This window comes from Streptomyces smyrnaeus, assembly GCF_017676345.1.
In the GTDB taxonomy this organism is placed as follows: Bacteria; Actinomycetota; Actinomycetes; order Streptomycetales; family Streptomycetaceae; genus Streptomyces; species Streptomyces smyrnaeus.
In genome coordinates this window covers 1-95,648 of record NZ_JAFFZM010000024.1, presented here as the reverse complement: position 1 = coordinate 95,648, position 95,648 = coordinate 1, and the positions used below count along the sequence as shown (strand labels likewise).

Annotated in this window: 72 protein-coding genes and 1 pseudogene; 26 read left to right on the top strand and 47 right to left on the bottom strand. The window is 72.3% G+C overall.

Annotation, left to right across the window (positions count from 1 at the left end; translation table 11 throughout):
- Positions 1–131: 131 nt before the first annotated feature.
- Together JW613_RS36110 and JW613_RS36105 are read right to left on the bottom strand one after the other, a co-directional pair.
- Positions 132–1,001, bottom strand: a complete 870-nt coding sequence (locus JW613_RS36110) for an alpha/beta hydrolase fold domain-containing protein (protein ID WP_307866101.1) — start codon at positions 999–1,001, stop codon at positions 132–134.
- On the bottom strand, positions 998–1,555 hold the full coding sequence (locus JW613_RS36105) for a quercetin 2,3-dioxygenase (protein WP_307866100.1): 558 nt from the start codon (positions 1,553–1,555) through the stop codon (positions 998–1,000). Before JW613_RS36105 ends, JW613_RS36110 begins: the two co-directional genes overlap by 4 nt.
- A gap of 108 nt (positions 1,556–1,663) precedes the next feature.
- On the opposite strand from JW613_RS36105, the gene JW613_RS30205 reads away from it, so the two are divergent.
- Positions 1,664–2,923: an alpha/beta hydrolase family protein gene (locus tag JW613_RS30205; RefSeq protein WP_209214060.1), complete on the top strand. Its 1,260-nt coding sequence runs from the start codon at positions 1,664–1,666 to the stop codon at positions 2,921–2,923.
- A 6-nt stretch (positions 2,924–2,929) separates the two neighbouring features.
- Here the strand turns inward: JW613_RS30205 and JW613_RS30200 are convergent, their stop codons facing one another.
- Complete coding sequence (locus JW613_RS30200) at positions 2,930–4,381, bottom strand: metallophosphoesterase (RefSeq protein ID WP_209214059.1); 1,452 nt, start codon at positions 4,379–4,381, stop codon at positions 2,930–2,932.
- Positions 4,382–4,435: 54 nt separating this feature from the next.
- Positions 4,436–4,675, bottom strand: coding sequence for an SCO4848 family membrane protein (locus JW613_RS30195; RefSeq protein ID WP_099886732.1), 240 nt, complete (start codon positions 4,673–4,675; stop codon positions 4,436–4,438).
- Between the two features lie 300 nt (positions 4,676–4,975).
- Here JW613_RS30195 and JW613_RS30190 point away from each other — a divergent pair, with 300 nt between their 5' ends.
- Positions 4,976–6,298: a D-alanyl-D-alanine carboxypeptidase family protein gene (locus tag JW613_RS30190; protein ID WP_372448020.1), complete on the top strand. Its 1,323-nt coding sequence runs from the start codon at positions 4,976–4,978 to the stop codon at positions 6,296–6,298.
- On the opposite strand, the gene JW613_RS30185 is transcribed toward JW613_RS30190, so the two are convergent.
- From JW613_RS30185 to trpS, 3 genes are all read right to left on the bottom strand, one after another.
- Positions 6,204–7,289, bottom strand: coding sequence for a YihY/virulence factor BrkB family protein (locus JW613_RS30185; protein WP_209214057.1), 1,086 nt, complete (start codon positions 7,287–7,289; stop codon positions 6,204–6,206). The genes JW613_RS30190 and JW613_RS30185 overlap by 95 nt on opposite strands.
- 85 nt (positions 7,290–7,374) lie before the next feature.
- Positions 7,375–8,067 carry a 2'-5' RNA ligase family protein gene (locus tag JW613_RS30180; protein WP_209214056.1) on the bottom strand — a complete coding sequence of 231 codons (693 nt, stop codon included), beginning with the start codon at positions 8,065–8,067 and terminating at the stop codon, positions 7,375–7,377.
- An 11-nt stretch (positions 8,068–8,078) separates the two neighbouring features.
- Positions 8,079–9,092, bottom strand: coding sequence for a tryptophan--tRNA ligase (trpS, locus tag JW613_RS30175; RefSeq protein WP_099883574.1), 1,014 nt, complete (start codon positions 9,090–9,092; stop codon positions 8,079–8,081).
- Positions 9,093–9,318: 226 nt separating this feature from the next.
- Between trpS and rocD the strand changes: the two genes are divergently transcribed.
- The gene (rocD, locus tag JW613_RS30170) at positions 9,319–10,554 is read left to right on the top strand and encodes an ornithine--oxo-acid transaminase (protein ID WP_209214055.1); all 1,236 of its coding nucleotides are present in this window, start codon (positions 9,319–9,321) and stop codon (positions 10,552–10,554) included.
- Between the two features lie 455 nt (positions 10,555–11,009).
- Complete coding sequence (locus JW613_RS30165) at positions 11,010–11,783, top strand: helix-turn-helix domain-containing protein (RefSeq protein ID WP_209214054.1); 774 nt, start codon at positions 11,010–11,012, stop codon at positions 11,781–11,783.
- Here JW613_RS30165 and JW613_RS30160 read toward each other — a convergent pair.
- Together JW613_RS30160 and pdxR are read right to left on the bottom strand one after the other, a co-directional pair.
- Positions 11,762–13,204, bottom strand: a complete 1,443-nt coding sequence (locus JW613_RS30160; protein ID WP_209214053.1) for a purine-cytosine permease family protein — start codon at positions 13,202–13,204, stop codon at positions 11,762–11,764. The two genes, JW613_RS30165 and JW613_RS30160, sit on opposite strands and share 22 nt — an antisense overlap.
- Positions 13,205–13,280: 76 nt before the next feature.
- A complete protein-coding gene (gene pdxR / locus JW613_RS30155) occupies positions 13,281–14,885 on the bottom strand; it encodes a MocR-like pyridoxine biosynthesis transcription factor PdxR (RefSeq protein WP_209214052.1) in 1,605 nt (534 codons plus the stop codon).
- A gap of 46 nt (positions 14,886–14,931) precedes the next feature.
- Between pdxR and JW613_RS30150 the strand changes: the two genes are divergently transcribed.
- Positions 14,932–15,411, top strand: coding sequence for a carboxymuconolactone decarboxylase family protein (locus JW613_RS30150; protein ID WP_209214051.1), 480 nt, complete (start codon positions 14,932–14,934; stop codon positions 15,409–15,411).
- The gene (locus tag JW613_RS30145; RefSeq protein WP_209214050.1) at positions 15,408–16,151 is read left to right on the top strand and encodes an isocitrate lyase/PEP mutase family protein; all 744 of its coding nucleotides are present in this window, start codon (positions 15,408–15,410) and stop codon (positions 16,149–16,151) included. The genes JW613_RS30150 and JW613_RS30145 overlap by 4 nt, the downstream gene beginning before the upstream one ends.
- A 4-nt stretch (positions 16,152–16,155) precedes the next feature.
- On the opposite strand, the gene JW613_RS36680 is transcribed toward JW613_RS30145, so the two are convergent.
- From JW613_RS36680 to JW613_RS30115, 6 genes are all read right to left on the bottom strand, one after another.
- A complete protein-coding gene (locus tag JW613_RS36680; protein WP_209214049.1) occupies positions 16,156–17,199 on the bottom strand; it encodes a CopD family protein in 1,044 nt (347 codons plus the stop codon).
- 169 nt (positions 17,200–17,368) lie between these two features.
- Entirely contained in the window at positions 17,369–18,379 is a 1,011-nt protein-coding gene (locus tag JW613_RS30135) for an ABC transporter substrate-binding protein (RefSeq protein WP_245226523.1), read from the bottom strand.
- Positions 18,379–20,433, bottom strand: a complete 2,055-nt coding sequence (locus JW613_RS30130; protein ID WP_209214048.1) for an ABC transporter permease — start codon at positions 20,431–20,433, stop codon at positions 18,379–18,381. The genes JW613_RS30135 and JW613_RS30130 overlap by 1 nt, the downstream gene beginning before the upstream one ends.
- 61 nt (positions 20,434–20,494) lie before the next feature.
- Positions 20,495–21,631 (bottom strand): quaternary amine ABC transporter ATP-binding protein, encoded by a 1,137-nt coding sequence (locus JW613_RS30125; RefSeq protein ID WP_209214047.1) that lies wholly within the window; start codon positions 21,629–21,631, stop codon positions 20,495–20,497.
- On the bottom strand, positions 21,631–23,202 hold the full coding sequence (locus JW613_RS30120; protein ID WP_209214046.1) for a GMC family oxidoreductase: 1,572 nt from the start codon (positions 23,200–23,202) through the stop codon (positions 21,631–21,633). Before JW613_RS30120 ends, JW613_RS30125 begins: the two co-directional genes overlap by 1 nt.
- 155 nt (positions 23,203–23,357) lie before the next feature.
- Positions 23,358–24,860, bottom strand: coding sequence for an aldehyde dehydrogenase family protein (locus JW613_RS30115; RefSeq protein WP_209214045.1), 1,503 nt, complete (start codon positions 24,858–24,860; stop codon positions 23,358–23,360).
- Positions 24,861–25,135: 275 nt separating this feature from the next.
- Between JW613_RS30115 and JW613_RS30110 the strand changes: the two genes are divergently transcribed.
- Positions 25,136–25,933, top strand: a complete 798-nt coding sequence (locus JW613_RS30110; RefSeq protein WP_209214044.1) for a hypothetical protein — start codon at positions 25,136–25,138, stop codon at positions 25,931–25,933.
- A 38-nt stretch (positions 25,934–25,971) separates the two neighbouring features.
- Here the strand turns inward: JW613_RS30110 and JW613_RS30105 are convergent, their stop codons facing one another.
- Entirely contained in the window at positions 25,972–26,985 is a 1,014-nt protein-coding gene (locus JW613_RS30105) for a LysR family transcriptional regulator (protein ID WP_209214043.1), read from the bottom strand.
- A gap of 226 nt (positions 26,986–27,211) precedes the next feature.
- Between JW613_RS30105 and JW613_RS30100 the strand changes: the two genes are divergently transcribed.
- A complete protein-coding gene (locus JW613_RS30100; protein WP_209214042.1) occupies positions 27,212–28,666 on the top strand; it encodes an MFS transporter in 1,455 nt (484 codons plus the stop codon).
- 138 nt (positions 28,667–28,804) lie between these two features.
- Here JW613_RS30100 and JW613_RS30095 read toward each other — a convergent pair whose 3' ends face one another.
- Positions 28,805–29,833: an ArsR family transcriptional regulator gene (locus tag JW613_RS30095; protein WP_209214041.1), complete on the bottom strand. Its 1,029-nt coding sequence runs from the start codon at positions 29,831–29,833 to the stop codon at positions 28,805–28,807.
- Between the two features lie 152 nt (positions 29,834–29,985).
- Between JW613_RS30095 and JW613_RS30090 the strand changes: the two genes are divergently transcribed.
- A complete protein-coding gene (locus JW613_RS30090) occupies positions 29,986–31,293 on the top strand; it encodes an MFS transporter (RefSeq protein ID WP_209214040.1) in 1,308 nt (435 codons plus the stop codon).
- Here JW613_RS30090 and JW613_RS30085 read toward each other — a convergent pair.
- Entirely contained in the window at positions 31,184–31,663 is a 480-nt protein-coding gene (locus JW613_RS30085) for a tautomerase family protein (RefSeq protein ID WP_307866099.1), read from the bottom strand. The two genes, JW613_RS30090 and JW613_RS30085, sit on opposite strands and share 110 nt — an antisense overlap.
- Before the next feature lie 156 nt (positions 31,664–31,819).
- Here JW613_RS30085 and JW613_RS30080 point away from each other — a divergent pair, with 156 nt between their 5' ends.
- The gene (locus tag JW613_RS30080) at positions 31,820–32,236 is read left to right on the top strand and encodes a MarR family winged helix-turn-helix transcriptional regulator (RefSeq protein WP_209214064.1); all 417 of its coding nucleotides are present in this window, start codon (positions 31,820–31,822) and stop codon (positions 32,234–32,236) included.
- 237 nt (positions 32,237–32,473) lie between these two features.
- Here the strand turns inward: JW613_RS30080 and JW613_RS30075 are convergent, their stop codons facing one another.
- From JW613_RS30075 to JW613_RS30060, 5 genes are all read right to left on the bottom strand, one after another.
- The gene (locus tag JW613_RS30075; RefSeq protein WP_209214039.1) at positions 32,474–33,472 is read right to left on the bottom strand and encodes a malate dehydrogenase; all 999 of its coding nucleotides are present in this window, start codon (positions 33,470–33,472) and stop codon (positions 32,474–32,476) included.
- Positions 33,473–33,584: 112 nt separating this feature from the next.
- Entirely contained in the window at positions 33,585–35,066 is a 1,482-nt protein-coding gene (locus JW613_RS30070) for an XRE family transcriptional regulator (protein ID WP_209214038.1), read from the bottom strand.
- Positions 35,067–35,354: 288 nt separating this feature from the next.
- Complete coding sequence (locus JW613_RS30065; RefSeq protein ID WP_209214037.1) at positions 35,355–35,771, bottom strand: DUF3017 domain-containing protein; 417 nt, start codon at positions 35,769–35,771, stop codon at positions 35,355–35,357.
- Complete coding sequence (locus JW613_RS36485) at positions 35,768–35,890, bottom strand: hypothetical protein (protein WP_280635247.1); 123 nt, start codon at positions 35,888–35,890, stop codon at positions 35,768–35,770. Before JW613_RS36485 ends, JW613_RS30065 begins: the two co-directional genes overlap by 4 nt.
- 105 nt (positions 35,891–35,995) lie before the next feature.
- The gene (locus tag JW613_RS30060; RefSeq protein ID WP_209214036.1) at positions 35,996–36,874 is read right to left on the bottom strand and encodes a bifunctional methylenetetrahydrofolate dehydrogenase/methenyltetrahydrofolate cyclohydrolase; all 879 of its coding nucleotides are present in this window, start codon (positions 36,872–36,874) and stop codon (positions 35,996–35,998) included.
- 329 nt (positions 36,875–37,203) lie between these two features.
- Between JW613_RS30060 and JW613_RS30055 the strand changes: the two genes are divergently transcribed.
- Both JW613_RS30055 and JW613_RS30050 read left to right on the top strand, forming a co-directional pair.
- Complete coding sequence (locus tag JW613_RS30055; protein WP_372448019.1) at positions 37,204–38,124, top strand: hypothetical protein; 921 nt, start codon at positions 37,204–37,206, stop codon at positions 38,122–38,124.
- Positions 38,125–38,380: 256 nt separating this feature from the next.
- Positions 38,381–39,034, top strand: coding sequence for a hypothetical protein (locus JW613_RS30050; RefSeq protein WP_209214034.1), 654 nt, complete (start codon positions 38,381–38,383; stop codon positions 39,032–39,034).
- 154 nt (positions 39,035–39,188) lie between these two features.
- Here JW613_RS30050 and purH read toward each other — a convergent pair whose 3' ends face one another.
- Both purH and purN read right to left on the bottom strand, forming a co-directional pair.
- Complete coding sequence (gene purH / locus JW613_RS30045) at positions 39,189–40,805, bottom strand: bifunctional phosphoribosylaminoimidazolecarboxamide formyltransferase/IMP cyclohydrolase (protein WP_209214033.1); 1,617 nt, start codon at positions 40,803–40,805, stop codon at positions 39,189–39,191.
- Complete coding sequence (gene purN, locus JW613_RS30040; protein WP_209214032.1) at positions 40,798–41,460, bottom strand: phosphoribosylglycinamide formyltransferase; 663 nt, start codon at positions 41,458–41,460, stop codon at positions 40,798–40,800. Before purN ends, purH begins: the two co-directional genes overlap by 8 nt.
- 641 nt (positions 41,461–42,101) lie before the next feature.
- Here purN and JW613_RS36970 point away from each other — a divergent pair.
- Positions 42,102–42,674, top strand: coding sequence for a hypothetical protein (locus tag JW613_RS36970; protein WP_372448018.1), 573 nt, complete (start codon positions 42,102–42,104; stop codon positions 42,672–42,674).
- 34 nt (positions 42,675–42,708) lie between these two features.
- Here JW613_RS36970 and JW613_RS30030 read toward each other — a convergent pair whose 3' ends face one another.
- A complete protein-coding gene (locus tag JW613_RS30030) occupies positions 42,709–44,544 on the bottom strand; it encodes a cell division protein PerM (RefSeq protein ID WP_209214030.1) in 1,836 nt (611 codons plus the stop codon).
- 709 nt (positions 44,545–45,253) lie between these two features.
- Between JW613_RS30030 and JW613_RS36675 the strand changes: the two genes are divergently transcribed.
- The gene (locus tag JW613_RS36675; protein WP_209214029.1) at positions 45,254–46,507 is read left to right on the top strand and encodes a sigma factor-like helix-turn-helix DNA-binding protein; all 1,254 of its coding nucleotides are present in this window, start codon (positions 45,254–45,256) and stop codon (positions 46,505–46,507) included.
- Positions 46,508–46,714: 207 nt separating this feature from the next.
- Here JW613_RS36675 and sucD read toward each other — a convergent pair whose 3' ends face one another.
- The 5 genes from sucD to JW613_RS30000 form a co-directional block, all read right to left on the bottom strand.
- Entirely contained in the window at positions 46,715–47,599 is an 885-nt protein-coding gene (gene sucD, locus JW613_RS30020) for a succinate--CoA ligase subunit alpha (RefSeq protein ID WP_209214028.1), read from the bottom strand.
- Between the two features lie 35 nt (positions 47,600–47,634).
- Positions 47,635–48,807 (bottom strand): ADP-forming succinate--CoA ligase subunit beta, encoded by a 1,173-nt coding sequence (gene sucC, locus JW613_RS30015; RefSeq protein ID WP_099883545.1) that lies wholly within the window; start codon positions 48,805–48,807, stop codon positions 47,635–47,637.
- Positions 48,808–49,152: 345 nt separating this feature from the next.
- Positions 49,153–50,370: a VWA domain-containing protein gene (locus JW613_RS30010; RefSeq protein ID WP_209214027.1), complete on the bottom strand. Its 1,218-nt coding sequence runs from the start codon at positions 50,368–50,370 to the stop codon at positions 49,153–49,155.
- Positions 50,367–53,000, bottom strand: coding sequence for a DUF5682 family protein (locus tag JW613_RS30005; protein WP_245226522.1), 2,634 nt, complete (start codon positions 52,998–53,000; stop codon positions 50,367–50,369). The genes JW613_RS30010 and JW613_RS30005 overlap by 4 nt, the downstream gene beginning before the upstream one ends.
- Entirely contained in the window at positions 52,997–54,067 is a 1,071-nt protein-coding gene (locus JW613_RS30000; protein ID WP_221506779.1) for an ATP-binding protein, read from the bottom strand. The genes JW613_RS30005 and JW613_RS30000 overlap by 4 nt, the downstream gene beginning before the upstream one ends.
- 277 nt (positions 54,068–54,344) lie before the next feature.
- Between JW613_RS30000 and JW613_RS29995 the strand changes: the two genes are divergently transcribed.
- Positions 54,345–55,883, top strand: a complete 1,539-nt coding sequence (locus tag JW613_RS29995) for an SWIM zinc finger family protein (RefSeq protein ID WP_209214025.1) — start codon at positions 54,345–54,347, stop codon at positions 55,881–55,883.
- A gap of 294 nt (positions 55,884–56,177) precedes the next feature.
- A complete protein-coding gene (locus tag JW613_RS29990) occupies positions 56,178–57,806 on the top strand; it encodes a DUF5691 domain-containing protein (protein ID WP_307866102.1) in 1,629 nt (542 codons plus the stop codon).
- A 146-nt stretch (positions 57,807–57,952) separates the two neighbouring features.
- On the opposite strand, the gene icmB is transcribed toward JW613_RS29990, so the two are convergent.
- A complete protein-coding gene (gene icmB / locus JW613_RS29985) occupies positions 57,953–58,363 on the bottom strand; it encodes a coenzyme B12-dependent isobutyryl CoA mutase small subunit (protein WP_185017928.1) in 411 nt (136 codons plus the stop codon).
- 920 nt (positions 58,364–59,283) lie between these two features.
- Here icmB and JW613_RS36670 point away from each other — a divergent pair.
- Positions 59,284–61,149 (top strand): M23 family metallopeptidase, encoded by a 1,866-nt coding sequence (locus JW613_RS36670; RefSeq protein ID WP_443742846.1) that lies wholly within the window; start codon positions 59,284–59,286, stop codon positions 61,147–61,149.
- Positions 61,150–61,332: 183 nt separating this feature from the next.
- Here JW613_RS36670 and pcrA read toward each other — a convergent pair whose 3' ends face one another.
- Together pcrA and JW613_RS29970 are read right to left on the bottom strand one after the other, a co-directional pair.
- Positions 61,333–63,885, bottom strand: coding sequence for a DNA helicase PcrA (pcrA, locus tag JW613_RS29975; RefSeq protein WP_209214024.1), 2,553 nt, complete (start codon positions 63,883–63,885; stop codon positions 61,333–61,335).
- Positions 63,886–64,004: 119 nt separating this feature from the next.
- Positions 64,005–64,358 carry a hypothetical protein gene (locus JW613_RS29970; protein ID WP_209214023.1) on the bottom strand — a complete coding sequence of 118 codons (354 nt, stop codon included), beginning with the start codon at positions 64,356–64,358 and terminating at the stop codon, positions 64,005–64,007.
- A gap of 358 nt (positions 64,359–64,716) precedes the next feature.
- On the opposite strand from JW613_RS29970, the pseudogene JW613_RS29965 reads away from it, so the two are divergent.
- The 4 genes and pseudogenes from JW613_RS29965 to JW613_RS29950 all read left to right on the top strand — a co-directional run bounded on the left by JW613_RS29965 (position 64,717) and on the right by JW613_RS29950 (position 69,495).
- Positions 64,717–65,912 (top strand): annotated as a pseudogene (locus JW613_RS29965) (C40 family peptidase).
- A 184-nt stretch (positions 65,913–66,096) separates the two neighbouring features.
- On the top strand, positions 66,097–66,906 hold the full coding sequence (locus JW613_RS29960) for a class II aldolase/adducin family protein (protein WP_209214022.1): 810 nt from the start codon (positions 66,097–66,099) through the stop codon (positions 66,904–66,906).
- 651 nt (positions 66,907–67,557) lie between these two features.
- Entirely contained in the window at positions 67,558–68,793 is a 1,236-nt protein-coding gene (locus JW613_RS29955; RefSeq protein WP_209214061.1) for a hypothetical protein, read from the top strand.
- 126 nt (positions 68,794–68,919) lie between these two features.
- Complete coding sequence (locus JW613_RS29950; RefSeq protein ID WP_221506024.1) at positions 68,920–69,495, top strand: DoxX family protein; 576 nt, start codon at positions 68,920–68,922, stop codon at positions 69,493–69,495.
- Here JW613_RS29950 and JW613_RS29945 read toward each other — a convergent pair.
- Both JW613_RS29945 and JW613_RS29940 read right to left on the bottom strand, forming a co-directional pair.
- A complete protein-coding gene (locus JW613_RS29945; RefSeq protein WP_099883535.1) occupies positions 69,492–69,722 on the bottom strand; it encodes a hypothetical protein in 231 nt (76 codons plus the stop codon). The genes JW613_RS29950 and JW613_RS29945 overlap by 4 nt on opposite strands.
- Positions 69,719–71,401, bottom strand: a complete 1,683-nt coding sequence (locus JW613_RS29940; protein WP_209214021.1) for a PspC domain-containing protein — start codon at positions 71,399–71,401, stop codon at positions 69,719–69,721. The genes JW613_RS29945 and JW613_RS29940 overlap by 4 nt, the downstream gene beginning before the upstream one ends.
- A 151-nt stretch (positions 71,402–71,552) precedes the next feature.
- Here JW613_RS29940 and JW613_RS29935 point away from each other — a divergent pair, with 151 nt between their 5' ends.
- Both JW613_RS29935 and JW613_RS29930 read left to right on the top strand, forming a co-directional pair.
- Positions 71,553–72,905 (top strand): ATP-binding protein, encoded by a 1,353-nt coding sequence (locus JW613_RS29935; RefSeq protein WP_209214020.1) that lies wholly within the window; start codon positions 71,553–71,555, stop codon positions 72,903–72,905.
- The gene (locus JW613_RS29930) at positions 72,902–73,642 is read left to right on the top strand and encodes a LuxR C-terminal-related transcriptional regulator (protein ID WP_209214019.1); all 741 of its coding nucleotides are present in this window, start codon (positions 72,902–72,904) and stop codon (positions 73,640–73,642) included. Before JW613_RS29935 ends, JW613_RS29930 begins: the two co-directional genes overlap by 4 nt.
- A 31-nt stretch (positions 73,643–73,673) precedes the next feature.
- Here the strand turns inward: JW613_RS29930 and JW613_RS29925 are convergent, their stop codons facing one another.
- The 3 genes from JW613_RS29925 to JW613_RS29915 all read right to left on the bottom strand — a co-directional run bounded on the left by JW613_RS29925 (position 73,674) and on the right by JW613_RS29915 (position 75,674).
- The gene (locus JW613_RS29925) at positions 73,674–74,606 is read right to left on the bottom strand and encodes a polysaccharide deacetylase family protein (protein WP_209214018.1); all 933 of its coding nucleotides are present in this window, start codon (positions 74,604–74,606) and stop codon (positions 73,674–73,676) included.
- A gap of 178 nt (positions 74,607–74,784) precedes the next feature.
- Positions 74,785–75,363, bottom strand: a complete 579-nt coding sequence (locus JW613_RS29920; protein WP_209214017.1) for a hypothetical protein — start codon at positions 75,361–75,363, stop codon at positions 74,785–74,787.
- The gene (locus JW613_RS29915) at positions 75,360–75,674 is read right to left on the bottom strand and encodes a helix-turn-helix transcriptional regulator (RefSeq protein ID WP_245226521.1); all 315 of its coding nucleotides are present in this window, start codon (positions 75,672–75,674) and stop codon (positions 75,360–75,362) included. The genes JW613_RS29920 and JW613_RS29915 overlap by 4 nt, the downstream gene beginning before the upstream one ends.
- 128 nt (positions 75,675–75,802) lie before the next feature.
- Here JW613_RS29915 and JW613_RS29910 point away from each other — a divergent pair, with 128 nt between their 5' ends.
- Complete coding sequence (locus JW613_RS29910) at positions 75,803–76,978, top strand: hypothetical protein (protein ID WP_209214016.1); 1,176 nt, start codon at positions 75,803–75,805, stop codon at positions 76,976–76,978.
- A gap of 30 nt (positions 76,979–77,008) precedes the next feature.
- Here the strand turns inward: JW613_RS29910 and JW613_RS29905 are convergent, their stop codons facing one another.
- Together JW613_RS29905 and guaA are read right to left on the bottom strand one after the other, a co-directional pair.
- Positions 77,009–78,208: a hypothetical protein gene (locus tag JW613_RS29905; RefSeq protein WP_209214015.1), complete on the bottom strand. Its 1,200-nt coding sequence runs from the start codon at positions 78,206–78,208 to the stop codon at positions 77,009–77,011.
- A 133-nt stretch (positions 78,209–78,341) separates the two neighbouring features.
- Entirely contained in the window at positions 78,342–79,928 is a 1,587-nt protein-coding gene (gene guaA / locus JW613_RS29900) for a glutamine-hydrolyzing GMP synthase (protein WP_209214014.1), read from the bottom strand.
- 300 nt (positions 79,929–80,228) lie between these two features.
- On the opposite strand from guaA, the gene JW613_RS29895 reads away from it, so the two are divergent.
- A complete protein-coding gene (locus JW613_RS29895) occupies positions 80,229–80,465 on the top strand; it encodes a chorismate mutase (protein ID WP_209214013.1) in 237 nt (78 codons plus the stop codon).
- 592 nt (positions 80,466–81,057) lie between these two features.
- Here the strand turns inward: JW613_RS29895 and JW613_RS29890 are convergent.
- From JW613_RS29890 to JW613_RS29865, 6 genes are all read right to left on the bottom strand, one after another.
- Positions 81,058–83,007 carry a GMC oxidoreductase gene (locus JW613_RS29890; protein ID WP_209214012.1) on the bottom strand — a complete coding sequence of 650 codons (1,950 nt, stop codon included), beginning with the start codon at positions 83,005–83,007 and terminating at the stop codon, positions 81,058–81,060.
- Positions 83,008–83,080: 73 nt separating this feature from the next.
- A complete protein-coding gene (locus JW613_RS29885; RefSeq protein WP_209214011.1) occupies positions 83,081–84,715 on the bottom strand; it encodes a succinic semialdehyde dehydrogenase in 1,635 nt (544 codons plus the stop codon).
- 107 nt (positions 84,716–84,822) lie between these two features.
- A complete protein-coding gene (locus JW613_RS29880) occupies positions 84,823–86,550 on the bottom strand; it encodes a serine/threonine-protein kinase (RefSeq protein WP_209214010.1) in 1,728 nt (575 codons plus the stop codon).
- A gap of 57 nt (positions 86,551–86,607) precedes the next feature.
- The gene (locus JW613_RS29875; protein ID WP_209214009.1) at positions 86,608–89,547 is read right to left on the bottom strand and encodes a serine/threonine kinase C-terminal domain-containing protein; all 2,940 of its coding nucleotides are present in this window, start codon (positions 89,545–89,547) and stop codon (positions 86,608–86,610) included.
- Between the two features lie 267 nt (positions 89,548–89,814).
- Positions 89,815–92,136 carry a serine/threonine-protein kinase gene (locus tag JW613_RS29870; RefSeq protein WP_209214008.1) on the bottom strand — a complete coding sequence of 774 codons (2,322 nt, stop codon included), beginning with the start codon at positions 92,134–92,136 and terminating at the stop codon, positions 89,815–89,817.
- A 228-nt stretch (positions 92,137–92,364) separates the two neighbouring features.
- Complete coding sequence (locus JW613_RS29865; RefSeq protein ID WP_209214007.1) at positions 92,365–94,071, bottom strand: glycerol-3-phosphate dehydrogenase/oxidase; 1,707 nt, start codon at positions 94,069–94,071, stop codon at positions 92,365–92,367.
- Between the two features lie 267 nt (positions 94,072–94,338).
- Between JW613_RS29865 and JW613_RS29860 the strand changes: the two genes are divergently transcribed.
- Positions 94,339–95,598 carry a nucleotide sugar dehydrogenase gene (locus JW613_RS29860; RefSeq protein WP_209214006.1) on the top strand — a complete coding sequence of 420 codons (1,260 nt, stop codon included), beginning with the start codon at positions 94,339–94,341 and terminating at the stop codon, positions 95,596–95,598.
- The last annotated feature ends 50 nt before the right edge of the window (positions 95,599–95,648 follow it).

The following is a 95,648-nucleotide window of genomic DNA, read 5'->3' as shown; positions in this document are numbered from 1 at the left end:
GGCAGGGGGGTTCTAGGGGGGCGAAGCCCACCTAGCGGGGGGCCGTCGGGGGGCGGAGCCCCCCAACACGACCCCTCGGCGGCAGCCGAAAAACCAAGGGGGCGTGCCCCCACAACAGGGGCGGCGCCAAGTCACACGTGCTGGGCGAAGTCCAGGGAAGCCGCGAAGATGGCTGAGACCGCGTCGTCGGAGGCCCCGTACCAGCCGTGGTCGGCGCCCGGCACCAGCCGGAGCCGGACCGGTACGCCGGCGGCCCGCAGGGCCGAGGCCAGGTCTTCGGTGTGGGAGCAGGACACCATGGTGTCCTGCGTGCCGTGAGCGAGGAAGAACGGCGGGGCGGCGGCGTGCACCTGGGCGAGCGGGCTCGCCGCGCGGGCCAGTTCGGGGCGGGTGGCTGGAGCCGCACCCAGGAGCGCGGCCTCGGGGGTGGCAGCGGAGTCGGGGGTGAAGCCGCCTCGGGGGCTGGTCAGATCGCTGGGGCCGTACCAGATGACGGCGCCGGCGAGGGGCGGCTCGGCGTGGGTGAGGGCGAGGAGGGCGGCCAGATGTCCGCCCGCGGACTCGCCCCAGGCCACCGTGCGGCGGGTGTCGATGCCGAGCTCCGCCGAGCGCAGCGCGAGCCAGCGCAGTGCGGCCCACAGATCGTCCAGCGGGGCGGGGAAGGTGGCCTCGCCGCTGAGGCGGTAGTCGACGCAGGCGACCGCGAGGCCCGCGGCGGCGAGGCGGGCGAAGGGGCCCGGGTCCCAGTCGCGGGTGCGCATTCCCATGTCGTCGCGGCGGCCCCGGCGCCAGGCCCCACCGTGGATGTACAGCACCAGGGGCGCCGGTCCTTCGGGCAGCCACAGGTCGAGTTCGAGGGGGCGGCTGCCCTCGGGGACGGCGTAGGGCACGCCGCGCAGCAGCCGGACGCCGGGCGCCGGCCCGGCCGCGGGCGGGAGCGGCGCCCGGTCGGGGTGCGGTGCGGGGAGCTGCTTGAGCAGGTCCGGGTCCGGAAGGGTCACCGCTTCCTCCACTGGTGGTCGGGCAGAAAGCGTACGTCGTACTGTTCGGGCACGGTGGCGAACTTGTGCGGGGTGGGGACGACGGGCCGGGTGGGCAGGCCGTGCCGGTCGGTGGGTTCGCCGAGGGTTTCGAAGAACCGCTCGAAGGTGCCGCCGGGGCCCGCGGCGACACCGACGACGACGCTGTGGTGGCGTTCCATGCGGTAGGCGTGCGGACAGTTCTTGGGGACGAAGCCGAAGTCTCCCGGGGTGAGGAGCTTCTCCTGCTGCTCGCCCTCGGTGTCCTCGACGAACAGCCGGACAGCGCCGTGGGTGACGTAGAAGACCTCGTGGGTGTCGGGGTGGAGGTGGGCGGGGATGATGTCGCCCTTGGGGCCTTCGACGGTGAAGAAGTTGAAGGTGTTCCCGGTCTGTTCGGCCCCGGCGTAGACGGTGATCAGATCGCCGAAGAGGTGGGCGCGGTCGCCCTCGCCCTTCTCGATGACGTAGGGCTTCGCGGGGTCGGCCGGGATGCGGGAGGCCCGCCGGTGGCGGGTGGCGTATTCGATGGTCACGTCGGGCTCCGGGTTCACTCGTCATGTCAGGTTGCCTGACATTCTACGCTCCGGCGAGTCCGGTCCCCTGGTGGAGGGCCGCGGCGCCGGGTGCGTATCGTGCGGCCGATGGGACGGATGCGGATCGTACGGACGGCAACGGCGACCCTCGCCCTGACACTCGCCGCGGCGGGCTGCGCGGGCGACGACGCGGGCGCGGGCGGCCCCGCAGAACCCTCCGGGCAGCACGGGGTGCACTTCGAGACCGGCCGCCCGGCCGCTTCGGCGGACACGCCGGTGCGCGTACGGCTCAAGGGGCTCGCCCCCCGCGCAAAGGTCCGGATCACCGCGCAGGCCAAGGACCGGCACGGCGCGCGGTGGGCGGCCGACGTGTCGCGTACGGCCGACAGCAAGGGCACGGTCGAACTCGGCGACAAGGACAGCACCCGGCTGCTGGGAAGCATGCTGCCCACCGGCGGACGCGCCGAGAAGCTGATCGGCAGCGGCAAGGCGTTCTCGTACCACCCCGGCCCGCCCGGACAGCAGCGGTCCTACACGCTGCGGCTCAGCGCCACCGCGCTGTCGGGCAAGGACAAGGGCGAGCGGGTCGCCCGCCGCGATCTGGTCAGGCAGTGGCTGGTCGACGGCGCGACGCACCGCGAGCTCACCGTCGCCAAGGACAAGGTGGCGGGCGATCTGTACCTGCCGCCGAAGGGCGGCGACAAGAAGGCTCCCGTACTGGTGTTCGGCGGCTCGGAGGGCGGCAACGCCGGTACGTACACGGCAGCGCTGCTCGCCTCGCACGGCCACCCGGCCCTGTCCTTGTGCTACTTCCGGTGCGGCAAGGACTCCGGGCGCCCGAACGGGATCGACTCCATCGACCTGGACTACTTCACCCTGGCCGGAAAGCTGCTCCGCGAACAGGAGGGCGCCGACCCCGACCGGCTGGCCGTCATGGGCAACTCACGCGGCAGCGAGGCCGCACAGCTGCTCGGACAGCGCCGCCCGTCCGTCTTCCGCGACGTCATCGCGTACGCGCCGTCCTCGAAGGTCAACGGCCCCTATCTGAGCGGCACGACGGCCTGGACCGACCACGGCGAGCCGGTCCCCACCGGCCCCGTCCCGCTGAACCATGTGCGCGGCACGGTGCTCGCCGTCGCGGGCGGCAACGACAAGATGTGGGGCTCGGCGGCCTCGGCCAAGGACATGGCCCGGCACGGCGCCAAGACGCTGGTGTACCCGGACGCCGGGCACCATGTGAACTGGTTCCCGCTCGGCCAGCCCGGCCAGGAGGGTGGCCGCGACGGCGCCGTGACCAGCACCTCGCAGGCCGACCAGGCCGCCCGCGCCGACTCCTGGCCGAAGGTCCTGCGGCTGCTGGAGGGCTGACGGCCGCTACGCCTTCCTCGCGGCCAGGGTCACGACGGTGATGTCCGACTCCGCGCCCACCCGGACGGGCGGACCCCAGGCACCGGCGCCACGGGTGACGTACAGCTGGGTGTCGCCATAGCGTTCGAGCCCGGCGACCGTGGGGTTGGCCAGGGCCGCGAGGTAGTTCCCGGGCCACAGCTGGCCGCCATGGGTGTGACCGGAGAGCTGGAGGTCGACATCGTGGTCCACCGCCTCGTGGATCTGCACCGGCTGATGCGCCATCAGCACACAGGCGCGTGACGCGTCCCGGTCGCCCAGCGCCTTGTCGTAGTCGGGCCCCTCGCCCTGCTCCTCGCCCGCGAGATCGTTGACCCCGGCGAGGTCGAAGCCCGGCAGCTCCCGCCGGGTGTTCTCCATCGGATGGACGTTCAGCTCGCGCAGATGGTCGATCCACTCACGGGCGTCGCCGAAGTACTCGTGGTTACCGGTCACGAAGAACGAGCCGTGCCGGGAGCGCAGCGCACGCAGCGGCTCCGCCGCGGGACCGAGATCGGCGACGCTGCCGTCGACCAGGTCGCCGACTATCGTCACCAGGTCCGGCTGCGTCCCGTTGATGGTGTCGACGATCCGCTGGGTGTGGGCACGCCCCAGGATCGGCCCCAGATGGATGTCGCTGACGACGGCGATGCGGTAGCCGTGCGCACGGCGGTCCAGCTTGGTCAGCGGGACGGTGAGGTGCTTGAGCGTCGGCCCGTTCAGCACGCTGTACGCCCCGGCCGCCGTCGTACCCAGGCCGACCGCTGCCGCGGTACCGGCGAGGGTGCGGGCCAGGAAGACCCGCCGGGTGGGGACGGCGGCGGTAAGGGGGACGGAAGACCCGGCGGACGCTACCGCCCCGGTGGACGCGGTGGACGCTGCCGACCCGGTGGGCGGCTCGGCCGCATCGGGCCGCTGCCCGGCCGCTGCGTCCGGCCGGTGCCCGGTCGGCGTCCCCGCACCACCGCTCGCACCGCCTCCCGGGGGGCCGCCCGGCACGCCCACCGGCTCCGCCGCGGCCGGCTCCGGCTCCGCCGCCACGGACGCGGCTCGCGCCGCTTCCGCCGTCGGCGAGGCCCCCTCCCCCGGTTCCGCCGCGAGGGGCCGGGCCTGCCGCCTGCTCCCCCATGGCGTGCGCCGCAGCACGAACCGCAGCAGCTCACCTGCGAGCAGCGCCAGCGTCAGATAGAGCAGGCAGGCCAGCCACAGATAGCCCGGCCAGGCCAGCACGCGCTCCACCGCGAAGGGCGCGCCCGCACGTCCGGACAGCAGCGCGCCGAACATGGTGACGGGCAGCAGCACCGCCAGCACCGTGCCCACACGGCGCCACCAGCCTCCCGGCGCCGACACGTCGCGCACGAAGCGCCGCCACAGATAGAAGTGGACGCCGACCAGCAGGCTCAGCACCACGAGTGCGATCAGTACGAATACAGCGACCATGCAGGCCGTCCCTCCCCCTCGCTCTCCCCCGCTCCCAGACCGTCCCGCGCTGTCTCAGGTGCGCCGGGCAGCCCGCAGACCGCGCAGACCGAGCAGACCGATCGCCGTCCCCAGCAGGAAGGAGGTGATCGCCAGCAGCAGGTGGACCCAAAAATAACCCGTCGGATCACCGGCGTCGTCGAAAGCCAGCCCGCTGCTGTCCTTCCAGAGGTTCTTCACGAACGTGATCCACACGAACCAGGACCAGACCCCGAAGGCCAGCAGGAACCACGAGGTACGCCGGGAGAGCACCAGCCCCGCCCGCCGCCCCGCCGGGGCTGCCGCCGCCGGCTCGGGATCGGTGGTGGGGGTTGCGGTGGAGGTGTCGCGCATGATGCCCAGTATGGCCGCCGTCCCAGGGGCCGCGGCCGGGAGGGGGCCCGACGGCGGTGGGCCGCCCCGCCGACCGGCGGGGCCCGAAGCCGGCACCCGGCGGGGGCCGGCCACCCCGCCACCCCCCATCGGGCTAGCGCACTGCGCGAGTTGGGCTACGGGAATCCGCACATGGAGGGGCTCGACGTCCCCAACGAGCCGAAGGGCCTGTACGTTCGCAGGGTGCCCATTTCTTCGCATTATTCAGACCACGTCGCGCGCGCGTACCCGCGCAGCGCCTCGCACAAGCGCCGCGCGACCACGCTCGGTGGTCTCGCCTCCACCGCGCTCGTCCTCTCCCTGCTGACCGCGGCGGGAGCCCAGCCCGCGACCGCCGACGACAACAAGCCGGGCGGCAAGCAGGCCGAGCCGAAGCCGCCCGCGCAGATGTCCACCGTCGGCGGCGAGCAGCTCGGCCGCCCCGGCACCCAGGTGAATCCGAAGAAGGGCGCCCCCGAGCTGCCCACCAAGCTGACCGGGCGCTCCTGGATCGTCACGGACGCGGAGTCGGGCAAGGTGCTGGCCGCGCACAACGCGCACTGGCGGCTGCCGCCGGCCAGCACCCTGAAGATGCTCTTCGCCGACACGGTGCTGCCCAAGCTGCCCAAGGACCGCACCCACAAGGTGGTCCCCTCCGATCTGGAGGGGATGGGCGAGGGCAGCAGCCTCGTCGGCGTCAAGGAGGGCGAGACGTACTCGGTGCACGACCTGTGGCTCGGTGTCTTCCTGCGCTCGGGCAACGACGCGGTGCACGTCCTGGCGGCCATGAACGGCGGCAAGGAAAAGACGGTCAGGGAGATGAACGAGCGGGCCCGCACCCTGCACGCCAACGACACCAAGGTGGTCAGCCCGGACGGCTACGACCACAAGGGCCAGGTCTCCTCGGCCTACGACCTGACGCTGTTCGCCCGGTCAGGGCTGCAGAACAAGGACTTCCGCGAGTACGCGGCCACCGCCACCGCGAAGTTCCCCGGCGAGACGAAGAAGGACAAGAAGACCGGCAAGACCAAGCGGGAGAGCTTCCAGATCCAGAACACCAACCGGCTGCTGACCGGTGACGGCGGCGTCGAACCCTACCCCGGCATCGCGGGCGTCAAGAACGGCTTCACGACCAACGCGGGCAACACCTTCACCGGCGTCGCCCAGCGCGGTGACCGGGTGCTGCTGGTGACGGTCATGCACCCGGGGGCCAAGGAGGCACACAGCGTCTACAAGGAGGCCGCCAAGCTGCTGGACTGGGGCTTCGCCGCGGACGGCAAGGTGGAGCCGGTCGGTGAGCTGGCGGCGCCGGGCAACGCCGCGGCCGGTGGGGGCGCTCCCGCGGGCAAGGGCGGCGAGGCGGGCGGCTCGGGCACCCACGCGGCGGCGCACACCAGCAAGCCCTCGGGCGGTGCGGGGACGGCGCTGGGGATCACGGCCGGTGTTCTGGTCGCCCTGGCTCTGGTGGCGTACGGGGTGCACCGTCGCTGGCCTCTTCCGGAGCTGGCCCGTCGCCGTCGCCGGTGACGTCCGCGTCGTCGCCGGAGCCGTCCGCGTCGGTGGCGTCCTCGCCGTCGTCGGTCGACTCCTTGTCGTCACCGCCGAGGGCGAGGTCCTGGACGGGCTGCTGGGCTTCCGGGCCCTCGCCGGGTACGGGGGCCGTGGCCGTCCAGGCGGCGCAGTAGAGGAGCAGCTTGGTCATGAAGCTGATCCACAGCAGCAGAGCGATGGGCACACCGAAGGCGCCGTAGACGTTCTTGGCGGCGACCTGCTGAAGGTAGCCGCCGAGCAGCAGCTTCAGCAGTTCGAAGCCGACGGCCCCCTGGAGCGCTGCCGCCAGGGTCGCGCGGCGCGGCGGCCGCACCCGGGGCAGCAGCGTGAGGACGTACCACAGCAGCACGAAATCGGCGGCCACGGCGGCGGTGTAGGCGGCGGTACGCAGCAGCACCGTCCCCACACCGCCCTCGGCCGATCCGAGCTGCTCGGCGACCCAGGTGACGGCCGTCACGGCGAAGGCGGAGCCGCCGAAGGAGACCAGCCCGACGACGCCCAGGCCCAGCAGGATGCCCACGTCGACGGCGCGCCGGACGACGAGGTTGCCGGGGTCCTCCTCCAGGTCCCACACGGCGCGCAGGCTCTCGCGCAGGGTGCCGACCCAGCGCCCGCCGGTGAGCAGCAGCAGCCCGCCCGCGATACCGCCGACCGTGCCCGCGTTGTCCACCAGCGACTGGAGTTCGAGCTGGTCGGAGATGCCGGGCACCTGCTCGGTGAGGGTGTCCTGGAGCCGGTCCATCTGGTCGTGGGAGAGCAGCGCGGCGGCGACGGCGGCGCCCACGGCCAGCATCGGGAACAGCGCCAGGAAGCTGGTGAAGGTGATGGCCGCAGCCAGCCGCGTCCACTTGCGGTCGTCCAGATGCTCGTAGATCCGCCAGATCCGCGTGGTGCGGAGCCGGGCGAGCACGGTGCGCGACCGTGCCACCAGCGGACCCACGAGCGGCAGCTTCCTCAGTCTTTCCACACCAGCCACCTGCCCAGCGCAGCGATCTCCAGCCGTCACCGGACGTTACCGCCCGCGGCGGGGCGCTACCGGTTCCGCCGCCGGGTCAGAGCGTGGCGGGCGGGCGCAGCGCAGAGCGCCGCTGGTGCGGCGGGCGGCACGGGGCGGCCGGAACGGTGACCTCGAAGGGCGGCGCGGTGGCAGGACCCGGCGGGTGGCCGGCGCCGGCCACCGTCCCGGGGCCCGGACCGGGACCCGGGCTGGGGCTCTGGGCGAAGGGGAACTCCCGCTTCAGCCGCCACACCTGGTCACCACCCTGCTCGTAGAGGGCGAACCCGGTGGCCGTCCAGTCGCACTCGAAGTCGGACAGCTCCTCGTAGGCGCGGTCCATGGCCGGCTCGGGGATGCCGTGCGCGACCGTCACATGCGGGTGGTAGGGGAAGGCAAGCTCACGGGAGAGCGGACCCTCCGGGGCGCGCACCCGCTCCTGCAGTCGGGAGCAGGCCGTGGCACCCTCCACCACCTGGACGAACACCACCGGCGACAGCGGCCGGAAAGTGCCCGTGCCCGACAGTCGCACCGGGAAGGCGCGCCCGGCCAGGGCCACGCCCGCCAGATGTGCCTCGATCGCCGGCCGGCTCTCGACAGGCACCTCGGTGGGCGGCAGCAGCGTGATGTGGGTGGGGATGCCATGGGCGGCGGCGTCGCCGAAGGAGGCCCGCCGCTCCTGGAGCAGTGTGCCGTACGGCTCCGGGACGGCGAGCGATACGCCGAGGGTGACGGTCGCTCCCGCGCCCATAGGTTCTCCCTTCACCGCCTGCCGGGCACAAGGCCCACCTTGTCGTACACGGTCCGCAGCGTCTCGCTCGCCACGGCCCTGGCCTTCTCGGCACCGTCGAACAGGATCTTGTCCAGCGCCGCCGGGTCGTCCATGAACTCCCGCGTCCGGTCACGGTAGGGCGTCACCCAGTCCGTGACGATCTCGGCGAGATCCGTCTTCAGCGCACCGTAGCCCTTGCCCGCGTACTTATCTTCCAGTTCCTGGATTCCGGCACCGGTGAGTGTCGAGTAGATCGTCAGCAGGTTGCTGATGCCGGGCTTCTTGTCCCGGTCGAACCGGATGACGGTGTCCGTGTCGGTGACCGCGCTCTTGATCTTCTTCGCGGTGGTCTTCGGCTCGTCCAGCAGCTCGATGATCCCCTTGGGCGCCGAGGCGGACTTGCTCATCTTGACCGCCGGGTCCTGGAGGTCGTAGATCTTCGCCGTCTCCTGGGGGATGTACGCGTCCGGGACGGGGAACGTGGCACCGTACCGCCCGTTGAACCGCTCGGCGATGGTGCGGGTCAGCTCCAGGTGCTGGCGCTGGTCCTCACCGACCGGGACCTGGTGGGCCCGGTAGACCAGGATGTCGGCGACCATCAGCGCCGGGTAGGTGAACAGCCCGACGCTGGTGTGGTCGGTGCCCTGCTTGGCGGACTTGTCCTTGAACTGCGTCATCCGGGCCGCCTCACCGAACCCGGTGAGGCACTCCACGATCCAGCTCAGCTGGGTGTGCTCGGGCACATGGCTCTGCAGGAAGAGCGTGCAGCGCTCCGGGTCGAGGCCGGCGGCCAGCAGCTGGGCGGCGGCCATCCGCGAGTTGTTGCGCAGCTCGGCCGGGTCCTTCGGGATCGTCATGGCGTGCAGGTCGACGACCATGTAGAAGGCGTCGTGGGTCTCCTGGAGCGCTACCCACTGGCGCACCGCACCGAGGTAGTTGCCGAGGTGGAACGACCCGGCGGTGGGCTGGATCCCGGACAGCACACGAGGACGATCATTGACCATGCGGCCATTCTCTCAGGTGTCCGGACCGGCCTGCCCCCCAGTTCCGGGTGAGCTGGGGCACGGGACCCGGCCCATGGGAGCACACGGCACGGGCAGGGGGCGCAGGGGGGCGGCCGGGCTCCTGCGCCCCCGCCGGGCAGGGGAGACGCGAGCGCCGACAGAAGATAGAAAAGGTGCGGCCCCACCGGGCAGGCACGCCGGTATGTACAGAGGAACGGAGACGACGATGTCCACCCTCTCGAGCCCCTCCAGCGCCGCAGGCGCTCCGAGCGCCCGGAGCATCGCCACAGCGGAAGCTCACAGCGCGCACAACTACCACCCGCTCCCCGTCGTCATCGCCACAGCGGACGGCGCGTGGGTGACCGACGTCGAGGGGCACCGCTATCTCGACATGCTGGCCGGATACTCGGCCCTGAACTTCGGCCACCGCAACCCGCGCCTCATCGAGGCCGCCAAGACCCAGCTCGACCGGGTCACCCTCACCTCCCGCGCCTTCCACCACGACCGCTTCGCGGACTTCGCCGCCCAGCTCGCCGAGCTGTGCGGCATGGAGATGGTGCTGCCGATGAACACCGGCGCCGAGGCGGTGGAGACGGCCGTCAAGACGGCGCGCAAGTGGGGCTACCGCGTCAAGGGCGTGCCCGACGGGCAGGCGAAGATCGTCGTCGCGGACAACAACTTCCACGGCCGTACGACGACGATCATCAGCTTCTCCACCGACGAGGAGGCACGCGCCGACCACGGCCCTTACACGCCGGGCTTCGAGATCGTCCCGTACGGCGACCTCGCGGCGCTGGAGGCGGCCGTCGACGAGCACACCGTCGCCGTCCTCCTCGAACCCGTCCAGGGCGAGGCGGGCGTCCTGGTGCCCCCGCCCGGCTATCTGTCCGGCGTCCGCGAGCTGACCCGCTCGCGCGGGGTGCTCTTCATCGCCGACGAGATCCAGTCGGGCCTCGGCCGCACCGGTGCCACCTTCGCCTGCGACCAGGAGGGCGTCACCCCCGACATGTACGTCCTGGGCAAGGCCCTGGGCGGCGGCGTGGTGCCCGTCTCCGCCGTCGTCTCCTCCCGCGAGGTGCTGGGCGTCCACCGCCCCGGCGAACACGGCTCCACCTTCGGCGGCAACCCACTGGCCTGCGCGGTCGCCCTCGAAGTCCTCGACATGCTGCGCAGCGGCGAATACCAGCAGCGCGCCAAGGAGCTCGGCGAACATCTGCACCGGGAGCTGAACCTGCTCCCCTCCGGCGCGGTCCGCGAGGTCCGCGGCCGGGGCCTGTGGGCCGGCGTCGACATCGACCCCTCCCACGGCACCGGCCGCCAGATCTCCGAACAGCTCATGTCCCGCGGCGTCCTGGTCAAGGACACCCACGGCTCCACCATCCGCCTCGCCCCACCCCTGGTCATCTCCAAGGAGGACCTGGACTGGGGCCTGGACCAACTCCGCACCACCCTGTCGACCTGACCCCGGCCCAACCCCACCCCGCACACCCCAAGCGCCGCCTCCCATACGGGGGGCGGCGCCCGCGCTGTGCGCGGGACGAGGCAGTCAACGCCGGCCGCAGTGCGAGGGCGCCTGCGGCGGGGTCGGCCAGAATCGCCTCGCACTCCTGCAACACCCGTGCCGCCTCGGCGAGATACCGGTTCTCGATCCCGTCGGCCAGCGCGGAGACCATTCCGTCCTCCGCGCCGGGCGCCAGGTAGCAGGGCTTCCCGGTCTCCGACGTCCACGGCAGCAGCCGGAGGTCTTCCTCGAAGAGGGGTTCGCGATCCTGGGTCATGCTGCGCTCCTTTCCACCGCTCGGCCCATGCTCGTCGGGACAGGAGGCGCAGCGCGACGACACCGAGGGCGTCCGATCGGGTCACCCAAAGGCGTCAAACCGGTGTCATTAGCGACGCGTTGGTTCTAGCGTGGGTGAGATGACGACAGCGGAACAGGTACCGAACGACACGCTGCGGGCCGTGCGCATCGGCCTGCGTCTCAGCCAGGACGACCTGGCCAGAGCTCTGCGACGGGCCGGTGAAGAGGCCGGGGAACCCAACGACGCGAGCAAGCGACTGGTCCAGCGCTGGGAGGCCGGAACCAGCCGGACGCCGCGACCGGTGTACGCGCGGGCGCTGGAGCGGGTAACCGGCCGCCCGGTGGAGTCGCTCGGTTTCGCGCTGCCGGTCCCCCGGCTCCGGGTCAGCGACGACGGACACGGCGGGCACGACGTGGAGCCCCAGGCCACCGAAACGGACCCGCACGCCCAGCAGCAGCTATCTCCTTCTCCGCCCCCTCATTACGGCGGGGTCTGGCTGAGCCGTTACGAGTACTACAGCTCGGGGCGGGGTGACACCTTCACCGGGGCGCACCACGTGGTGCTCGTCCAGCACGAGAACCGGCTCACCGGGCAGTCGCTGCCGGGTGCGTCGGCGAACCCCGATTCGCCCCTCGCCCTGGAGCTGACCGTGGACCGCAACGTGGTCACCGGGACCTGGACCGAGCAGACGGCGCCCGGCGGCTACTATGCGGGGGCCCGCTACCACGGTGCGCTGCAACTTCTCGTCGAGCCGACGGGGCGTCGGATGACCGGCAAGTGGATCGGCTTCGGCAAGGACTTCGACGTCAACTCGGGCCCGTGGGAGCTGGTTTTCCAGGAGGCCTCCACCAGCAAGGCGACGCTGGGGCGCTACAGCCGTCCGCCCGGGTGAGGGGCTGATTCCTGCGCCTGGACGGTGCGGCGCTGGGTTGCCAGCGTCAGGACGAAGGTGAGGGCGAGGGCCGCGAGGAGGCCCAGGTTGGCGCCTGCCCAGGTGCCGGTCCGGCCGCCCAGGCCGAGGGGCCCCAGCAGATAGCCCTGCCAGTCGAGCCAGGCCGCGCCGCTGTTGGTGACCAGGCCCCAGCCGAGGGCGGTGGCGCCCGCCAGCAGGGCGACGGGGAGCGGGCGGATGTCGCCGTAGCGGCCGCGGGTACGGAAGAGGTCGGCGTCGTCGAACGGGCGGGCGCGCAGCGCCGTGTCGGCCAGCATCACGCCGCACCAGGCGGCGATGGGCACGCCCAGCGTCGTCAGGAAGGCCATGAAGGTGCCGAGGAAGTCGTCGGCGAAGAAGACGAGGGAGACGGTGCCGGCCACCATCAGGGCACCGTCGATCGCGGCGGCGGTGTAGCGCGGCACGCGCACCCCCGTGGCGAGCAGCGCCAGCCCCGAGGAGTAGATGTCGAGCACCGCGCCGCCGACCAGTCCGAGCACCGCGACCAGGGTGAACGGCAGGAGGAACCACAGCGGCAGAAGGGTGGTGAGCGCGCCGATGGGGTCGGCGGCCACCGCCTCGTTCAGGCGTGGGGAGGAGCCGGCCAGCAGCAGGCCGAAGACGAACAGCAGCAGCGGCGCCAGGGAGCCGCCGAGCGTCGTCCACAGGGCCACGCTCGCGCCGCGCGTGCGGCGGGGCAGATAGCGGGAGTAGTCGGCTGCGGCGTTCACCCAGCCCAGGCCGAAACCGGTCATCACGAACACCAGGGCGCCGAGCATCTGCTGTGCCGAGCCGTCGGGTTGGGCTGTCACCCGGGCCCAGTGGATCTCGTCGGCCACCAGAGCCATGTAGCCGAGGGTCAGTACGGCGGTCACCACGGTGATGGCCGTCTGCAGCCGCATGATGAGGTCGAAGCCGGCGATCCCGGCGGCCACCGTCAGCGCGGAGACCACCACCAGGGCCGCCACTTTCGTGCCCGTACCGCCGCCCCAGCCCAGCCGGTCGAGGACGGTGGCGGTGGCCAGGGTCGCGAGGGTCACCAGGACGGTCTCCCAGCCGACGGTCAGCACCCAGGAGACGGCGGACGGCAGCCGGTTGCCGCGTACGCCGAACGCGGCGCGGCTCAGCACCATCGTCGGTGCCGAGCCGCGCTTGCCGGCGACCGCGATCAGCCCGCACAGCAGGAAGGAGACGGTGATACCGACCACGCCTGCCAGCAGCGCCTGCCGGAAGGACAGGCCGAAGCCCAGCGCGAACGAGCCGTAGCTGAGCCCGAGTACGGAGACGTTCGACCCGAACCACGGCCAGAACAGCTGCGCGGGTCGGCCCTTGCGTTCGGCCTCCGCGATGACGTTGAGGCCGTTCTCCTCGACTGCCGGCATGATGCCGCACCCCCGTTCCGTCGGCGGGGTCCTCGTCCCCGCGCCGACTCAAGATCGGGTCCGGTGGGCCGGGCCGTCAAGACCCGCCGGGCCGGCAGGTCGCAAGTGCCCCGCACAGGGCGTCCAGGGCCGCCGTGTAGGCGTGTTCGGGCGGGGTGCCGTAGCCGACGACCAAGGACGGTGATGCGGGAGCGTCGCGGGGGGCGGTGGGGTGGCGGAAGCCGGAGAGGGGGTCCGAGGCGACGCCGGAGCGGTCGAGGGCGCGCAGGGCGGCGGCTTCGGTGACGCCGGGCGGGAGGCGGAGGACGGCGTGCAGACCGGCGGCGATGCCGGTGGCGCGCGCTTCGGGGACGTGGGCGGCCAGCTGTTCGACCAGCCGGTCACGGCGGCGCCGGTATCGCTGCCGCATGGTCCGCACGTGGCGGTCGTAGGCGCCGCGTTCCAGGAAGTCGGCGAGGGTGAGCTGGTCGAGGGCGCCGGTGGTCCACTCGGCGGGGGTCTTGGCCGCCAGGACCGGCTCGACCAGGTGGTCGGGCAGCACCATCCACGCCAGGCGCAGTGCGGGGGCCAGCGCCTTGCTGGCGGTGCCGAGGTAGATGATGCGCTCGGGGTCGAGCCCTTGCAGGGCCCCTACGGGGTTTCTGTCGTAGCGGAACTCCCCGTCGTAGTCGTCCTCCAGGACCAGCCCGCCTCGTCGCCCCGCCCAGTCGACGACGGCCGCCCTGCGGTCGGGGTGCAGTGGTACACCCAGCGGGTACTGGTGCGCGGGGGTGAGCAGCACCGCCCGTACGTCGGCGAAGTCCCGCCCGGTGTCCAGCAGTTGGGTGCGGGCGCCGTGCGCGTCCACGGGGAGCGGGCGGGTGCGGGCCGGTTGCGTGTCCAGCAGCTCGCGGTGGAAGGGCAGGCCGTACTCCTCCACGGCGATCTCCCCGGCCACCACCCGGGCCAGCAGCGCGACGCCCTGTGCGAACCCGGCGCAGACGACGATGCGTTCGGGGTCCGCTCGCACGCCGCGGGCCCGGGCCAGATAGCCGGCCAGGGCCTGCCGCAGCTCGGCGGCGCCGCGCAGGTCGCCGTGCGAGAAGGCGCGGGCCGGTGCGGCGGTGAGCGCGCGGCGGGCGGAGGCCAGCCAGGCGGAGCGGGGGAACGCCGAGACGTCGGGCGCACCGGTTCGCAGATCGTGTGTGGGCCGGTGCTGCCGACGCTGGTCGGGGGAGAACGGCAGCCGGGCGGGCCGCCCGGTGCGGGAGGGACGCTCGGTGCTGGAGCGGTGCTCGGTTCCAGCGGGCCGCCCGGTGCGGGAGCGGTGCTCGGTTCGCGAGGGCCGCTCGGTGCGGGACGGCTGGGCCGGGCGGCTCGGGGCGGCCGGCTCGGCCCGGTCGGCCACCCGGGTTCCGGAGCCCTGCCGTGCGGTCAGCCAGCCTTCCGCAACGAGCTCACCGTAGGCTCCGGCCACGGTGTTGCGGGCCAGGCCGAGGTCGGCGGCGAGGGTGCGGGAGGACGGCAGCCGGGTGCCGGGTGCCAGCCGGCCGGTGCGGACGGCGTCGCGGAGGGCGGCGAGCAGGGCCGCGCGGGGGCGGGGCGCGCCGGGTCCGGAGGACGGCGCCAGGTCGAGGTGGAGGTCGCTGCCGCTGTCGGGCCGTTGCCCGCGCCGCTCGGAATTGGCCCATGAATCTGCCATGGAAATGGACCATACGTGTGCGCCACTCCGAAATAGGCTCGGGGCCATGACGACAACACCGCGTATGAACATCTGGCAGGTCGCCCCCGAGATGATGAAGGGCATGTTCGCCTTCCAGCAGGCCGCCTCCGCGGCGGGGCTCGACCCGGTCGTCGGTGAACTGGTCAAGATCCGGGCCTCCCAGATCAACCGCTGCGCCTACTGCCTGGACATGCACTTGGCCGACGCCCGCAAGAACGGCGAGTCCCAGCTGCGGCTCGACCTGCTCGCCGCCTGGGCGGAGGCCGGCGACCTGTTCACCGAGCGGGAGCAGGCCGCGCTGGCGCTGACCGAGGCCGTCACCGAGCTGACGGACGGGTTCGTGCCCGACGAGGTGTACGAGCGGGCGGCCAAGCACTTCGACGAGAGCGAGCTGGCGGCGCTGATCGGCCAGATCGTGGCCATCAACTCCTGGAACCGGTTCAACGTGACGGTGCGGGGCCTTCCGCAGAGTCTGCAGGCCGACAAGGCGGACTCCGCCCGATGACCGCGCCCGGTCCCGCCGCCCGGTTCCGCGAGCTGCACCGGGCCGGGGAGCCGGGCGAGGCACTGGTGCTGCCCGGCGCCTGGGACCCGGCGGCGGCCCGGATCTTCGCCCAGGCTGGGTTCGCCGCGCTGGCGACCCCGAGCGCGGGGATCGCCGCATCGCTCGGCCACCGGGACGGGGAGTGCCCCGCCGACGAGATGTTCGCCGCCGTCGCCCGGATCGTGCGCGCCGTGGAGGTCCCGGTGAGCGCCGACATCGAGCGGGGGTACGGGCTGCCGCCGGCCGAGATCGCCGCGCGGCTGCGGGCGGCGGGTGCGGTCGGCTGCAACCTGGAGGACTCGGTGGCCGGCGAGTTGGTGGCGGCCGAGGCACAGGCCGCGTTCCTGGCCGCCGTACGGGAGGCGGCGGGGCCGCAGCTGTTCGTCAACGCGCGGGTGGACGTCCATCTGCGGGGCTCGGGCAAGCCGGGCGCCGAGCTGCTCGACGAAGCGCTGGCGCGGGGCCGGGCCTACATCGAGGCGGGCGCGGACGCGGTGTATCCGATCGGTGCGCCCCTCGCCGATCTGGCCGTGCTGGCACGCGAGTTGCCGGTGCCCGTCAACGGGCTGGCGAGGCAGGACGGGCCCTCCGTCGCCGAGCTGGCGGCGGCCGGTTGCCGACGGGTCACCTTCGGCGGCGGGCTCGCGGCCCGCGCCTACGAGGGCGTCCGGGTGCTGGCGGAGCAGCTGCGCACAGGCTGAGGGCTCAGCCGGCGCGGGGCACCGGGGCGACCGTCAGCAGGGCCGACAGGACGAGCACCGCGCCCAGCGCGGCCAGTTCCCAGGCGGTGGGGCGCAGCACCTGGGTGTAGGTGGTCCGGGCGCGGTCCCGTGTCAGCACGCGTCGGGCCAGCACCGCGCACAGGGCCACCGCGGCGACCACGGCCAGCTTCACCAGCAGGGTTCTGCCCCACGCCGAGGAGGTGACCGCGCCGAGCGACGGCAGCTTCCGCAGGGTGCTCGCGGTTCCTGTCGCACACAGGGCGGCGAACAGCCAGAAGGCGCGGCGCGCGTACGCCGCCAACAGGGCCCGCGCAGCGCCGGGTTCGCCGTGCCAGCTGCGCATCGTGCGCAGCACTTGGACGAGGCCGCCGGTCCACAGCACGGTGGAGGTGAGGTGGACGAGGGTCAGGCCGACACCGATCGCGGGGCTGTCGGGCTCCGGGTGCGCCCGGAGCGCTTCGCCGACGATGACGCCGACCAGCGGGGCGGCGGCCCACACCGGGCGGCCGAGGAAGACGCACAGGGCCGCCAGCAGGAAGCCGTTGGCCTGCAGGAAGGCCAGCAGACCGGAGCGGGTCGCGTAGATCTCGCCGAGTTCCGGCAGACCCGCCGCCAGGCTGCCGTCACCGGCGGCGGCCATGGAGGCCAGCCCGAGCGCGGCGAGCATCCCGGCGAGGGCCGCGCCCGCGGCCCACTCGGGCGGCTGCCGGGGGCCGTCGGCCGGGGTGCCGGGCAGCTTTCGCGCGACGTCCCGGGCCAGCCGCCGTCCGGCCACTTCGCCGAGTTGCACGCACAGCGCGGCCAGCAGCACGGAGCGCAGCAGCGTGGTCGTACCGCCGCCGGGTATGCGCAGGTCGTCCGTGCTGTCCGTGGCCAGGTCGGTGCCCGTCAGCGCGACGGCGGCGAGGACGAGGACGCAGCCGGCGGCCGGCAGCAGGGGCAGGACGGGGCGTCGCCGCCCGGCCCGCGCCGCCCGGTGCCGCCCGCGCCCCGGCGGGACGGGGGCGGACGAAGCGGGCTGTTTCACGGCGCAATTGTGCCCCAGCGGCCGTCCGCCCAGGCACCCAGGACGGCTCCCCGCGAAGGCCCCGGGGACGGGCTCCCCGCGGAAGCGCCCAGGACGGCCCCGCCCCCGCGACGGCGGGCGTCGCGGGGGCGGGCGGTGGCGCGGAGGTGTCAGGCGGCGACGCGCGGCGTCACTTGTCCGGCATCCACTTCTTCCACTTGTCCGGGTTCTCCTTCACCCACTTGGCCGCGGCCTCGTCGGTGTCCATCTTGTCGATGGTCATCCACTTGACGACCTTCGTCTGGTCCTCGGTGCTCCAGTGGAACTTCTTCAGGAACTCCGCGGCCTTCCCGCCGTTCTCGGCGAAGTCCCTGTTCATGAACTTCGCCAGCGGCGTGTACGGGTAGGCGCAGTCGACCTTGGACGGCACCGCGTCGCAGCCCTTGGTGCGCTTGGGCAGCTTGACCTCCGTCATGGGGATCTTGGAGTTCAGCCACTGCGGCGTCCACCAGTAGGTGAGGAAGGGCTCCTTCTTGGCCGCCCGCTTCTGCATCTCCTTGACCTGCGCGGCCTCACTGCCCGCGTAGACGGTCTTGTAGGGGAGATCCAGGTTCTTGATGATCGCGTCGTCGTAGGTGCTGAAGGAGGGCGAGCCCTCCAGCAGCCGGCCCTTGTCGCCGCTCTCCGGGGTCTGGAAGTACTTCTTCAGCTTGGGAAGGTTCTTCCAGTTCTTGACCTCGGGGTGCTTCTTGGCGAAGTACGTCGGCACGTACCAGCCGATGTGGCCGGTGACGCCGAGCTTGCCCGCGTAGACGACGGTCTTGAGCTCCTCGACGTACTTCTTCTCCTTCTTCGGCACCCCGCGCCAGTCCTCCAGGAGGGCGTCGGCGCGACCGGTGTTGAGGGCGTCGAAGGCGACAGGCTCGTCCATCTGGAGCGTCTTGACCCGGTAGCCGAGCTTCTTCTCCAGGACCTGCTTGGCCACCGCGACATTGGCCTCGGCGCCCGCCCAGGCCGCCACCGGCAGGGTGACGGTGTTGGGGGCGCCGCTGTAGTACGGGTTGGCCTTGCCGCAGGAGCTGAGGCCCAGCGTCAGCGCGAGGACACCGGCCGCGGCGACACCGGACCTGACCACTCGGGTGCGCCGGGTGGCCGGGCGTCCGTATCCGCTTTCGCGGCGCATCGATCGGATGGTGCGCATCACTTGGTACCTCCGCGCTTGCCGGTGCTGCCCGCGGACTGGGTGAGCCGGTCGAGCATCAGCCCCAGGCAGACGATGGCGACACCGGCCGACAGGCCGACGCCCAGGTCGCTCTTCTGGAGTCCGTAGACGACGTCGTAGCCGAGTGCGCCACCGCCGACCAGACCGCCGATCACCACGATGGCCAGCACCAGGACGACGCCCTGGTTGCAGGCCAGCATCAGCGAGGGCCGGGCCAGCGGCAGCTGCACCTGGCGCAGCTGCTGCCAGGCCGTGCCGCCCAGGGAGCGGGACGCCTCCATCGCCGCCGGGTCCACCGAGCGCAGCCCCTGCGCGGTGATCCGGATGACGGCGGGCAGCGCGTAGACCACGGCCGCGAGGATGGCGGCGGGGCGGCCGACGCCCACCAGCGCCACCACGGGCACCAGATACACGAACTGCGGCATCGTCTGCATGACGTCGAGCACCGGCCGGATCAGCCGCATCACCCACCGCGAACGGGCGGCCACGATGCCGATGAGAACACCGACGACGAGGGTGCACAGCACCGAGACGATCACCTGCGAGAGCGTGTCCATGGACTTGTGCCACAGCCCGAGCACGCCGATGACGCTGAGCGAGAGGATGCTCGTCAGTCCGGCGCGCCAGGAGCCGACCATCCAGGCGATGACGGCCACCAGCAGCAGCACACCCCACCAGGGCGCGGCCTGCATGGCCTCACGCATCGGGTTGAGGACCCACGAGGTGAAGTGCGCGGCCCATACGTCGGTGCCGCCGAGCACGGGGACGCCGTCGGAGATGGCGCCGGTGAAGGATTCGATGCCCTCGGTGAGCGGTGCGGAGACCGTCGTGGTCCAGTCGATGGGCCAGGAGCGCTCCCCGATCGGCCCGAAGAGGGCACCGAGGGCGCCGAAGGCGACGAACGCGCCCCAGGCCAGCCAGCCGATCGCCTTCTCCAGGCTGACAGCGCCGGTGTCGCCGCCGACGCGGGCCGGGGCGGCGGGCGCCTCCAGCTGGTCGCCCGCGGCGGCCGTCACCCGGTCGAGCCAGATGGCGATGAGGACGATGCAGACGCCGGCGACCAGCGCCATGCCCACGTTGTCCTTGGACAGCGCCTGGTAGATCTTGTCGCCCAGGCCGCCGGAGCCGATCACCGACGCCATGACGACCATGGACAGCGCCATCATGATCGTCTGGTTGAGGCCGAGCAGCATCTCCCTGCGGGCCAGCGGCAGCCGTGCCGTCCACAGCCGCTGCCAGGCGCCGGCGCCCAGCGAGCGGGAGGCCTCCAGCGCGGCCGCGTCGGCGCCGCGCAGGCCCAGCGCGGTGAGCCGGGCCATCGGGGGCGCCGCGTAGATGACGGTGGAGACCAGCGCGGCGGGCGAGCCGATGCCGAAGATCAGTACCAGCGGCAGCAGATACGCGAACGCCGGCATGACCTGCATGGTGTCGAACACGGGGCGCAGCACGCGCTCTCCGCGGTCGGACAGGCCCGCGACCAGGCCCAGCAGCACACCGATGACGGCGGAGACGGCGACGGCCAGCACCATCAGGGCCAGCGTGGCCATGGCGTAGTCCCACAGCCCCAGCACGCCGAAGGCGGCGAAGGTGCACAGCGTCAGCAGCGCGATGCGCAGCGAGCGCATCCGCAGCCCGGCCCCGGCCACGTACCAGGACACGGCGGTGGCCAGCGCGGTGACGCCCAGCCAGCCGAGGCTGTTGAGGAAGGTGAAGACGTAGTCGACGCCGCCCTCGGACCAGTTGCTGATGTGCAGCAGGAAGTAGAGGAACAGCGGGCTCTTGGCGCGGTTGTCGGTCAGCCAGTTGCTGACGTCGTCCAGCGGGCCCTTGACGTCGAAGGTGAGTGCCTTGGGCCAGGTGCCGCTGTCGGCGGCGACGGCGCCGACGACGAGTGCGACGACCACGACGAGGAAGCCCATGAACGCCGGGCGGGCCAGCAGCCCGCGAACGCCCCCGGGCGGAGTGGCCTCCGGCGCCTGCGTGGCGGTCCCGGCGGCCTCCTTGCCTCTCTGCGGCAGGGTGGTGGTGCTCATATCAGCCCCTCGGCCGGCTCGGTGCGGTCGGCGCCCCGAGTGGGCGCCGGATGGTGCGTACTCATACGGCGGCCACCTCCTTGGGTTCGCCGTCGCCGTCGTCCTGCGCCGTGTCCAGGCCCGCGACGACACTCAGCAGGCGGGCGTCGTCGACGACGCCGATGGTGCGGCCGTTCTCCACCACGCGGCAGCTCTCACCGCTGCGGGCCACGGTCTCGATGGCGTCGGCGACCAGGGTGTCGGGGGCCAGCGCCGCGCCGGTCTCCTGCTCGGTGGCCTCGGCCTTGCGCATGGCGCGGCGCACCGAGATGACCTGCTCGCGGGGGACGTCGCGGACGAAGTCCCGTACGTAGTCGTCGGCCGGGTTGGCGACGATCTCCTCGGGGGTGCCCAGCTGGACGACCTCGCCGTCGCGCATCAGCGCGATGCGGTCGCCCAGGCGCAGCGCCTCGGACAGGTCGTGGGTGATGAAGACCATCGTGCGGCCCTCCTCGCGGTGGAGCCGGATGACCTCCTCCTGCATGTCGCGGCGGATCAGCGGGTCCAGGGCGCTGAACGGCTCGTCGAACAGCAGCACCTCGGGGTCGACGGCCAGGGCGCGGGCGAGGCCGACGCGCTGCTGCTGGCCGCCGGACAGCTGCCCGGGGCGGCGGTCGCCCAGGCCCTCCAGACCGACCTTGGCGACCATCTCGGCGGCGCGCTCGCGGCGTTCGGCCTTGGCGACGCCCTGGATCTCCAGACCGTAGGCGACGTTGTCCAGCACGCTGCGGTGCGGCAGCAGGCCGAAGTTCTGGAACACCATGGAGGCACGGTGCCTGCGCAGTCGGCGCAGGGCGTCCTTGCCCATGGAGATGACGTCCTCGCCGTTGAACTCCAGCGTGCCGGCGGTGGGTTCGATCAGCCGGGTCAGACAGCGCACCAGGGTGGACTTGCCGGAGCCGGACAGGCCCATCACGACGAAGACCTCGCCCTTGTGCACATCGAAGGAGACGTCGCGCACGGCGGCGGTGCAGCCGGTCTTCTCGCGCAGCTCGGCCTGCGAGAGCCCGGTGACGCCGGGGTCGCCGGGGACCCGGTCCGCCTTGGGTCCGAAGACCTTCCACAGATTGCGGACGGAGAAGACGGGACCTGTCTGGGCGCCGTGCTCGTCGGCGTTCTTGTTGTCGGCGGTGGCTGTGGCCTCAGCGGTCTCGGACATCACGCAACACCTCCCGGTGCCGTAGTCGCTCGTTTATCGGACGCAGTGGGTCGGATGAGATCGACCGCCTTCTCGCCGACCATCAGCACGCCGATCATCGGGTTGACGGCGGGCATGGTCGGGAAGACGGAGGCGTCCGCGATGCGGATGCCCGACAGGCCGCGCACGCGCAGCCGGGGGTCGACGACGGCGAGCGCATCGTCCTCGGCGCCCATCCGGCAGGTGCCCGCCGGGTGGTAGACGGTGTGCGCCGCCTTGCGCACCAGCTCGCTGATCTCCTCGTCGTCGGTCACCTCGGGCCCGGGGAAGACCTCCCGCTTGAGCCACTTGGCGAACGGTTCGGCCTGGGCGACCTTGCGGGCGAGCTTGATGCCGTCCACCAGGGTCCGGCCGTCGTAGTCGTTCTCGTCCTCGAAGTACTTGAAATCGAGGGCGGGCTTGACCTCGGGGTCCGCCGAGGTCAGATAGACCCGGCCGCGGCTGCGGGACTTGGGGATGTTGGGGGTCATCGACACGCCGTGCTCGGGGCGCTGGTAGCCCAGCCGCTCGGGGTTGTCGGTGAAGGGGATCTGGTAGAAGTGGAACATCAGGTCGGGGCCCTTGTGGTCCGGGTCCCGCTTGACGAACAGGCCCGCGTCGGAGTCCATCGCTGAGTTGTCCGGGATCGGGCCGTTGGTCTCCCACACGATCACCGACTCGGGGTGGTCGATGAGGTTCTCCCCGACGCCCGGCAGATCGTGGACGACGGGGATGCCCAGCGCCTCCAGATCCTCCTTCTTGCCGATGCCCGAGTGCATCAGCAGCCGCGGCGTGTCCACGGCGCCCGCGCACACCAGCACCTCACGGCCGGCGGTCAGCAGCCGCTCCTCGCCGTCCTTGCCGCGTACGTGCACGCCGGTGACGGTCTTGCCGTCGGCGCCGCCCAGCTCCAGCCGGTAGGCCCAGGTCTCCAGCAGGATGTGCAGATTGGGGCGGTCGCCGGCCTCCATGTGGGGGTGCAGATAGGCGACCGAGGCGGAGGAGCGCTTGTTGTTCTCCGGGTGGTAGGACAGGTCGAAGAAGCCGACGCCCTCCTCGAACGGCTGGTCGTTGAAGCCGACCACCTCGGGGATGTCGAGGGCTTCCTTGGCGGCGTCGATCCAGTCCTGCGCGATGGCGTTCTGGTCCTTCTTGGCGACCCGCACGATGTTGTTGCGCAGCTTGCCGAAGTAGGGCTCCATGGCCTCGGCGCCCCAGCCGGTGGCACCGGCCGCCTCCCACTCGTCCCAGTCGGAGGGCAGCGGCTTGAAGGAGATCAGGGTGTTGTGCGACGAGCAGCCGCCGAGCACCTTGGCGCGGCTGTGCAGGATGTGCGAGTTGCCGCGGGGCTGTTCGGTGGTCGTGTACTCGTAGTCGAGCTCACCCCCCAGCAGGCCCAGCCATTTACGGAGGGTGAGCACCTCGGGCCGGTCGACGTCCGAGGGACCGCCTTCGATGAGGGCGACGGTGACGTCCGGGTCCTCGGCGAGCCGTGAGGCGATCACCGAGCCGGCCGTTCCACCTCCGACGATCACGTAGTCATAGCTGGACATAGGGGTACTGCTCCTTGGGGACTTGCGGGGAGAGGACGGGCGGTTGATACGGGTGCGCCCCGGCGGCTCGGAAGGGCGAGCCGCCGTCGCGCTCGTTCGGGTGTGCGGTGTTCGGGTGGAGTGTGGGCCGGTTGCGGTCTCCTCGGCTCGACCGGCTAGCCGGCGAACCAGCGGACCGGCGCGGGGCGCAGGTTCTCGTACACGTGCTTGGTCTCGCGGTACTCGGCCAGACCGTGGGGGCCCAGCTCACGGCCGATGCCGGACTTGCCGAAGCCTCCCCACTCGGCCTGCGGCAGGTAGGGGTGGAAGTCGTTGATCCACACCGTGCCGTGGCGCAGTCGCGCGGCAACCCTGCGCGCGCGGGCGGTGTCGCCGGAGAAGACGGCGCCCGCGAGGCCGTACTCGGTGTCGTTGGCCAGCGTTACAGCTTCGTCCTCGGTGCTGAAGCTCTCTACCGTCAAGATTGGGCCAAAGGTCTCCTCGCGGATGACCCGCATCCCGCGGTGGCAGTTGTCCAGCACGGTCGGCGCGTAGAAGTAGCCGCTCTCGGGCCGCACCTCGGACGGCTTCGGGCGCTCGCCGCCGCAGCGCAGCTCAGCGCCCTCCTCCAGCGCGGAGGCGACATAGGCCTCGGTCTTCTCCAGCTGCTGCTGGGAGACCAGCGGACCGCACTCGACACCCTCCTCGGTGCCGCGGCCGAGCTTGATGCGCTGGGCGCGGGAGACGAGTTCGGCCACGAAGCGGTCCTTGACGGACTCCTCGATGATCAGCCGGGCACCGGCCGAGCACACCTGGCCGCTGTGGATGAACGCGGCGTTCAGGGCCTGGTCGACGGCGGTGTCGAAGCCCTCCTCGGTGGCGCAGGCGTCGGCGAAGACCACATTGGGGTTCTTGCCGCCGAGTTCCAGGGCGACCTTCTTGGCACCGGCGACGGCGGCGGCACCGGCCTTGGTCCCGCTCACCAGACCGCCGGTGAAGGAGAACAGGTCCACGTCCGGGTGCTCGGCCATCCGCTGGCCGACCGGGAGGCCCGCGCCGGTGACGATGTTGGCCACCCCCGCCGGGAGCCCGGCCTCCACCAGCAGCTTGACCAGGTGGACGGTGGACAGCGGGGTGACCTCGCTGGGCTTGATCACGAACGTGTTGCCCGCCGCCAGCGCCGGAGCGACCTTCCAGGACGCCTGGAGGAGCGGGTAGTTCCACGGGGTGATCAGGGCGCACACCCCCACGGGCTCGTGCACGACGACGCTGTGCACATCCGCGCTGCCCGCGTCGACGACCCGGCCGCCGGACTCGTTCATCACCAGATCGGCGAAGTAGCGGAACGCGCCTGTGACGTCGTCCACGTCCACCCGGCCCTCTTCGAGGGTCTTACCGGTGTCCCGGGACTCGATCAGCGCGATCTCCTCCCGGTCCCGCTGGAGGAGGTCGGCGACGCGGCGCAGCAGCGCGGCCCGCTCGGCGGTGGCGGTGTGTGGCCAGGGGCCCTCGTCGAACGCGCGACGCGCCGCGGCGACGGCCGCGTCGGTGTCCGCTGTGTCGCCCTCGGCGACGACGGCGAGCGTGGTGGCGTCCGCGGGGTCCAGCACCTCCCGGGTACCGCCGGCTGCGGCCGTGCGCCACGCGCCGTCAATGTGAATGCTCTCCAGAACGGACACCTTCGGTACTGCCTTCCGTTTCTTACTGCTTTCTCCGGGTCGGGCCCGGTGCCCCGTTGGGGCTTTTCGCCACAGCCCTGGGCAGATGGCAATCGGGAACCCTGCCCCGTTCTCCCGGTCTCATGTCCAAAAACCGTTGACAAGTGGGCTTCATCACTGGCCGAAGTGCGCCACCCCTCGGCGGAACGTACGGTGAGTACGTCTTTGTCCGTATTCGGCAGCTCGGCATGCCGCCACACAGCCACCTGCCGCCCCTTCGCGGATCGGAGCCATCGATGCGAAAGCAGCACCGCACCTCACTGGTCGTAGCCGTATGCGCTGCAGCGACGGCCTCCGGCGGGCTTCTGACCCCGGCCCATGCCACCACCACGGCCACCCAGCGTGACGGGCCGGATATCGCAGAGTTGTCGGGGGAGGAAATAGCGGAAAAAGCAGCCGCCGAGTTGAATTCCGCGGACTCCGTGCGGCTCAGAATGAAGGCGCCCGACCTCCGGCTCGATCTCACCCTCGACGAAAAGGCGAACTGTTCCGGAAAAGTGACTACTCCGGGCAGCGGGTCGGTACGGCTGATCAAGCGCGGCGACACGGTCTGGCTCAAACCCGACGCCGCCTTCTGGAAGGCCCAGCTCGGCCCAAAGCAGGGCGCGGCAGCCGCCGAGAAGTTCCAGGGCCGCTACATCAAGGGCAGCGCCAAGGACGACGACCTCGGCGGCAAGGGCCTGGCGACCGCCTGCGACCTGGACGCCTTCCGCGCCGCCTCCGGGGTCCGCGACACCCCTGGACCACGCTGGAAACGGGGCCGCGAGAGCAGCGTGGACGGCCACCGCTCCGTCCCCGTCACCCGCGCCCAGGACAAGGCCCGCGTCACCATGCACGTCTCCACCGAGGGCAAGCCCTACCCGCTGCGGCTGGAGCGCAAGGCGGGCAGCAAGCACGACCGGATCGACCTCGGCCGCTTCAACCGGCCCGTCTCCCGCTCCACCCCGCCCAAGGACCGCACGGTCACCGTGGACCAGCTCCGCCGCCACCTCGGCGACTCGGGGCAGGGCGAGCCGCCGTCGGAGTCGGTGTAACGCCGTCGGAGTCGGTGTAATCGGTGTAGCCGGACACCTCACCGGTCCGCGGCCGCGGATCGCGCGGGGCTCAGCTCCCGCGCGATCTCCCGTACACAGTGGCGCAGCCAGCTGTGCGCCGGATCCTTCTCGTAGCGGGGATGCCACGCCTGCGCGATGGGCATGTCCGGCAGCTCCAGCGGGATCTCGAAGGAGACCAGCCCGAGCCGCGCCACATGGGCCGCGCCCAGCCGCAGCCCGGTGCGGCCCACCAGATCGGTCTGCGCCACCACCATCAACGCGCTGGTCAGCGTCGGCACCGAGGCGACCACCCGGCGCCGCAGCCCCCGCCCGGCCAGCAAGTCGTCGATCGGACCGTGCAGCCTGCCCCGGCGGGAGGCGGTCACATGGTCGGCGGCAGCGAACCGCTCCGGGGTGATCTCCCCCTCCAGCAGCGGATGCCCCCGGCGGACGACGCCGACATTGGTGTCGGTGAACACCTGCTCGACCCGGGTCTCCGGCGCCGGAGCGCTCACCACACCCAGCTCCAGATCGGCGCTGCCCTCGCGGAGCGCCGTGGACTCCCCCGGCCCCTCCGGGATCAGCCGCAAGGAGACGCCGGGCGCCTGGACCCGCACCCGCTCCAGCAGCCGCATCCCGATGACGGTCAGCAGCGTGTCGTCGGCGAGCAGCGTGAACGTGCGCTCCAGTGCGGCCGGGTCGAACGCGCCGTCCGCGCCCGCCCCCGGGGTGAACACGGCCTCGGCGCGCTCCACGATCTCCCGCACCTCCCCGGCCAGCTCCACAGCGCGGGGCGTGGGCACCATGTGCCGCCCCGCCCGCACCAGCACCGGATCGTCCAGCGCCCGCCGGATCCGGGTCAGCGTCCGGCTCATGGCGGGCGTAGACAGATGCAGGCGCTGCGCGGCGCCGGTGACGCTGCCCTCGGTGAGCAGCGCGTCGAGGGCGACGAGCAGATTCAGATCCAGCGACGACGAGGTGGTGGGGGGCGTGGCGATCGGCGTGGTGGGCGGTGTGGCGGATGGCGGAGTGGACTGCGCTGTTGATTGCATGCAGGACAACTTTCCCTTGCAGAGGTTGCAATTGAAGTAACCCGGGTGGGCTGCCTACCGTACTGGCACCGGGCGCGGCCCAGCGCCGACGGCCGACGGCCGCCGATCGACGGCCGACGGCGCGAAAGCGCTCGTGGGCGCTCGCGGGCATTCGCGAGTGCCGGCGCTCCCCAGCCCGCATCCTCTTCGCTTCTCCTGTCCGCTTCCTCCTGCTCGGGGTACACCCATGCCTGATTCCGCCCTGCTTCCCGACAGCGCCCAGCCCTCCGGCACCCCCCGGCCCGCTGCCCGGCCCACCGCCCGCACGCCGCGCCACAGCACCGTGCTCGGGCTGATGTCGGCGTGCGTCATGCTCGCCGTCGCGCTGGTCGCCGCCGTGAACCTGGCGCTGCCCGCACTACGCGCCGACGCCATGCACCCCTCCCCGGCCCAACTGCTGTGGATCGTCGACTCCTACGTCCTCGTCTTCGCCGGACTGCTCATCCCCGCCGGAGCGCTGGGCGACCGACGCGGCCCCAAAGGCGCCCTGCTCACCGGACTCGCCGTCTTCGCCGCGGGCTGCCTGCTCGCCGCGCTCGCACCGCACGTGGCCGTCCTGATCGCCGCCCGCGCACTCTCCGGCGCAGGCGCGGCACTGGTGATGCCCGCGACGCTCTCGCTCGCCGTCCGCACCGCGCCACCCGAGCGCCGGGCCCACGCCGTCGCCGTCTGGACAGGCGCGACCGGCGCCGCCGGCCTGCTGGGCAACCTCGGCGGCGGCCTCGTACTCCAATATCTGCCCTGGCAGGGACTGTTCTGGGTCGCCGCCCCCACCGCACTGCTCCTTCTCGGGCTGACCGCCCGCCTGGCCCCGCGTACCGCCGGAGCGCCCGCGGGGCCGACGGACCCGGTGGGCACCGCGCTGCTGGTACTCGGCTCACTCGCCCTGCTCACCGCCCTCATCGAGGGACCCGGCCACGGCTGGGGCTCCCCGCTGGTGCTGGGATGCTTCGCGCTGGCCGCCCTGCTGCTGGGCGCCTTCCTCGGACACGGACTGCGTGCGGCACGCCCGCTGGTGGACCCACGGCTCTTCCGGGCCCGCCCGCTGCGGGCAGGCGTACTGGGTGTGACCGCCACCTTCTTCGGGCTCTTCGCGCTGTTCTTCGTCAACGCGCAGTATCTGCAGTACGCCAAGGGCTACTCCCCCGCCGTCGCCGGGCTCGCCATCGGGCCCGTCGCCCTCGGGATGCTGGTGTTCTCCCGCCTCAGCCCCCGGCTCTCCCGCCGCTTCGGAACCCGCCCGATGGTGGCGACCGGACTGGCCTGCCTCTCGGCCGGACTCGGCCTGCTCTCCCTGATCGACGGCCGAACGCCCTATCTGCCCTACGCCGCCGTCCTGCTGGTGATGGCCGTCGGCATGGGGCTGTCGATGCCGCCGCTGTCCATGGCCGTCCTCGGCTCGCTGCCCGCCGACCGCGCGGGCCTCGGCTCCGGACTCAACGGCGCGGCCCGGGAGTTCGGCAGCGCCCTGGGCGTCGCCGCGATGGGCACGGTGATGGCCTCCCACACCGGCGGGGTCACGGACGGGATGGCCGCCGGGTTCCGGGTCGCGGCAGCCGTGCTCGCGGTACTCGGCACGGTGACGGTGATATGGCTGCGCCCCACCTCCGACGCCGGGACCGGGGCCGGGGCCGGCGACTGAGGAACCGGGGCGATCACCGACCGGATGGTCGCCCCGCTCCCCCGGCCCTCAGCTGCCTTCGCCCTCCATGGAAGACCCGTCAGCGACGCTCGACCCGGCAAGCTCAGCACAACCCCGTACAGCCCCGCACAGCTCATTTCAGCTCTGGGCCTGCAGGAGGCAGTCCCCGGCCGCGGTGCGGTAGTAGAGGACCGAGCGCCCGGCCCGGCGACGCCGGACCAGCCGCGCGTCATGCAGCACCCGCAGATGACGGCCCACCGAACCCAGTCCCTGACCGGTCAGCGCGACAAGCTGACTGGTGCTCTTCGGGGAGTCGAGCAGCACCAGAACCATGGCCCGCGCCCGTCCGAGCAGGACTTCCAACGCCTCCGGCACGGGCGTCCCCTCGGCGTCGGCGAGCGCACCGGAGCAGGGATACACCACGGCATAGCGCGGCCGGACCCGCACGGGAGGACGTGCGCATCCCCCCTGGGGCAGCTCCAGGGACGCCTCCCAGGACACCCACCCCCTGCGGGGCGTCACCGGCACGAACATCAGCCGCACCCCGGACAGTTCACGCGGCGGGAGGTTCCGCGTGTTGATCTGCAGCCTGTTCCCGCCGAGCCAGCGCATTCCCGGCCGCATGTCGTCGAGCGCCGCCGCCCAACCGCCCCGGCTCAGTTGCGCGGTGCGGGCCACCACATCGGCCTCGATGATCCGGCGCCGCCGCGACCAGTACGGCAGTACCGTCTCGCGCCACACCCACTCCAGGGTGTCCGCCGTGCGCTGCGGCAGGTCGTCACGGCGCAGCGGAGCGGGCAGCGGGCCCTTGATGCCCAGCGACACCAGCAGGTCGGCCCGGGCCACATCCGGTGGGGTCTCCCGGATGCGTGCCACCTCCTGTTCGAACGACGCGACGGGGCGGCTCCCGTCGGGGTCGGGTGTCGGGGTGAGGAAGTCCGCGTTCCAGGTGGGGCCGAGGGCGGCGCGTATCAACTGCCCGGTGACGGGATCCGCCGACTGCCTGGCGAGGTAGGCAGGCCGATGGGTGTCGAGCCAGGCCCGCTCGCCGGGGTGGGCGGCGCTCCCCTGCTCCAGCACCTTGAGGCCGGCGATCACCTCGGCGAGCGGTGACACCACAAATCTGCCGCCCGCCAATGTGTCGGCGTTGACCTGCCACCACCCCACTGCTCGCTCCCCCTGTCGACCTGCGCCGCTCCCACCGCCCGGCCAGAGCCTGCCGATACCCCCGCGCCCGCCGCTGGGCCGCGCCGACGCCCACGTTTCGCTCTCCTGCGAAACAATAACCAGCTTCCCGGTTCCGCCCGAGACTCCCGGCCATGCGCACCTATCGCGAGCTCTTCCGGGCGCCCGAGTTCACTCCTCTCTTCCTCGTCAGCACCTGCCAGGTGGCTGGGCAGACGGTGAGCGGGCTGGCATTGGGCACGCTCATCTATGCCGCTACCGGCTCCCCCTTGCTGTCCTCCCTCGCCATGTTCGGCCCCTCGCTGGCTCAGCTCATCGGGGCGACGACGCTGCTGTCGGCTGCCGACCGGTTGCGGCCGCGTGCAGCGATGACGGCACTGCCCCTGGCGTTCGCACTCGGTACCGCCGTGCAGGCCGTGCCAGGGCTGCCCGTCGCGGCGTCTTTCTCCGTGCTGTTGGTCCTCGGTCTGCTGGCCTCGCTGGGCGGTGGAGTCCGTTATGGGCTCCTCAACGAGATCCTCGCCAAGGACGGTTACCTCCTCGGTCGCTCAGTGCTGAACATGTCCAACGGCGTCATGCAGATCTGCGGCTACGCACTCGGCGGTGTGCTTGTCGCCGTCCTCTCCCCGCGCGGCACCCTGCTGGCCGGAGCCGCGCTGTATCTGACGGGGGCGGTGGTTGCCCGGCTCGGCCTGGGCCAACGCCCGCCCCGTGCCACGGGCCGGCCCTCCGTGGCCCGGACCTGGCGGACCAACTCCCTGCTGTGGTCGTCGCCTTCCCGACGCATTGTCTATCTGGGGCTGTGGGTGCCCAACGGATTGGTGGTCGGCTGCGAGTCCCTCTTCGTGCCGTACGCCCCGCGGGAGGCCGGCCTGCTCTTCGCCTGCGGAGCGCTGGGCATGCTGGCCGGGGACACCGCCGTGGGCCGTTTCGTGCCCCCTCACTGGCGGAAGCTGCTGGCTGTACCGATGCTTGTGCTGCTGGCTTCCCCCTATCTGCTCTTCGCGCTGCGTCCGTCACTGCCGCCGGCGGCGGTACTGGTGGCGGTGGCGTCCGTGGGCTTCGGCGCCAGTCTGCTGCTCCAGGAGAGGTTGATGGAGCTGACGCCCGAAGAGCTCAGTGGTCATGCGCTCGGCCTGCATGCGTCCGGCATGCTGGCCATGCAGGGGGTGGGCGCCGCGCTCGCGGGCGCTGTTGCGGAAGAGACCTCGCCTGCCACCGCCATGGCGGTGATGGCCGTTCTCTCCCTGGCGGTGACCGCCGGCCTCGCGCCGGGCCTGCGCCCCGGGAGGCGGCGGGACCTCGGAACCGGAGAACGCCGTGGCCGTCTGCTCAGGTCAGCTCGCCGCCGAGGCCCGAGCGGCCGGCCGGAATCCCCACCAGCCGCACCATCACCCGTTCCCGCACGCTCTCCCCGAGAACAGCGACGACGGCGTCGGTGATCGCGGATATCAGCCGGGCGGGTGCTCCGACGAAGTCGGGATGATGGAAGAGCCCCTCCCGGGAACGCAGCGTGACGAGGGGCGACGGCTCTTCGGTCACCTTCCCGCCGACGCCCCACCTCCCTGCGGGGACACCGAAGAGTTCGACGCCGACCAGCTTCCGGAACGACTCGGGATACACGGTCAGTGCCGCGTCCGTCAGTTTTTCGATCAACTGCCCACTGATGGGCGATTCCTCCCCACCCAGGGCTTCCTCATGAATCTGCACCTCGAAGTGCGGCATGGCAACCACCCAATCGGCAAGGTGAACAGCCGGATCGCTAATATCGCGAGACGGATTCACCTTTGACGGCAAAGCATCTTTGAACACAAAGCTAATGGGAGGCCCGCCGCCATGTCAATGGACGGTCACAGAGAGAGACGGGAGTCAGAGAAGGGGCAGGTGGGGGAAGAGGAACAGCAGGGAAGCAAGGTGCGACCGGGGGAACTGGCAGAGGACGACGCCGTACGCGACCTCCTGCTGCTCATGCCGCGCATCGTCGGCCGGGTCAAACGCATCCCCGTACCCGAGGAGTTGCAGTCCCTCGCGCTGGCCCCGCGCCACCTTTCCCTGCTCTCATACCTCCTCTTCGACGGCCCGATGACCGTCAACGATCTGGCCACCCGGCTGGAGGTCGCCCCCACCACGGTCAGCCTGCTGGTGGGGGAGCTGAGCCGGAAGGGCGTGCTGGAGCGGCACGAGGACGAGAACGACCGCCGCCGCCGCATCGTGAGCATCACCGAGGCCCACCGCCCCACCATCTCGCGGTGGCTGGCCCGCGGCGCCGGAGCCTGGCGGCAGGTGCTGACCGAGCTCTCCCCTGCCGAGCGTGCCCTGATCGTCGCGACTCTGCGCGCGTACGAGGACGTGATGGCCGAGGAGGACGGCGGCGACCACGACTGACGCGCCCGGCACCTGCCACCTCCCGCCAGGAGCTCCCCGGAAGACCCCGAGCGGAAAGCCCCAGCGGAGAGCCGCAGCGGAGAGCCGCAGCGGAAAGTCCGGGCAAAAGCCCGAGGACCCGTACGGATCAGTGGATCCGCACGGGCCCTCGGTGCGTGCGACAGTCGAGCGGCGCGGCTCAGCAGTGGCAGTGGAGCTGCGCGGCAGTCGAGCGGCGCGGCAGCTGAAGCGGCCGACTCAGACCAGGCCGAGGCCGCGGACCGCGTCCCGCTCGTCGGTCAGCTCCTTGACGGAGGCGTCGATACGGGTGCGGGAGAACTCGTTGATCTCCAGGCCCTGCACGATCTCGTACTTGCCGTCCTTCGTGGTCACCGGGAAGGAGGAGATGATGCCCTCCGGCACCCCGTAGGAGCCGTCCGAGGGGATGCCCATGGAGGTCCAGTCGCCCTCGGGGGTGCCGTTGACCCAGGTGTGGACGTGGTCGATGGCGGCGTTCGCCGCGGAGGCCGCCGAGGAGGCGCCGCGCGCCTCGATGATGGCCGCGCCGCGCTTGGCGACGGTCGGAATGAACTCGTCGGCCAGCCACTGCTCGTCGTTGACGACCTGTGCGGCGTTCTTGCCGGCGACCTCGGCGTGGAAGATGTCCGGGTACTGGGTGGCGGAGTGGTTGCCCCAGATCGTCAGCTTCTTGATGTCGGCGACGGAGGAGCCGGTCTTCTTCGCGAGCTGGGTGAGCGCGCGGTTGTGGTCGAGGCGGGTCATCGCGGTGAACCGCTCGGCCGGCACGTCCGGCGCCGCCGACCGGGCGATCAGCGCGTTGGTGTTGGCCGGGTTGCCGACGACGAGGACCTTGATGTCGTCAGCGGCGTTGTCGTTGATGGCCTTGCCCTGCGGCTTGAAGATGCCGCCGTTGGCCTCCAGCAGGTCGCCGCGCTCCATGCCCTTGGTGCGGGGCCGGGCGCCGACGAGAAGCGCCACGTTGGCACCGTCGAAGGCGACGTTCGGGTCGTCGGTGATGTCGATGCCCTGGAGCAGCGGGAACGCGCAGTCGTCCAGCTCCATGGCGGTGCCCTCGGCGGCCTTCAGGGCGGGGGTGATCTCCAGCAGACGCAGCCTGACCGGCACGTCGGCGCCCAGCAGCTGGCCGGAGGCGATACGGAACAGCAGCGCGTAGCCGATCTGGCCTGCGGCGCCGGTGACGGTGACGTTGACGGGGCTGACGGGAGTGCGGGTCATGGCGTTCTCCGTAGTACCTGACGTGGCTGGCGGGTGGCCGGAAGTCTCTCTACGTCAAGAGACCCATCGGCCAGGCTATCCGACCCCGCGCCCGCCTCACCCCCGGGTCCGTTCACCGTGCCTTCTCTCCGGGAACGGTGCAGCCCTTGCCGCCCGCCGCCAGCGTCGCACAGGCGCGCGCCTCGTCCTGCGATCCCACGGAGACCATCTTGGTGTACGTCTCGTTCTTCGCCACCTTGCCGCTCTCCGCCTGTCCGCCCGGGCCGGTGATCCGCAGCGAGTCGCCGGCCCGGGCGCTGGTGATCCGGCCCCAGGACGCCTTGCAGACCTTGCTGTAGCGGACCTCGACGAAGGTGGTGCCGACCCATGCGGAGCTGCTGGTGCCCGCGTGCTCGCCACCGCAGCCCATGGCTTCCGGGTCCTTGCCCGAGCACTCCTTGCCCGAGCACTTCACGCCCGCGGGAAGCTGCGGGGTCTCCTTGGTGGGGCTGGGCTTCGGGTCGGCGGCCTTCTCCTCGCCGCCTCCGCCGACGTCGAAGAAGAGCACAGCGCCTGCCGCGACGACGAGAACGGCCACGAGGGACGCCAACAGCACGGTGACCTTGCGCCGACCGCCCGAACCCTTCGTCGTAGGGCCGCCGTCGGCGCCGCCGGGAGCCGGTGTTGCCGATGGTGCGGGGACGCCGTGCGGGACCGCGCCGCCGCTCCCGCCTCCTTGCCCGGCGCTGTGCCCTGCGCCCTGACCGGTCCGTCGGTCGGTGCCGGCTTCTGCGTCGGGGTTGCCGTGGGCGTCGATGTCGGCGTGGACGTCGGCGGCATGGTCGGAAGCGGCCGGACTGCCGAGTCCGGGGGCGGGCGTGCCCCACACGGTGGAATCGGACTGATGGCGCCTCTCGCGCGCGCTCGCGCTGTTGCCCGCCGCGCGGATGGCGTCCTTGCGCAGGATGGCCGTCCCCAGGTCCCCGTCCTCCGGGACGCCTTGTTCCGGTGTGATCCGCTGCGGGGGTGTTCCCTGCCGCGCGGACGCCTCCTGCTGGGGCGATGTTCCTTGCTGCGGGACGCGGGTGCTGCCGCCGGACCCGGGCGTGCCGCTGCCGGAACCGGGCGTGCCGCTGCCGAGCGCTCCACCTTCGGGTGCACCGGATGTTCCAGGTGCGCCGGGTGCCCCGGATGCGTCGGGTACCTCGGGGGCCTCGCTGTCCGGTGCGCTCTTGTTCTTGCGCCGCCTGCGCCCCTTTTCGCGCTCCTGGGAAGGCTCCTCGTTCAGCGCGGCCCTCGCCTGGGCGATCCGGATGGCCTCCAAAGTGGTGTCGTGCCGCATCTCGCTGCGGCTCCACGCCCGTTCGGCCAGCTCCCACATGGTGCCCAGATGCCGCACATCGGTTCCGGTCACCTCGGCGAGCGCCTGCGTGGCGCCGCGCGGCGGCAACAGACGGCCGTTCAGATACCGCTCCCAGGACGACTTGCTGTAGCCGGTCCGGTCAGCGATGGTGGCGACGCTCAGCCCGCTGCGGTCGACGAGCCGCCGCAGCTGGCTCGCGAACTCCCGGATCTGCGGGTCCAGATCCTCCGGTAGCGACCTCCAACGAGGCATTGCCTCCCCCTTGTCCGCGAATGCGCTGTCAGTGTTCCTCTCCCCCGTGTCACGCCACGGCCCCGGGTGCTCGTCCGCGCAAACGCTCCCTAGTCTGCCAGCCCATCCGGACACCAACCGTTACGTCCCCCCAGCGGCTGCCCGTTGTTCGCCCGCCGTCCGCCCGACACCTCCCGACACCTCCCGCACAGAAGTACCCGCCCTCCTGAAGGAAGGCGGGCCCCTGTCACATTCGCGGCACTGTTGCGACGGTGCGACAGCAGCGCCCAACGGGTGCTGGAGCGCAGGTCAGCGCACTGTGAAGTGCACGATGGTGTCGAGAATCGGCACCGTGAGCCATGGGTCGGGCTGCGCCATCATGGCCAACAGCACGATGACGAGGCCCAGTACGCCATAGGTGATCATGTCGGTGAAGCGTGAGCGCACGGCCAGCATGCCGACCGAGGGCTTCCACCAGCGCAGCACGGCACCGCCCAGCAGCGACAGTCCGATGATGAGCGTGCCGGCACGGAACTGGATGACCGTCACCAGCAGTCCGACCAGCACCCCGGCGCAGACCGCCAGCAGCGGCCACTGCCGGTACGGTGCCGGGTGGTGCCCCCCTATCGCGCGTCCCCCGCCCTCGGGGCGCGCGGTGTCCCGGGTCAGGACCGGAAAACGCCGTGACGCCTTGCGCGCCGGGGCGGCCTCCTGCGCACTGCTCATCCCGGAATCTCCTTCCGCTTCACCGCCTCCGGCGCCACCGGGAGCGGTATCCACGGCACCGTCGGCGGTACCGTCTCCGCCAGCGGCTCCAGCACCGACTGCTGCACCTTCGCGGGCACCGTCCGCGTCGCCGCCCCGGTTCCTGTCGCGGTCCCGGCCCTCGCTGCCGCGGTCCGTGCCGGTCCGGTCACCCTCGCCCATGACGGCATTCTCCCTGACCGCGTTCAGCGGGCCGCCGCCTCGGCCGCCCGGTCCCCGGCCGCCTCCGCGGCCTCGACGACGTTCACCAGCAGCTGGGCCCGCGTCATCGGCCCGACACCGCCCGGGTTGGGGGAGATCCAGCCCGCCACCTCGGCCACTCCCGGGTGCACATCGCCCACGATCTTGCCGTTCTCGTCGCGGCTGACGCCGACGTCGAGCACGGCTGCGCCCGGACGCACGTCCTCCGGCTTGATCAGATGCGGCACCCCGGCCGCAGCGACGACGATGTCCGCCTGCCGCAGCGTTCCCGGCAGATCGCGGGTGCCGGTGTGGCACTGCGTCACGGTCGCGTTCTCGCTGCGCCGGGTCAGCAGCAGCGGCAGCGGACGGCCCGCGGTCACTCCGCGCCCGACAACCACCACATGGGCGCCGTTGAGCTCGACGCCGTACCGGCGCAGCAGCACGAGCATGCCCTGCGGGGTGCACGGCAGCGGCGCCGGCTTGTTGAGGACCAGACGGCCCAGGTTGGTCGGGTGGAGGCCGTCGGCGTCCTTGGCCGGGTCCATCAGCTCCAGCACCCGGTTGACGTCGATGCCCTTGGGGAGCGGCAGCTGGACGATGTAGCCGGTGCAGGCCGGATCCTCGTTCAGCTCGCGGACGACCGCCTCGATCTCCTCCTGCGACGCGCTCGCGGGCAGCTCGCGCTGGATGGAGTTGATGCCGATCTGCTGGCTGTCGCGGTGCTTGCCCGCGACGTACTTCTGGGAGCCGACGTCCTCGCCGACGAGCAGCGTGCCCAGGCCGGGCGTGATGCCCTTCGCCTTGAGCGCCTCGACACGCGCGGTGAGGTCGGACTTGATCGCGGCGGCGGTGGCCTTGCCATCGAGAATCTGGGCGGTCATACGCCCATCCTCGCGGATCGGGGCCCCTGCTCTCCACTCAGGTGCCGCTCAGTGCCCTTCGGCTGCCGCTCGGCTCCCTTCGGACACCGGCACGGCGCGGTTCCGGTGTCCGTCCGGGAGACCGCGGGTACCGCCCGGCGCGCGGTTCCGCTCGGGCGCACGCCGGTACGGCCGGTGCTGCTGTGCGATCCGTTCAGGCTGCTGTGCGAGCCCGTGTCACCCGCGTGGCGTCGCCTTGGCAACGGGACGGCAAAGGTCCGTTCATGTGCCTCTCTGCTACCCCTACGCTCCGTTGTGCACGGGTACGGAGAGTCAGTAGCGTGCCGGGCGTGTTCAGCGTGATCATCGTCCCGGACGGGTGCCGTGGACCCGAGGAGCAGTACCGGCTGGAGCCGGGCCATACGCTGCGCTTCGGCCGCACGGCACCGGCAGGCAACGGCCTGACCATCTCCCACCCCGCCGTCGCATGTGCGGCCGGCGAGATCACGGCGACCGGTGCCTTCTGGATACTGACCAACTTCAGCAGCGACCAGACCTACATCGTCGAGAATCCCGAGGGCGCAGGGGAGCACATCAGGGTCGCGCCCGGCCGCGCCGATGCGCCGGTCCCCTTCGAGTTCGCACGAGTACGCCTGTGCGCGGGCGAGTCGAGACCCGGCTGCGGTTTCGACGTACTGGCACCGCGGCACGACTACCTGACGCCGGCCGACGCGCTCGTCGGCGGCAACCCGCTGACCGGCGGCGGACGCAGGAGCGGGGCGCGCGAGGGCGGGGCACGGCTGAACGGCTCGCCCAAGGACGGCTCCGCCTCCGGCGGCTCGTCCCCCGACGGCTCGCCTGGCGGCGGAGTCCCCATCGACGGGGCATCTGCCGACGGAGCGTCCGGGGCGGCGGACTGGGCTTTCGACCCGTTCCCGCGCCCCTACCCCCTGGACCACACGTGCCACTACTTCCTCGTGCTGGCGGCGCTGTGCGAGGCGAGTCTGCGCGCCGGTGACACGGCGCCGGCCGGTGACGCCACCTCGGCTCCGGTGCCCGACATCGCGGAGCTCACGGAGCGGCTGCGCCCCGTATGGCCCGACGTCTCCCCCGCCGACATCTCCTGGAACATCGACTATCTGCGGTTGAAGCTGCGGCTGCGTGCACCGGACGGCCCGGAGAACATCCGTGAGGCCCTGGTGCGGTTCGCACTCCGGTTCGACCTCGTACAGGAAGGACATCTGGCCGTACTGGAGGGGCAGTTGGTGTGAGGGCGCGGGCGGCGGCCCCGTCGGGGCGGGCCGCGTGCGGCGATGACCAGGCGTGGCGAGTACGCCACAGGCGGGAAACCTGGCTGGACAGGCCGACAGTCGGACCATCACCATTGTCAACCGGCGTCGGGCAGTGCAGAGAGGGCCGACGGTGCGGCGCCGGAACCGGGGGAAGCGACATTGCTGAGGGCAGGCCGTGATTCTCCGGAGTCACTCGGCCCCGTCCGCTCTCCAACACCGTCGGAGGAAACAGCTCGTGAGCTACCCCCCGCCCCCCGGCCAGAACCCGAACAACCCCTATGCGGCACCGCCGCAGGGCGCCCCGGGTGCCGCCCCCTACAGCTATCCGCAGCAGGGCGTCGGGCAGCCCGGTTACGGCGGTTACCCGGGCGGTATGCCCGCCTACCCGGGCGGCCCCGGTGGCCATATGCAGCCGATCGTCAAGATGCCCGGGCAGGTCATCACGGCGCGGGTGCTGCTGTTCTTCGCCGGGGCGCTGTGGACCCTCACGGCCGCCGGAATGCTGATCGCCGCGCTCTCCGCGAGCGGCGGCTCGGTCGTCCTGCCCGGCGGAGTGGGGCCCGGGGCCGGATCCGCCATGGGTGTTCTGCTGCTGGTGTTCCTGCTGTACGGAGGCATGGCGGCGGTGCACATCGTTCCGGCGTGCCTGTTCGGCAGGGGCCGCTCCGGCACGCGCATCACGGCCATCGTCGCCGGCTCGCTCAACAGCCTGATGCCGGTCATCGGCTTCATCGCCTACTTGTCCTCCGACACCGTCGACAGCAGCGACGGGGCCGAGGCCGTGGGAGCTGCCTTCTTCTACGTCCTCTACCTGGCCATCACCGTGCTGACCGTCGTCTTCTGCTCGGGCGGCGCGGCAGGCCGCTGGTTCAACAGGCCGCAGCACTGAGTGCACGCCGCTTGGCGAACGCCACTTGGTGCACGAGCAACGGGAACGGGCCCCTCCGCCGAGGGGCCCGTTCTTTTTGTGTCTTCCGCGCGCTGCCACGCGGTGCCGTGCAGCGGCTGCAGTGGCTGCGCTGCCCTGCGTACCGGCTCAGCGCTCAGTGGAAGAAGTGCCGCGTCCCGGTCAGATACATCGTCACGCCCGCCTTGGTGGCGGCCTCCACGACCTGCTCGTCGCGGACCGATCCACCCGGCTGGACGACGGCGCGCACCCCTGCCTCGGCCAGCACCTCCAGACCGTCGGGGAAGGGGAAGAACGCGTCGGAGGCCGCGTAGGCGCCCCGTGCCCGCTCCGCACCGGCTCGCTGGACTGCGAGACGGGCCGAGTCGACGCGGTTGACCTGGCCCATGCCGACGCCCACGGTCGCGCGGTCCTTGCCGAGCAGGATCGCGTTGGACTTCACCGCGCGGCAGGCCCGCCAGGCGAAGGCCAGTTCGGCCAGCTCGTCGGCGGGCAGCGCCTCCCCGGCCGCCAGGGTCCAGCGCGCCGGGTCGTCACCCGCGGCCTGGAAGGCGTCCTTGACCTGCGCGAGTCCGCCGCCGTCGATGGGACGGAACTCTGCCGGTGCGGTCGGCGCCTCGGGGCAGCGCAACACCCGGACGTTCTTCTTCCGGGAGAGGGCCTCGATCGCCCCGTCCTCGTAGTCGGGGGCGATGACGACCTCGGTGAAGATCTCCGCGACCTGCTCGGCCATCGCCACGGACACCGGCCGGTTCACGGCGATCACCCCGCCGTACGCGGACAGCGGGTCGCAGGCGTGTGCCTTGCGGTGCGCCTCGGCGACGTCCGCGCCCACCGCGATGCCGCAGGGGTTGGTGTGCTTGATGACGGCGACACACGGCTCGGTGTGGTCGTAGGCGGCGCGGCGCGCGGCATCGGTGTCGACGTAGTTGTTGTACGACATCTCCTTGCCGTGCAGCTGCTCGGCCTCGGCCAGACCACCGCAGCCACCCGTGTAGAGCGCGGCGGGCTGGTGCGGATTCTCGCCGTACCGCAGCACGTTCTTGCGCTCGTAGGTGACTCCGAGGAAGGACGGGAACTGGGAGGCGGCGGACTCGCCCGCGTCCGCTTCACCGGCTGCGGTCCCGTCCCCGGCGCCGGTCTCGGCGTAAGTGGCGAACCAGCCCGCCACCGCCATGTCGTAGGCAGCGGTGTGCTGGAAGGCCTCACCCGCCAGCCGCTTGCGGGCCGCCAGGTCGAAGCCGCCGTTCTCGACGGCCTTGAGCACCTCGCCGTAGCGGTCGGGGTTGACGACGACCGCCACGGACGGGTGGTTCTTGGCGGCGGCGCGGACCATCGAGGGACCGCCGATGTCGATCTTCTCCACGCACTCGTCGTCCGAGGCGCCGGAGGCGACGGTCTCCGCGAACGGGTAGAGGTTGACGACGACCAGCTCGAACGGCTCGACACCCAGCTCGCCCAGCTGCTCCCGGTGTGCCTCCAGCCGCTGGTCGGCGAGGATGCCCGCGTGCACGCGCGGGTGCAGCGTCTTGACCCGCCCGTCCAGGCACTCGGGGAAGCCGGTCAGCTCCTCGACAGGGGTGACCGGAACCCCGGCGTCCGCGATCTGCTTCGCCGTCGAACCGGTCGAGACGAGCTGCACCCCGGCGGCGTGCAGCCCCCGTGCCAGCTCGTCGAGCCCCGTCTTGTCGAACACACTGACCAGCGCGCGGCGGATCGGCCGCTTGGCGCCCAGCGCTGCACTCTCACTCATGACCCAGTCGTACCCTTCTCATGTTCGGCCCCTCGAGGGCATAGCCGTGGCGGGCGATGCGCACCACGACCTCGACGAGCAGCCGTCGCTCGACTTCCTTGATCCGCTCGTGCAGAGCGGCACCCTCGTCGGTGTAGTCCTCGTCCAGGACCTCGACCGCGCGCTGCGCGATGACGGGTCCGGTGTCGACGCCGTCGTCGACGAAGTGGACGGTGCACCCGGTCACTTTCGCGCCGTACGCGAGCGCGTCGCGTACGCCGTGGGCGCCGGGAAAACTGGGGAGCAGTGCGGGGTGGGTGTTGAGGAACCGCCCGCCGAAACGCGCCAGGAAGCGACTGCCGACCACCTTCATGAAGCCCGCGGAGACGACCAGGTCCGGCGCGTGCGCCGCGGTGGCCTCGGCGAGCGCGGCGTCCCACTCCTCGCGGCTGTCGTGGTCCTTGAGCCGGCACACATAGGTGGGGATCCCGGCCCGCTCGGCCCGCGCCAACCCCTCGATACCGCTCCGGTCGGCCCCGACGGCGACGATCTCGTACGGAGTGTCGAGGGCGGGATCGGCCGCGGCGTCGATCAGTGCCTGCAGGTTCGTGCCGGAACCGGACACCAGGACGGCGAGGCGCACGGGGGCGACGGGACGGAAGGACTGCGCGTCCACGACGGGGCTCTCTCTCGCGGGGAGACGGAATTGTGTGGTCGTACAAGTACGTGGACCCGAAGATTCCGGGGAACTCTACGAAGCGTTCGACCGTCGGCAACGATACCGGCACTCGGAACGGCCCCCACGGGACGGGGGCGCATGCGGAAGGTAGCGTCAGGGACACGGTCTCCTTGGGTACCCGCGGGGGCTCGGGGGCCGCAGGGCCGTGGAAGCGACGCGGAAGCGATGAGGAAGACACACACCAGATGACCGACCGACGCCGCCGTGCGGCCGCATCCGACAGCACCTCCCGCGAGGACAACCCCTTCGCGCCACCGCCGGAGGGGCAGCCGGACCAGCCGTGGGAGCCACGGGTGTCCAGGTCGTCGGGGTCGTCGGGATCGTCCGACGGCGACGACTCGGGGAGCGGGTCGGGGAACGGCTCGGGTGGCGGGGGGAACGGTGACTCCGGCTCTTCGGAGGGTGAGCAGCAGCCCTCGGGGTGGGGCAGCCAATGGAGCAGCAAGCAGCCGGGGCGGCACGGCGGCGGGTTCGGCGGCGGTCCGGGTACCTCGGGCGGCGGGAACGGCGGTGGCGGCGGTCCGAGCCGCGGCGGCCAGGGACCTGGCGGTCCGGGCGGTCCCGGTGGGAGCCGTGGTATGCGCTGGGACCCCACCGACCCCCTCCAGCGGCACGCCCGATACTCCCTGCACTCCGGTATCTGGGGGCTCTTCTTCGCGCTGCTGAGCGTGCCGCAGGTTGCCCTGCTGCTGGGCGCGCTCTCGCTGTACTGGGGCATCAACGCACTGCGCGGCAAGCTGCCCAAGTCCGCGACGGCAAAGGCGGACAGAACCAGCAAGGGCGGCAAGGGCGGCAAGCGTGGTCGCCGCGGTCCCGCCGCGACCGCGGAGGACGTGGCGGGCACCTCCCGCGGCCCGGAGCGGGACGACGCGGCGGGTGCCGGTGCCCGTGCCGGGGACGGCAAGGACGGCCGCCCCCCGGTCCCGCTCGCGGTCACCCCGGCGCAGGCGGACAAGGCCAAGCGGACAGCGGCCATCAGCGGGCTGGTCACCGCGAGCCTGACGCTGATGATCGTCGCGGCGACGTTCTCGTTCCAGTTCGTCTACAGCGACTACTACACCTGCCAGAACGACGCGCTGACCCAGTCCTCGCGCGACGACTGCAAGCGGCACCTCCCCGAGGAACTGCGGCCGTTCCTGGAAGACCGCTGAGCTCCACCGGCGCCGGCCGCTTCCTGCGACGCGGCTAGGTGCTGGTGTCGGCCTTTGCGCTGGCCCTGGCGTTGGTGTCAGCGGTGGGGTCGGGGCCGGGTTCCGAGTCGGCGCCTGCGCCTGCCCCTGAGCCGGCGCCGGCGCCGCAGACGGCAGCGGAGCCGCGGCCGGGAGCGGAGCCCGCTTCGGGGCCGGGAACGGAGCCCGCGTCGGGGGCGGGGCCGGGGTCGGGACCGGTGGCGGGTGCGGAACCAGCGTCGGGAGCGGCGCCCATGTCCGGGGCCATGTTCGGCCCCGTGGCCTCGGTGCACTGGTCGTGCGCCCGGTCCGTCTCGATCGGGCCGAACCGCTCGACGTACCACCTGTGATCCCTCGGATCGTCCGGCACGAAGTCGGGCATCAGTCCGCCGGAGGCGGTCTTCATCGCGGACCACCGCTCACGGCGGGCCTCGTCCGTGTGCCAGGCGGCGTCGGGGCCGTGCCCCTCGGCGGCCAGTGCCGCAGCCTCCGCCGCCCGCTCAGCTGCGGCTGCCGCCCTGCGCTCGGTGTGCAGCGTCCACCACCGGACCCACAGGGCGGTCGGCAGGCCGACGACGAGCAGCCAGCCGCATGCAGCGCCACCGGTCTGCCACCAGTAGGGGCCCAGATGCGCGAGCGCGTCGTTGCCGAGGGGTCCACCGGCGCACGCTGTGGACAGTGCCAGGAGGCTGCCGCACAACACTGCCGCGAGCGGCACGGTGACGACGACGGCGCGCCAGCCCGCCCTCCCGTGAGCTCCCTTTGGCGCGGGCCCGACCGCCACCTCCGAGCGGCCCACCCACCAGCCGCACATCAGACCGCCCAGCAGCGGGACCGTACCCGCCAGGCACCACTGCACGACGCTGCCGGTCCCCTCGTCCGGTACGGCGGACAGCAGCGGGAACGGCGGCAACTGCGGCGCCGGGCTCGTGCCGGCCGGAGCCACGACGCTGCCGGCGCCCAGCGTGAAGCCGGGGCCCAGGCCGTACGACGTCGCCCACAGCGTCGCGTTGGGCAGCAGCGCGATCGTGAGCAGTACCACCGCGAACTGGCCGGAGGCGCTGTCGGTGAGCTCCGGGAAGACACCGAACACAGCTTGCAGGTTCCAGATGAGGGCACCCGCGAGCAGCATCGCGCCCCCGGCGCACAGGACGACCGTGGCCGCCCCGCCCGCCTGTACGGCCACGGCCGCACGGTCGCGGGTGACATGTCGGAGGAGTACCCGAAGGCGCGCCCGGGCAGCGTCCGGCAGCCGGGCGAGGCAGACCGCCCAGCCGGTCGTGACGGACCGTGAGGGATTCCGGGTGCAGTACGCCGCACACAGTCCGCTCACCACGACGACGAACAGGGGCAGGCGCCAGACCGTGCTGACAGGTTCGGCCTCGATCGGGCTGCCGGACGCGTAGGCGACCGCGGCGGCGGCGACGAGGAGATAGCCGCCCGCGACCCAGCCGGCGACGGCGAGCGGCCCGTACGTGTCGTCGTCGTCCGCCGTGAGCCGCGCGTCCAGCCCCTCCCGCGTGGCACGCCACAGCAGCCACACGGGTACCGCCGTCAGCAGCAACGGGGTCACCCCCACGGGTGCGGATGACCCGGCGAGCGTTTCGTGCCGTACGAGATGCGTGCCGTGCGCAAGCAACCACAGGTCCGCCGCCGTACGCAGGGCGCCTCCGGCGCCGCTGTCGGGGTACGGGGAGACGGTCCACAGCAGCAGGACGACGACCGCGAACACACCGAGCCCGAGCCCGGCGGCCACGGCGCCGCCCAGCAACCAGCCGCTGGTCAGGGGCAGGGGGCGGGGGTGGCCACGGCCCGAGGACAACGACGGACCGCGGTGCGTCAATTGGCTCACGGCGCCATGCTGCCAAGAACACCCGTTTTGCCCTAGTAGCAGGCATTTTGTCGCTGTGTCGCACAAGCTAAGGGCTATGCATCTTTCTTCCGCCTCCGCCGATGCGGCCGCGAACGCGGCAAAGCACCATTCCCCGGGAGCCTCTGACGCCCCCTCCACCAGGACCGCTGCGGAAAGGGGCGCGGCGAAGGCGACGAAGACGGTGAATACCGCGAAGACCGCGAAAACAGCCAAGGCGGCCAAAACAGCGAAGGGTAAGAAGCGGGGAAAGCGGCCGACGGCGAAGCGGACGAAGAACAGCGCAGAGGCGCAACCGCCGAAGCCGTCGACTCCGCCGGCAGAGCCGCTGGAACCGCTGGAACCGACGAAGCAGCTGGGCCGGACGGACCAGACGGAACAGGCGGAGCAACCCGTCGCCGAGGCGCCCGAGGCGTCCGGGGCGCAGGAGACAACACCAGAGGCGGCACAAGAGGCGCCGCAGGACCCTGAGGGGCAGGAGGCGGCGGAGCCGCCGCAGCCTCCACAGACGACTGATGTGGTGGAGACGCCAGGTTCGGCCGGGGCCACCGATGCAGCAGTCACAGAAGACGCACAAGACGCAGCAGAGCCGGCAGAGAAAGTACAGGCAGCGCAAGCAGCGGCAGCGAAGGCACCGCTCACCCCGGACGGAGCACAGTCCCCGGCGGCCTCCGAAGAACCCCCCGCCCCGGTGGCGGACGGCGAGCAGGACGCGAACAGCCAGGACGCGGACAGCCAAGCGGCACTCCCGCCGACACCGCGCAGCGAGTCGCAGCCGGGGGCCGTCGGTCCGCCGCGGGTGTCGGCGCCGGCGCCGCGCAGTGAGCCGGAGCCACGGGTCGAGGTGGTGGCGTCGGTACCTGGGCCGGTGGCGGAATTCCTCCGGTCGGCCCGGCAGTCCACGGCGTTGCCGGACGATCCGGTCGCGGCGTTCGACGAGCTGTACCGGCGGCAGGCGCGGGCGCTGACGCGACAGGCGCTGCTGTTGAGCGGTCACCGCCAGGTGGCCGAACGCGCGGTGCGCTGGGCGTTCCACCAGGCGTGGCAGCACTGGCCGAAAGTGCTCGCGGCAACCGATCCGACGCGCACGGTACGGGCCACGGTGTACGAGTACGCGCTCTCCCCCTGGCATCAGTTCCATCCGGGCCGCCGCAGGCCACAGCCGTATCCGATGGCACCCGCCGACCGGGCGGTCCTGGAGGCGTTCCTCGGGCTGCCGCGCAGCTACCGCGCCGCGCTGCTGCTGCACTACGGGCTCGGGCTGACCCTGCCCGAGACGGCGACCGAGGTGGAGTGCAGCACGCAGGCGGCGGCAGGCCGGGTCACACACGGGCGGGCGGCGATGGAGGAGGACTGGCCGCTGCTGGCACGGACGCCGCGACGGCAGCGCGGTGCCGTACTGGCGCGCACACTGCGCGAGCTGGCCGCCGCGCAACCGGTACGCCCCCTACCGCCCCGGCTGGTACGGCGCGAAAGTCTCCGTACGACGCGGAGGTGGACCCGGGCCTCGATCGGTCTGACAGCCGCGGTGACGGCGGCGACGGTCTTCACTCTGCTGACGACGGAGACCGGAGGCAGCCCGTCGGACAAGCCGGTCCGGACCCCGCCGCGGACGTTCGCACCGGTCTCGCTGCCGGGCGGACCTAGCACGGGCGTGGGTACGGGTACGGGCCCGAGCGCGGGCACGGGTATGCGTACGGGCGTGGATACGGCTGCCGGGACGACCACCACGGAACGGGGCCCGGGGCGAGGCCCGGACCTGGGGCAGGGTGGGGGCGTGGGGTCGGACACCACTCGTACGAGTGACGCGGACAAGGCCGGACGCGCCCATCGGAAACCGGCCGGCGGAGCCGGTCACGCCTACCTCCCCCAACTCCGCTCCACCAACGAGCGCGTGCATCTGCGCGATTTCCAGCAGCCGGAGAAGTGGGAGCGGAACAGCTGACGGGCCCACACCCCGGAGGGTGCGGGCCCGTCGAGCAATCAGCCGGGCGAACCGGTGTCGATCCGCCACGCTGCCGACCGCCGCGCTGCGCCTATGCGCTGCCGCCGACGCAGCGTCGGCCGTGGCAGGCGCGGCGGCCGTGGCGAGCACGTCGAGCGCGGCAAGCGCGTCCGGCACAGCCGGTGCGGTCGGCGCGGCGGGCGCGCATCAGGCGCTGAGGCGCTCCCGCGCGAGCCGTGCGGTCTCGGACGGGGTCTTGCCGACCTTCACGCCCGCGGCCTCAAGGGCCTCCTTCTTCGCCTGAGCGGTACCGGAGGAGCCGGAGACGATGGCGCCGGCGTGGCCCATGGTCTTGCCCTCCGGAGCGGTGAAGCCCGCGACGTAGCCGACAACCGGCTTGGTCACGTTCTCCTTGATGAAGTCGGCCGCACGCTCCTCCGCGTCACCGCCGATCTCACCGATCATGACGATCAGATCGGTCTCGGGGTCGGCCTCGAACGCCTTGAGGGCGTCGATGTGCGTGGTGCCGATGACCGGGTCACCGCCGATGCCGACGCAGGTCGAGAAGCCGATGTCACGCAGCTCGTACATCATCTGGTACGTCAGCGTGCCCGACTTGGAGACCAGACCGATGCGGCCCGGCTTGGTGATGTCGGCCGGGATGATGCCGGCGTTCGACTGGCCGGGGGTGATCAGACCCGGGCAGTTCGGGCCGACGATCCGCGTCTTGTTCCCCTTCTGGGTCGCGTAGTCCCAGAAGTAGGCGGTGTCGTGGACGGCGATGCCCTCGGTGATCACGACGGCGAGGCCGATGCCCGCGTCGACCGCCTCGATGACGGCGTCCTTGGTGAACTTCGGCGGGACGAAGATCACGGTGACGTCGGCGCCGGTGGCCTCCATGGCCTCCTTGACGCCGCCGAAGACGGGCACCTCGGTGCCGTCGAAGTCAACGGTCGTGCCCGCCTTGCGGGGGTTCACACCGCCGACGATGTTGGTGCCGGAGGCCAGCATCCGCTTGGTGTGCTTCTGGCCCTCCGAGCCGGTCATCCCCTGGACGATGACCTTGCTCTCCTTGGTGAGGAAGATAGCCATGGTGTGTCGATGTCCTCGTTCGGTCTCGTCCGGGCTTACTTGGCGGCCAGCTCGGCGGCCTTGTCGGCCGCGCCGTCCATGGTGTCCACCTGCTGCACGAGCGGGTGCGCCGCGTCGGTCAGGATCTTGCGGCCCAGCTCGGCGTTGTTGCCGTCGAGACGGACGACCAGCGGCTTGTTGACGTCCTCGCCCTTGGACTTGAGCAGCTCGAGCGCCTGCACGATGCCGTTGGCGACCGCGTCGCAGGCGGTGATGCCGCCGAAGACGTTCACGAAGACCGACTTGACGTCGGGGTCACCGAGAATGATCTCCAGACCGTTGGCCATCACCTCGGCGGAGGCGCCGCCACCGATGTCGAGGAAGTTGGCCGGCTTGACGTTGTTGTGCGCCTCGCCCGCGTACGCGACGACGTCGAGGGTGGACATGACCAGACCCGCGCCGTTGCCGATGATGCCGACCTGGCCGTCCAGCTTGACGTAGTTGAGGTTCTTGGCCTTGGCCGCGGCCTCCAGCGGGTCGGCCGCCGCCTTGTCCTCCAGCGCCTCGTGGTCGGGCTGACGGAAGTCGGCGTTGGCGTCCAGCGACACCTTGCCGTCCAGCGCGATCACCGTGCCGTCGGCGGTCTTGACCAGCGGGTTGACCTCGACGAGGAGCGCGTCCTCCTTGACGAACACATCCCACAGCTTGACCAGCACATTGCTGATCTGGTCGATCAGCTCGGCCGGGAACTTCGCGGCCTCGGCGATCTCACGGGCCTTCGCCTCGGTCACACCCTCGATGGCGTCCACCGGGATCTTGGCCAGCGCCTCCGGCTTGGTGGCCGCGACCTCCTCGATCTCCACGCCGCCCTCGACGGAGGCCATGGCCAGGAAGGTGCGGTTGGTGCGGTCGAGGAGGAAGGAGACGTAGTACTCCTCCTGGATGTCCGCGGTCTGGGCGAGCATCACCTTGTGGACCGTGTGGCCCTTGATGTCCATGCCCAGGATCTGGCCGGCCTTCTCGACCGCGTCCGCCGGGTCGGAGGCCAGCTTGACGCCACCGGCCTTGCCGCGGCCGCCGGTCTTGACCTGCGCCTTGACGACCGCCCGGCCGCCGAGCCGCTCGGTCACCTCGCGCGCCGCCTCAGGTGTCTCGATGACTTCACCGGCCAGCACCGGTACGTCATGCTTGGCGAAGAGATCCCTCGCCTGGTACTCGAACAGGTCCACGCGCGTCCGTCCCCTTAATCAGTGGTCTCGCGGTCGTTGTCAGCGTGGGCGTGCCGCAGGGCCGCGGCGTCCACGGGTCGCGCGGCATGTCCGCCTTGCAGGTTAGCCCTGCGTGCGTGCGCTGCCTAAATCGCACCTCACACATACGCGGTGACAACGGTCACAGCGCGGCCGGCCCGCATGTGCGGGTCCCGTTTCCTGTCGCCCTCGCTTGTTCCGGGTAGGGGTCCCCTGTCCCTGCTGTTCCGGGTAGGGGGTGCCCCTTGCGCGGTGTCCGCGGACTGCATGTGCCTCGTGGCTTGGCGCGCAGTTCCCCGCGCCCCTGACGGGGCGCGGTCCCTCGCTCTACTCCGGGACCGGCAGGGGGCGCTTTTCGATCGCTGCGGCCATCACCTCCGGGAAGTGATCGGGAGTGCAGGCGAACGCGGGGGCGCCCAGCGCCGCGAGTGCGGCGGCGTGGTCACGGTCGTAGGAGGGCGCTCCCTCGTCGGAGAGGGCGAGGAGAGTGACGAATTGAACACCTGCCCCCTTCATGGCGGCGACCCGCTTGAGCATCTCCTGCCGTATCCCGCCCTCGTAAAGATCGCTGATCAGGACGACGACCGTCTCCGCCGGACGGCTGATCCGGGACTGGCAGTAGGCGAGCGCCCGATTGATGTCGGTGCCCCCGCCCAACTGGGTACCGAAGAGCACATCGACGGGATCGTCCAGGTCGTCGGTCAGATCCACCACGCTGGTGTCGAAGACGACGAGCCGGGTGTTGAGCGTCCGCATCGACGCCAGCACCGCGCCGAAGACGGAGGCGTAGACGACCGAGGAGGCCATCGAACCCGACTGGTCGATGCAGAGGATGACGTCCTTCTTGACCGCCTGCGCCGCCCGCCCGTACCCGATCAGCCGCTCCGGAACGATCGTCTTCTGCTCGGGCAGATAGTTCTTGAGATTGGCGCGGATGGTGCGGTCCCAGTCGATGTCCCGGTGCCGGGGACGGTTGACCTTCGCCGAGCGGTCGAGCGCGCCGGTGAGGGTCGAGCGTGTCCGGGAGGCGAGCCGCTTCTCCAACTCCGCGACGACCTTGCGCACCACCGCCCGCGCGGTCTCCCTGCTCGTCTCCGGCATCGCCTTGTTGAGCGACAGCAGGGTGCCGACCAGGTGCACATCCGGCTCGACGGCCTCCAGCATCTCCGGCTCAAGCAACAGCGCGGAGAGCCCGAGCCGGTCTATCGCGTCGCGCTGCATCACCTGCACGACGGAGCTGGGGAAGTAGGTACGGATGTCGCCCAGCCACCGCGAGACGTGCGGAGCCGAGGCGCCGAGCCCGCCCGAGGCTCCGCCGCCGCTGCCGCCGCCGGCCGGCCCACCACCGGATCCCCTGCCACCGGGACCGCCGCCGTAGACGGCCTCCAGCGTGCGGTCCATGCCGCTGTCGGTGGCGCTCAGCGCGCAGCCGGTGCCGTCCGCCGCTCCGCCGCCCAGCACCAGCCGCCAGCGCCGCAGCCGCTCGGCCTCCTCGGCACCGGCCGCTGTCCCGGTCGCCTCCACCTGGTCCGCGGGAACCGTCATACGCGCGCCACCTCCCCCTCGGTCCCGGCGCTCTCGTGCGCCGGATCGCTCTCACCCGTCGGGTCGCTCTTGCGGAGCGGGTCGCTCTTGCGGGTCGGGCTGTCGCCGCTCAGCCGCGACAGCCCGAGCAGCAGCCGAACCGTCGGCAGCACGGCGTCCGCCCGGCCGGTGTCCAGTCCGGTACCGAACCCCGTCAGCGACTCGGCCGGGCCGGTCCCCTGCCGGTCGCCGTCGCCCACCGGCCCGCGCCGCACCAGTTCCCCGAGGGTGCGCCGCACTCCCGTCTCGTACTCTGCGAACGTCCGCCGCAGCAGCGGCAGCACATCGGTGAACGCGTCGCCGGGGACCCCCGTCAGCCAGCGGTCGACGAGCGCGAGCAGCCGTTCGTCGTGGACCAGCAGCATCCCGCCGCCCGCGAGGAAACCCTCGATCCAAGCCGCCGCCTCCGCCGGGGGCGTACCCGGAGACAGCACAAGGCTCATCAGCCGCTCCGCCTCGTCGTCCGCCAGCTCGCCGTCGTCCAGCAGCAGCCGCGCACAACGTCCGCGCAGCAGACCGGGTATCCGGTCCCGCTCGGCCAGGGTGCGCAGCACCGCCCGCCACCGGCCCAGCAATCCAGCGGCAGTCCGGCCCTCACCGCCTGGCAGCGCCCCGGCACCGGAGCCGTCCGGCCCGTCGGCGGAGGCGTCCGGTTCGTCGCGGGCCAGCAGATTCACAGCCTGGTGCGCAGCGTCCAGATGACCGCGCATGTCCCGGGCACCCTCGCCGTCCAGCCCCGCGCAGGCGGGCGGGAGGCCGACGCGGACCCGTTCGGCCATACCCCCGGCGACCTCCGCCAGCGCGCCCGCGTCCGTGCCCCGCACATCGCCGTAGCGCAGCGTGCGCACCAGCGCTGGAAGGGCCCGCGCCAGATGTCCGACGTCCGACTCCAGCGCCGCCCGGTCCGCCAGCACCCGCATCACGACGGGCAACGCGTCCGGCAGTTGAGCCAGCAGACACAGCTCGGCAAGGGCCGTCACGTCGGCGAGCGTGCTGCCGCCCGCCTCCGTCGCCTGGGATCTCGCCTTGGCGGTGGCCGCCTCGTACACCGTCGTGCCCCAGATGCCGGCCTCGGCCACCCGCACGGACAGCTCCGGCTCCCAGCGGAGCCGCCAGCTCTCCCGAAAGGTGCCGGTGCTGCCGCTTCGGGAACGGGCGGGCTCGCCCCAGCCGATGCCCAGCAGCCGCAGCCGGTGCAGCAGCCGACTGCGGGCCGCGTCGATCTCCTTGCGCAGGTCCAGATCGAGTTCGCGCTCGGCGGCGGCCGGTTTGAGCCGTACGGCTCGCTGCTGACGTGCCACATCCCGTTGGAGGGGGACGGCCGGGGCTCCTTCGGGGACCTCGCCCAGTACGTCACCGACCACGAGCTGATCGAGGATCAGCTCCAGCGGCACGTCCGAGCCCTCGCACAGCACGGCCCGTATCGCATCGGTCGTCTCGGTCAGCCCGGCCAGCGGGCGACCGCGCATCGCGGCCAGCGTCTCCGCCAGTCGGACGGCCTCGATGAGGTGGGCGGAGGAGACCGAGTGGTCCTGCGCCCGCAGCAGTCCGGCCACCTTGGTCATCCACCGCGCCACCGGCCGGTCCGGGGCGGAGAAGAGGTGTCCGTACCAGCCCGGGGAGGCGATCCCGGCGCCGTACCCGGACCGGCGCGCCAGGCGTCGGTGCGTCCAGGGCACCCAGGTGATCTCGGTCTTCACCTTGGGCAGCCCCTTGAGCGTCTGCCGGTCGGCCGTCACCGTCGTGGATTCGCCGAGTGCGGGGACATGCCAGGCGCCGCAAACCACGGCCGTCGCCGCGTCCCCGAACTCCTTGCGCGCCTCGCGCAGTCGCAGCCGCATATGGGCCTCCCGGAGGAGATCCCGCTCGTGGCCGCCCTCCCCGTGCACCGCCCGCAGTTCGGCCATCGCCTCACCGAGTGCCGCGAACGGCTCGTAGGGGTCGGCGGGGCGGGTGCCCCGCTCGCCACCCCGGTGTTCGACGGCGTCCTCCCACCAGCGCTCCGGATCGTCGTATCCGGCGGCCTCCGCGAGCGCCGCCAGCGGGTCGAGCCGCACTTCGTCCACGCGCCCCGGCCCGGGTGCGGGTTCGATGTCCCCGGCGGCACCACCCCCGTCGGTGCCGCCGGGGACCGTCTCCTCCCCCTCTTCCCGTGGCTCCAGCTGTGGCTCTCCCGGTGGCCTCTTCGCCCCTTCTCCCGGTGCCTCCTCCGGCCCGTCGCTCATCGCGAGCGTGTGGGAGGCGGGCAGGTCGATGAAGCGGACCGGGACGCCGCGCCGTACCGCCCAGCGGATCGCCACCCACTCCGGGGAGAACTCCGCCAGCGGCCAGAACGCGGCCTTGCCCGGCTCGTTGACGGCGTGCGCCAGCAGCGCCACCGGCGGGACCATGGCCTCGTCCCCCGCCAGCTCGACCACCGCGTCGCCCTCGGGCGGTCCCTCGATCAGAACCACGCGCGGCTCGTACGCCTCCAGCACGGCATCGACCGCGCGGGCCGAGCCGGGGCCGTGATGCCGCACCCCCAGCAACAGCGGACCTGCCGGGCGCTCCCGGGCGGGTGGTCCCGCCGCGCCCTCTCGGACAGCCGTCATGCGGACACCTCTCGGCAGGCGCGGTAGAAGTCCTTCCAGCCCTCGCGCTCGCGCACGACAGCCTCGAGATACTCCTGCCACACCACCTGGTCGGAGGAGGGATCGCGGACGACGGCGCCGAGGATCCCGGCGGCCACGTCACCGGCGCGCAGCACTCCGTCGCCGAAGTGCGCCGACAGTGCGAGGCCACCGGTGACGACCGAGATGGCCTCGGCCGTCGAGAGGGTGCCGGAAGGGGACTTGAGCTTGGTGCGGCCGTCGTCGGTGACGCCCTCCCGCAGCTCCCGGAAGACGGTGACCACCCTGCGGATCTCGTCGAACCCCTCGGGGGCGGGCGGCAGATCGAGGGAGCGGCCGAGCTGGCCGACCCGGCGGGCCACGATCTCCACCTCCGCCTCGGCCGTCTCGGGCAGCGGCAGCACCACCGTGTTGAAGCGGCGGCGCAGCGCGCTCGACAGCTCGTTGACCCCCCGGTCGCGGTCGTTGGCCGTCGCGATCAGATTGAAGCCGCTGACCGCCTGCACCTCCTCACCCAGCTCGGGGATCGGGAGGGTCTTCTCCGACAGCACGGTGATCAACGTGTCCTGCACATCGGCGGGGATACGGGTCAGCTCCTCGACCCGGGCCGTCATTCCCTCGGCCATGGCGCGCATCACCGGACTCGGCACCAGTGCCTCGCGGCTGGGCCCCTGGGCGAGCAGCTGCGCGTAGTTCCATCCGTAGCGGATCGCCTCTTCCGCGGTGCCCGCCGTGCCCTGGACCAGCAGCGTGGAGTCCCCGCTGACCGCGGCGGCCAGGTGCTCCGACACCCAGGTCTTGGCCGTGCCGGGCACACCGAGCAGCAGCAGGGCCCGGTCGGTGGCCAGTGTGCTGATCGCAACCTCGACGATGCGGCGCGGGCCCACGTACTTGGGCGTGACGACCTTGCCTCCGGGCAGCTCACCGCCGAGCAGATAGGTCGCCACGGCCCATGGGGACAGCCGCCAGCGTGCGGGCCGCGGCCGGTCGTCGACCTCGGCGAGGGCCGTCAGCTCATCGGCGAAGGCGTCCTCGGCGTGCGGGCGCAGCGCGGTGGCAGGAGCGGCTGCGGCAGCCGGGCCGGATGCCGGCTCTTGCGCGGACTCGGCGGCCGGGTCTGCGACATGGCTCTCGGTCACAACTCCCCCTCAACGCAGGGCTCTCGTAACGGAAAAAGACAAGGGGATGGCCAGGGAAGGAACCCCCGCGCCGCAGCGCGTCGGCCGATCCGTGAACCACTCTGCACTCCGCCACTGACAATCGCTCCGACCTGCGACGATGGCCGGTCGAGGGGCGTTGTCAGTGGCGCCGCCTACCGTCTTCGGCATGGGTGGACAGGCGGTTCGCTGGACGGCGGAGCAGGTAATGGCGCTGGCGCCTGACGACGCGTCACGTCGCGCGGGGAGCAAGCTGTCGGCGCCCGGCCCGTGGACGGAGGCGGGGTCGGGCGGCGGCGCGGTCTGGGGGCAGTGCAAGGGCAGCGGAAGCAAGCCGTACCAGACGGTGGTGGACCTCGACGGGGGCCAGGGGCCCGGCTACAAGTGCTCGTGCCCCAGCCGGAAGTTCCCGTGCAAGCACGCGGTCGGACTGCTGCTGCTCTGGGCGGGCGACGAGGCAGCCGTCGCGGAGGGGAGCGTACCTCCGGAGTGGGCCGACGGCTGGCTGAGTGGCCGCAGACAGCGCGCGAACAAGAAGGCGGCCGGCAGCGGTGCGGGAACGAGCGGTGCGGGCGATACGAGCGGCGAGCCGGGCGCCGCGCGCAGCGCGGGAGAGGGGGCGACCGCAGGCGAGACAGCACGGGGTGGAGAGGAGGACGCCCGGCAACGGGCCGAGGCCGCGCGCCGCCGTGCCGAGCAGCGCGCCGCGCGGATCACGGCGGGCGCCGAGGAGTTGGAGCAGCGCCTGGCCGATCTGCTGCGGGGCGGCCTCGCGGGTGCGGAGCAGTCGGGGTACGCGCCGTGGGAGGAGATGGCGGCCCGCATGGTCGACGCCCAGGCTCCCGGGTTGGCCACCCGGATACGCGAGCTGGGCACCGTCCCCGGATCCGGAGAGGGCTGGCCCGAGCGGCTGCTGGCGGAGTGCGCGCTGCTCCACCTGCTGACCCGCGGCTGGATGAGAGCCGACGAACTTCCGCCCCCGCTCGCCGAAACCGTCAGATCGCGCGTCGGCCTGACAGTGGAGGCAGCCGAACTGCTGGCCGACGAGGAGGCCTTGATACGGGACGTGTGGCTGGTGCTGGCGCAGCGGGACAGCGACGAGGGGCGCTTGACCGTACGCCGCATCTGGCTGCACGGCCGCACCACGGGGCGGGACGCCCTGCTGCTCTCCTACGGCGCGGGCGGGCGCGCTCCGGAACTGGCGCTGCCGGTGGGCGCGGCGCTGGACGCGGAGCTGGCCTACTACCCGGGGGCCGGTCCGCTGCGCGCCGCTCTCGGGGAGCGGCACGGAGCTCCGCTCCCCGGCTTCGTGCCACCGGGCGCGGGCATCCAGCAGGCCCTGGGCGCCTACTCGGAAGCCCTGCGCGACGACCCCTGGCTGGAGGGGTGGCCGTGCGTGCTGCGGGAAGTGGTGCCCGTTCCACCGCCCGGCTCCGGCCCGGCGGGCGGCGGTACGGGTCCGCAGCGCGGCGGTGGAGGGGGCGCCGCGGTCCGGCAGGCAAGAGGCGGCGGCAGCCAGGACGGCTGGCAACTCGCGGCTGCCGACGAGGAGATCGCCCTGCCGGTGGCACCGGGCACCAGCACCGCAGCGCTGTGGAGATTGCTGGCGATCTCCGCGGACGGGCCGGTCACGGTCTTCGGCGAATGCGGCCACCGCGGCTTCGCCCCGCACACGGCCTGGAGCGAGGGCAAGCCCATCCCCTTGTGACGGCCGGGGGACGAAGCAAAGGCGGACGGACGGTCCACAGGCGGAACGGCGAGCGGCGAGCGGCGAGCGGCAACGGAAGAGGCTGATGTGACGGTTGAGACGGAAGCGGGACGGCGCATACGCGAGAGCGAGCCGCCGCCCGGCGACGCACAGGAGCAGCACGGCGGAGCCGACAGCACAGTCCTCGGCCCGAAGGGCGAGGCGCAGGCGGGGGCCGCCGGGTCGCGGACGGGGTCGGCGACAGTCACGGAACCGGAGTCCGGGGCAGCGCGTGCCGGGGACTGGGGGGAGCTGGTGGCCGCCGCGCTGCTGGGGTCCGAGCGGCGGCGCCCACCGGGTGGAAGCGTGACGGCCCTCCTGGACGCGGCGGCCACCGAAACCGTCCGTCGCCGGGCGGGTGCGCGGCCCGCCGTGTCCCGGCAGCGGCCCGAGCCCGCCCCGGCGGACGAGCGGGAGCCGCTGCCCAGCGCGGCCGAGCGGCGGCTGGCGACGCTGCTCGCCGACCGGGCGCTGAGCGGGTCGAGTCCGGCGGGGGCGGCGTCCGGGCGGCGCGGTTCGGGTCCGGACCTGGGTGAGCTGCTGCCGCAGTGGCTCGCGGAGGCGAACGCCCAGGGCTATCGCGCGCCCGCCGCGCTGCTGCCCGCGCTGCTGGACGCCGCTCGCGCCCGCACCGATCTTCGGGCCGAGACGCTGGCGTTCGCCGGCCCGCGGGCGCTGTGGCTGGCGCGGCACAACGCCGACTGGAAATTCGCGCTGCGCGACGGCGTCCGCCACCAGATCCCCGACGAACACCCCCAGGAGACGGAACGACTGTGGCAGGAGGGGCTGTTCGCCGAGCGGGTGGCGCTGCTGACAACTGTGCGGCAGCGCGATCCTCAGGCGGCGCTGGCGCTGTTGAGCTCCACCTGGCAGACCGAGCGGGCCGAGGACAGACTGATGTTCCTCGACTCGCTGCGCCTGGGTCTCGGCCCCGCCGACGAGCCGTTCCTGGAGCGGGCGCTGACCGACCGCAGCCGCACCGTGCGGGCGACCGCCGCCGAACTTCTGGCGACATTGCCGGGCTCCGCACTGGCGGCCCGGATGGCGAAGCGCGCCCGCAGCTGCGTGGCGCTGGACCGGATGGGCGGTGCGGGTTCCGCCCTGGCGCAGTCCTCCGGCCACCGCCGGGAGTCGCCTCCGGCAGCGGGCATCGTGGTGGAGGCCCCGCACGCGTGCGACACCGACATGCAGCGTGACGGTGTGGTGGCCAAACCGCCGACGGGGCGCGGGGAACGGGCCTGGTGGCTGGTCCAGCTGGTGGAGGCGACGCCGCTGGAGGTGTGGAGCGAACAGCTGGGCGGACTGACGCCCGCACAGATCGTGGCGCTGCCGGTCGCCGACGGCTGGCGGGACGATCTGCACGCGGCGTGGTGCGGTGCGGCGGTGCGGCAGCGGAACCCGGCGTGGGCGCGCGCCCTCATCGGGGAGCCCACCGAGCCGTTCTCCGAGGGTCCCGGCGATCCGGCCAAGCTGCTCGCGGTGCTGCCCGAGGAGGAGCGTGGCGAGTGGGCCGCACGCTTCATAGCGGCACACGGGCTGTCGGAGGCGTTCCGCATCCTGGGGGTGTGCGGCGTGCCGTGGTCGCTGCCGCTGGGGCGGGCGGTGGTGGACGCTTTGGAGATCGCGCGGGACGCGGGCAGCTACCCGTGGAGCTTCAGCGGGGTGATGGGGCTGGCCGAGCGCTGTCTGGACCCGGCCGACGCGGAGCGGCTCGCGCCGCTCACCGCTGTGCCGGACGAGAAGGAGGGCGAGTCACCGGGAGCCGGGGCTTACTGGGCGGAGTCGTTCCAGCGGCTCGTCGCCACCCTGCGGCTGCGCTCCGCGATGCTCGCGGAGCTGAGGGAGGGGCGGCGGGAGGAGATGCCGGGGCCCAGGGAGGGGTGACCCCGCACTGCACCGGGCCGACCACGGCCGGCGACGCCGCAGCGCCCCGTGCCGGCACCGCATCGACACCGCGACACCGCCCCGTGCTGACGGCTGACGGCTGACGGGCAACAACGGGCGACGGCAACGGGTGGGGGCTCAGGGGTTCAGGCTGCGACCGGGCCCACGTGGGTGCGGATCCAGTCGACGACCTCGCTGGTGGTGGCGCCGGGGGTGAAGATCTCGGCGACACCCTGCTCCTTCAGCGGGGGGATGTCCGCCTCGGGGATGATCCCGCCGCCGAAGACCTTGATGTCGGTGGCGTCCCGCTCGCGCAGCAGTTCCAGTACCCGTGCGAAGAGGGTGTTGTGTGCGCCGGAGAGGATGGACAGGCCGATGGCGTCCGCGTCTTCCTGGATGGCGGTGTCCACGACCTGTTCGGGGGTCTGGTGCAGCCCGGTGTAGATGACCTCCATACCGGCGTCGCGCAGGGCTCGGGCGATGACCTTGGCGCCTCGGTCATGGCCGTCGAGGCCCGGTTTGGCGACCACCACGCGGATCGGACCGGTCACATCCATCACTGCCTCCCTCTAGGACGACCTCCCGGCCGGACGGGCCACGGGGTGTGAACGCACGTTATCTCCAGCATCCCGCACCCGTCCCCTTCCGGGCTCGCAACCGAGGGGGAAATCACACGCGGGGCCCCGGATCCGGCGCCGGGCCGGAGGCGGGCCAGGCTGGGAGCGGGCCAGACCGGGGGCGGGCCAGACCGGGGGCGGGCCGGGTGGGGCGGGCCGGGCTGGGGGCGGCCCCGGGACGGGCCGGGACCAGCGCCGCACGCGTCGGGTGACGCGCGCGAGCCAATTCTCGTCCGCAGCGCCCACGACGTGACGCGCGTCCTGGATGCTCCCGCGCGCGCCCGGCGCCCGGGGCCCGCACGCCCCTCGTTGTGCGCCGGACGCGCCCCGGCTTCGGAACGGCCGGAACGCGGGCCGACCGACGGCAAGGCGGGGCGGCGCGGGGCGGCCGACAGTGCCCGCCGACCGTACGCGTATTTGCGCCGCTTGCACCGCCTTCATCGATTTCCCGAAGCGTTGAGGCGTTGAAGCCTTGATCAATTACGCCGGAAACGGACCGGCTCGACCATTCCGACCTGCGGGTATCGGCCGCCCATCAGAGCAGTGTCGGGCATATGGCGCGGACGGGGGATTCGGTGTTCGCGCCCGCATCCGTGGGGAGTTGGAACCGGACCGGGTGCGCCGGGAGCGTCCTCACCGCCCCCGGCACCGGGACGACGGACAGGGCCATCCGAGAGACTCACTCTTTCGAACGAATTTCGAACTCAACCTCTGCTACCAGTCCGTAGTCCGCCGAAAGGCGGCCGATTGCCCTTTTCCTGCGGCGCTAAAACCTCCCGTAGATTGTCGCCGTCGCATACCGCCGGGTACAGTCACCGCACTGCTCCGCCCCTGTCGCCGAGGCGAAAGAGAAGTTGGTGGTGAACGACCGTCATCCGTCGGGAGTCCCGAGTCCCGACGACCCCGGTTCCGGCTTCTCGTACGGCACCTACGACGCGGACTACACACAGCCCGCGTACGGCGCTTACAGCGAGGACGCCTACCAGGCCGGCTCGCACGACGGGTATTCCACCGGCACCTACGACACGTCCGGTGGCTCCTACGCCGACGGCTCAGGCACGTCCTACGGTGACGACGATCCCCTGTTCGGCACCCTTCCCGGGACCGACACCGGCAGCTGTCCGACCGCGTCGTGGGAGGCCGGCACCGCCTGGGGAACGGGGAGTTACAGCCCCGACCCCATGGCCACCGGGCACATCCCGGCGCAAGCGGGCCCCGAGCAGACCGACGGCGGCCTCTCCGCGCCGGGGTTCGGCGCAGGACACCTCAGGGCCGACGACGGCACCGGCCAGTGGACCTTCGGGGTGCAGGAAACCGGCGGCTGGGACACGACCACCTGGGGCACCGGCGGCTGGGACGCGGCCGGTACCCAGACCGGCGGTTGGACGACCGACGGCCAGGGCACGGCCTACGGCTACGAGAACCACGAGGGCTACACCGGTTACGAGCACGCCGCCTACGACGGACAGGGCGCCTACGACGGACAGGGCGCCGACGGGCAGGCCGCGTACGACGGTTACGACTCGCAACACGGCAGCCACGCGGGCCACTCCGCCCCCGCCGACCATTCCGGCCACGGCAACTACGAGGCGCACGACAGCGCCGCCTACGAGGCCTATGAGAGCTACGAGGCCTACGAGACCTACAACGGTTACGGCGGTGCGGGAGGTCACGAGCAGCCGGGCGGTCACGGTCTGCCGGGTTACGGCGGCGGCGAAGAGAGCACCTACGGCGCGGAGGCGGGATACGGGCCGGGCGCCGCACAGTTCGAACCCGACCACCACGGCTTCACCGCTCCCGAGCAGGGCCAGGACTCCACCGCCCAGTGGGACTTCTCCGCAGTCGCCCAGCACGAGCACGGGCACGAGCAGGCCGATGAGTCGCCGTACGAGCACGATTTCGCCCCCGGGTCGGACGACGAGTGGGACGGTCACGACGACACCGCCGCACCACCCGCCGCGCTCGGCACCGTCGGCGGCCCGCACGGCCGCGGACGCCGCCGCTCCCCCAAACCCCGGCCCCGGCGCCGGGCGCTGATCACCGTGGCCGTACCGTCCGTCGCCGTCATGGGTGTCGCGGGAGCCGCAGCGGCCAGTGTGATGGGCGACGACAACAAGGACAGCACCACGGTCGCCGCACCGGACGCCGCACCCGTCAAACCGTCGAGCGCCAACAGCAAGCTGGACACCCAGCTCCAGGGGCTCTCCGCGGACGCCGACGACTTCGCCGACCGCGCCAGCCGCACCCAGGAGCGCATCGACCTCAAGCAGCGCCAGGAGGCCGAGAAGGAGCGCAAGGCGAAGGAGGCGGCGCGCAAGGAGGCCATGCGCCCCAAGTTCGCGATCCCGGTCAAGGACCACTCCCTCAGCGCGCGCTACGGCCAGGCAGGCGTCAACTGGATGTCGATCCACACCGGTATCGACTTCCCGGTCAGTTACGGCACCCCCGTCATGGCCGCCACCGACGGCGTCGTCTCCACGAAGCACGACGTGGCGTACGGGAACATGGCGGTCGTGACGGCGAAGGACGGCACGGAGACCTGGTACTGCCATCTGAGCAGCAACAAGATCCGCTCGGGCGAGGTGAAGGCGGGCGATGTGATCGCCTACTCCGGCAACTCCGGCAACTCCACCGGTCCGCATCTGCACTTCGAGGTGCACCCGGGCGGCGGCTCGGCTGTGGACCCCATTCCGTGGCTCCAGAGCAAGGGCCTCAACATCAGCTGAGACCCCCAGCTGAAACCAGCTGGGGGTCGGCGGAGGGCCGGCTCAGGGCCGGTTGTGGCCAGGTGGTGCTTGCCGCTCGCAGATGGTGCCCCTCCGCGCATGCAGAGGGGCAACTCCGACCTGCGGCGCCGACGACGTCCCCAGCGCGCATACGCGCAGACCGCGCAGACGACGCCTACGGCGTCAGAGCTTCTCCACCGGCGCGTAGCGCAGCAGCAGCCGCTTGGGCTTCTCGCCGCCGAAGTCGATGGTCGCCTCGGCGTTGTCGCCGCTGCCCTTCACCGACTGCACCGTGCCCAGTCCGAAGCTGTCATGGGTGACGCGGTCACCGACCTGGAGAGAGACCACCGGCCGGTCCCCGGCGCGTCGTGTCGCGAAGCCGGAGGGGCCCGTCTGCGACGTCGCCCGTGAGGTGCCCCCGGCCCGGCCCGGGGCGCCGGGGGACGAGGAGAGGGACGCGCCGATCCCGGCACCGCCCCCGCTGCCCGTCCGCTTCCAGTCGAGGTACTCGGCGGGGATCTCCTCCAGGAAGCGGGAGGGCGGGTTGTAGGAGGGCTGGCCCCAGGCGCTGCGCATCGCGGCGCGGGTGAGATACAGCCGCTCCTGGGCGCGGGTGATGCCGACGTAGGCGAGTCGGCGCTCCTCCTCCAGCTCCTTGGTCTGGCCCAGGGCCCGCATGTGCGGGAAGACGCCGTCCTCCATGCCCGTCAGGAAGACGACCGGGAACTCGAGGCCCTTGGCGGTGTGCAGGGTCATGAGCGTGACGACGCCCTCGTCCTCGCCCTCCTCCGGGATCTGGTCGGAGTCGGCGACCAGGGCGACCCGTTCGAGGAAGTCGGCGAGTGTGCCGGGGGTCTCCTCCTCGCCGTGTTCCTGCTCGAACTCCAGGGCGACAGCGGCCAGTTCCTGCAGGTTCTCGATGCGGGTCTCGTCCTGCGGGTCGGTGGACGCCTGGAGCTCGGCCAGATAGCCGGTCTGCTCCAGCACCGCCTCCAGCACCGTGGCCGGGCCGGCGCCGGACTCCACGACGGTGCGCAGCTCCTCCATCAGCGCGTTGAACCGCTTGACGGCGTTGAGGGAGCGCGCGGCCATGCCGTACGCCTCCTCGACGCGTACGAGCGCCTGCGGGAAGGTGATCTTCTCGCGCAGGGCCAGCGCCTCGATCATGGCCTCGGCGCGCTCGCCGATGCCGCGCTTGGGCACGTTGAGGATGCGGCGCAGCGGCACCGCGTCCTCCGGGTTGGCCAGCACCCGCAGATACGCCAGGATGTCGCGGACCTCCCGGCGCTCGTAGAAGCGCACCCCGCCGACGACCTTGTAGGGCAGGCCGACGCGGATGAAGACCTCTTCGAAGACACGGGACTGGGCGTTGGTGCGGTAGAAGACGGCGATGTCGCCGGGCCGGACCTTCTTCTCGCCGCCGTCGGTCCCGGTCTCCCCGTGCTCCCCGTCGCTGAGGCGGTCGATCTCCTCGGCGACGAACTGCGCCTCGTCGTGCTCGGTGTCGGCGACATAGCCGGTGATGCGGGGGCCCGAGCCGGCCTTGGTCCACAGGTTCTTGGGGCGGCGGTCGGCGTTGCGCTCGATGACGGCGTTGGCGGCGGACAGGATGGTCTGCGTGGAGCGGTAGTTCTGCTCCAGCAGGATCGTCGTGGCGTCCGGGTAGTCCTCTTCGAACTGGAGGATGTTGCGGATGGTGGCGCCGCGGAAGGCGTAGATCGACTGGTCGGCGTCGCCCACGACACACAGCTCGGCCTGGTCCTCGGCGGGGCCGACCAGTTCGCGCACCAGCTGGTACTGCGCGTGGTTGGTGTCCTGGTACTCGTCGACGAGCACGTGCCGGAAGCGGCGGCGGTAGTGCTCGGCCACGTCGGGGAACGCCTGGAGCAGATGGACCGTGGTCATGATCAGGTCGTCGAAGTCCAGCGCGTTGGCCTCGCGCAGCCGCGCCTGGTACATCGTGTACGCCTCGGCGAGGGTCTTCTCAAAACCTCCCCCAGACTCCGTCCGGGAGGTGCCCCCGGCCGCCTGCGCCGCGAAGTCCTCCTCGTCGATCAGCTCGTTCTTGAGGTTGGAGACCTTGGCGCTGAACGCCTTGGGCGGGAAGCGCTTGGGATCCAGGTCGAGATCGCGGCAGACCAGGGCCATCAGGCGCTTGGAGTCCGCCGCGTCGTAGATCGAGAACGACGAGGTGAAGCCCAGCTTCTTGCTCTCCCGGCGCAGGATGCGCACGCACGCGCTGTGGAAGGTGGAGACCCACATCGACTGCGCCCGCGGCCCTACCAGCTCGGCGACGCGCTCCTTCATCTCGCCCGCCGCCTTGTTGGTGAAGGTGATGGCGAGGACCTGGCCCGGGTGCACATTGCGGGCGCCCAGCAGATGGGCGATGCGGTGGGTGAGCACCCGCGTCTTGCCGGACCCGGCGCCGGCGACGATGAGCAGCGGGGAGCCCGCGTGCAGGACGGCGTCGCGCTGCTGCTCGTTCATCCCCTCCAGCAGCGCGGCGGGGTCCACGACGGACCGGGGCGCGCCGTCGCGGTGGTACGCGTCACGCCCGCCGGTGCCCGCGGCGCCGCCCGCCCCGCCCGTGAAGGTGCCCGCGAAGAGATCGTCCGGGATCTCCTCGGCGGGGCCCGGGTGACCGGAGCCCTCGGGGTCGGGCGGCGGGGGCGCGTCCGCCTCGGGTGCCATACCGTCGAGGTCCGCCAGGAAGCTGTCGTCGAAGAGGCTGCTCATCGTCGTACGAGTCTAGGCCGCCGCACCGACACCCCGGGATGCCCCGGGGAGAACCGGCCGGGGAATCGGACCCGTACCGGACGCGTACCGGCCCGTACCGGACGTGATGGTGACCCGGGTCAGACCCAGAGGACGGCGATGAAGATGTTCGTCGTCGTCAGCAGACCGACGGTGCCGAAGAGCGGGGCGCTCAGCCGTTCCTCGTCGCGCTTCACATAGGTGAGGCCGAGGATCACCACGAGCAGTGCCAGCTTGAGGCCGATCTTGACGTTGTTCACCGAGCTGTCGTCCGCCTGGTTGAGCCCGACCAGGGCCACGCCGGTGACCAGCATGGTCAGCGCCCCGTGCAGCATGCTGGGGTGGATACGGGCCTCACCCTTGCCCATCGCCTTCATCTGTGTGAAGAAACCGCCGAGAAGCGCGGCTATGCCGATGATGTGCAGGCCGACGAAGACATTGATGAGTACGTCCATGGGCGCGAGCGTATCCGGGTGTTTTCAGCGCCTTTACCACACCCCCGGCTTCCCGGTCGAGGTCCTCGCGGCACCGGTCAGCGTCCGCGCATATGCCCTTGTATCGAGCCATCGGGCGGGCCGACCCGGGCGGCTTTGCGGCGAATTGGATCACTTCTGATCATCCCCGTGCCCGGTCGCCGCTGTTCCGCATAGCGTCCTCGCCAGGTGGCCGAGCCTCGCCGGTAGGCGCGGCCACCCCGGCTGCCGGGACAGGTGTGACGTGCACAACACCGCCCCTCGTAGGAACCGCACACCGGGACCTCGTAGGGACCGCTCAAAGGGACCGCAAGCACCAGTGAGGAAGTGACGGCCACCCATGGCCTCGCACCGCAAGCCCAAGCCGCATCCTGTCGCCGTGCCCGCCGCCCGCGCCGCCTTCACCCTGGCGCTCGCCACCCTCGCGGGCGCCACCCACTTCCAGGGCTCCGGCCACGCACAGCCGGGCCCGGGGCCGGAGACGGAGCCCCCACCGCGGCCCGGGCAGCCCTCGGGCAGGGCCGCGGTGGAAGCCGAGGTCGACCGGCTGCACCGGGACGCGGAGCGGGCCACCGAGACGTACAACGGTGCCCGCGAGAAGGCGCGGGCGGCGCAGCGCACGCTGGATGCGCTGCGCGACCAGGCAGCACGCCGCCAGGAGAAGCTCAACGCCTCCAGGGACGCGCTCGGCTCCCATGCGGCGGCGCAGTACCGCGACGGCAGCGGGGTCGCCCCGGCGCTGCGCCTCGCGCTCTCCTCCGAGCCCGAGGACTATCTGGAGCACGCGTCGGTCGCGGAGCGCGCCGGGGACCGCCGGGCGGCGCTGGTGAAACGTACGGTCGCCCAAACCCGGCAGCTCGCACAGGTGCGCAAGGAGGCGGCCGGTGTCTCCGCGGAGCTCCAAGAGGCCGCCGACAGCGCACGCCGCCACAAACGCACTGTCGAGGGCAAGCTCCGCCGGGCGCAGCAGCTGCTCAGCAGGCTCACCCCCGAGCAGCGCGCCGCCGTCCTCGACGAGCACGGCGGCGCCGCCGCACACGACCGCTCCCGGGACGGTCGCGCGTCACGCTCCGGCGGGGACCGGGACGGTGGCCCGGCCGCGCACACACCAGGCCGCGGCGCACCGGCCGGGCAGACGCCGGACGGGCAGACGCCGCCCCGGAAGAGTCCGACCGGGCAGGCGCCGACCGAGCGGTCCGCCCGTGCCGTCGCGTTCGCCCGTGGTGCACTCGGCAAACCGTACGTGTGGGGCGGTACGGGACCCTCCGGATACGACTGCTCGGGGCTGACGCAGGCCGCGTGGAAGGCGGCGGGCGTCTCGCTGCCGCGCACCAGCTACAGCCAGATCCATGCGGGCAAGCGCGTCTCCCGCGGTGAGCTCGCCCCGGGGACCTGGTGTTCTTCTACGACAGCGTCAGCCATGTAGGCCTCTACATCGGCGGCGGCCGTATGATCCACGCCCCTCGTCCCGGCACCGCCGTACGGGTAGCACCCACCGATCAGATGCCCTACGCCGGTGCGGTACGCCCCGCCTGAGGCCTGCCGCCTGCCCGAGGCCCCGCGTGAGGCAGGCCAAGGGGCAGACGGCGCAAAGAAGGCGTGGGTCTGGCCAGTTGCGGTGTGGCGGGTTAACTTCCGTGCTGCCGCGTGCGCAGGCGACCGAAGGGGGCCGCGCACGGGTCCGAAGGGCTCACGCACGGGGGCGAAGGGAGGGCACCGCATGTCCGAGGCCGCCGTACCCGCGCCGGTACCACCGAGCCCCGTGCCGGGTGAGCGGCTGCAGTTGGCGGCGCCGCCCGTCCACGCGTCGACGGCGGAGGCCCGCACCTACCGCAAGCAGCGGTTGGCGGCAGCGTTGCGGCTGTTCGGCAGGATGGGATTCGAGGAGGGGGTGTCCGGCCACATCACGGCCCGCGACCCGGAGTTCCCGGACTGCTGCTGGGTGAACCCGTTCGGCGTTCCTTTCGGACAGCTGACGGTCGGCGATCTGCTCCTCGTCGATCAGGAAGGGCGGGTCCTGGAAGGGCGCCGCCACGTCAACCAGGCCGCGTTCGCCGTTCACTCGCAGGTGCACAGCGCGCGGCCGGACGTTGTCGCCGTCGCCCACAGCCATACGACGTACGGACGTGCCTTCTCGGCCCTCGGGGAACTGCTGAAGCCGATCACCCAGGAGGCCTGTGCCTTCTACGCGGACCACGCGCTGCTCGACCGCTACACGGGTGTCGCGATGGATCCCGAAGACGGTGCACGCACCGCCGCGGCGCTGGGGCCGCACAAGGCCGTCATCCTGCGCAATCACGGGCTGTTGACGGTCGGGGACTCGGTCGACGCGGCGGCCTGGTGGTTCCTTCAGATGGAGCGCGCGTGCGAGATACAGCTCGCCGCGAAGGCCGCCGGAAAGCCGGTGCCGATCGACCACAGGAGTGCCGTGGCGACCCGTGAGCAGCTCGGCAGCGATCTTGCCGCATGGCACAACTATCAACCTCTCTACACCAGGATCACCCGGGACGAGCCAGACCTGCTGAGCTGACAAGGACTCATGTAAGGCACAATCCCCTTCCATCCCACGGAAGTTGAGAGGCGGGGTTGCGCAGTGGCCGTGGACACGGCTCAGGACGGCTCGAAAGGCCCGGACGACGAGGACGGGCAGGGCAGCGGCGCGCAGGGCACGAGCGGCGCCCACCGCTCGGGCCGGGCGGCCGGTACGGGCCCGGAGACGAGGAGGACGGCGACCGCCGGAAGGGACGCCGCCACCGACAGGAGTCCCACCGCCGGAAAGAGCCCCGCCGCCGGGAGGGGCCCCGAAGCGGGGAAGAGGGCAGAGCCGGGGAAGCCGGGGAAGAGGCCCGAGGCGGGGCAGGGCGCCGGTGCCGGTAGGGCTCCCGGCCCCGAGAAGGCCCGCGGCACGGAGAGGGACCCGGCCGCGCAGCAGGGTGCCGCCCCCGGCGCGAGCGCGGGCCGGCTGCCCGGCGCGCGAGCCGGTGCGCCCCCTCCCGGCCGGTCGCCGCGCTACCCGGACCGCCCCACCTCCTCGGCACCGACCTCCGCCGCGCCCTCCCCCTCGACGCCCACGTCCGCCGCGCCCTCCCCCTCGGCACCGGCCTCCGCCGCTGCCTCGCGCACCACCGCTCCCGCGCCCGGCCGCACCGGCGGCGACACCCGTACCGGCACCACCGGTGGGGTGCAGCCGCCCTGCCAGTGCGACAGCTGCCCGCACAGCGCCCGCGAGGGCTACCGCAAGGCGCTGGCCGCCTTCGTGCAGCGCCGGGACGAGCTGGCCACGGGTCAGGGCGTCCCCGTGGGGCTGGCGCACTCGGCGGGTGCCTCGCGCCAGTGGGTCTCGGACGAGCTGACCGAGGCCGCGCGGGCTGTCGCCGACCGGAGCCGCGAGGAGGGCGAGGCGTGGGTGGCGCGGCTGTGGCGGCGCACTCTGGTCGCCGTATGGGCCGCTGTCGGCGTACTGCTGCTGGTGCAACTGCTGTTCGCGCTCGCCGGTGGCTGGTCGACCGGCCGGACGGCCGGTCTGGTGGCGGCTTTCGTATCCGCTTCGCTGCTGTCCGCCGCCGCTTGGCTGCACCGGGCGCGTGGCGGTGTGCTGGCTCCCGTGATCGGTGAGGACAACCGGCTGTCCACCTCCCGGACGGTGGCTGCCGGATGGGTGCTGCTGTCCGTCTTCGCCGTACTGGTGCTGGCCGTCGAACTCGCCGCGGCGGCCGGGCCCGAGCAGCGCCGTGCGCTGCTGGCCGGTCTGGATCTGTCGCGCGGCGCCGGGGTGGTGACCGTGCTCGCGCTGACGTGTGCGGTGGCCGTCGTGGTGCGTCGCACGGTGGCCGTGCGGGTGCAGGGCAGGCGGCTGCAGAAGGTGCGTGCCGACCGGCCGCGCGCGGCCGACCTGCTCACGGACGACGCGGGCCGCGGTGCGTTCTCCGATGTGCAGTACGTGCTCATCAGCGCGGTAGCGGTGGTCTTCGCCGCGGTGCGGCTGGCCCGGCAGCCCGACCAGCTGCCCGACCTGCCCTGGGGGCTGGCCCTGCTGGTCGTCGTCTCGGCGGCGACGTACCTGGCCGGAAAGTACGCCGAGGGCGGTCGCCCGGTGGTGCTCTCGGTGGTGCGGGCCCGGGAGATGGGCGATCTGCACTCCCCCATCCGCACCGGTGACGACATCGAGGTCCGCGGCGCGGGCTTCGTCCCTCCGGGTGCCACGGCTCCCGACCGGCTGGCCCGCATGGTCGTCCGGATCGGTGCCGTCCATGTGCACGCGCCTCTCATCCCCGTTCCCGGTGGTTTCAGCAGTCCGTCCGACACCGCTGTGACGGTTCCGGTCCCGGTGGAGGTCGAGCCGGGCCGGGTGGAGGTGCAGGTGGTCACGGCGGCGGGGGTGGAGACCAACCGCTACCCGATCGACGTGGTCGAGTGACGGGCCGCCCGACAGGGCGGAACGGGCGTACCCGGTGGGGCCGATGGGCACTTGCCAGCCGGGTGGGCCCTCGGGGAAGAATCGCCTCCGCACACCGAACACGTTTGCGGAAGGCGGGAGCGACGGATGTCTGTGACAGGGCCGGCGGGCGGCGGTCCCAACGACGTGCCCAAGACCGTCAGCGCCTACCCGGGGCGCGGGCCTGTCGCCGGGGCACCCGTGGGAGTGCGCGGTCTCGCCGCGCGGTACGCGCTGCTCCCGCTGCGGCTCTTCCTGGGCATCACCTTCCTCTACGCGGGCATCGACAAGCTCACCGACCCGGACTTTCTGACCGGGGACGGGCCCGGTTCGTTCGCCGGGACGCTGACGGCCGTGCACGACGCGGCGGCGGCCACCTGGATGGTCGACCTGGCGCAGCAGAGCCCGCAGGGGTTCGGTACGGCCATCGCCGTCGGTGAGGCAGCCGTCGGTCTGGGCACCCTGTGCGGGCTGTGGGCACGGGTGGCGGCGGCCGGCGGGGCGCTGCTCTCCTTCTGCCTGTGGATGACGGTGAGCTGGTCCAGCGAGCCGTACTACTACGGCAACGACCTGCCGTATCTGATGGCGTGGCTCCCGCTGCTGATGGCGGGGGCGCCGATGTTCTCGCTCGACTCGCTGCTGGCGGTGCGCAGGCGGCGCAAGGGGCAGCAGATCTTCGGCTAGCCGCCTCCCCCGCGCTCGCTCAGCTCCCGTCGCCGGGTGACCGAGCGCCGCACCAGGAACGTCGCCAGCGCGGTCAGGCCGGCCAGCACCAGGGAGACCGGCACCACCACCAACAGCACCCAGAAGGGGACCTCCACCTCGCCGGCGGCGTCCAGCAGATAGACGGCCGCCACCGCGGTCATGGCCAGCCCGAGCAGCAGCCGGGAGGGTTCGAAGCGATGCATCATCCGGTCCCTCCCGCCGAGGGGACACCCTGTTGCGGCGCCTGCCCCTCTCCGTCTCCCTGCCTCTGTCCCCGCTCCTGCCCCGGTTCGGGCTCCGGTCCCGGTTCGGGCTCCTGCCCCGGTCCGGCGCCCTGCAGCGGCTCGTTGTCGGACCGCTCGCCCGAAGGCAGCTCCCGTACGATCTCCGCGCGGCCCGCGCCGACGCTCAGCTTCACCACGACCGTGCCTTTCGCCTTCGTACCGGCGAACGGGCGCAGCGTGAGCTTCCGCTTCGTCCCCAGACCGCTCGCCTTGTCGAAGACCACCTCTCCGTCGCTGTCCAGCGACCGCGGGAACCTCATGTCCCCCATGTCGACGTCCGCGCTCACCTCGACCACCGCGTCCTCGGGCACGACCACCTTCATCTCGCCCGCGCCGACGCGGGTCTCGGTACGCAGCGTCTGGCCCGCCTTCAGCCCCGTAGCGCGCAGGTCCAGTTCGCCGGAGCCGGAGCCGAGTGCGTAGCGCGGCTTGACCTCGTCGACCGCTGCGGGCACCCAGCGGGTCTCCCGGAAGTGGGTGGTGATGTCGTCCGGCAGCGCCGCCGTACCCGCCAGCAGCCCGGCGGTCAGCACGATGCACACGATGGTGCCCGGCCCGGTACGGCCGACGAAGGCGCTGATGCCCAGCCCGATGCCGAAGACCGCGAGCATGCAGCTCAGGCCGATGGCGAGAGTGGTGGCGAGGGGGTTGTGGTTCCAGGAGACGGCCGTGGAGACCCCGCCCGCGAGCAGTGCCAGCAGGAAGGTGAGCCCGCCCAGTGAAGCCCCGCCGGCCTGCCGTACGGGCGGCCCCGCGCCGCGGGTGCTCGCCGGTGCCGGTGCCCTGGGCGGGCCGCCGGAGTGCTCGTGGGCGCTGGGCGGCGCGGCGTACGGGAGGGCGTCCTCGGGCCCCCACAGATAGCCGGTGACCGCCCCCGCGCGGTTCCAGGCGGGTCCGGTCGCCTTGGTGGCCCCGGCCTCCTTGGTGAGCGGCTCCCGCCACCAGGAGGTGGGCGCCGGGACGGGAGGTGCCTGCGCCTCGGGGGGCGCGTCGGCAACGGCGTGCGCCGTCGTCGGGTCGAGCTGCGCGCCCTCGGCGCCGGCTGCCTCGATCTGCCGACGGTGCCGCGACCAGTACGCCGCACCCGCCACCGCGCCGATCAGCAGCGCGGAGAACGGCACGCTGCGGCTGCCGAGCGAGGCGAGGAAGAGGCCGCAGCCGACGAGCGCGACCAGTACCGCCGACAGCGAGCCGCCCTCGACCCGGCCGGACAGCAGTCGCCGCCCCTCGTTCTGCGTCTCCCCCTCGGCGGGGATGAGCAGCCAGGCGAACCCGTAGAAGATCAGCCCGAGCCCGCCGACGACGGACAGCACGACCAGCGGTACCCGGAAGATCACCGGATCGAGGTCGAAGTACCGCCCGAGACCGCCGCAGACGCCGCCCGCGACCTTGTGCGAGCGGCTGCGCCGCAGCTTGCCCCGCCGCGGCTCGGGCACCGGGTTGTGCGCGCCCCAGGAAGCAGCCCCGCCCTTCTCCCCCGCCGCGCCCGCCGCGGTCCCGCCCGGCGCGGGTTCCCCCTCCGCTCCCGGCGCGTGGCCGCCGGCGGCGCCGGCGGCATGCTGCGCCGCGCGCCCCGCCGTGTGCTGCTCCTCCTCGCTCATGGCCCTATGGTCGCGCCCCGGGCACCGGCAGGCATCGGGGGCCTACCCCGAGCGATCCCTGAGATCGGTGGTGGGGTTCCGCGCCGGCGTCGGGGACGGCTCAGGGCGCAACCCTGATGTCCGGCCGCGCCAGTCGTGTGACGATCGGAGCATGACAGCGCCCGCCTCGCCCGCCCCCGAGGCGGCCCCGCAGGGACCCGGAACCCGGACCGCGTCCTCGGAGCCGCCGGAAGAACCGCCTTTGCGCAAGCTCTACCGCAGCGCGGAGGGCCGGATGCTCGGCGGGGTCGCGCGCGGGCTCGCGGGGCATCTGGGGCTGCCGGTCTCCTGGGTGCGGATCGTCTTCATCGCGCTCAGTCTCGCCAACGGGCTCGGGGTGCTGCTGTACGCGGCGTTCTGGTTCGTGGTGCCGCTCGGCACGGGCGGGGTCGGTGCCGGGCACCGCACCGGCGCAGCGGGGCTGTCCGAGGCCGTCGCCGATCGCGACGGGCTGCGCCGCCGTATCCTCCGCAAGCCCGACAAGGGCCAGCTGATCGCCGTTCTCGCGCTGATCGTCGCCATCTTCATCACCGCGGACAACCTCCAGTTCGGCGCGGCCAACACCTATCTGTGGCCCGTCGTCCTCATCGGTATCGGCGTCGCCCTGGTGTGGCGGCAGGCCGACAACTCCCGCCGTGCCCACTGGGCGGAGGTCAGCCGCCGTACGCGCCTGCTGCCGATCGCCCGCAGTGCGGCGGGGGTCGCGCTGGTCGCCGTCGGCGTGACCGGCATCGTCGTGGTCCAGGGCTCGGTCAGCCACCTCGGTTCGGTCCTCCAGGCGGCGCTGGCCGTACTGGTCGGCATCGCGCTGATGGCGGGCCCGTATCTCGTACGGATGGTGCAGGACCTGTCCGAGGAACGGCTGATGCGCATTCGCGCGCAGGAGCGGGCGGAAGTGGCCGCGCACGTCCACGACTCGGTGCTGCACACCCTTACCCTGATCCAGCGCAGCGCCGACAAGCCCCGCGAGGTGGCCCGGCTCGCCCGCGCCCAGGAGCGGGAGCTGCGCGCCTGGCTCTACAAGCCGGCCGACGCGACGGGTGCGGCCGCCGAGGAGGAGGACGAGCCCAAGACCCTCGCCGAGGGGGTCAAGGCCACGGCCGCCGAGGTCGAGGACCACCACGGGGTGCCGGTAGAGGTGGTCTGCGTCGGGGACTGCCCGCTCGACGAGGCGCTGGGCGCCCAGCTTCAGGCCGCACGCGAGGCGATGGTCAACGCCGCCAAGTACGGTGGCGAGGGCGGCGCCGTACAGGTCTTCGCCGAGGTGGAGGGGCGTACCGTCTTCATCTCCGTGCGGGACAGGGGCCCGGGTTTCGATCCGGACGCCGTCCCGCAGGACAGGATGGGCGTACGGGAGTCCATCATCGGCCGGATGCGGCGCAACGGCGGCACGGCGCGGTTGCGCACCGCGCCGGGCGAGGGGACAGAGGTCGAACTGGAGATGGAGAGGGCGGCGGAGTCGTGACCGACGAGGCGACGGGCAACGAGCAGCAGGGTGACGGCGGCAACGGCCCCGGTGGCGGGGACGGCGCCGACGGCCGCCGCCGGGTCCGGGTCGTCCTGGTGGACGACCACCGCATGTTCCGCGCGGGAGTGCAGGCGGAGATCGGCCGCACCGACGAGACGGGTGTGGACGTGGTCGGCGAGGCGGGCGACGTCGACCAGGCGATGACGGTCATCGAGGCGACCCGGCCGGATGTCGTACTGCTGGACGTCCACCTCCCGGGCGGCGGCGGTGTCGAGGTGCTGCGCCGCAGCACCCCGCTGATGGGGGACGCCGAGCAGCCGGTGCGTTTCCTCGCGCTGTCCGTCTCGGACGCCGCCGAGGACGTCATCGGCGTCATCCGCGGCGGCGCGCGCGGCTACGTCACCAAGACGATCACCGGTGACGACCTGGTCGGCGCGATCTTCCGCGTCGCGGACGGCGACGCCGTCTTCTCCCCGCGGCTGGCCGGCTTCGTGCTGGACGCCTTCGCCTCCACGGACGCCCCACCGGTCGACGAGGACATGGACCGTCTCACCCAGCGCGAACGCGAGGTCCTGCGCCTGATCGCACGCGGCTACGCCTACAAGGAAGTCGCCAAGCAGCTGTTCATCTCCGTCAAGACGGTCGAGTCCCACGTCTCGGCGGTACTGCGCAAGCTCCAACTGTCCAACCGCCACGAACTGACCCGCTGGGCGACGGCGCGGCGGTTGGTGTGACCGCCGGGCCCTGGGCCCCCGAGAGCCGGACTCACACATAGGGCCGCACGCAGGTGAAGCCGCGTTCTCGCAGCAGCGGGAGGTAGCGGTCGACAGCGGCGACGGTCTGGTGCCGGGGGCCGCCGCCGTCGTGGTGGAGGACGATGGCGCCGGGTGCTGCGTTCTCGGTGACGGCACGCACGATGCGGGCCGTGCCGGGACGGGCCCAGTCCTGGGTGTCCACGGACCAGTTCATGGGCTCCATGCCCAGATCGGCGCAGACCTTCAGGGAGGGCGGGTGCCAGTCGCCGTAGGGGGCACGGCACCAGCGGGGCGGGGTACCGACGACGCGGTCGATCAGTTCGCTGGTGCGGCCCAGCTCGCCGCGTACCTCGGCCTTGGGCAGCCGGGGCAGTTGGCGGTGGGTGTAGGAGTGGTTGCCCACCACATGGCCGTCGGCGGCGATGGCGTGCAGCAGGTCGGGGAAGGCGGCGGCGTTCTCGCCGACGACGAAGAAGGTGGCCTGGACGCCGTGCCGGCGCAGGACGTCCAGCAGCGCCGGGGTGTGTTCGGGATGCGGTCCGTCGTCGAACGTGAGGGCCATGACGTCCCGGCCCTGCAGCGCGGGCAGCCGGGTCTCGGCGTGGGTGCGCACCGGGGGGTGCGCCTTCGGGGCACCCATGGAGGTCTCGCCGGCGAGGGGGCGCAGCCGGTAGCTGTCGGGGGCCGCCCGGTGCAGCTGCGGCGCCTTGCCCGCCGCCCGGGGGCCCGGTGCCGCCCTGCCCGAGTCCGGGCCCCCGGGGGCGGGCGCCGACGCGGATGCGGGGCCGCCGCGGTGCCCGGCCGCCGCCCCCGGGTGCCGGCCGCCACCGGAGTCCTCGTGGACGAGCAGGCCCACACCGACGCCCGTGACCGACGCGGTACCGACACCGAGGCCGACGCACAGCAGAGCCCTGCGCGAAACAATATGACTATCGGATCGCATGATCTTTGGTTAGCAGCAGCCGCCGCCATGGTGCGGGAGCCGCGCGCGGGTGGCTCCCGCACTCCCCTCGAACAGCGCACCGGTACCGGGATGCGGACCTCTCTTTCCGGTCCGCGGACCTTCTCCGGGACGCGGACCTTGTGCGGGACGCGCACCTTGTGCGGGTCGTGGGCCCCTCTCAGGCCGACGGCGCTCCCGCCTCGTGCGCCTCGTCCATCTCGCCCACCTCGTCGTCCTCCGGCTCGTCCTGCACCCGCAGGGCCGCGATCCACAGCGGCAGCAACCGGTGCAGCGTCAGGACGGCCAACCCGGTGGCGGCGAGCGGGACGGCGAGGTCGGCCAGGGACATCTCCGCGAGCCAGGCGATGTAGAAGCCGAGCAGCGCGGCCGTCATCACCCAGGAGTTGACGCGGTACGCCCTCGCGTGGACCTCTCCTCGCTCGGCCCTCTGCCGCTCGTCCAGCACCCGGGCCCGCAACTCCAGCAGACCGCGCGTCATGGAGTTGAGGAAGCCGGTGAGCGGCACCCATACCAGCAGCGCGATCAGCAGCGCGGCCAGCGGCCAGGGCGACGCCCAGGCGTAGGCGCCCACCATGCCCGCGAGGCCGACGGCCGTGGTGACCACATGGGCCACCACGATGCGGCGCCGCGCCCCGCGAGTGGCGTGCAGGCGCCTGGCGCGCGCGTCGTTCATCGTCTTGAGCAGCCACTTGTCGTAGCGCGTGGGCTGTGCGTCGGCGTGCGTGCTGGTGCTCATGCGGTGGTCCTCCCCGTGGTGCGTGTGGTCGTGCCCGTGGTGGGTGCGGCGGCGGACGCTTCCGGGTCGCTGCCCGTGCCGTACACCTCGTCGGTGAGCGGACGGAACGGCTCCAGGGAGAACAGGGCCTCCACCGGCAGCCGGAAGTGGGCGGCGATCCGCAGCGCCAGATCGAGGCTCGGGTTGTACTGCCCGCGCTCGATGTAGCCGATCGTCTGGTAGTGCGCGCCCACCGCTTCGGCCAGCGCCTGCCGGGACACCTTCCGCTCCGCCCGGACGACCGCCAGCCTGTTGTGTACGTGCTCGCTCATGTATAAGAAGTACTACATGCGGCAGCACAGCCGCAACATCACCGGGCGAGCACACCTTCCCTGCGCCGCCGGTTCCGGAGCGGAAGCCGGTCGCCCCGGGCGGGGACCGGCCCGGGTACTCTCGCCCGGTGTCTCTCCTCGGCCGGATACGCGGCGCCGCACGGCGCACCAGGTTCCTCGTACTGAGCGGTGTCCTCGCCCTCGCGCTGGTCGCCGTTCTCGTCCCCGCCCTGCTGCTCGACGCGGACGAGTCACCGGCGTGCCGCCCGGCGCCCGGCTCCGCCGACGCGCTGGCGCGCGACCCCGAACGCGCCGCCGAAGCACTCGATCCGGGCGAGAACATCACCCGCACCGGACCGCTCAAGCGTCTGCTGAGCACCACCGGCGACCCGCTGTGCGACGGCGCCGAGGGGACCGAACCAGCGGGCCGCGCCCTGGTCGCGGCCACGACCGGCCGCACCACGGAACAGCAGCGCGAGCCCGCCCGGCCGCACACCGAGCGGGAGGCACGCGTCGCGTACGCCGTCGTACTGCTGCTCAGCAAGGGCAGCGAGCACTACCGGCCCGACTTCCCGCTGGGGCTCAACCCCTACCTCGCCCAGATGTTCGCCTCCTACATCCAGGACACCAGCAGGGCGGTGATGCGCGGGACGCCCCACGACTGGCAGCACCCCACCGCCACCGACGAGGAAGCAGACTACGGTGACGGCAGCGGCAACTGGGCCACTCCCTTCCCCTCGGGGCGCGACGTCCATGTGGTCTTCCCCGAGTTCGAGACGGCACAGAAGGTGATACGCCGAGTGGCCGCCTCCCCGCGCGCCTTCGCCACGCTGTACGACGCCGAACGCGCCCGCTTCGCCTGGTATCTGGAGCGCCTGACCGACAGCGCGCAGGAGCCCGGCACCAAGGCCAAGGAAGGGATCACGGGCACCGAGCTGGAGCTCGAACAGAGCGCCACCGTGGTCGCCGAACTCATGGCCTCCCGCACGGTCGCCGTCAAGGACGGTCTCGCCCCCTCCCTCGCCGAGTTCGACCGCGCGGTACTGCGGCACACCCGCGGCCTGTACCACCCCGCCGACCACCGGGTACGTTCCCGCCCCTCCGCCGCCACCCTCGCCCAGCGCCGCCCCGACGCGTCGCCGGGCCGCGGAAAGCGTGCCACCGAGCGGTTGATGGACGGCAGGGTGCAGCTGTTCACCGTCTTCGACGCATGGGCGCGGGAGCGCGGCATACCCGAGGGCCGGGCCGAGCGGCTCCGCGGGCAGCTGGACGCCCGCTATGCCAACGCCCTCAACCTGCTGTGACCCGGCCGCGGACGAGCCGGCCGCGGATCATCAGTCGGCGGCGGGCAGCCGCAGCCCCGTACAGCCGCGCTCCGCGCTCTCCCGCTCGGCGAAGGAGGCGAGCATCTTGCGCATCCCGGTCCGGTCGAGCTGCTTGCGGCTGAGGGTCTTGTCCTCGGAGTAGGAGTCCGTCTCGTGGTCCGGTCGGCTGACGGAGATCTTGAAGCCCGCCGGCCGGCCGTCGCACCGGGCCATGGCCCAACCGCTCTCGTCGGTGAGCCACGGCCCGACCCGCTTCTCGTCCGTGCGCGCGCCGTGGTGCCGGGCCTGCCCCAGCATCACCCGCTGCGTCCACTCGCCGTACAGCCCGTGCAGCGAGAGCACCGGGCGGTGCGGTTCGCCGTCCTCGTCCTCGCCGGACGGCCGCACCGTGCAACTGGTCAGCGGAGCCGGGCCTTTGGGGATACGCAGATCGACGGACCAGCCGGCGTCCTGGAACGGGCCGCGGGCGAGCGCCGCACAGGTGGTGCCGGCCGCGCGGGCGGAGGGTACGGACCCGGGCGCCTGCTGCTCGATCTCCTTCTCCGGGACGGGCAGCGGGTCGGTGTCGCAACCGAGCTTCTCGGCCGCCTTGTTGGCGACGGCGGCGCCCGCGCGGACCAGCTGATGCGGCTCGGAGCGGTGTCCGGCCAGCACATCCACCAGGAGCCGGCCCGGGTTTCCGGCGGCGTCCTTGCCGCGGCCGGGGCAGCGGGGCAGCAACGTCAGCCCGGCCAGCCGGGACTCGAAACCCGGGAGGCCGCCGGGGAGCGCGGACGTCGGGTGCACACCGTCGTCCCGGAACTCCCGTATCAGTTCGCGGTCGATGTCGTCGCGGCGGCTGTAGACGTGGACTTCGAGGACCCGTTCGCCCTCCTCGTTCGCCACTTCGCAGCTGTAGCGCCCCAGGTCGCCGTCGAGTTCGCTGCGGGACTCGGTCAGATGCCCGTCGGCGTGGCCGGTGGTGTTGCGCAAGGTGTCCATGGTGCCGTCGGGCAACGCGCCGTCACAGGCGCCGGATGTGATCACGCTGTCCTTGACGGTGGGCGTGACGGCCCATCCCGCGCCGCCGAGCACCAGTACGCCGAGGCCGCACCACACGGCGATCCTCGTACGGCGACGGCGCCGGTCCGTGCGCTCCTGGAGGACGCGCCACCGCTCGCGCCGCTCGTCCTCGTCCGTCTGTTGCTGCTGCTCCTCCGCATCCGACACCACGGCACCGTATCCCAGCCCCGTACCCGGCCCGAACACACGTGTGCCCCGCGCTCCTGGCACCGCTCCGGGCGGAGCGGGGCAGGGGCGCGGGGCACACGGCGAACTGCTCAGCGGGAGCTCGACACGCGGCTCACTCCCACTCGATGGTCCCCGGGGGCTTGCTGGTGACATCCAGCGTGACCCGGTTGATCTCGGCGACCTCGTTGGTGATCCGCGTCGAGATACGGGCCAGCACGTCGTAGGGCAGCCGCGACCAGTCGGCCGTCATCGCGTCCTCCGAGGAGACCGGACGCAGCACCACCGGGTGCCCGTAGGTACGGGCGTCGCCCTGTACGCCGACGCTGCGTACGTCCGCGAGCAGCACCACCGGGCACTGCCAGATGTCCCGGTCGAGCCCCGCGGCCGTCAGCTCCTCGCGGGCGATGGCGTCCGCCTCCCGCAGCAGGTCCAGCCGCTGGCGGGTGACCTCGCCGACGATCCGGATGCCCAGCCCCGGACCGGGGAACGGCTGGCGCTGGACGATCTCCTCCGGCAGGCCGAGCTCCTGCCCGACCATCCGCACCTCGTCCTTGAACAGCTTGCGCAGCGGCTCGACCAGCTCGAATTCGAGGTCCTCGGGGAGACCGCCCACGTTGTGGTGCGACTTGATGTTGGCCGCGCCGGTGCCGCCGCCGGACTCCACCACGTCCGGGTAGAGCGTGCCCTGGACGAGGAAGGCGACGTCCTCGCCCGCCGCGCCGGCCTCCGCGACCAACTCGGCCTGCGCGGTCTCGAAGACCCGGATGAACTCCCGGCCGATGATCTTGCGCTTCTGCTCGGGGTCCGAGACTCCCGCCAGCGCGTCGATGAAGCGGTCGGCGGCGTCCACGACCTTCAGCTGTACGCCGGTCGCCGCCACGAAGTCCTTCTCGACCTGCTCGGTCTCGCCCTTGCGCATCAGCCCGTGGTCGACGTACACGCAGGTCAGCTGATCGCCGATGGCCCGCTGCACGAGCGCGGCCGCCACCGCCGAGTCCACCCCGCCGGACAGCCCGCAGATGGCGCGCTTGCCGCCGACCTGCGCACGGATGGCCGCCACCTGCTCGTCGACGATGCTCGCCGTCGTCCAGGACGGGGTGAGCCCGGCGCCCCGGTACAGGAAGTGCTCCAGCACCTGCTGGCCGAAGGTGGAGTGCATCACCTCGGGGTGGTGCTGGATGCCGTACAGCTTCCGCCCGTCGTCCTCGAACGCCGCGACCGGCACCAGCTCCGTGGAGGCCGTGACGGTGAAGCCCTCCGGCGCCGCCGAGCAGGCGTCGCCGTGCGACATCCACACCTGCTGCTCGCTCGGGGTGCCCTCGAACAGCGTGGAGGACGCCTTGGCGACGGTCAGCCGGGTACGGCCGTACTCCCGGCTGCCGGTGTTGTCGACCGTGCCGCCCAGCGTCGTCGCCATCAGCTGGAAGCCGTAGCAGATGCCCAGGACCGGGACACCGGCCTCGAACAGCTCGCGGTCGAGGGAGGGCGCGCCCTGGGTGTAGACGGACGAGGGGCCGCCGGACAGGATGATCGCCTTCGGGTTCTTGGCGAGCATCTCGGCGACCGGCATGGTCGACGGCACGATCTCGCTGTACACCCGCGCCTCGCGCACCCGACGCGCGATGAGCTGGGCGTACTGCGCGCCGAAGTCGACGACGAGAACGGTGTCCGGAGTGCTCTCGGACGGGTTGGAAGCCACGAAGCTGATGCCTTTCGGCGGTTCGGCGGTGAAGCGGGGGATTCACCTCCGATGATAACGGTGCCCCTGGGTGGCCGATCCCACAGCCGACGCGGTGGCATACTGGGCGCATGCTCATGCGGAACACGTGGTTTACCTATGGCACCGGCCCGGCCGGCTGCCATGGTCGTCGTTCTGTGTGAGAGAAGCCACATACGAACTTCCCCAGGCGCCCCGGGCCGGTCAGGCCCGGGGCGCCCGTGTGTGTCCGCCCGGGCTGCCGGGATCCGCGGGCTCCGCGAGCCGAGGAGTAGACGCCGGATGAGCACAACGAGCACGAGCACCAGCACGGAAGCTGCGATGCGGGAGCGGATCGACACGCTCGACGCCCGTCTGATCGCGCTCGTGCGCGAGCGGATGGAGCTGTCGGAGAGCGTTGGCGGGCGGCGCGTCCAGTTGGCCCGCGAGATGGAGGTCCTCGACCACTACAGCACCGAGCTCGGCGCCCCGGGCCGCGATCTTGCACTGACGCTGTTGCGCTTGTGCCGGGGCCATTAGGGCAGGCCCATTCCGCGCACCCACCGGAAACCGGAGACAGGGCCCTCACCCGTACGGCGCGTGACCGCCCTGCGGGGCCTTCGTTGGACCCGGTGTCCCTGATCTCCGCCGGGCGCCCGGTGGCGAGCGGGGCGGCGTCACCGGAGCGATGAGACACCCGTCCTCCCCGGGAGGGGAGACGCCGGGTGTCGTGGGACCTCGCTCCGGTGCTGTGACCGGACGGCAGGGGACAGCAGCCCGGTCACGACAGCGGCCGGTCCCGGGGACGCTCTGGGCCGGCCGCTCCGCGGCTCTCCCGTGCACCGGGCCCGCACGAGATCTTTGCCAGAACCTGGAAATCCCTCTGCGTCGAAATGGTTGCGCGGGGTGCGGCGGATCCAGCACGATGCAGAGAACCACGCACCAAACCACCTGACCACACGGCCAGTTGGTGGACCGTGGCGGAGTTCCGCCATTGGTTCGACCAATTCGGCGGCGCTTCCCCCCGGCGCCGCCTCAGCACAGGCGCTGCCCTGACGCCGGTGCTGGCCCGAGGGCCCCGCGGCTGCCGCCACCCACCCGGTCGGCGCCCGGGGCCCTTCGTCGTGCCGCGCTATGCCCTCTCGGGCGCGCCTTCCGCCCTCGCCCGGATACCGTCCACGGCCTGCTCAGCAGCCTGCTCAGCGACCTTCTCAGCAGCTTCTTCGGCCGCCTCATCGGCCCGCTTGCCGTGCGACACCGACACGATCGGCAGCCGCAGTGCCCCGAAGGCGCTCTCGGGCACGGCGGGCCGGGCCGGGGCCACCGGCTCCAGTCGCTGGTATGCGGCGTCCTGCGCGGGACGCGGGTCCGCCTCCCCCTTGTTCGGCCAGAACGACATGGCGCGCTCGGCCTGCGCGGTGATGGTCAGGGAGGGGTTGACGCCCAGGTTGGCGGAGACGGCGGAGCCGTCGACCACATGGATGCCCGGGTGCCCGTACAGCCGGTGGTACGGGTCGACGACCCCGTGTTCGGGGCTGTCTCCGATGGGGCAGCCGCCGAGGAAGTGGGCGGTCAGGGGGGTGCCCATCAGCTCGCCGATGTTGGTGCCGGCGAAGCCGTTGATCTCCTCGGCCAGCGCGCTCGCGGCCTCGGCGCTCTCGGGGATGTGCACCGGGTTGGGTGCGCCGTGTCCCTGCCGGGCGGTGAGCATGCCTTTGCCGAGGCCCTTGTCCTTGCGGTAGGTGGTCAGCGAGTTGTCGAGGGTCTGCATGACCAGACCGATGATGATGCGCTCGGACCACTTGCGCGCGGACAGCGACCGCAGGAAGAGCGCCGGGTGCCGCAGGCAGGTGAAGACATGGGCGAGCGCGCGCGGCAACAGGGTGTGCTGCCGCACCTGCAGCGTGGTCAGGGCGCTCATGGAGTTGGAGCCCTTGCCGTAGCGCACCGGTTCGATATGGGTGTTGGCGTTGGGGTGTACGGAGGAGGTGATGGCGACGCCCTTGGTGAAGTCGGGTCCGGCCTCCTCGCCCCACTTCTTGCGGTACCTGCGCGGCACGGTCTGCGCGCCCACCAGTGCTTCGGAGTTGGTGCGGGTCAGCTCCCCCAGCCGGGGCGAGAGCCGTGGGAGGGTGCCGGCGTCCCTGACCCGGTGCAGCAGCTTCTGCGTGCCGTAGGTGCCGGCGGCCAGTACGACGTGCCGAGCCCGCAGGATGTGCGGCCTGGCGCCACGCCGGTTGCCGTACCGCCTGCCGCCGGCAGACTTGTCGGTGCGTACGGTCAGCACTTCGTAACCGTCCGCCTCCGTGCCCGGGGTGCGCTCCCTCAGGCCCACGACGGTGGTCAGCGGGCGGATCTCGGCGCCGGACCGCTCGGCGAGGTGGAGGTAGTTCTCGTTGAGGGTGTTCTTGGCGCCCCGGCGGCAGCCGGTCATGCACTCGCCGCACTCCACACAGGCGGTGCGATCGGGGCCCGCGCCGCCGAAGTACGGGTCGGGGACGGTCTCGCCCGCGGTGGTGCGCACCGCGCCGTCCGCGTCCTTGCCGTCGCCGAAGAAGACGCCGACGGGCGCGAGATGGAAGGTGTCGCCGTAGCCCAGACGGTCGGCGGCGGCCTTCAGATGGACGTCGGAGGGCGTGGTGGTCGGATTGATGCGGACGCCGAGCATCCGCTTGGCCTGGTCGTAATAGGGCGCGAGTTCGTCCTGCCAGTCGGTGATGTGGCCCCACTGGCGGTCCTCGAAGAACGGCTTCGGGGGCACGTAGAGGGTGTTGGCGTAGTTGAGCGAGCCGCCGCCCACCCCGGCGCCCGCGAGGATCATGACGTTGGCGAGGAGGTGGATGCGCTGGATGCCGTAGAGCCCGAGCGAGGGCGCCCACAGGAAGTTCTTCAGATCCCAGGAGGTCCTGGGCAACTCCTCGCGGGTGAAGCGCCGGCCGGCTTCGAGCACGCACACCCGGTAGCCCTTCTCGGTCAGCCGCAGCGCCGAGACCGCGCCGCCGAATCCGGAGCCGACCACCAGCACGTCGTAGTCGAACGGGTCTGCGTCCGACCGCTTTCGAGCAGGGTTGGGTAGGGACACGAGTACCTCCGGTTCTGCGGTGACGGTGCGGAAGGGGCCCCGTACGCGCGGGGCAACGGCCGAGGGGGACGGTTCAGCGGAAGCGCAGCGCCTTCAGCGCCTTGAGGGAGCGGGACATGAAGGCGGCGTACGCCTCGTCGCTCATGCCCAGCGACGGGGCCATGGGCAGCACCCGCTGATGCGCCACCGTCTGCGGCTCGGTGTACTTGAGGATGCCCTCCGAGCCGTGCCGGCGGCCGAGTCCGGAGTCGCCCATGCCGCCCATCGGTGCCTGGGCGCTGCCGTAGGCGGAGGCGTAGCCCTCGTTGACGTTGACGGTGCCGGTGCGCAGCCGGGCCGCGAGCTGGCGCGCCCGGCGGCCGTTGCCGCTCCATACGCTGGAGTTGAGCCCGTAGGAGGTCGCGTTGGCGAGCTCGACGGCCTCTTCGACGTCACAGAAGCGGTAGACGGAGACAACGGGGCCGAAGGTCTCCTCACCGCAGACGGCCATCGCCGGCTCGACGCCCTCCAGCACGGTGGGCTCGTAGAACAGCGGACCGATGTCGGGGCGCGGCCTGCCGCCGGCCAGCACGGTGGCCCCCTTGCCGACGGCGTCCGCCACATGCTGCTCGACGGTGCGCAACTGCCGCTCGGAGACGAGGGAGCCCATGTCGGCGCCGTAGGCCAGCGAGGCGCCCAGCCGCAGGGCGCGGGTGCGGGCCACGAAGCGTTCCAGGAAGGCGTCGGCGACGGACTCGTGGACGTACAGCCGCTCGATGGAGATGCACAGCTGCCCGGCGGAGGAGAACGCGCCGCGTACCGCGCCCGCCGCGGCCTTGTCGAGGTCGGCGTCCTCCAGGACGAGCATCGCGTTCTTGCCGCCCAGTTCCAGGGAGCAGCCCACCAGGCGGGCCGCGGCACGCCGGGCGACCTCCCGTCCGGTGCGGGTGGAGCCGGTGAAGGAGACGTAGTCGCCCCGGTCGGTGACCTCGGGGCCGACCACCGGGCCCTCGCCGAGTACGACCTGCCACACGTCGGCGGGCAGCCCGGCCTCGATCAGCAGATCGCGTGCCCACAGCGCGGTCAGCGCGGTCTGTGTGTCGGGCTTCATCACGACGGCGTTGCCCGCCGCGAAGGCCGGCAGCGCGTCCCCGACGGACAGCTCGAAGGGGTAGTTCCAGGGGGCGATCTGCCCGACGACGCCGCGCGGGTGGCGCAGCTCGGTGACCTTGGTCAGTGCGGGTATCGCGCCGGTGTGCCGCTTGGGGCGCAGATAGGAGGGAGCCTTGCGACCGTAGTGGCGGGCGGCGACGGCGACCGCCTGGACCTCCTCGTGCGCGTGCAGCCGGGCCTTGCCGGTCTCCAGCTGGATGAGGTCCAGGACCTCCGACTGGCGGGCCAGCACCAGGTCGTGGAAGCGCAGCAGGACCGCGGCGCGCTGCCGTACCGGGGTGGCCGCCCAGGCGCGCTGGGCCGTACGTGCCTTCTCGAAGGCGGTGGCGACGTCCTTCGGGGTGGACTCGGGCAGCTCGGCCAACACCTCCCCCGTGAAGGGGGAGCGACTGCTGGTCTTGCCGCTGCCCACCACGTCACGGGTCAGCGCGGCGACGAGTGCGGGAGTGACCACCTCGGCCGCGGTCCGGGCCTTCTCGGGGGCGGCTGCCACCGGATTGCCGGGGGCCTGCGCAGTGCTCGACATGGGGCGGGTGCTGTCCTGCGAGTCCGTCATGCGAGTGAGCGTACGACCACGGGTGCGGGCTCGTATACCCAGCGGTAACCGCTTTTCACGGAATCTGCCAGTGATTGCTGGCAGAACGGAGAGCGACCAGCCGTCCCTCACAGATCATTGATCTTGAGGGACTCCTTCGCCTCCTGGTAGACGGCCTCGCCGTCCTCGCGCGACTTGCCCTTGGCGGGCATGTCCACATACAGCCGCCAGCGGACGCCGTCGTCGTTGACGTAGACCAGCTCGTGCCGGAACTTCATGGGCGCCTCGGGATCCCCGACGTCGGTCTTGGGCCGGTAGGTGGTGGACACCTCCGCCGCGTCCTCGCCCTGCTGCTTCGCCTCGGTGACCCGCGACTCCACCTCCAGCATCGTCTCGTCGTAGCCCTCCTCGGCGCCGTCCTCGTAGAAGCTCTTCCAGAAATTGGCCTCCAGAAGGGAGTTCTCCTTGACGTCCTTGTTGCCGCGGCTCAGCTTGAGGGAGACGACGTTCCCCGGGTCGGTGAAGGTCACCTCGTCCTCGTTCGCGCTGCGCTTGTACTCCTCCGGCACCGCGAGGGACGCCCGCACCCGCGCGTCCTCGTTCCGCGTCGTGTAGCCCTCCGGCGCCTGGTCGGCTGTGTAGACGAAGAACAGCGCGAGTGCCGCGGCGATCGCGAGCACCACGCCGCCCGTGCCGAACTGCCAGCCGCGACTGGTGCGCAGCTTGCCGCCCACGCCGCGCAGCACCCGGCCGAGAGCGCTGCCCCCCTCCGGACCCGGCACCGGCCGGGCGGCCTGCGGCGGACGGGCCACATCCGCGAGGGTCTGCCGTACCTCCGCCGCGTCCGGACGCAGCGCAGGCTCCTTGCTCAGCAACCGGGTCAGCAGCATCCCGAACGCGCCGGACCCGCTCAGCGCGCGCGCCGGGCGCTGGGGTTCGGCGGAGAGCACCGCCTGCAAAGTGGCGGGGGAGTTGGAGCGGCGGAACGGCGAGACGCCCTCGACCGCCGCGTACAGCACGACGCCGAGCGACCACAGGTCCGACTCTGGACCCGGCCGCTGCCCCAGCACCCGCTCGGGCGCCACGAACTCCGGCGAGCCGACGAACGCCCCCGTCTCCGTGAGTCCCTGTTCGCCCTGCACCTGCGCGATGCCGAAGTCGGTGAGCACCACCCGGTCGTAGCGGCCGAGCAGGACGTTGTCCGGCTTCACATCGCGGTGCAGCACGCCCTTCTCGTGCGCGGCGTCCAGCGCGCCCGCCACGGCGAGCCCGATCCGGGCGGCCTCGCGCACATCGAGGGTGCCCTCGTTCAGCACATCGGCCAGCGACCGCCCCTGGACCAGCTCCATGACGATCCACGGCTGCTCGTCCTCCACCACCACGTCATGGATGGTCACCACGGAGGGGTGGTCGATCCGCGCGGCGGTACGCGCCTCACGCCGCATCCGTGTGTACATCGTCTCGCGCTCGCGCCGGGAGAGATGGTCGGGCAACCGCGGCTCCTTGACCGCCACGTCCCGGTCGACCACCTCGTCGTGGGCCCGCCACACGGTGCCCATACCGCCGTGCCCCAGCCGGGCCGTGAGGCGGTAACGGCCGCCGATCAGCCGCCCGGAGCCCGGGTCGCCGCCGGCCCCGGCCGAGGGCGGCACGGCGACCTCCGTCGGCTTGTACGCACCGGGCGCCGGGGGCCGAGGCGCGTCCGAGGGCTGGGAGAGCGGCACGGAGCGCGGGGACGGCGACGGCGACGGCTGCTGCGGCACCCCGGCGGGCGGCTGCTCCCCGGGTGGTGCGGCGACGGGCGGTTGCAGCCCATAGCTGGTCGACTCGTCCAACCGGTCCCCCTCGTTCGTCATGCACCCACCATTACCTACCGGCAGCGCGGTCGCCAGTTCGTTCACGAAGCTGTGACGTCAACGCGCCCGGGTGACGCGGTAGGTGTCGGCGACCGCCTCGAAATGCTGGTCGATCTGCGCCTTCCGGCCCTCGGAGCCGACTACGAGCAGCACGTGGTAGCGCCCGTCCAGGATCATCGCCCGGTTACGGGCGTACATCTGACGCCCGCCGTCCTCGCGCCAGCTGAAGGTGCCCTCCGCCATCGCCGTGTCGCCCACGTCGATACGCCGCAGCCCGCGCGTGCTCGCCCAGTCGGAGGCGCGGTAGGCCGACAGCTCCGGCTCCTTCTCGCCCTGGTAGGCCATCGGGTCCTTGCCGAACTCCCCCGTGCTGTCCCGGCCGTTGACCAGCACCATCTCGACCCCGCCGCCCGGGGACCCTCCCGGGGAGTAACGCACCTGGCCACGCCCGTCGACGGGACGGCGGTCCCACCCCTTGGGCACGGCGATGCGGAACCCGGCGGGGTCGCGGCTGATCCGGTAGCCCTCGGGGGCCTCGCCGCTCTCGTCGCCGCGGTCGCTCCCCGCGCCCTCGTCGCCGGGATCACCGCTCTTCCCGTCGCCGGACTTGTCGTCGGACTTGCCGTCGGACTTGCCGTCGGGCCTGCCCTCGCCCGTCGGCTCCGGCGCCGGTTCGGGCTTGTGCTCCTCGGGCACCACGACCGAGCCCTTCCGGGCGCCCTTCCCGCCCTCGTTGTCCGGCAGGAACAGCACGACGAACGCCACCGCCGCCGCCATGCCGAGCAGTATCAGGACCAGTACCAGCAGCCCCAACCGCCGTGGGCCGCCACCGCGGTTCGGGCCGCGGTGCCGCTGCACCGGCTCGGGGTGTTCGACCTGCACGGGATCGACCCGCGGCTGCTGCTCCGGCTCGCGGCGCGGCGTCCGGGCCGCGCCCGCAGTCCGCTTCGCGCGCCGCCGTCTGCGCACCAGTTCGCCGCGCCGCCGCACGATCGGCAGCCGATGCGGGTCGGCCGGGCCACCGGCGTCCAGAGTGAGCGGCGCCGTGACGGTCCGCAGCCCCACGTCCGGCTCCGGCGCCGAGCGGATGATCGAACGCAGCCAGCCCCGCAGCTCCTCGACGTCCGGCCGCTCGGTGGGGTCCTGGCGCATCAGCGACTCGACCACCGGGCGCAGCGGCCCGCAGTCCTCCGCGAACGCGGGCGGCTCCGCGCACACCATCTGCACCAACTCGGCGGCGCTGTCCTCGGGGTAGGGCGCGTGGCCCTGCACGGCACGGAAGAGCAGCACGCCCAGCGCCCACAGGTCGGCGGCCGGGCCGACGGGCGGGGCCAGCCGCCAGTTCTCGTACACGGGCCCCGCCTGCTCCGGTGCCCAGCGCTCGGTGACCGGACCGACGACCGTCATCCGGGCGTGCCGGGCCCGCTCCGCCGCCAGCGCCGTGGCGGGCCCTCGATAACGGCCGGCCGACGCCTCCGCACCGCCCCAGGGGCCCTCGTCCGGCTCCTCGTACGCTGCCGTACCGCCCCAGGGGCCGTCGTCCGCTTCCCCGTACGCTCTCTCGCCGCCGCCGGGGACAACTGCGGCGGCGTCTGCGCCTGCTTCTGCGGCAGCTTCTGCTTCTGCGGCTGCTTCCTGGCCGGTGCCGGTTTCCGCCCCGGTGCCGGGCCGGTGACCGTACGGCAGCGGCGCGCCGTAGGGGCCCGCCGCGTGCGGACCGTAGATCTCCTCGCGCTCGACCCCGCGCACTTCGCCGTCGGGCAGCGCGTCGGGCAGCACCTCGTCCTCGTCGGACGGCAGCCAGCGCACGTCGTCGTCGAGGGCGTGCCGCGGCCCGCGCCTGCCCGCGGCGCCTCGGCCTGCCGCGCCGTCGGCCGGGCTCGTGGACCACCAGTCGGCGCCGGCCTGGCTCCGGAGCCCCTCGTCCCGCCCCTCCTGGGGGCGCCGCCCGGCGTCCCGGGTATCGGCGGCGGCCCGCTGGGCGCCCTCGCGGTACGCGGCTATCGCGCCACGCCGCGCGGCGCGCGCCGAGACCTCGTCGGGAAGGCCGTCACGGCCGGAGGGGCCCTGCCCGCGCGGCCCACGGACGTCCTCCTCCGGCTCGATGCCCTCGAAGCCGAAGATGCCTCTGCGCCGCTCCTGGCCACCGGCCGGACGCACGCCGGGGTGGTGTTCGTGGTGACCTCCGTCCCGCCCAGGCACATACGAGCCGTCCTCGCGTGCGGTGAAGCCCTCGGGCAGCCGGTGTCCGGTCCAGGTCGCGGGCGCCGGTTCGCCCGCTGCCACGCCGCCCCCGGGCCGGAGCTCGGTGCCTGTCTCCGGCCCGGCCCCGGGCTCGGGTCCCTCGTCCGGATCTGCCCCGGGGAGGTGCGGAGGGGGCGGAGGCAGCGGATCGTAGCCGCACAGCGCCTCCTCGGCCGCCCCCGCCGCGAGGCCGGTCAGCACCGCGTGCCCGTCCTCGCAGATGAGTACCGTGCGGGCGGTGATATTGCGGTGCACCCAGCCGTGCGCGTGCACGATACGCAGTGCGGCGAGCAGATCGGCGGCGATCTCGGCGGCGCGGTGGGCGCCCAGCGGCCGGTCGGCCAGCAGCGTGGCAAGAGGTCTGGCGGGCACCAACTCGCTCACCACCCACAGCCCGTCGTCCTCGACGAAGACGTCGAAGACCTGGTCGAGCCGGGGATGGTCGGGCAGCTGCGCCGCAGCGACGGCCGCCTCCATGGCCCTGCGCACCGCGGGGTCCGCCGGGCGCCGGACCGCCCGCCCGGCGCTGCCGTGCGGTCCACCACCGGGGCCCCGACCGGGGGCGCTGTAACCGTCGTCGACCACCTCGGCCTCGACGACCTCGGGCAACGGCACCTGGCGGACGAAGACTTCCTGCCCGCTGGCCACGTCCCAGGCCAGGGACTCGGCGAGTTCGTACGCGTCGGCGGGCGGCACGGGCAGGCGGTAGCGATCGGCCAGCAGCCGACCCGCGTATCCCGCGTTCTCCTCCACGACGCCCTCCCCACCGCGCACGAGACCGCCACCGTCGTTGTAGTTTTCCGCCTCCTTGCGGACAGCTGCGATCCGCGTAGCGACGATCCGCGTCCTTCACGATACGTCCGGGAACCGGCTACGTCACCGCGCCTCGACCGCCCGGAACACACCTGTGTCGCACGCGTCCGGCCCCGGTGGGCCGTCCGCGCACGGTGAGGCGCGTGCCCCGGCGCGTGTGCGCCGGGGTGTGTGCCCACGGGCTCCCGGTGCGCCGTCGACGGGCCGTCAGGCGCGCGGCTTGAACGTCTTGAACGCGGTCTTCCGGAGCGTCACACACTCCTTGTCCTGCCAGGCGTCCGCCTCGCAGGTGATGAGTATCGCGTAGCCGTTGGCACCGTCGACCTTGAAGCCGCGGTTGAGGGCGTGCACCTTCTTGCCGTTCTCCTTGCGCAGGAACTGCCAGTCGGCGACCGTCGGATAGCCGCGCCACCCGACCTTCTTGATACCCAGCGACTTGTAACCGGGGCTGGAACCCTTGACCGCGGGCTCCAGCTTGCGCCACGCACCGACCGCGTCCGCCCCGGGGCTGCTGGTGTAGTCGATCTGGATCCGTGGATAGCCGCCGCCGGACGCGGCGTACTTGCGCCCGGAGTTCTTGCCCGCTATCCCGGCACGCTCGAAGTCGTCGGGCAGCGCGACGGAGAAGTGGAACCGGCCGTCCTTGACCGGGGCGTAGCCGTCGGGCAGCGCGGATTCGCCCTTCTCGGCGTCGCCGGACTTGTCGTTCCGCCCGTTTCCGGAGGACTTGCCGTCCCCTTCGGCCGCCCCGCCGGTGTCGGCCTGCTCAGCCTCTCTGGCGCCGCCCCGGCCGTCGGCGCTCGTGTCGGCGGAACCGCCCTTGGAGGCGTTGCCGCCCCCACCGCCCGAGTCGTCACCGAGGTTGGCCACGATCAGCACGATCACGAGGATGACGGCGACCACGACCGCGGCCGCGATGGCCAGCGTCCGCCGTGAGAGGCCCTTGCGCAGTTCGGGCAGCTCCCGCAGATCGCGCAACGAGGTGATCGCGTCGCTGCCGCCGCTCTCCGGTGGCAGCGCCCTGCCACCGCTTCCCGTGCCTGGCACCGGCAGCGGTGCGCCGCCGGATCCGCCGGTGCCCGGGCCCGAGCCGGTCGTAGCACCGGTGCCCGTGCCGGTGGCGCCCGAGCCGGCCGCTGCCGCACCCGTCGCACCCACACCCTGGCCGCCGGCCCGCTCACTCGCGCCGTCGCCCTTCGTGACCGAGTGCCGGCCCGGGGAGGAGGCGGGCGGCGTCGAGGGACGCGGCGGGCTCGTGGGCGCGGGCGGCGTAGCGGAGGCGCGCGCGGCTGAGGGGGCCGCGCCCTTTGCAGAGCCGCCTCCGTGCCTGGGACCCGAGCGGGTGCCACCGGACGCGGCGCCGCCGGAACCCTCCCCGCGCGACGGCGAGGACGAACGGGAACCGGAGCCGGTTCCCGTACGGCCCGCTGCGCCGGCCGAGCTCGCACCCGCCGCACCGGCACCGCCGGCAGCCGCCGCGTTGCGTACGGACTTGAAGGCCCCGCGCAGCCGCTCGCCGGAACCGGAACCCTCGGAGCGCCGCTTGCGCCTGCCGCCGGTCGTACCGGAGCTGTAGGCGGGGCCGCCGCTCCGACCCGGGGACGCGGAACCCGATGGGGCCGGGGCGGAGGACGAGGACGGCACCGGGGGCAGGATGGAGGTGCGCTCCGCCGGACGGTCGGCGTCCCGGCCCGGCGGGCTCTTGTGACCGTTGGCGACCGGCTCCAGCAGCAGCCGGGCGCCGTCCACATCGAGCCGCTTCTCCGGATCCTTGACCAGCAGACCGGCGATGACCTCGCTGAGCTCCCCGGCGTGTTCGGGGTAGGGGACGGGCTCGGTCATCACCGCCGTCAGCGTCGAGATCGCGGAGCCCTTGTCGTAGGGGGGGCGGCCCTCGACGGCGGCGAACAGCAGACCGCCCAGCGACCACAGGTCGGCGGGCGGGCCGGGCGGCTTGCCCCGGGCCCGCTCGGGCGAGATGTAGGAGGGGGCGCCGACCAGCATCCCGGTGGAGGTGACGGACGGGTCGCCCTCGACCTTGGCGATGCCGAAGTCGGTGAGGACCACACGTCCGGTGCCGTCCTCCAGCAGCACGTTGGAGGGCTTGACGTCGCGGTGCAGGATGCCCTCGCGGTGGGCGGCGCGCAGGACGTCCAGGATGGCGAGGCCGACCTCCGCCGCGCGCTGCGGCTCCAGCGGCCCGTCGTTCTTGATCTTGTCGGCGAGGGAGCGGCCTTCGACCAGCTCCATGACGATCCAGGGCCTGCTGTCCTCGTTGACGACGTCGAAGACGGTGATGGCGCTGCCGCTGCGGATCCTCGCGATGGCCTTGGCCTCACGCAGGGTACGGGTGATGAGCCGCTGCTTCTCCTCCTCGTCGACGCTGGAGGGGAACCGAAGCTCCTTCACCGCGACACGTCGGCCCAGGACTTCGTCCTCGCCACGCCAGACGGTGCCCATACCGCCACGCCCGAGGACACCCCCGAGCCGATAGCGCCCGCCTACCAGCCGTCCCGCGTCCTCGCTCATGAATCCCCTTGTGTCCCCTCTGCGTGAGAGCCCGCCCCCGGCAGAGCCTTCATTGTGAACCATCGCTCTGACAAGACGTGTACGGGGGCGGCACAGTTACACCACAGCCCCACCACTCCTCACGCGGGTTCACACGCCCAACAGCCCTTGCGGACATGACCAGTCCAACGGGGGACCCACGGCCGGGTCCCCCGCGCTGCACGGCTCTCCGTAAGAGGGCTGCACCGGCTACACCGGCACGATGTCGGGCGCTCCCAGCCGCGCCGCGTCTGCTGTCTGATCGTCGGGCTGCAACTGGGACTCGCGCTCGGCCTCGACCCGCTTCTCGTAGTGCTCGACCTCCCGGTCCACCTGGTCCGAGTCCCAGCCGAGCACCGACGCCATCAGCTCCGCGCACTCACGTGCGCTGCGTGCGCCCCGGTCGAACGTCTCGATGGAGATGCGCGTCCGGCGCGTGAGTACGTCGTCCAGATGGCGGGCGCCCTCGTGCGTGCACGCGTAGACGACCTCCGCCTTGAGATAGTCGTCCGCCGCGGGCAGCGGCTCGCCCAGCTTGGGGTCCTCCTCGATCAGATCCAGCACCTCTTCGGTCATCGAACCGTAGCGGCCCAGCAGATGCTCGACCCGTGCCACATGCAGCCCGGCCCGCTGGGCCAGGCGCGCACGCCCGTTCCACAGCGCGTGGTAGCCCTCGGCGCCGGCCAGCCGCACCTGTTCGGTGACACAGTCGGCGACCCGGTGGTCGAGCCCGTGCACCGCCTCGTCCACCGCGTCCTTGGCCATCACCCGGTACGTCGTGTACTTGCCGCCCGCGATGACGACCAGACCCGGCACCGGGTGGGCGACCGTGTGCTCACGCGACAGCTTGCTCGTCGCCTCCGACTCCCCCGCCAGCAGCGGACGCAGCCCGGCGTACACACCCTCCACATCGTCCCGGGTCAGCGGCACCGCCAGCACCGAGTTGACATGGTCGAGGAGATAGTCGATATCCGCACTGGAGGCCGCCGGGTGCGCCTTGTCCAGGTCCCAGTCGGTGTCCGTGGTGCCGATGATCCAGTGCCGCCCCCACGGGATGACGAACAGCACGCTCTTCTCCGTCCGGAGGATGAGCCCCGTCGTGGAGTTGATGCGGTCCTTGGGCACCACCAGGTGGATGCCCTTGGAGGCGCGGACGTGGAACTGGCCACGCTCGGCGATCAGCCCCTGCGTGTCGTCCGTCCACACCCCGGTCGCGTTGACGACCTGACGGGCCCGCACCTCGTACTCGCCCCCCTGCTCCAGATCCTCGATCCGCGCCCCGACGACCCGTTCGCCCTCCCGCAGGAAGCCGACCACCCGCGCGCGGTTGGCCGCGAGCGCCCCGTACTCCGCCGCCGTGCGCACCAGGGTCGCCACGAAACGCGCGTCGTCCACCTGCGCGTCGTAGTACTGCAGCGCGCCAACGAGCGCTTCCTTCTTCAACGCCGGTGCCACCCGGAGCGCATGACGGCGAGAGAGGTGACGGTGCCTCGGCAGCCCGCGGCCGTGCCCGGAGGAGACCGACATCGCGTCGTACATCGCCACACCCGTGCCCGCGTACAGCCGCTCCCAGGCGCGGTGCTGGAGGGGATAGAGGAACGGCACCGGCTTGACCAGATGCGGCGCCAGCCGATCCAGCAGCAGCCCCCGCTCCTTGAGCGCCTCGCGCACCAGTGCGAAATCCAGCATCTCCAGATAGCGCAACCCGCCGTGGATGAGCTTGCTGGAACGACTGGAGGTGCCCGAGGCCCAGTCGCGCGCCTCGACGATACCGGTGGACAAGCCGCGGGTGACCGCGTCCAGCGCCGTCCCCGCGCCGACGATGCCGCCGCCGACCACCAGCACATCGAGTTCGGTCTCGGCCATTCTCGCCAGCGCGTCCGCGCGCTGTTCCGGTCCCAGTGCCGCTGTCCTCACTGCTGCCTCCCAAGCTGCTCGGCTGATGCTCGACTGTGCTCGCCTGGTGCCTGTCGTCGGGTCGTCGTCAGTTCTCGGACACCGCCCCCGTGGTCCCCCTGTCGATGGTCCCCCATTCCCGCGACTTTGGCTGATCGTCGGCCGTGCTGAGCGCGCAATCCGACTTGTCTGTCATATGGGCTCTTAACCTTAATGCGCGCCGCTCGCCACTCCCGGTGCTGCCCGGGGACGGAACCGGGACGATAAGGGGAAGGGAAGACCGCTGTCATGCCCGCAGATCTCGCCGTGCTGGGACTCGCCCATTCGGGGCTGCCGCTCGCCCAGGCAGCCACGGCGAACGGAATCAGCACCATCGGGTACGACCCCGACCACGCGACCGTCGCCGACATCGGCGCGGGCCGCCCCCCGGGTGACGCGCCGCTGACCGCCGCCGAGGTGCGGCGGATGCTCGCCAAAGGCTTCCGGGCCAGCAACGACCCGGCCGTCCTCGGCCGGGTCCGCACCGCCGTCATCTGCGCACCCACCGCACTCGGACCCAACCGTGCCCCCGATATGAGCGCGGTCCGCACCGCGGCCCGCACCCTGGCCGCACAGCTGCGACCGCGCACCGTCGTCATCGTCGAGTCGAGCGTCTACCCCGGCTGCACCGAGGACGTCGTACGGCCCCTGCTGGAAGAGGGCTCCGGGCTGCGCGCCGGCCGCGACTTCCACCTCGCCTGCTCACCCACCCGGGTCGACCCCGGCAACCGCGCCCACGGCTACACCGCCATCCCCAAGGTCATCGGCGGCCTCACCCCCGCCTGCACGGAGGCGGCCGCCGCCTTCTACGGACGGCTCACCAAGGTCGTGCGCGCCCGCGGGCCCCGGGAGGCGGAGACCACCAAGCTGCTGGAGACCAACTACCGGCACATCAATATCGCACTGATGAACGAGATGGCCGTCTTCTGCCATGACTTGGGCATCGACCTGTGGGACGTGGTGCGGTGCGCGGAAACCAAACCGTTCGGCTTCCAGTCCTTCCGGCCAGGGCCCGGAGTGGGCGGCCCCGGCATCCCCGTCGACCCCAACTACCTTTCGTACCACAGCCGCTCGCTCGGCTATCCGCTCCGCATGGTGGAACTCGCACAAGAGGTCAACGAACGGATGCCGCGCTATGTCTCGCAGCGCGCGGCCGTGCTGCTCAACGAGCACGGCAAGTCCGCGCGGGGCGCGCGGATCCTGCTGCTCGGCGTCACCTACAAACCCGACCTCGCCAGCCAGGAGGGCTCCCCCGCCCGGGAGGTCGCCGGACGCCTCAAGGAACTGGGCGCCCAGCTGAGCTACCACGATCCGTACGTCCACCAGTGGCGCGTCGCGGGGCAGCCCGTGCCCCGCGCGGACGCGCTCTATGAGGCCGCCGCGGAGGCGGACCTCACTCTGCTGTTGCAGAACCATCGCGTGTATGACTTGCAGGGGCTTGCGGCGAAGGCGCAGATTCTGCTGGATACGCGTGGCGCCAGCCCCACCGGCGCCGCCCACCGCTTGTGAGGGGCCCACCATGGCCCCTCCCCGTTGTTGGGGGCTCCGCCCCCAAACCC

What these genes read in the sequence shown, in the direction of transcription:
- JW613_RS30205 (WP_209214060.1), top strand. Translation starts at nt 1,664, where the DNA reads ATGGGACGGATGCGGATCGTACGGACGGCAACGGCGACCCTCGCCCTG.
- JW613_RS30200 (WP_209214059.1), bottom strand. Translation starts at nt 4,381, where the DNA reads ATGGTCGCTGTATTCGTACTGATCGCACTCGTGGTGCTGAGCCTGCTG.
- JW613_RS30180 (WP_209214056.1), bottom strand. Translation starts at nt 8,067, where the DNA reads ATGGGCGCGGGAGCGACCGTCACCCTCGGCGTATCGCTCGCCGTCCCG.
- trpS (WP_099883574.1), bottom strand. Translation starts at nt 9,092, where the DNA reads ATGGTCAATGATCGTCCTCGTGTGCTGTCCGGGATCCAGCCCACCGCC.
- rocD (WP_209214055.1), top strand. Translation starts at nt 9,319, where the DNA reads ATGTCCACCCTCTCGAGCCCCTCCAGCGCCGCAGGCGCTCCGAGCGCC.
- JW613_RS30165 (WP_209214054.1), top strand. Translation starts at nt 11,010, where the DNA reads ATGACGACAGCGGAACAGGTACCGAACGACACGCTGCGGGCCGTGCGC.
- JW613_RS30160 (WP_209214053.1), bottom strand. Translation starts at nt 13,204, where the DNA reads ATGCCGGCAGTCGAGGAGAACGGCCTCAACGTCATCGCGGAGGCCGAA.
- pdxR (WP_209214052.1), bottom strand. Translation starts at nt 14,885, where the DNA reads ATGGCAGATTCATGGGCCAATTCCGAGCGGCGCGGGCAACGGCCCGAC.
- JW613_RS30150 (WP_209214051.1), top strand. Translation starts at nt 14,932, where the DNA reads ATGACGACAACACCGCGTATGAACATCTGGCAGGTCGCCCCCGAGATG.
- JW613_RS30145 (WP_209214050.1), top strand. Translation starts at nt 15,408, where the DNA reads ATGACCGCGCCCGGTCCCGCCGCCCGGTTCCGCGAGCTGCACCGGGCC.
- JW613_RS30135 (WP_245226523.1), bottom strand. Translation starts at nt 18,379, where the DNA reads ATGCGCACCATCCGATCGATGCGCCGCGAAAGCGGATACGGACGCCCG.
- JW613_RS30130 (WP_209214048.1), bottom strand. Translation starts at nt 20,433, where the DNA reads ATGAGCACCACCACCCTGCCGCAGAGAGGCAAGGAGGCCGCCGGGACC.
- JW613_RS30125 (WP_209214047.1), bottom strand. Translation starts at nt 21,631, where the DNA reads ATGTCCGAGACCGCTGAGGCCACAGCCACCGCCGACAACAAGAACGCC.
- JW613_RS30120 (WP_209214046.1), bottom strand. Translation starts at nt 23,202, where the DNA reads ATGTCCAGCTATGACTACGTGATCGTCGGAGGTGGAACGGCCGGCTCG.
- JW613_RS30110 (WP_209214044.1), top strand. Translation starts at nt 25,136, where the DNA reads ATGCGAAAGCAGCACCGCACCTCACTGGTCGTAGCCGTATGCGCTGCA.
- JW613_RS30105 (WP_209214043.1), bottom strand. Translation starts at nt 26,985, where the DNA reads ATGCAATCAACAGCGCAGTCCACTCCGCCATCCGCCACACCGCCCACC.
- JW613_RS30100 (WP_209214042.1), top strand. Translation starts at nt 27,212, where the DNA reads ATGCCTGATTCCGCCCTGCTTCCCGACAGCGCCCAGCCCTCCGGCACC.
- JW613_RS30090 (WP_209214040.1), top strand. Translation starts at nt 29,986, where the DNA reads ATGCGCACCTATCGCGAGCTCTTCCGGGCGCCCGAGTTCACTCCTCTC.
- JW613_RS30080 (WP_209214064.1), top strand. Translation starts at nt 31,820, where the DNA reads ATGCCGCGCATCGTCGGCCGGGTCAAACGCATCCCCGTACCCGAGGAG.
- JW613_RS30075 (WP_209214039.1), bottom strand. Translation starts at nt 33,472, where the DNA reads ATGACCCGCACTCCCGTCAGCCCCGTCAACGTCACCGTCACCGGCGCC.
- JW613_RS30070 (WP_209214038.1), bottom strand. Translation starts at nt 35,066, where the DNA reads ATGCCTCGTTGGAGGTCGCTACCGGAGGATCTGGACCCGCAGATCCGG.
- JW613_RS30065 (WP_209214037.1), bottom strand. Translation starts at nt 35,771, where the DNA reads ATGAGCAGTGCGCAGGAGGCCGCCCCGGCGCGCAAGGCGTCACGGCGT.
- JW613_RS30060 (WP_209214036.1), bottom strand. Translation starts at nt 36,874, where the DNA reads ATGACCGCCCAGATTCTCGATGGCAAGGCCACCGCCGCCGCGATCAAG.
- purH (WP_209214033.1), bottom strand. Translation starts at nt 40,805, where the DNA reads ATGAGTGAGAGTGCAGCGCTGGGCGCCAAGCGGCCGATCCGCCGCGCG.
- JW613_RS36970 (WP_372448018.1), top strand. Translation starts at nt 42,102, where the DNA reads ATGCGCTGGGACCCCACCGACCCCCTCCAGCGGCACGCCCGATACTCC.
- sucD (WP_209214028.1), bottom strand. Translation starts at nt 47,599, where the DNA reads ATGGCTATCTTCCTCACCAAGGAGAGCAAGGTCATCGTCCAGGGGATG.
- JW613_RS30010 (WP_209214027.1), bottom strand. Translation starts at nt 50,370, where the DNA reads ATGACGGTTCCCGCGGACCAGGTGGAGGCGACCGGGACAGCGGCCGGT.
- JW613_RS30005 (WP_245226522.1), bottom strand. Translation starts at nt 53,000, where the DNA reads ATGACGGCTGTCCGAGAGGGCGCGGCGGGACCACCCGCCCGGGAGCGC.
- JW613_RS29995 (WP_209214025.1), top strand. Translation starts at nt 54,345, where the DNA reads ATGGGTGGACAGGCGGTTCGCTGGACGGCGGAGCAGGTAATGGCGCTG.
- icmB (WP_185017928.1), bottom strand. Translation starts at nt 58,363, where the DNA reads ATGGATGTGACCGGTCCGATCCGCGTGGTGGTCGCCAAACCGGGCCTC.
- pcrA (WP_209214024.1), bottom strand. Translation starts at nt 63,885, where the DNA reads ATGAGCAGCCTCTTCGACGACAGCTTCCTGGCGGACCTCGACGGTATG.
- JW613_RS29970 (WP_209214023.1), bottom strand. Translation starts at nt 64,358, where the DNA reads ATGGACGTACTCATCAATGTCTTCGTCGGCCTGCACATCATCGGCATA.
- JW613_RS29960 (WP_209214022.1), top strand. Translation starts at nt 66,097, where the DNA reads ATGTCCGAGGCCGCCGTACCCGCGCCGGTACCACCGAGCCCCGTGCCG.
- JW613_RS29950 (WP_221506024.1), top strand. Translation starts at nt 68,920, where the DNA reads ATGTCTGTGACAGGGCCGGCGGGCGGCGGTCCCAACGACGTGCCCAAG.
- JW613_RS29945 (WP_099883535.1), bottom strand. Translation starts at nt 69,722, where the DNA reads ATGATGCATCGCTTCGAACCCTCCCGGCTGCTGCTCGGGCTGGCCATG.
- JW613_RS29940 (WP_209214021.1), bottom strand. Translation starts at nt 71,401, where the DNA reads ATGAGCGAGGAGGAGCAGCACACGGCGGGGCGCGCGGCGCAGCATGCC.
- JW613_RS29935 (WP_209214020.1), top strand. Translation starts at nt 71,553, where the DNA reads ATGACAGCGCCCGCCTCGCCCGCCCCCGAGGCGGCCCCGCAGGGACCC.
- JW613_RS29925 (WP_209214018.1), bottom strand. Translation starts at nt 74,606, where the DNA reads ATGCGATCCGATAGTCATATTGTTTCGCGCAGGGCTCTGCTGTGCGTC.
- JW613_RS29920 (WP_209214017.1), bottom strand. Translation starts at nt 75,363, where the DNA reads ATGAGCACCAGCACGCACGCCGACGCACAGCCCACGCGCTACGACAAG.
- JW613_RS29915 (WP_245226521.1), bottom strand. Translation starts at nt 75,674, where the DNA reads ATGAGCGAGCACGTACACAACAGGCTGGCGGTCGTCCGGGCGGAGCGG.
- JW613_RS29895 (WP_209214013.1), top strand. Translation starts at nt 80,229, where the DNA reads ATGAGCACAACGAGCACGAGCACCAGCACGGAAGCTGCGATGCGGGAG.
- JW613_RS29885 (WP_209214011.1), bottom strand. Translation starts at nt 84,715, where the DNA reads ATGACGGACTCGCAGGACAGCACCCGCCCCATGTCGAGCACTGCGCAG.
- JW613_RS29880 (WP_209214010.1), bottom strand. Translation starts at nt 86,550, where the DNA reads ATGACGAACGAGGGGGACCGGTTGGACGAGTCGACCAGCTATGGGCTG.
- JW613_RS29870 (WP_209214008.1), bottom strand. Translation starts at nt 92,136, where the DNA reads ATGAGCGAGGACGCGGGACGGCTGGTAGGCGGGCGCTATCGGCTCGGG.
- JW613_RS29860 (WP_209214006.1), top strand. Translation starts at nt 94,339, where the DNA reads ATGCCCGCAGATCTCGCCGTGCTGGGACTCGCCCATTCGGGGCTGCCG.